Genomic DNA, 114,870 nt, shown 5'->3' with positions numbered 1-114,870 from the left:
ACGCGGCTGCTGTTCGCGATCTCGGCCGCGGGCTTCACCGCCTCGAGCCTGCTCTGCGGCTTCGCCACCACGATCGAGGAGATGATCCTCTGGCGTGCCCTTCAGGGCTTTTTGGGCGCCGGCATGATCCCGACCGTGTTCGCCTCGGCCTATACTGTATTCCCGCGCTCCAAATTCCACATCGTCGGTCCCATCATCGGGCTTGTTGCGACCCTGGCTCCCACGATCGGCCCGACGGTCGGCGGCTACATCACCGATCTGATGTCGTGGAACTGGCTGTTCTTCATCAACGTCGTGCCCGGCATCGGCATTACGCTGGGCGTGCTGGCGCTGGTCGATTTCGACGAGCCGCATTTCGAGCTGCTCGACCGCTTCGACTGGTGGGGCCTGCTCTTCATGGCCGGCTTCCTCGGCACGCTGGAATATGTGCTGGAGGAAGGTCCGCAACATGAGTGGATGCAGGACACGTCCGTCGCGATCTGCGCCTGGATCTGCGCGGTCTCGGCGATCGCCTTCTTCTGGCGCGTGTTCACCGCGGCCGAGCCGATCGTCAATTTGCGCACCTTCTCCAACCGCAATTTCGCGGTCGGCTGCGTCCTGCAGTTCTGCATCGGTATCGGGCTCTACGGCCTGACCTACATCTATCCGCGCTACCTCGCCGAAGTGCGCGGCTACAGCGCGCTGATGATCGGCGAGACCATGTTCGTCTCGGGCATCACCATGTTCCTGGTCGCGCCGCTGGTTGGCCGTCTCATGGTGAAGGTCGACATGCGCTACATGATCGCGTTCGGCCTCATCGTGTTCGCGATCGGCTCCTACCAGATGACCTGGATCACGCGCGACTACGATTTCTACGAGCTGCTGGTGCCGCAGATCCTGCGCGGCATCGGCATGATGTTCGCGATGGTGCCGACCAACAACATCGCGCTCGGAACGCTGGCGCCCGACAGGGTGAAGAACGCCTCCGGCCTGTTCAACCTGATGCGCAATCTCGGCGGCGCGGTCGGCCTTGCCGTCATCAACACCGTGCTCAACAACCGCACCGATTTGCACATCACCCGCCTTCAGGAGCGGGTGACCTGGGGCAATGCGACCGCGACCGAAACCCTGACCATGTTCATGCAGAAATTCCAGGGGCTCGGCGATTCCACGCTGATGGCGATGAAGCAGCTCAGCCAGATCGTGCACCGCCAGGCCGTGGTGATGAGCTTTGGCGACGCCTTCTTCGCGCTGACGCTGTTCTATCTCGGCCTCAGCCTGCTGGTCACGCTGCTGAGCAAACCGGCCTCGATGACCGGTGGCGGCGACGCGCATTAGGCAAGCGGCTTACGAGGTGTCATCGCCCGCGGAGGCGGGCGATCCAGTACTCCGCAGCGGAAGTTGTGTGAGCTAACTATCGCCGCGGAGTACTGGATGCCCCGGTCAAGCCGGGGCATGACAGCGGAGATTGAGGCGGCGGCGATGCCGGACCAAGGCGCCACGCACCAAATTGCAACACTCGTCCGTGAATTCGCGGGGGCCCCGTTGCAAACCGGAAACGATACATCTATAAAGCGCACCTCATTCAATCGAGCCAGGGAGAGATTTGCATGATTTCGTCGCACTCGCAGATCGTACGCCCGCGTTCGATGTTCTGGTTCGGTATGTCGGCGGCCTGTTAGAGGCCTCTTCCGCCAGATTCGATCGGGTCACGAGTCCCGATCTCTCCACTTCCCAAGTCAAAATCAGTTGTGAGTGACGCCGGTCAGCCCTCCGTGGCGGACTTGCGTCCGTCGATGGAGCCGGCCTGCGCCGAAAGCGGCCGGATAATGTCATGACCTCTCTGTCAAAAAGGCCCGCGGCCATACGCGTGGTGCTGCCCTTCGTATTCCGGCACTGGCTGAAGCAGCCCGGACGCGGCCTGATCGTGGCCGGCGGCCTGCTGGGCGCAACCATCGCCGACCTGTTCATGCCGGTATTCTCCGGACATCTGGTCGATGCGCTGACGCGCGGCTCGTCCGATCCCGACGCGCGCCGCGCGGCGCTGGTTGCGTTCGGCGCCATCGTGGCGCTCGGAGCGGCGTCCGTGGTGCTGAGGTTGATCGGTCTCCAGGCGATCGTCCCGTTCACGCTCAAGATCATGTCGGATGTCGCCCAGGAGGCCTTCACGCGCGTGCAGCGCTTCTCGACCGACTGGCACGCCAACTCCTTTGCCGGCTCCACGGTGCGCAAGGTCACCCGCGGCATGTGGGCGCTCGACCTGCTCAACGACACCATCCTGATGGCGTTGGCGCCGTCTCTGCTGGTGTTGATCGGCTCCATGGTCCTGATCGGCCTGCACTGGACGTCGCTCGGCGCGGTGATCGCGGTGGGCGCGCTTTTCTACGTCGCCATCACCGTGCTGTTCTCGACGCGCTACATCGCGCCGGCCGCGCGCGTCTCCAACGCCTGGGACACCAAGGTCGGCGGTACGCTGGCGGACGCGCTGACCTGCAACGCCGTAGTGAAATCCTTCGGCGCCGAAGCGCGCGAGGATACGCGGCTCGCCCGCGTCATCAACCGCTGGCGCGTGCGCGTGCGGCGGACCTGGTTTCGCTACAACTACACGGCCATGGCGCAGCTCTCGCTGCTGCTATGCCTGCGTGCGTCCGTGATCGGCGGCGCGGTGCTGCTGTGGATGTCCGGGCACGCGTCGCCCGGTGACGTCACCTATGTGCTGACGAGCTACTACGTCATCCACGCCTATCTGCGCGACGTCGGCATGCACATCAACAACCTCCAGCGCTCGGTCAACGACATGGACGAATTGGTGGCGATCCATGGCGAGCCGATCGGGATTGCCGATGCGGCCAGTGCGCGACCGATCGCGATCGAGGCCGGCGAGATCGTATTCGACGACGTCACGTTCCACTATGGCGGCCATCGCGCGCCACTGTATGACGGACTGTCGGTCACGATCCGCGCCGGCGAGCGCGTCGGCCTGGTCGGCCGCTCCGGCTCCGGCAAGACGACCTTCGTCAAGCTGGTGCAGCGGCTGTACGACGTCTCCGGTGGTCGCGTGCTGATCGACGGGCAGGACATCGCGCTCGCTACGCAGCAATCGCTGCGCAGCCAGATCGCGATCGTGCAGCAGGAGCCGATCCTGTTCCACCGCACGCTTGCGGAGAACATCGCCTATGGCCGGCCCGGTGCCAGCCTGGAGGCGATCGAGCACGCGGCGCGGCTGGCGAACGCGCACGACTTCATCCTGCGCCTGCCGAAGGGCTACGGCACGTTGGTTGGCGAGCGTGGCGTGAAGCTGTCGGGCGGCGAGCGGCAGCGCGTGGCGCTGGCGCGCGCCTTCCTGGCGGATGCGCCGGTGCTGATCCTGGACGAGGCGACCTCGAGCCTCGATTCGGAATCGGAGGCGCTGATCCAGCAGGCGATGGAGCGGCTGATGAAGGGCCGGACCTCGATCGTGATCGCGCACCGGCTGTCGACGGTGCGCAGCCTCGATCGGATCCTGGTGTTCGACCGCGGCGAGATCGTCGAGCAAGGCACCCATGCCATGCTCGCGAGCAAGCCCGGCGGCATCTATCGCGGTCTGTTCGAGCGCCAGGTGGTGGAGCTCGGGCGCATCGCGGCGGCGGAATGAGAGGCGCGCGGCAGCGGGACGAAAGTCCCGCGGTCACGCCGTTAAGGATGGAATGAGATGAAGGACCTGACGCGCGGCTCCATCGTGAGCCACATCCTGAGCATGGCGCCTCCGATCGTGGTCGGCATGATCACGATCATGATCTGTCAGCTCGTCGATCTGTATTTCGTCTCGGGTCTGGGCGAGGCGGCGATCGCCGGCGTCGCGGCGGCCGGTAATGCGGGCTTTCTGGTCAACGCGCTGATGCAGGTGCTCGGCGTCGGCACGGTTGCGCTGATGGCGCACGCCGTGGGGCGGAAGGACCGCGACGACGCCAATCTGGTCTTCAACCAGTCGGTCGTCCTGTCGGTGCTGTTCGGGATCCTGACATTGGTCGCGGGCCTCGCGCTGTCGCGCCCCTACATGCGCGCGGTTGCAGCCGACGAAGCTACGGTCGAAGCCGGTACCGTTTATCTGCTCTGGTTTATGCCGGCGCTGGCGCTGCAATTCGCCACGCAAGTGATGGCTTCCGCATTGCGGGCGACCGGCATCGTGCGGCCGAGCATGCTGGTGCAGGCGCTGGCCGTGGTCATCAACATCGCGCTGGCGCCGGTCCTGATCACGGGCTGGGGCACCGGACATGCGCTCGGTGTCGCCGGTGCCGGCCTTGCCAGCTCGATCGCCGTCTTCGTCGGCGTGCTGATGCTGTTCGGCTATTTCCTCAAGCTGGAGCGCTACGTCGCGTTTCACCCCGAGCAGTGGCGGCCGCAGCTGCGGCAGTGGAAGAGAATCCTCAATGTCGGCCTGCCCGCAGGCGGGGAATTTGCGATGATCTTCATCATCATGGCCGTGGGCTATTACGTGCTGAGCATTTTTGGCCCGGCGGCGCAGGCGGGGTTTGGCATCGGGACGCGTCTCCTCGGGCTGATCCAGATGCCGGCGCTCGCCATCGCCCTCGCTGCAGGGCCCATCGCCGGCCAGAATTTCGGCGCCGGCAATGGAGCACGTGTGCGGGAGACCTTTGTCAAGGCGTCGCTTATCGCGACCGCCGTGATGATTGTCTTCATGATACTCGCGCAGTTCGCGCCCGGTCTGTTGCTTGCCGGCTTCTCCAGGGATCAGGAGACGATGGCGGTTGCGTCGCTGTTTCTGCGCCTCGTCTCGCTCAACATGGTGGCGCAGGGGCTGATCTTTACTTGCTCCAGCATGTTTCAGGGGCTTGGCAACACCAAGCCGGTGTTGTGGACCTCGGCGACGCGGGTTCTCACCTATTCCCTGCCGTCGATCTGGCTCTCGACGTGGCCGGGCTTCCGGATGGAGCATGTCTGGTATTTGTCGATCGCGACGACCACGCTACAGGCCGCCCTGAGCGTGTGGCTGTTGCTCCGGGAGTTCAGAAAGCGCCTTGCGCTGCCGGCACAGGAGAAGGTCGCGAAGCCGGCAAATCCCGAGCCGGTTGTGCCTCCAATGCGCGAGCCCGCGTAGCAGATTGAACGGACGCGCGCTTGTCGCCCACCCACGGCTCCGGCTAGTTTGCCGCGCCGTGGGTGGGCCGCGAATCTGCAAGGGACAGCAATGACCGAGGTGTTGAACGAGCAAGGACGAGCGTCCTGGCTCTCCGCGATCTGGGCGGCGCGCTACCGCACACCGGCCCGCTTCGTCGCGCTGGTCGCGTTGCTGCTGCCCTGGAGCACCACCGGCGTGACTTTTGCGCTCGTGCCCTGGCTGATCGCCTTTGCTTTCATCGACCTTCGCGAACTCCCGCGCTCGCTGCTGCGCCCGATCTGCCTGCTGCCGATCGCGCTGTTCGTGCTGGCACTCGTCGGCACGCTCTGGTCGGTTGCGCCCTGGGCCGAGCGGCTGCACGCGCTCGGGCCGCCGGCAAAACTGCTGGTGATCCCGCTGCTGATCTACCAGTTCGAGCGCTGGCCCTACGGCAAATGGGTTTTTGCGGCGTTCCTGGTCTCCTGCACGCTGCTCATGCTGTACTCCTTCACTGTCGCGATCGATCCCAGGCTCTCGCTGAAGCTCTATCTGTCGCGCGGGCCCTACCAGGTCGAGAGCGGGATCGCCGTGCGCAATTATATCGACCAGAGCCAGGAATTCGCGCTCTGTGCGATCGCGCTGGTGTACCCGATCGTGACGCTGGTCCAGCAGGGCCGCGTTCGGATCGCGGCGTTGTTCGCCGTATTGGCGCTCGGCTTCCTCGCCAACATGATGTTCGTCGTGGTCTCGCGCACGGCGCTGGTGACGCTGCCGGTCCTGCTCGTGGTGTTTGCACTGCTGCATCTGCGCTGGCGGGTGGCGCTCGTTGCCGGCGCTGCGACGGCGTTGATCGCCGTAGCGCTCTGGGCCGTCTCGCCGCATCTGCGCGCGACCGTCGGCAAGTTCCAGAGCGATTATGAAAGGAGCCTGGAGGCCGACAACAATTCGATTAGCGGCATGGGCTCGCGTCTCGAATACTGGCGGAAGTCCCTTGGGTTCATCGCCGACGCGCCGCTGATCGGCCACGGCACCGGCTCGATCCGCGGTCTGTTCGCCGGCGTGGCCGCCAATCCGCACGACGACCCGCTGCGCGGCGAGATCGTCAGCAACCCGCACAATCAGCCCCTGAGCAATGCCGTGCAGTGGGGGATGGTCGGCGTGCTGGTCCTCTACGCGCTGTGGATCGCGCACCTCTTGATGTTTCGCGGCGAGGGGCTAGCCTGCTGGATCGGTATGCTGGTCGTGGTGCAGAACATGCTGTCCTCACTGCTCAACACGCATCTGTTCGATTTCACCTCGGGCTGGATCTACGTGCTCGGTGTCGGCGTCGCCGGCGGCATGGCGCTCGCGGCGAAGAGGACGCGCACCTAAAGCGCGGCAATACTGTTCCAGACGAGGGTGAGGCCCGACAGGAACAACAGGCCGAGCACGACGTCGCCAAAATGCTTGTCGTTCAGTGCGTGATAGACGCGGGCGCCGGCCCAGGCGCCGATCAGCGTGCCCGGGAAGGCGACCAGCGCGAGCCAGACCACCTTGAATTCGACGAGACCCGACGCCGTCTGCAACACCAGCGCGGTCGCGAGCACGGTGAAATTGAAGAGCTGGAAGATGCCGCGCCGCTCGTGCTTGTTCCAGCCGCGGATATTGGCCCAGAGGATCGGCAGCGGCCCGGACAATCCGGCGAGGCCGCCGAGAATGCCGCCGGCAAAGCCGATCGCGCCGTCGGCAATGCGGCCACCGAACGTCACGGCGAGGGGCCTCTTGTTGAGATAGAGAGCGGTCGAAAAGATCAGGATCAGCACGCCGACGCTCAGCTTGAATACTTTTGGATCGGCGGAGGCGATCAGCATGGTGCCGAGCGGCACGCCGATCAGGCCCCCGATCAGGAACGGCCAGACCAGCGACAGGTCGAAACTCTTCCACATCGACGGCAGCGTCGAGGTCTGCGCGATCACCGAGCAGATCAGCACCAGGGGCACCGCGAGCGAGGGCGGCAGGACGTAGAGCCAGATGCCGAGCGCCATCAGCGCGGTCCCGAAGCCGGCCAGTCCCGAGACGAAGCCGCCGGCCAGCGCGCCGAACAGCAGCAGCGCATAAGTGAGCGTTTCCAACAGATTGTCCTTGTCGCAATGGGCGATCCCGAACTGTTGATCGCCAACGCCCGCATAGCACGGCTGCGGCCGTGCAGGTCAATTCCAAAACCGCACGCAAGCGTGATCCCCAACCGCGGGCTTTCGCCAAAGGCAGGCCTACATGATGACCATACTTCAATCCGGGGGCCTGCCCGACGCCATGATGCGCTCTCATTGGCCTTTCCCCGAACGAGATGATGGAGAACGACCATGACCCGCACGAAGATTGCCGTTGCAGCCGCGCTGCTGTCTGCGGCGGCCCTGATGCCGACGATGGCGCAGGCGCAGTTCTCCGAACCCGCGGCCTATCAGGCCGCCCATCCCGACCGCGATGTGCTGAACGGCGGCCAGCTCACGCCTGCGGCGCGCGCGGCTCGTGGCGAGACAGTGGCACCGAGCGAGGCCTATGCGGCTTATTCGTCAGGCGTGACGCCGGTCGTTCGCCCGCGCCACCGCCGTCACCACCGATAAGAAGAGCCTAGACGATCTGCCTCGTGTCGGCCGGCCTGTGCAGCGCGCCGACCAGGATGCGCAGCGCTTCCGTCAGCTCCGATCGATTGCGCGCGGCGCCGAGCGAGACGCGCGCGGCATGCGGCGGTGTTCCGTCCACGGTGAAAGCGTCGCCGGCGACGACTGCAAGTCCATTCCGCAACAGATGCGCGGCGACGTCGGGGCGGCCCTCCGGCAGCCGCAGCCAGAGATGATGGGCGGCGGGCTTGGCCAGGAATTGAATGCCTTTCAGCGCGCGCTGCGCAAGCTGCTGGCGGCCGATCGCCTCGTTGCGGATGGCGGTGATGATGCGATCGGCGATGCCGTTCTCGATCCAATGCGTCACCAGCGCGACCATCAGCGGCGCCGGCATCTGCACGGTGGCCTGCAGGCCGGCACGCATGTCGCGCTGCGCGGCGTCGTCGGGCGTCAAGAGATAGGCGACGCGCAGCGCCGGCGCGATGCATTTCGACAGCGTGGTCGCGAGATAGGTCCGCTCCGGAATGAGGTTTGCGATCGGCGATGCCGAACGGTCGAGCAGCCCATAGGCATCGTCCTCGATCAGCGCCGTATCGGCATCGCTGATGATCTTTGCGATGGCGTTGCGCCGCTCGGCGGAAAGCGTCGCGGTGGTCGGATTGTGCAGCGTCGGAATGAGATAGACGGCCTTCGGCCTGTGCGCGCGACAGGTCTTCGCCAGCGCATCGGGCAGGATGCCGCCATCATCCATGGCGACACCGACGAGCTTGACGCCGAGCCGCGCCGCGGCGGCCTTGATGCCGGGGAAGGTGAGGGCTTCCGTCAGCACGACGTCGCCGGGCCGCGCGAGCTGAGCGAGCAGGTTGAACAGGATCGTCTGCGTACCGGGAAAGATCACGAGCCTGTCGGCGTGTGCGTGCGAAACGCGTGCACGCATCCAGCGGGCCGCGACCTCGCGCTCATGCGCGCTGCCGCCGGGCGGCTGATAGTTGAGATGCGCCGTCAGGCCCGATTGCGCGCGGATGGCTTCCATCCCGGCAATGATCCGCTCATCGAGTTGCGCTTCGAGCGGATGCGGCGGCACGTTCATCGAGAGGTCGATCGCGACCGGGTGCGGCATGTCGACCGCGCGGCGCGCGCTGGTCTCGGATACGAATGAGCCTTGTCCGACCCGGGCTTCCATGATGCCGCGGCGCCGCGCCTCGGTGTAGGCACGCGTCACCGTGGTGAGGTCGATGCCGAGGGCCTTCGCCAGCGCGCGCTGCGTCGGCAGCTGCTGGCCGCGCACCAGCCGGCCCGCGGCGATGTCGGCCTCCATGGCCTCGACGATGCGCTGGTAGCGCGGCCCGCTCAGCTCCGAGATTGTAGGGGTCCAATCCATGCAATTTAGGCCCATATCCTTTGAATGTATGGATACAAGATATTATTGTATGGATCAGCGAAAAGGAAGAGGTGCTGTCATGGCAACCGGTTCAGTCTCTCTCACGAAGGCGATGTGGCGCGGCTTCTTGGGCAAGTGCCCGAACTGCGGCGAAGGACATATGTTCGGGCGCTTCCTGAAAGTGGCCGACAGCTGCGACCATTGCGGCGAGGAGCTGTTTCACCAGCGCGCCGATGACTTCCCGGCTTATCTGGTGATGGTCGTAGTCGGCCATCTCGTGGTGCCGGCGATCCTCGCGGTCGAGACGGCCTACGCGCCGGCGGTCTGGCTGCAACTGGCCGTGTGGTTGCCGGTAACGCTGTTCGCTTCGCTCGCGCTGCTGCAACCGACCAAGGGCGCCATCGTCGGCCTGCAATGGCAGATCGGCATGCATGGTTTTGAGGCGGGCAAGCTGCGCCGCGAGGCCGTCGCGCCCGTCCTCGTGAAGGTGAACACCCGCGCGGCCTGAGGGGCCGCAGCGTTTACATCGCGCGCGCGGCGGCTACACTCCATCGTAGAAACAAGAACGATGGAAATGCCGATGGCCGCACGCGCGAAGACTTTTCTGCTCTGTCATGGCGCATGGTCCGGCGGATGGGCCTGGAAGAAGATGCATCCGCTGATGGCGCAGGCCGGCCACCGCCTGGTGGCGCCGACCTTCACCGGGCTTGGCGAGCGCGCGCATCTGGCCAGTCCCGCGATCGATCTGGATACGCACATCCAGGACATCCTCAACGTCATCAAGTTCGAGGACCTCGACGACATCGTGCTGCTCGGCCACAGCTATGGCGGCATGGTCGCGACCGGTGTTGCCGACCGCGCGCGCGAGCGCGTCACGCAACTGATCTATCTCGACGCCTTCGTGCCGCGTGACGGCCAGTCGCTGTTCGATCTCAACGAGGGCGGCCGCGAGCCGATGCGCAAGGCGACTGCCGCGGGCGACGGCTACCGCATCCCGCCGAATCCACCGCCGCCGGATACGCCGCAGGCCGATCTCGACTGGCTCAATGCGCGCCGCATCAACATGCCGATCAAATGTTTCGAGACGAGGCTCAAGCTCGAGCATGGCGAGCCGGCGATGCCGCGCAGCTACATCTATTGCAGGCGCATTCCGCCGGGCGATGTGTTCGGGCAGTTCGCGAAGCGCACGAAGAACGAGGAGGGCTGGCGCTATTTCGAGCTCGATGCGAGTCATGCGCCGAACGTGACGGCGCCCGAGGCTTTGATGGGCGTGTTGAACGAGATTGTCGCTTAGTTCGCAGCCGTCATTCCGGGGCTCGCGAAGCGAGAGCCCGGAATCCATCAGGCGGCAGAGTCGGTGGATGAATGGATTCCGGGCTCGTGCTGCGCACGCCCCGGAATGACAGCCGGGTCAAAATGGTGAGGGGCTCGATGCGGTCAGCATCGAACCCCTCGTTGCAAGATATCAGCCGGCCTGTAAGCCGGGTTCTGTAAGGCACCGTCCGCTTGCGCGAACGATACGTGACGGCCATTCCTCTGGGACCATGTTTGCACATGGCCTCGAGCAACCTACCCGGACGGCGGGCCTGACATCGCCCCGCGGCGTTATCGCTTGCGCGAACAGCCCGCTACGCCGTCCCTATTCGGTTTTGCTCCCGGTGGGGTTTACCATGCCGGCTCCGTTGCCGGAGCCGCGGTGCGCTCTTACCGCACCTTTTCACCCTTACCTGCCTACGCAGCTTGCGCTGCTACGGCACGGCAGGCCCGAGGGCTTGCCGCGCCAGAGCCCCGAAGGGGCGTCGGCGGGCGGTTCGTTCTCTGTGGCACTTTCCCTGGGGTTGCCCCCGCCGGACGTTATCCGGCACCGTATGTCAAGGGAGCCCGGACTTTCCTCCCCGGCGGCCTTTCGGCACCTGCCGGAGCGGCCGTCCGGCCGACTGACCGGCTACGCATGGGGCATTTGTGACGGTTCCGTCAAGCAGAGATCGCCGCGCACGCCGGCTGCGAATAATTTATCCTGAACATGTCGTTGGGCGTGGGCCCGGTTCGACTGGATGCCGGCAATCCAGCCGAGCAACAGGAGTTAAGCGATGCAGTATTTGCTGCTGATCTACCGGAACGAAGCTCAACAGAGCAAGATGGACCCCGCAGATTACCAGAAGCTGTTGGCGGAGTATTCCGCCTACACCCAGTCCATCGTCCAGAGCGGCAACTTCAAGGCCGGCGACGGGCTCCAGCCGACCTCGACTGCGACCACCGTTCGCGTTCGCGACGGCAAGGTACTCGCGACCGATGGTCCGTTCGCCGAGACCCGCGAGCAACTCGGCGGCTATTATCTCGTCGAGGCGAGAGACCTCGACGCAGCGATCGCGATGGCCGCGCGGATTCCCGGAGCCAGGGACGGCTCGATCGAAGTCAGGCCCGTGATGATCTACAAATGATCTCGTCCCCTGATATCGAATAATTATCCCGAGGATGTCGTTTGATGTTGGCCCCGTTCGACTGGATGTCGGCAATCAGGCCGAACAACAGGAGTAAGCCATGCAGTACCTACTGCTGATCTACCGGAACGAAGCGAAAATGATCAACATGTCCCCCGCGGACCGTCAGGCGCTGTCGGCGGAGTACGGCACTTACACGCAGTCCATCGTCCAGAGCGGCCATTTCAAGGCCGGCGACGGGCTTCAGCCGACCACGACGGCGACCACCGTGCGCGTGCGCGAGGGCAAGACCCTGACGACCGACGGTCCCTTCGCGGAGACTCGCGAGCAACTCGCCGGCTACTATCTGGTCGAGGCCAAGGATCTGGACACCGCCGTCGGACTGGCTGCTCGGATTCCCGAGGCCAAAGAGGGATCCATCGAAGTCAGGCCGGTCATGATCTACAAGTGATCTGTCCTGCCGACATCGCTCGGATTTTTCGCGACGAGGCGGGGCGGGTGCTTGCCACGCTGATCCGCCTCGTCGGCGATTTCGATCTCGCCGAGGACGCGCTCCAGGATGCCTTCGCGGTCGCGCTGGAGCGCTGGTCGGCGGGCGAGGTGCCCGATAATCCGCGCGCCTGGCTGGTCAATGTCGGTCGCAACAAGGCGATCGATCGCATCCGGCGGCAGGCCGTGTTCCGCGGCAAGCAGCGGGCGCTCGTGCATGAGCTCGAGTTCAACGCGCAGGCGCGCGACGAGCCGCCAGCAACGCTCGATGACGATATGCTGCGGCTGATCTTCACGTGCTGCCATCCAGCCTTCGCCATCGAGGTTCAGGTCGCGCTGACGCTGCGCACCGTCTGCGGGCTGTCCATGGCGCAGGTCGCGCGCGCCTTTCTCGTCGGCGAGGATGCGATGGCGCAGCGCCTCGTCCGCGCCAAGCAGAAGATCAGGCTCGCCGGCATTCCTTATGAAGTGCCCGAGCACGCCGCGCTTGCGCCGCGGCTCAACGGCGTGCTCGCCGTGATCTATCTCGTCTTCACCGAAGGCTATGTTGCGACCTCGGGCGCGGATTTGATGCGGCCCGATCTCGCGGTCGAAGCGATCAGGCTCGGCCGGTTGCTCGACCGGCTGATGCCGGATCGCGCCGGGATCAAAGGCCTGCTCGCCTTGATGTTACTGCACGATGCGCGCCGTGCCGGGCGCGAGACCACAGCCGGCGACGTCGTTCTGCTGGAAGAGCAGGATCGTTCGCTCTGGAATTGTGTGCAGATCGAGGAAGGTCTGCGTCTCGTGGACGACGCGCTCCGCGTGCCTGGCCGCCCGCAGCCCTATGCTGTGCAGGCCGCGATCGCCGCGCTGCATGCCCGTGCGCCGAGCTACGAGCAGACCGACTGGCCGCAGATCGCTGGCCTCTACGAAGTGCTCTTGCGCATCAATCCGTCGCCGGTGATCGAGCTTAACCACGCCGCCGCAGTCTCGATGGTCGACGGCCCGGCGCGCGCGCTCGATCTCGTCGACGCGATCACCGCGCGCGGCGGGCTTGGCGGCTACGAGCTGTTGCCTGCGGTGCGCGCGGATCTGTTGCGACGGCTTGGGCGCAAGGACGAAGCGCGCGAGGCGTATGTCGCCGCGACGGCGGCGACGCAGCTGGAGCCGTTGCGGCGGCTCTATGCGCGACGGATGCGGGAGATGGAGTAGTCGCCACGCATTCCGTCATTGCGAGGAGCGAAGCGACGAAGCAATCCAGACTCTTTCCGCGGAGGCAGTCTGGATTGCTTCGCTGCGCTCGCAATGACCGGAGTGTGTGGCTTGCGCCGTTACTTCGCCGCGACTGCCGTCGCATCCGTCGGCAGGCTCGCGAGCAACGCCTGCAATGTCGACAGCGTCGAGTGATCCGCGACACCATCGAGCCGCGCCGGGCGGAAATGGCGCTGGAAGGCGGTGACGACTTCCATCGTCGCGGCGTCGTATTTGCCGGTGAGCGGCACGCCGTAGCCGTATCGGGCGAGCGCCTGCTGCAGGCTCAGCACCTCGTCGCTGATGGTGCCGAGCATCAGGCTCTCGCCGCGCACGACCGGCGCGGGCGTCACCCAGTGTCCGACGCCGGAATTGGCCAGCGAATGCCACGGAAATTTCTCGCCGGGATCCTTCTTGCGCGCCGGCGCGACGTCGGAATGGCCGAGCACCCGGTGCGCGGCGACGTTGCGGCGAAGCATGATGCCGCGGCACAACGTGATCACGGCGGCGATCTGGCGCGACGGATATTCCGGATAGCCCCAGTCATGGCCGCGATTGATGATCTCGATGCCGATCGAGCAGGAGTTGATGTCGTCCTCGCCGGCCCAGGACGAGACGCCCGCGTGCCAGGCGCGCTTGGCCTCGGGCACGCATTGCACGATGCGGCCGTCCTCCAGCACGACGTAATGCGCCGACACTTCGGTGCCCGCCGTGCACAGCCGCGCCAGCGCGCCCTCGACGTCGGGCATGCCGGTGTAGTGCAGCAGGATCATATCCGGCTGCCGTCCCTTGTTGCGGTCGCCATGGTTCGGCGAAGGGATGATGTCGGAGACGATCGAGGAATCCGGCTCGAACGTCCGCGTGTTCGCCGCGGCCTTGGGAACCGGGAGAACGCGTTGACGTTTCGAATCAGATCCAGACGGCGTGGAAGGACCGGACGACATAGACAGCTCAAGTCGGACAGAGAGTGGGCCAAGCCCTTCTCTTTACTATTCCTTTACCCTCCGCCGCGCGCAATCGCGCGGCGCGGTTAATGGATGCATTTTGGCGCATGTGTGTGGATGGAGCATCACCGACGCGTCACCTTTTCGACTTGTAACAAGCCGATCAACGCTTTCTTAACGCTAAGGGCCGTTACTGAGGATTGAAGAGCCGACCCGCGTCCGGAGGCGGCCAAAGCGTATTTTGGCTCGAAATCCCATGGCTGCCCGACAAATTCCACTGGGAACACTGGGTTTGCGGCCCGGGATGACCGGGCTCGGTAACCATGCTGGACGAGGGTTGGGTCGTGGAACCGCCGCGACGCGGAATTATTCGAGGCGTAATGGACTCGCTCGTCCCAGATCTCGCAAGGACGCTCTGCGGGTGTGGCGCATGAGTTCGGTTCCGCACATCCCCGTTCTTGGCCGCGAGGCGGTCGATCATCTCGCGCCGCGCGCGGGCGGGATCTATGTCGACGCCACCTTCGGCGCCGGCGGCTACAGCCGCGCCATCCTCGACGTGCCGGGAACCCGGCTGATTGCGATCGATCGCGACCGCACGGCGATCGCCGGCGGGGCTGAGTTGGTCGAACGCTCCGCGGGCCGGCTGACGCTGGTCGAGGACCGCTTCTCCAATCTCGCCGAGGTCTGTGCGGCGCAGGGCGTCGATGCCGTCGACGGCGTCGTGATGGATGTCGGGGTCTCCTCGATGCAGCTCGACCAGGCCGGCCGCGGCTTCTCCTTCCGTCTCGACGGTCCGCTCGACATGCGGATGGGGCAGGCGGGGCCGACGGCGGCCGACATCGTCGCGCGCGCCTCGGAAAGCGATCTCGCCGACATCATCTATCTCTTTGGTGAGGAGCGGCAGTCGCGCCGCATCGCCCGCGCCATCGTCGCCGACCGGCAGGAGACGCCGTTCACGACAACGCGCGCGCTCGCCGATCTCGTCGGCAGGGTCGTGCGCTCGAAACCCGGCGATATTCATCCGGCGACGCGAACGTTCCAGGCCCTGCGCATCTTCGTCAACGAAGAGCTCGAGGAACTCCAGACCGCGCTCGCTGCGGCCGAGCGCGTGCTCAGGCCGGACGGCCGCCTCGTGGTGGTCTCGTTCCATTCGCTGGAAGACCGCATCGTCAAGAATTTCCTCTCCGAGCGTAGCAAGACAGGCGGCGGTTCGCGGCATCTGCCGGAAGTGGCGCAAACCGCGCCGAGCTTCCAGCTGCTGACCCGGCGGCCGGTGATCGCGGGTGAGGAGGAAGTCGCGCATAATCCGCGCGCGCGTTCCGCAAAGCTGCGCGCCGCTGAACGTACCGATGCGCCCGCGCACGACGACGGCGAGACCTCGTCCTGGCCAAAGCTCTCCGACGTGATGAGGGGCGGCTAGCGCATGCGCTTCATCCACCTCCTCGTCATCGGCGCGCTGATCTTCGCGGCGGCCTACGTCTACCGGATCAAGATGGACTCCACGGCGCGCACCGAAAAGGTGCTGCGGCTGCATGCGGAGATCCGCGAGCAGCGCGATGCGATCGCGGCGCTGCGCTCCGAATGGGCCAAGCTCGATGCGCCCTTGCGCCTGCAGGGCCTGTCCGACCGGCATCTGCCGCTCAAGCCGGTCAACGGTACGCAATATGACTCGCTGAAGAACCTGCCGGAGCGTCCGCCGCGGATGTTCAGGCCGGGCGAGCCGGATCCGATCGGGGCCATGCTCAACACCATCGAAGCCGCGAGCGATCCGGATACGGTGACGGGCTCCGTGCCTCAACCCGAGGACAAGCAATGAGCGCTGTGACCCCGGCCAAGCCAACTCAAAAGCCGCCCGAGCCCTGGCGGCAGCGGCTGATCCGCAGCCTGCTCTACGGGCGCAACGTTGACCGCGCCGCGAAGGCGCGCGCGCGCGTTGGCCTCGCGATGATCGCCTTTACCTCGGTCTACGTCCTGATCGGCGGCCGGCTCGTGATGTTCGCGATCGGTGCCGACGCCCACAGCGCGCGCCGTGCTGCCGCGCAAGAGGTGGTCGCGACCGCGCGGCCCGACATCGTCGACCGCAACGGCGCGATCCTCGCGACCGACGTCAAGGCCGCGAGCCTGTTCGGCGAGCCGCGCCGCATCATCGACAAGGACGAGGCGATCGAGCTTCTCACCGCCACCGTGCCCGACCTCGACGAGGCCGAGGTGCGCGAGCGCTTGTCGGCGCGAAAGGGTTTTGTCTGGCTCAAGCGCGAGATCACGCCGAAGCAGCAGCAGGACATCCACAAGCTCGGCATTCCCGGCATCGGCTTCCTGCGCGAGAACAAGCGCGTCTATCCGACCGGCAACGAGGTCGCCCACCTCATCGGTCTCGTCAACATCGACAACCAGGGCATCGCCGGCATGGAGAAGTGGCTCGACAATCAAGGGCTCGCCGATCTCCACCGCGCAGGCTTTGCTACCGACCGGCTGCAAAAGCCGATCGAGCTGTCGGTCGATCTGCGCGTCGAGCACGCGCTGCGCGACGAGCTCTTGAAGGCCAAGGAGAAGTACCACACCAAGGCCGCCTCCGGCATCGTCTCGAATGTCAAGACTGGCGAGATCGTGGCGATGGTCTCGCTTCCGGATTTCGATCCCAACAATCCGAAGGAAGCGCACGACCCCGACCGCATCAACCGCCTGACCACGGGCGTCTACGAGATGGGCTCGACCTTCAAGGCGTTCACGCTGGCAATGGCGCTCGATTCCGGAAAGATCAATTTGAACTCGTCGTGGGATGCACGCGGAAACCTGCACTACGGCAAGTTCACCATCCACGACAGTCATTCGCTCGGACGTTTCATCAACACCAAGGAAGTGTTCTATTACTCCTCCAACATCGGCGCTGCGCGGATCGCGCTCGGCCAGGGCGTCGAGGCGCACAAGGCGTTCCTTGCCAAGATGGGCCAGTTGACGCGGCTGCGCACCGAGCTGCCCGAGAGCGCGGCTCCGCTGGTGCCGCGCCGCTGGAGTGAGCTGAACACGGTCACCATCGCGTTCGGCCAGGGTCTGTCGGTGGCGCCGCTCCAGGCGGTGATGGGCATCAACGCGCTGATGAACGGTGGCTATTTGATTCCGCCGACCTTCATGAAGCGAAGCGAAGCTGAAGCGGCGGCGATGGCCAAGCGCGTGATCAAGCAAGAGACCAGCGACAAGATGCGGTATCTGATGCGGCTCAATGCGGAGGTCGGGTCGGCGAGACAGGCAGACGTCAAGGGCTATTATGTCGGCGGCAAGACCGGTACGTCCGAGAAAGTCATCAATGGCCGCTACGCCAAGAAGCGGGTGCTCAACTCCTTCACGGCGATCATGCCCTCCGACAATCCAAAGTATCAGATCCTGATCATGCTGGACGAGCCGCAGGCGCTGCCCGAAACGCATGGTTTCATCACCTCGGGCTGGAACGCGGTGCCGACCGGCGGCAAGGTGATCGAGCGGATCGCGCCGCTTCTGGGCATCGAGCCACGGTTTGACCTACCGCCGTCCGACCGCCTTATTCTTGCAGCATCCAGGACAACCCAGTAATCAACGGGGGTGGGCCGTCGCCGCTGCTGAGTCGGGGCTTTTCCGAAGATCCGGCTTTCCGGACGGCATGTCGACTGGAAGACCATGAAGCTGCGCGACCTCCTAGGTCAGGACGTTCCAGGCAATGATGCCGCAATCGAGCCCGCTGTCGCGGCGCTCGATGTGACCGGCGTTGCGCTCGACAGCCGTATGGTCAAGTCAGGTGATCTCTTCTTCGCGCTCGCGGGCAGCAAGACCGACGGCGCGCGCTTCGTCGATGCCGCGATTGCAGCAGGCGCGGTGGCGATCGTCGGCGACCATGCACCTGATGGCAGCAAGGTGCCGTTCGTCACGGTGGCCAATCCGCGCCGCGCGCTGGCGCTGGCCGCGGCCAAATTCTTCCCCGCACAGCCGGCGACCATCGCGGCGGTGACCGGCACCAGCGGCAAGACCTCGGTCGCCGCGTTCACGCGCCAGATCTGGGAACGGCTGGGGCATGCCTCCGCCAGCATCGGCACCATCGGTCTCGTCTCGCCCAGGCGCACCGTCTACGGTTCGCTGACGACGCCGGATCCGATCGCGCTGCACCGGCAGCTCGATGAGATCGCGCGCGAAGGCGTGACGCATCTCGCCTTCGAGGCGTCCTCGCACGGGCTCGACCAGTACCGCCTCGACGGCGTGCGTGTCTCCGCCGGCGGCTTCACCAATCTCTCGCGCGACCACATGGATTACCATCCAACCGTCGCGCATTATCTCGCAGCAAAACTCCGCCTGTTCCGCGAACTGGTCCCGGCGGATGGCGCGGCGGTGATCTCCGCCGACCATGATTGCTCGGCGGAAGCAATCAATGCTGCCAGGTCGCACGGCCTGCGCGTGATGGCGGTCGGCCGCAACGGCGACGGGGCAGGCGCGGGCATTCGTCTCGCCGCGGCCGAGGTCGAAGGTTTTTCGCAAGTCCTTGCCGTCGAACATCGCGGCAAGCGTTATGCGGTCCGGCTGCCGCTGGCCGGCGAATTCCAGATCGAGAACGCACTGGTGTCGGCCGGTCTGGCGATCGGCACCGGCAGCGATCCGGCCAACGTGTTTGCGAGCCTCGAACATCTCGAAGGCGCCAAGGGTCGGCTCGAGCGCGTCGGCGAGCGCAACGGTGCGCCGATCTTCGTCGACTACGCCCACAAGCCCGACGCGTTGGAGAAGGCGTTGCAGGCTTTGCGGCCTTACGCAAAACGCCGGCTGGTCGTCGTGTTCGGCGCGGGCGGCGATCGCGATGCCGGCAAGCGCCCGATCATGGGCGAGATCGCGGCCGAGAACGCCGACCGCGTCATCATCACCGACGACAATCCGCGCAGCGAGAAGCCGGAAGCCATTCGCGCCGAAATCCTCGCGACTGCAAAAGGTGCCCGCGAAATCGGCGACCGTGCCGCGGCGATCCGCACCGCGATCGAGGAGTTGGAAGACGGCGATGCGCTGCTCGTCGCCGGCAAGGGCCACGAGACCGGACAGATCGTCGGCGGCGAGGTGCTGCCCTTCAGTGATCACGAGGCGGTCGCCGCCGCATTAGCGTCGAGGGATGCATGAGCGCGCCAATATGGACGGTTGCCGAAGTGGCGCGTGCGCTGGGCGCTGCGGGATCATTTCCGGACACGCCGATCGACTTCGTCACCCAGGACAGCCGCCTGGTGAAGCCGGGCTGCCTGTTCGTCGCGCTCAGCGGTACGCCGAGCGGCGGCTTTATCTCGGCCTTCGCCAGCGCGCGCGACGGCTGGGAGTTCGCCGACAAGGCGGAAGCATCGGGCGCGGTCGCGATGATCGTGCCGCATGAGATCGCCGGCATCCGCATTCCCCAGATCGTCGTCAAGGACACGCTGATCGATGGTCTCTGGGGCCTCGCACGCGCCGCACGCGCCCGTTTCAACGGACCGGTGATCGGACTCACCGGCAGCGCGGGCAAGACCAGCACCAAGGAATTCCTTGCAGCCTACCCCGGCGCCTATGCCAGCCCATCGAGCTTCAACAATTTCTGGGGCGTGCCGCTGACGCTGTGCAATGCGAGGCCTGACGCCAGCCTCTGGGTCGTCGAGATGGGCATGAACCAGACCGGCGAGATCGCGCGGCTCAGCGAGCTGACGCGGCCGACCGTCGCGCTCGTCGTCAACGTTCAGCCGGTGCATCTGGAAAAGCTCGGCTCGCTCGAAGCCATCAGGCGCGAGAAGGTGTCGATCGCGCTCGGCCTGCCCGAGGATGGCGTGCTGGTGCTGCCTGCCGGGATCAAGGCGCCGGACTGGAAGGGCAAGGTCGTACGGTTCGGCGAGAAAACCGAGGTGCACGAGGTCGCGCACGCGCCGCATGGCGAGAGCTGGCAGGTCGTGGCCGCGCTCGGCAAGAAGGAGATCGCCTTCAGCCTGACGCCGGGCGCACCGCACCGCGTGCAGAATGCGCTTGCGGCGCTCGCTTCGATCCGCGCCGCGAACCTCGATGCGGCGACGCTCGCGATCAAGCTCGACCGGGTCGGCATCATGACCGGCCGCGGCGTCGAGCAGGCGATTGGCGGCGTCACCGTGATCGACGACAGTTTCAACGGCAATCCGGCCAGCGTGGCTGCTGCACTGCAAAGCCTCCAGGCGCGCAACGTGACCGGCGGCCGTCGCATTGCGGTGCTCGGCGACATGCTGGAACTGGGCGATGACGCACCAAGCTACCATACGGCCCTCGCCAAGCATCTCGACGGCATCGACGGCGTTTACTGCGTAGGTCCCTTGATGCGCCATCTCTACGAGGTGTTGCCGGCGGGCAAGGGCCTGGGCTGGCACGACGACCCCGTCACGCTGAAGCCGGGCGAGGTCGCAAATCTGCTGAGGGCAGGCGATGTCGTGGTTGTCAAGGGCAGCAAGAAGATGTTCTGGGTCAACAAGTTTGTGCCGGGCCTAGTGGCCGCCTTGCAGGCAAAGGCGTAAACTGCTTGGAAGGCGCTGTTCCCGAATCCCACCCTTTGCGGCGCGAAGCCGTCCGTTTTCCCAGAGGTCGCCCGACCCATGAAGAAGACCCGCGAATGCGCGTGAGGCAAGTCAAGGCCAACACCAAGGCCGCGTGCAAAGGCGCCATAGGACCGTCTGAATGTTTTACTGGCTGATCGAGCTCTCCAACACATTTCCCGGCTTCGGTGCCGTTCGCACCTTCCTGAACGTCTTCCGCTACATCACCTTCCGCACCGGCGGCGCCGTCGTCACCGGCGCGCTGTTCGTGTTCCTGTTCGGGCCCTGGATCATCGACCATCTGCGCATCCGTCAGGGCAAGGGCCAGCCGATCCGGACCGACGGCCCGCAATCGCATCTCGCCAAGAAAGGCACGCCCACCATGGGCGGGCTGATGATCCTGTCCGGCCTCACGGTCGGCACCGTGCTGTGGGCCAATCCGCTCAACCCCTATGTCTGGATCGTGCTGGCGGTGACGCTCGGCTTCGGCTTCGTCGGTTTCTATGACGATTACCTCAAGGTGACCAAGCAGACCACGACGGGCTTCGGCAGCAAGCTGCGCCTGCTGATCGAGGCAGCCATCGCGCTGGTCGCCTGCTATGCGCTGGTGCGGTTGAACCGCGATCCCGCGTCGACCGCGCTGACGATTCCCTTCCTCAAGGACACCGTGCTGCATTTCGGCTGGTTCTTCGTCGTGTTCGGCGCCTTCGTCATCGTCGGCGCCGGCAACGCGGTGAACCTCACCGACGGTCTCGACGGTCTTGCCATCGTTCCCGTGATGATCGCGACCGCGAGCTTTGCGATGATCGCCTATCTCGCCGGCAACGCGGTGTTCGCCGACTATCTCCAGATCAAATATGTCGCGGGAACCGGCGAACTCGCGGTGCTCTGCGGCGCGCTGCTGGGCGCCGGTCTCGGGTTCCTCTGGTTCAACGCGCCGCCGGCCTCGATCTTCATGGGCGACACCGGCTCGCTCGCGCTCGGCGGCATGCTCGGCGCAATCGCGGTCGCGGTGAAGCACGAGATCGTGCTCGCGGTGATCGGCGGCCTGTTCGTGCTGGAAGCGGTTTCCGTCATCGTGCAGGTGGTGTCGTTCAAGCTCACCGGCAAACGCATCTTCCGGATGGCGCCGATCCATCACCATTTCGAGCAGCTCGGCTGGACCGAACCGCAGATCGTGATCCGGTTCTGGATCATCTCGGTGATGCTGGCGCTCGCCGGCTTGTCGACGCTGAAGCTGCGGTGATCGATCGATGATCCCGGTCACATCCTTCGCCGGCAAGACGGTCGCGGTGTTCGGCCTCGGCGGCTCGGGGCTTGCGTCCTGTCACGCGTTGAAAGCGGGCGGCGCTGAGGTGATTGCCGCCGACGACAGTGCCGAGAACGTCGCCAAGGCCGCGCAAGCGGGTTTCGTCACCGCCGATTTGCGCAACGTCTCCTGGGCGAATTTCGCAGCCCTCGTGCTCGCGCCCGGCGTGCCGCTGACGCATCCGGTGCCGCACTGGAGCGTGCTGAAGGCGCGCGAGGCCGGCTGCGAGGTGATCGGCGATATCGAGCTGTTCTGCCGCGAGCGGCGGCGGCACGCGCCGAACGCGCCATTCGTCGCGATCACCGGCACCAACGGCAAGTCGACCACGACGGCGCTGATTGCGCATCTCACAAAGGTCGCCGGCTACGACACCCAGATGGGCGGCAATATCGGCACCGCGATCCTGTCGCTGGAGCCGCCGCGCACGGGCCGCGTCCATGTCATCGAGATGTCGTCCTACCAGATCGACCTCACGCCCTCGCTCGATCCCTCCGTCGGCATCCTGCTCAATGTCAGCGAGGACCACATCGACCGTCACGGCACCCTCGCGCATTACGCTGCGGTGAAGGAGCGTCTCGTCGCCGGCGTGCAGGCGGGTGGCACCTCGATCGTCGGCGTCGACGATGGCTTCTGCCGCGACATCGCCGACCGGCTCGACCGTGCCGGCAAGAACGTGGTGCGGATCTCCGTCAAGAACCCGCTGGCCTCCGGCATCCATGTCGAGCACGGCACCATCGTGCGCACCGCGGGCGGCGCGCGGAGCGAGGTCGCAAAGCTCGGCGGCATCGGCTCGCTGCGCGGCCAGCACAACGCGCAGAACGCGGCCTGCGCCGCCGCCGCCGCGCTCGCGATGGGCATCAGCCTCGATGTGCTGCAGAACGGCCTGCGCAGCTTTCCCGGCCTCGCGCATCGCATGGAGCAGGTCGGCCGCCGCGGCAACGTGCTGTTCGTCAACGACTCCAAGGGCACCAATGCGGATGCCACGGCGCATGCGCTGTCGTCCTTTTCGGAAATCTTCTGGATCGCCGGCGGCAAGCCCAAGGCGGGTGGCATCACTGGCCTGACCGGCTTCTTCCCACGCATCCGCAAGGCCTATCTGATCGGCGAGGCCGCGCAGGAGTTTTCGGGAACGCTGGGCACGCAGGTGGCGCACGAGATCAGCCAGACGCTGGACATCGCCGTCGAGCACGCCGCGCGCGATGCCGAAGCCTCGGGCCTCGCGGATGCAGTGGTGCTGCTGTCACCCGCCTGCGCGTCCTTCGACCAGTACCGCAATTTCGAGATCCGCGGCACCAAGTTCCGCGAGCTGGTACAGGCGCTGCCGGGTGTGAAGCCGGTGGTGTAGGGCGCGGCTACTCCTTGCTCCGCTGTCGTCGCCCGGCTTGACCGGGCGACCCAGTATCCCAGAGGCGGTGCTTGAGCCGGGAGGCCACGGCGTACTGGATGCCCCGGTCAAGCCGGGGCATGACGAGCATGTGAGGTCGGCGCTCGCTCCTATCTCCAAACATCCGCGTTTCCTTAACCCCCCGGTAACCAACCTCGGCGACCAATGGACCGACCTCTGTCCGAAAGCGGCCGCCCATGCTCTCCCGTGAAGAACGCACCCCCTTTTCCGAGTGGTGGTGGACCGTCGACAAGCCGCTGATGGGCGCCATCCTGGCGCTGATGCTCACCGGCGTGATCCTGTCGCTGGCGGCGAGCCCGCCGGTCGCGACCCGCATCGGGCTCGATCCGTTCCACTTCTTCAGCCGGCACGTGATGTTCCTGGCGCCGTCCTGCCTGGTGCTGCTCGGGGTGTCCTTCCTGACGCCGCGCGCGATCCGCCGCTCGGCCCTGATCATCTTCGCGGCCAGCATCATCCTGATCGTGCTGACGCTCGCGATCGGCCCCGAAGTGAAGGGATCGCGGCGCTGGATCACGCTGCTCGGCGTCAACATCCAGGCCTCCGAAGTTGCAAAGCCGTCGTTCGTCGTCATCGCCGCCTGGCTGTTCGCGGAATCGACCAGGCGGCCGGAGATGCCGGCGACCTCGATGGCGCTGGTGCTGCTCTTGATGCTGGTCTCGCTGCTGGTGATGGAGCCCGATTTCGGTCAGACCATGCTGATCCTGATGGTGTGGGGCTCGCTGTTCTTCATCGCGGGCATGCGCATGATCTGGGTGTTCGGCCTGGCGGGCGCCGCCGCTGCCGGTCTGTTCAGCGCTTATCTGTTCGTCCCGCACGTCGCCGGCCGCATCAAGCGTTTCATGAATCCGGCTTCCGGCGACACCTTCCAGGTCGATACCGCCATGGAAGCTTTCTACAACGGCGGATGGTTCGGGCTCGGGCCGGGCGAGGGCATCGCCAAGCGCAGCCTGCCGGACAGTCATACCGACTTCGTGTTCGCGGTTGCCGCCGAGGAATTCGGCATCATCCTGTGCCTCGCGATGCTGGCGCTGTTCGCTTTCGTCGTGATCCGCACGCTGTCGCGCGCCTACGCCAATGAGGACATGTTCTCGCGCTTTGCGGCGTCCGGCCTTGCGATCCTGTTCGGCGTGCAGGCCGCGATCAACATGTCGGTCAACCTCCAGCTCATCCCCGCCAAGGGCATGACGCTGCCCTTCATCTCCTATGGTGGCTCCTCGATCGTGTCGCTGGCCTATGGTGTCGGCATGATGCTGGCGCTGACGCGGCTGCGCCCGCGGACTGAAGTTGAGGCGAGCGGCCACGCCGAGGCGATGCGCAGTTACGCGTGACCCTCTCGTGTCCCGGACAAGCGTAGCGAAGCGGAGCGCAGAGCCGGGACCCAGAATGCCGCACCCATGGGCCCCGGTTCAGCAGCGCACCACGCCGCGAAGTGCGGCGCGCTGCGCTGCGCCCGGGGCACGAGCACGGCTCGCAATAGGCGCTTTTTCCCTGTAAATACCGCTACCATGGACACTTCCCCCCTGATTCTTCTCGCCGCGGGCGGCACTGGCGGCCATTTGTTTCCGGCCGAGGCGCTCGGTGTCGAGCTGATCCGGCGCGGCTTTCGCGTCCGCCTCGTCACAGACGAGCGGGCCCTGCGCTATAGCGGGCTGTTCAGCAAGGACATGATCGACGTCGTCTCGAGCGAGACCGCGCGTGGCCGCAATCCATTGCAGCTCGCCTATGCCGGCCTCACGCTCGCCGCAGGCACGCTGTCCGCCTACGGCCTGATCAGGCGATTGAAGCCCGTCGCCGTCGTCGGCTTCGGCGGCTATCCGACGCTGCCGCCGCTGGTCGCCGCGAAATTTGCGGGCGTGCCTAGCATCATCCACGACGCCAATGCGGTGCTCGGCCGCGCCAACCGGTTCCTGTCGAGCCGCGTCCGCGCCATCGCGACGTCCTTGCCCGGCGTGCTCGACCGCGATCCGGCGCTGGCAGGCAAGACCACAACCGTGGGCACGCCGATGCGTCCGGCGATCCTCGCCGCAGCCGCCGTGCCCTATGTCGCGCCTGAAGCGAACGGACCGCTGCGCCTGCTCGTCGTCGGCGGCAGCCAGGGCGCGCGCATCATGGCCGACATCGTCCCGGGTGCGATCGAGCGCCTTGAGCCTGCGCTGTGGAGCCGGCTCGTCCTCACCCAGCAGGTGCGCGACGAGGACATGGCGCGCGTGCGCGCGGTCTACGACAAGCTCAAGATCAATGCCGGGCTCGCGCCGTTCTTCACCGATCTGCCGGCGCGGCTCGCCTCCAACCATCTGGTGGTGTCGCGCTCCGGCGCCGGCACGGTCGCCGAACTCGCCGCGATCGGACGGCCCTCGATCCTGGTGCCGCTGCCCGGCTCGATCGACCAGGACCAGTTCGCCAATGCCGGCGTGCTGGCCAAGGTCGACGGCGCGATCCGTATCCCGCAGACCGAGTTCACCTCCGACCGGCTCGCCGCCGAGATCTCCGCCTTCGCCGCCGAGCCCGCGCGTCTTGCCTCCATGGCCGCAGCCGCGAAGGGGGCGGGGCGGCTCGATGCGGCCGAACGGTTGGCCGATCTGGTGGTCAAAGTCGCGGGAATCTGACGCGAAAAAGCCCTTGTCTTGGCCTTCCAAAGCGGGGCATCCAGTAACAACGGCGCGGCTGATTTGGCCGTGACCTTCGCCAGATGCCGCCTTTCCGGCGGCAAGGTCAGGGAACAGAGCATGAGACTGCCGCGCGAGATCGGACCCATCCACTTCGTCGGGATCGGCGGGATCGGCATGAGCGGCATCGCCGAGGTGCTGGTCAATCTCGGCTATGTCGTGCAGGGCTCGGACGCCTCCGACAATTACAATCTCGACCGTCTGCGCAAGGCAGGTGCAAAGGTCTCGGTCGGCCACAAGGCCGAGAATGTCGACGGCGCTGCGGTCGTCGTCGTCTCCACCGCGATCAAGCGCGACAATCCGGAACTGATGGCGGCGCGCGAACGCCGCATTCCCGTGGTGCGCCGCGCCGAGATGCTGGCCGAGCTGATGCGGCTGAAGAGCTGCGTCGCCATCGCCGGCACCCATGGCAAGACCACCACGACCACGATGGTCGCAACGCTGCTCGATGCCGGCGGCCTCGATCCCACCGTGATCAATGGCGGCATCATCAATGCCTATGGCTCGAATGCGCGCCTCGGTGCCGGCGACTGGATGGTGGTCGAAGCGGACGAGAGCGATGGCACGTTCCTGAAGCTGCCGACCGATGTCGCGATCGTCACCAATGTCGACCCTGAGCATCTCGATCACTTCAAGACCTTCGAGGCGGTGCAGGACGCGTTCCGGCATTTCGTCGAGAACCTGCCGTTCTACGGCTTCGCGGTGATGTGCATCGACCATCCCGTCGTGCAGAGCCTCGTCGGCAAGATCGAGGATCGCCGCATCATCACCTATGGCGAGAATCCGCAGGCCGATGTGCGGCTCGTCGATCTCACCCCGATGGGCGGTGGCTCCAAGTTCAAGGTCGCGTTTCGTGATCGCAAGACCGGCGCCGTGCACGAGATCGCCGATCTCATGTTGCCGATGCCGGGACGCCACAACGCCTCGAACGCGACGGCCGCGATTGCGGTCGCGCGCGAACTCGGCGTGTCGGACGAGGCGATTCGCAAGGCGATCGCAGGCTTCGGCGGCGTCAAGCGCCGCTTCACCAAGACCGGCGAGTGGAACGGCGTCACGGTGATCGACGATTACGGTCATCACCCCGTCGAGATCGCGGCAGTGCTGAAGGCGGCGCGGGAATCCACCAACGGCAAGATCGTCGCCGTGGTGCAGCCGCATCGCTACACCCGCCTGCAATCGCTTTTCGAGGAATTCTGCACCTGCTTCAACGATGCGGATGCGGTTGTTGTCGCCGATGTCTATGCCGCCGGCGAGGCGCCGATCGACGGCATCGACCGCGATCATTTCGTAGCCGGCCTGCGCGCCCATGGCCACCGCGAGGTGATCCCGCTGCCGGCAGCGCCGGAGCTTGCAGGTATCGTCAAGGGCCTGGCGAAGTCGGGCGATCTCGTCGTGTGTCTTGGTGCCGGCAACATCACGCAATGGGCGTATGCGCTGCCGGACCAGTTGAAGGCGCTCGGATGAGAGTACTCTGGCTGCAGCTAAGAGATGTTCCCGGTGGCTTCGGTATCACCGCTCGGGATTGGCAAGATGCGATGTATCTTCTAGCCGAAGCAAGGCAGGTTCTGAAGGGACGACCGATAGAAGAGCCGATGATCGAGAGCTGGACGGACGTGCGAAGCATTGATGAACTTGATCAAGACCATGTTGTTCCAAACATGGGCACGATGCTTCATCGTGGTGTCTGGTTTCCAAACCTTCCGTACGTCCAATGAGCTTTCCCGACATCACACCCGAGCTCAAAGCCGCAATGCCGCAACTTCGCGGACGACTGCTCGCCAACCAGTCGCTCGCCGAGCTCACCTGGTTTCGCGTCGGTGGTCCCGCGCAGGTGCTGTTCACGCCGGCGGATGAGGACGATCTCGCTTACTTCCTCGCGCATCTTGCGTCCGACATTCCCGTCTATGTCGTCGGCGTCGGCTCCAACCTGATCGTGCGCGACGGTGGCATTGCGGGCGTGGTGATTCGGCTGGCGCCGCGCGCCTTTGGCGAGGCGAGCGCGAGCGGCGATGTCGTCACCGCTGGAACTGCCGCGCTCGACAAGCGCGTGGCGGAAGTGGCGGCCTCCGCCAATATCGGCGGGCTCGAATTCTATTTCGGTATTCCCGGCACCATCGGCGGTGCGTTGCGCATGAATGCGGGCGCCAATGGCGGCGAGACCAAGGACGTGTTGATCGAGGCGACCGGCGTTGCAAGGGACGGCAGCAAGCACGTGTTCTCGAACGCCGACATGAAGTTCGTCTACCGCAACAGCGGCGTCGACCCCTCCATCATCTTCACCTCCGCGCGCTTTCGCGGCGAGATCAGGGATACTGATGCGATCCGCGCGCGCATGGCGGAGGTGCAGAACCACCGCGAGACCGCGCAGCCGATCCGCGAAAAGACCGGCGGCTCGACCTTCAAGAACCCGCCCGGCCATTCCGCCTGGGAGCTGGTCGACGCCGCCGGCTGCCGCGGCCTGCGCGTCGGCGGCGCGCAGGTCTCGGAGATGCACTGCAATTTCCTGATCAACACGGGCGATGCCACCGCGCACGACATCGAGACGCTGGGCGAGACCGTGCGCGAACGGGTGAAGGCAAACTCCGGAATTGGGCTACATTGGGAAATCAAGCGGATTGGAATTCCCGGCTAACCTGGACAGGCGACGAGAGAACATGCGCATCACCATCCTCTTCGGCGGCTCCAACCGGGAGCGTCTGGTTTCGGTCGCCTCAGCCCAGGCGTTACATCAGGCGCTGCCCGAGGCCGATCTCTGGTGGTGGGACGTCGAGGACAAGGTGCATGTCGTGCAGTCGAAGCAACTGCTCGAACACGCCCGTCCATTCGAGGACGAGTTCAAGCCCGGCACATCGGGCATTCCGCTGGGGCAGGCGCTCGACCAGGCCAAGACGGAAGGCCGCGTGCTGGTGCTCGGCCTGCATGGCGGGCGCGCGGAGAACGGCGAATTGCAGGTGATGTGCGAGGCGCGCGGCGTGCCCTTCACCGGCTCGGGCTCGGCCTCCTCGCATCTCGCCTTCGACAAGATCGCGGCCAAGCATTTTGCCGCGCTCGGCGGCGTGACGCCGCCGGAAAACGTTGCGCTTGAGAACATCGACGAGGCCTTCGCCGAATACGGCCGGCTGATCGCCAAGCCCGCGCGCGACGGCTCGAGCTACGGCCTGATCTTCGTCAATGCGAAGCAGGATCTCGTCGCGGTCCGCAATGCCGCGAAGCACGAAGACTATGTGATCGAGCCCTACATCGCAGGCGTCGAGGCGACCTGCGGCGTGCTGGAGCGCCCCGACGGCTCGATCATCTCGCTGCCGCCGATCGAAATCATTCCGGGCGAGGGCAATTTCGACTACGCCGCAAAATATCTCCTGAAGTCGACCCAGGAGATCTGCCCCGGGCGTTTTTCGCCCGAGATCACCGCTGCGCTGAAGGAGCAGGCGATGCTGGCGCATCGCGCGATGTCCTGCACCGGCTATTCCCGCTCGGACTTCATCGTCTCCGACAGGGGCCTGATCTATCTCGAGACCAACACGCTGCCCGGGTTGACCAAGTCCTCGCTCTACCCAAAGGCGCTGAAAGCCGAAGGCATCGCGTTCGTCGACTTCCTGCGCGGCCTGGTCGAGCTCGCCGGGCGGGGCGTAAGAAAATAATTAGGACTGGTTAACGGCCGAACCGGCGAAATGGCCGATTTTGGAAGCCAAAACCGGTAAAATGCCGGACATCGCGGCATAAATGCCTCACACGCCTGGGCAAAACGCATCCCGCGTTAACGAAGTTTACCTTTTGTTTACCAGGACGTCCGAAGGTTAACGCTGGCGGCGCATATGACGCTTTGGCTGCCGGCGCGTGGGCTGTTGCGGGTGATGTCACCTCCGGCGAACGCTTTGAAGGGGAGAGGTTTTCTTCTTCTGAAGACCAGCACCCGGCCCGGCAAGTCCGAGACGTCATGTTCGCCAGGACCCGCGCGATGTCGCGGGCTAACTGTTGACGAGCTCGTGCAATGGATGGTGCAGGAAGCCTCACTCGGTCGTTTCTGAGATCGCTGAGGCCCCAAGCTGACCTGAAGGCGGCCGCTATCGGAGCGGTCATGCTTCTGCGCGAGTGGGTGCAGGACAAGCGCGACGAGAAGCGCGCTGCCGCCCAGAACAAGATCAGGTCCAAGACCAAAGCCAAGCCCGTCGTCGAGCGCGAGCCGCCGCCGCGCGTGGTCGCGCTGGTCGAGCGCTATGCGCCGCGCCGGATCGGGATCACCATGACCGTTCTGCTGCTGGTCGGAAGCTGCGGCTTCGGCATCGTCAGGGGCGGCCACCTCCAGGATTTCATCGCGGCAGTCAGCGACACCCGCAACGCGCTGGCCAATTCCGCGGGCTTCCGCATTACCTCTGTCGTGATCAACGGCCGCAAGCAGCTCAGCCAGGACGAGATCCTCGCGGTCGGCGGGGTCAGCGGCCGCTCCTCGCTGCTGTTCCTCGACGCCGACGTCGTGCGCGACAAGCTCAAGGCCAATCCCTGGATCGCGGATGCGACCGTGCTGAAGCTCTATCCGGGCCGGCTCATGATCGACATCACCGAGCGCCAGGCGTTCGCGCTGTGGCAAGAGGCCGGCCGGCTCTCCGTCATCGCCGATGACGGCGCGGTGCTCGAGCCTTACGTCTCGCGCCGGTTCCTGTCGCTGCCGCTCGTGGTCGGCAAGGGCGCCGACACCCAGGCGCGCGATTTCCTGGCGCTGCTGGCGCGCTATCCGCAGATCAATTCGGTGACCAAGGCCGCGATCTATGTCGGCGAGCGGCGCTGGAACCTGAGGCTCAAGGATGGCCTCGACATCCGTCTGCCCGAGCAGGACGTCGGCAACGCCCTCGCGACGCTGTCCAGGCTCGACAAGGAGGACAAGCTGTTCTCCCGAGACATCGTCGCCGTCGACATGCGCCTGCCCGATCGCCTGGTGGTGCAGCTGTCCGACGACGCCGCCAAGGCGCGCGAGGACCTGTTCAAGGACAAGAAGAAAAAGAAGGCCGGGGACGCCGCATGACCGGTCTTGATCGCACCCAGACCCCGAAGACGCGCCCGATGCCGCACAAGCGCGGCGGCATCGTCGCCTGCCTCGATATCGGCACCAGCAAGATCGCCTGCATGATTGCGCGGCTGAGGCCGTCGGCGCCGAGCGAAGCCCTGCGCGACCGTACCCACGCGGTGGAGCTGATCGGTTACAGCCAGATCCAGTCGCGCGGCATGAAGGCCGGCGCGGTGATCGATCTTGCCGAATGCGAGCAGGCGGTACGCCAGGCCGTCGGGCTGGCGGAGAAGATGGCCAAGGTGCGGGTCGAGTCCGTGCTGCTGTCGGTCTCCGGCGGCCGGCTCTCCGGCCAGCTGGTCGAAGCTGCGGCCGACATCCGCGGCGGCGCGGTGACGCCCGCCGATGTCAGCCGCGTCACCTCGACCGGCATGCGCCACGCCACCGGCGAGGGCCGCACCGTGCTGCACGCGCTGCCGGTCGGCTATACGCTCGACGGCGTCAAGGGCATCCGCGATCCGCGTGGCATGGTCGCGCATCAGTTCGGCGTCGACATGAACGTCGTCACCTGCGAGGCCACCGTTGCCCGTAACCTGATGCTGGCGGTGGAGCGTTGCCACATCAATGTCGAAGCCATGGCGGCGAGCCCCTATGTGGCCGGCCTGTCGGTGCTGACCGACGACGAAGCCGACCTCGGCGCCGCCGTCGTCGAGATGGGCGCGGGCACCACCACCATCGCGGTCTATTCCGGCGGCCGCTTCGTGCATGCGGCGGGCTTTGCGGTCGGCGGGCAACACATCACGATGGATCTCGCGCGCGGACTCTCCGCGACCATTGCCGATGCCGAGCGAATCAAGACGTTATATGGGACCGTCATCACCGGCGGATCGGACTCGCGTGAGCTGATGTCTGTACCGACAGCCGGTGACGAGCAGGATCTGCCGCAGATCGTCTCCCGCGCCACCATCGCCAACATCGTCAAGCACCGTGCCGAGGAAGTCTTCGAAATGGTTCGGGACAAGCTGAAGGATTCGCCCTTCGCCTCAGAGCCCAACGGCCGCGTCGTGCTCTCCGGCGGCGCCTCGCAGCTGACCGGCCTCGTCGAACTCGGCACACAGATTCTCGGCCGGCCCGTGCGGGTCGGACGTCCGCTCGGTTTCGGCCGGCTGCCCAACGAGGCGAAGAACGCCGCGTTCGCGGTGCCGGCCGGGCTCCTCGTCTACCCGCAATATGTTCATCACGAGCATGTCGAACCGCGGCATACGCGGCAGCAGGTCAAGACAGGGACGGGCGGTTATTTTGGAAAGGTCGGACGATGGCTACGCGAGGGCTTCTGATGAACCGGTTCCGCAACCTTCGCATTTCACCAACTCCCGCGGCCGCCGGCCGGGGCGAACCCACGCGCGCGTGATCGAGAGGCAAACATGACCATCAGCATCAATGTTCCTGATATTCACGAATTGAAGCCCCGGATCACCGTGTTCGGCGTCGGTGGCGCCGGTGGCAACGCCGTCAACAACATGATCACGGCGGGCCTCCAGGGCGTCGACTTCGTGGTCGCCAACACCGACGCGCAGGCGCTGACGATGTCGAAGGCGCAGCGCATCGTGCAGATGGGCACGGCGGTCACGCAAGGCCTCGGCGCGGGTTCGCAGCCGAACGTCGGCGCGGCGGCGGCGGAAGAGGTGATCGATGAACTGCGCGACCATCTCTCGGGCGCCAACATGGTGTTCGTCACCGCCGGCATGGGCGGCGGCACCGGCACCGGTGCTGCTCCCGTCATCGCCAAGACCGCGCGCGACATGGGCATCCTCACCGTCGGCGTCGTGACCAAGCCGTTCCACTTCGAGGGCGGCCGCCGCATGCGCACCGCCGAGGCCGGCATCAACGAGCTGCACAAGGTCGTCGACACGCTCCTGATCATCCCGAACCAGAACCTGTTCCGGGTCGCCAACGAGAAGACCACTTTCGCCGACGCCTTCGCGATGGCCGACCAGGTGCTTTACTCCGGCGTTGCCTGCATCACCGACCTGATGGTCAAGGAAGGTCTGATCAACCTCGACTTCGCCGACGTTCGCGCCGTCATGCGCGAGATGGGCAAGGCGATGATGGGTACCGGCGAAGCTTCGGGTGACAAGCGCGCGCTGACCGCCGCTGAAGCCGCGATCGCCAACCCGCTGATCGACGATAGCTCGATGAAGGGTGCCAAGGGCCTCCTCATCTCGATCACCGGCGGCAAGGACCTCACCTTGTTCGAGGTTGACGAAGCCGCGACCCGCATCCGCGAGGAAGTCGATCAGGACGCCAACATCATCGTCGGCGCGACCTTCGACGAAGCGCTCGACGGCCTGATCCGCGTCTCGGTCGTCGCCACCGGCATCGAGCAGGCAACGATCGCCCGCAACACCCAGGCCACCAGCGCCCCGGTCGCGAACGCGGCGCCGCAGCAGATCCAGCAGGTGCAGCAGGCTCCCGCTGCTCCGGCCGCTGCCGAGAGCCGTCTCGCCGACCTGACCGCGCGTCTGCGCGCCGACAATCAGCGCATGGCCGAGCGCGCCCAGAAGCTGGAAGCCCAGATCCCGGCCGCCGCCCCGACCGCGCCGCGTCCGAATGTCGAGCGCGCCGCGCTGGCCGCCATCGCGGCTGCCGTTGCCGAGGTCCCGCAGGCGCCCGCGCCGATGCAGACCTATGGCGACGTCACGGTACGCCCGATCGCGCAGAAGCCGACGCTGTTTCCGGAGCCTGACATGGCCCCGGTCGCGATGCAGGAGCCGATGACGCCGGAAACCTTCATCCCGCCGCAGGCCGAGCGTGGGCCGGTCCGTGCACCGCGGATGCCGCGTATCGACGAACTGCCGATGCCGGCCCAGGCCGAGCTTCGCCAGGCCCGCGGCGAGGTTGAAGAAGAGACCCCGCAGAAGACCCGCCTGTCGTTGCTCCAGCGCCTCGCCAATGTCGGCCTCGGCCGCCGCGACGAGGAGAGTGAGGCGCCGGTCGCAGCCCGCACCGCCGGTCCCGCGATGCCGCCGCTGCCCGATCGCCGGCCCCAGAAGAGCGTGGCGCAGCAGATCGCGGCGAGCGAGCCGGTATCGGAGTATGCCCGCCGTCCTGCGCCTCAGGGCCTGGACATGCATGGCCGCCCGGCGCCTGTTGCGCCGGCGCCACAGGGTGACGACCATCTTGATATCCCGGCCTTCCTGAGGCGTCAGGCGACCTGAGGATTGTTACAATAGGGCTGACGAAAAAAGGTCCCGGCGGGAAGCTTGCCGGGACCTTTCCTTTGGTCCCGTGCATGCCCGGATTGCGGCATCAAACAACTGATTTTAAATCATTAATTACGCATTTGGTGGTTCAGTAAAACTGCCGATAACGGTCCCAAACTCCGGCGCAATTTGGTTAAGCCTTGGCGCGAATACGGCAGGTTTGGGGTAACAATCGGTAAAAAAGCGTGAGTTGGCGCTGTTTGAGGCTGTGACTATGGTTTGCCGTGACTTGGGGATACGGAGATTCGCAACCGTCGGCACTGGCCGGCCAAGCGGGCCTAGTATAAGTCGCAGTGGGTCGTAGTGGGGCGGATTCCTGATGAAATTTAGCCGGCAAACAACGCTTCGTGCGCAAGCCACAGTGGCCGGCGTTGGCGTTCATTCCGGGCTTCCCGTCACTCTCACGCTTGGGCCTGCGCCCGTCGATGCGGGGTTTGTTTTTGTCCGCACCGGCCTCGAGGGAAGTGACCGTGAGATTCAGGCGACCGCCGACCAGGTGATCGCGACCGACTTCGCCACCGTCCTCGGCGATCGTGACGGCCCGTTGGTTTCGACCGCCGAGCACGTGCTTGCGGCGCTGCGGGGCATGGGCGTCGACAACGCCACCATCGAGATCGACGGACCGGAAGTGCCGATCATGGACGGCAGCGCCGCGGCCTTCATTGCCGCGATCGACCAGGCCGGCATCGTCAGCCAGCCGGCACAGCGCCGCTTCATTCAGGTTTTGAAGCCGATCTCGGCCAAGGTCGGTGACTCCTTCGGCGAGATCCGGCCCTACGCCAACGGGTTCCGCGTTGATATCGAGATCGACTTCACCAATCCCGTCATCGGCCAGCAGAGCTACGGCTTCGACCTGAGCCCGGAGCGCTTCCGCCGCGAAGTCGGTCGCGCCCGGACTTTCGGCCTGATGTGCGACGTTGCCCGGCTCTGGAGCGCGGGTTACGCACTCGGCGCCTCCTTCGACAATACCGTCGTGTTCGACGACGAGCGGCTGCTCAACACCGAGGGCCTGCGCTACGCCGATGAATGCGCCCGCCACAAGGTGCTGGACGTGATCGGTGATCTCGCGCTGGCCGGCCTGCCGCTGCTTGGCGCCTACCGCTCGGTGCGTGGCGGTCACAAGCTCAACCACGCTGTCCTGACCGCGCTGCTCGCCGACCGTACCGCCTGGCGGGTGGTCGAGGGCGAGGCGGTCCGCCGCGCCACGCGTCCCGTGGGCGAAGTCGGTCGCGGCATCGTCGGCGGGCGGATCGCCGCAGCCTACGGGCCGGACGTGTCCTGAAGAGACCTGTCGCCACTGGCGTTCTGTTGCCGCCGGCGTTTGGCGGCGGCTCCCGGGAAACTCCTGGTAACGATGATCGGCTAGGATTGCGGCGCGTTCGCCTTAATCCGGGCGAAATGCCTGCCTATCCGGTTGGTTCGAGATCGTTTTTCGGTTACACGGCGTGGTCGCATGGCAGGCGCCACGGCTACATTTCGCGCCCATGACGGGGTTCATGGGCTGGCGGACACCGCATCACAGGGCGTCAGGGCTTAAATTCATGTCGGCACAGCGTATGACGCGCGGATATCTCTCGGTCTCGCCTGGAGTCCGCGGGCTGCTTCAAGCCGCCACCTTCTTGGTGCTCGCGCTGCCGCTGGCCGGCTGCGGCACCGGCGCGCTCTGGGACAAGTTCACCGCCAAGGACGACACCTTCACCGAGGAGCCCGCCGACAAGATCTATAATGAGGGCCTGTACCTCATGAACGAGAAGAAGGACATGAAGGGGGCGAACAAGAAGTTCGAAGAGGTCGACCGCCAGCATCCTTATTCCGACTGGGCCCGCAAATCGCTGTTGATGTCGGCCTATGCCTCCTACCAGGGCGGCGACTATGACGGCTGCATCGGCGCCGCGACCCGCTACGTCACGCTGCATCCCGGCAGCCCGGACGCGGCCTATGCGCAATACCTGATCGCCGCCTCCCATTACGATCAGATCCCGGACATCAGCCGCGACCAGGCCCGCACCGAGAAGGCGATCGCCGCGCTGGAAGAGGTGAACCGCAAATATCCGAACTCGGAATATGCGACCTCGGCCAAGGCCAAGATCGAGGGTGCGCGCGACCAGCTCGCCGGCAAGGAGATGAATGTCGGCCGCTATTACATGCAGAAGCGCGACTACACGGCCGCGATCAACCGCTACAAGGCCGTCGTCACGCAGTACCAGACCACCCGCCATGTCGAGGAGGCTCTGTTCCGGCTCACCGAGGCCTATATGACGATCGGCATCGTCGCCGAGGCGCAGACCGCAGCCGCGGTGCTTGGCCACAATTTTCCTGACAGCCGCTGGTACAAGGACGCCTATAATCTTGTAAAATCCGGGGGTCTCGAGCCGAGCGAGAATCAGGGTTCCTGGATGAGCAGGGCCTTCAAGAAGATAGGCCTATAGTCTCGGCTAGGAAATTTGATTCCATGCTGGCGCGTCTGTCGATCCGTGACATCGTCCTGATCGAGCGGCTCGATATCGAATTCGCCACCGGACTTGCGGTTTTGACCGGTGAGACCGGTGCGGGCAAATCCATCCTGCTCGATGCCTTTGCACTGGCGCTTGGCGGCCGCGGCGACGCCGGGCTCGTGCGCCATGGCGCGGAGCAGGGGCAAGTCACCGCCGTCTTCGATATCCCCAAAAATCACCCCGCGACGAGGATTCTGGCCGAGAACGGCCTGGATGATACCGGCGAGATGATTCTCCGCCGGGTGCAACTCGCCGACGGCCGCACCCGTGCCTTCATCAACGACCAGTCGATCAGCGTGCAGACGCTGAAGGCGGTCGGTGGTGCCCTGGTCGAGATCCATGGCCAGCATGACGAGCGCGCGCTGGTCGATGCCGCCACCCACCGCCGCCTGCTCGACGCCTTTGCCGGGCTCGAAAAGGACGTCACCGCGGTCGAAGCGCTCTGGGACGCGCGCCGCACGGCCAGCGCCGCGCTGGAAGAGCACCGCGCCGCCATGGAGCGCGCCGCGCGCGAGGCCGACTATCTGCGCCACGCCTCCGACGAGCTGAAGCAGCTCGCGCCCAAGGAAGGCGAGGAGACCTCGCTCGCCGGTCGCCGCACAACCATGATGCAGGGCGAGAAGATCGCCTCCGATTTGCGGGAGGCGCAGGAAGCCGTCGGCGGCAATCATTCGCCGGTCGCCTCCCTGTCGGCCGCGGTGCGCCGGCTGGAGCGGCGCGGTGTCAACTCGCCGGCGCTGGTCGAGCCCGCCGTGAAGGCGATCGACACCGCGATCAACGCGCTGGAGGAAGCCGACCAGCATCTCCTGGCCGCGCTCGCCGCGACCGACTTCGATCCGGGTGAGCTCGAGCGCATCGAGGAGCGGCTGTTCGCGCTACGCGCCGCCTCGCGCAAATATTCGACGCCGGTCGATGGCCTCGCCGCGCTTGCCGCCAAATACGCCGCCGATGTCGTCCTGATCGATGCCGGTGCTTCGCGGTTGAAGAAGCTGGAGCAGGCGGCAATCGAGGCCGACGCGCGCTATGCCGCTGCCGCCAAGAAACTGTCGATGGCGCGGCAGAAGTCGGCGGACAAGCTCAACAAGGCGGTCAACGCCGAGCTCGCGCCGCTCAAGCTCGAACGCGCCAAGTTCATGACGCAGGTCGAGACCGATGAGGCCGCGCCGGGCCCGCAAGGTTTCGACCGCGTCGAGTTCTGGGTGCAGACCAATCCCGGCACCAAGCCGGGTCCGATGATGAAGGTCGCTTCCGGCGGCGAGCTCTCGCGCTTCCTGCTGGCGCTCAAGGTCGTGCTGTCCGACCGCGGCTCGGCGCCGACGCTGGTGTTCGACGAAATCGACACCGGGGTCGGCGGTGCGGTCGCAGACGCCATCGGTGGACGGCTGGCGCGGCTTGCCGGCAAGGTGCAGGTGATGGCCGTGACCCACGCCCCGCAGGTCGCCGCCCGTGCCGGCCAGCATCTGCTGATCTCCAAGGACGCCCTCGACAAGGGCAAGCGCGTCGCCACCCGCGTCAATGCGCTGGCCGCCGACCACCGCCGCGAGGAGATCGCCCGCATGCTCGCCGGCGCCGAGATCACGGCCGAGGCGAGGGCGGCCGCCGATCGGCTGCTCAAGGCGGCGAGTTAGACTTTGTGTCCCGGATGCGCGTAGCGCGAGCCGGGACACGGAATGCCGCCACACAGGCCCCGGCTCTGCAGCGCACGGCTCCGCGCTGCGCAGCGTCCGGGGCACGAGACCAACCGCCTTTACCCTCCCGCCCGCTCCGTCGTATCCAAGCACCATGGCAAGAGCAGCAAAATCCAAAGCAAGGCCGCTTCGCGACGTCGCCGACCTCACCAAGGCGCAGGCCAAGGTCGAGCACATGCGGCTCGCACTCGAACTCGAAGAGCACGACAGGCGCTATTATCAAGACGACGCGCCCACCGTGACCGACGCCGAGTACGACGCGTTGCGCCAGCGCTTCAACGCGATCGAAAAGCGCTTTCCGGATTTCGTCAGCGCGGAGTCGCCGTCCCAGAAAGTCGGCGCGGCACCGTCGGGTCGCTTCAGGAAAGTCCGGCATTCCGTTCCGATGCTGTCGCTCGACAACGCGTTTGCCGAAGAGGACGTCCGCGACTTCGTCGGCCGCATCGTGCGCTTCCTGAAGCTCGACGACGACAAGGTCGATTTCTCGGCCGAGCCGAAGATCGACGGCCTCTCGATGTCGCTGCGCTACGAGGGCGGCGAGCTCGTCACCGCGGCGACCCGCGGTGATGGCGCCGAAGGCGAGGACGTCACCGCCAACATCCGCACCCTCGAAGACGTGCCGCAGAAGCTGAAAGGCCGCAACGTCCCTGACATCTGCGAGGTGCGCGGCGAGGTCTACATGACCAAGAGGGCCTTCCTGACACTCAACAAGAAGCAGGTCGAGGCCGGCGAGGCGCCGTTCGCCAATCCGCGCAATTCGGCCGCAGGCTCGCTCCGGCAGAAGGACCCGACCATCACCGCCTCGCGCCCCCTGGGCTTCTTCGCCTATGCCTGGGGCGAGATGAGCGCGATGCCGGAGGGTACGCAGAGCGGCATGATCGGCTGGTTCGAGCGCTGCGGCTTCAAGACCAATCCGTTGACCAGGCTCTGTCATTCCGTCGAGGAGTTGCTCGCGTTCCATCAGTCGATCGAGGAGCAGCGCGCAAAGCTCGATTACGACATCGACGGCGTCGTCTACAAGGTCGACCGCATCGACTGGCAGGAACGGCTCGGCTTCGTCTCACGCACGCCGCGCTGGGGCATCGCGCACAAATTCCCGGCCGAGCGCGCCGTGACGGTGCTGCGCGACATCGAGATCCAGGTCGGCCGCACCGGCTCGTTCACGCCGGTCGGCAAGCTCGAACCGGTCGGCGTCGGCGGCGTGATCGTGCAGAACGTCACCCTGCACAACGAGGACTACATCAAGGGCATCGGCAACAAGGGCGAGGTGCTGCGCGAGGGGCGCGATATCAGGATCGGCGACACCGTCGTGATCCAGCGTGCCGGCGACGTCATCCCGCAGGTGGTCGACGTCGTCCTCGACAAGCGGCCGAAGAGCGCAAAGGAATTCCACTTCCCGACGAAGTGCCCGTGCCCGCTGCACACCGACGTCACGCGCGAGGAGACGGCGGCCGGCGAAGAGGGCTCGCGCGCCCGCTGCACGGGCGAATTCGCCTGTCCCTATCAGAAGATCGAGCACCTCAAGCTGTTCGTGTCGCGGCGCGCCTTCGACATCGACGGTCTTGGCGAGAAGCAGCTCCAGTATTTCTTCGACGAGGGATGGGTGAAGGAGCCCGCCGACATCTTCACGCTGGAGAAGCGCAATGCGAAGCTGAAGCTCGAGGAGATCGAGGGCTACGGCGCAACGTCGGTGCGCAACCTGTTCGGCGCCATCGAAAGCCGGCGCAGAATCGCGCTGGAGCGCTTCGTCTATGCGCTCGGGATGCGTCATGTCGGCGAGACCACGGCGCTGGCGCTCGCACGCGGCTATGGCTCGTGGGACGCCTTCCACGACGCCTGTCTCAAGGTCGCCAAGGGCGACGAGGAGGCGATGGCCGAGATGGACGCGCTGGATCAGATTGGCGACACCGTGATCAAGAGCATCGCCGACTATTTCGGCGAGAGCCACAATCGCGGCATCGTCGAGCGGCTGACCAAGGAAGTCGAGATCATCGACGCCGAGAAGCCGAAGAGCAACTCCGCCGTCGCCGGCAAGACGGTGGTGTTCACGGGATCGCTGGAGAAGATGACGCGCGACGAGGCCAAGGCGACCGCGGAGCGTCTCGGGGCGAAGGTGTCGGGCTCGGTGTCGAAGAAGACCGACCTCGTCGTCGCCGGCCCGGGCGCGGGCTCCAAGCTCGCGGAAGCCAACAAGCACGGCGTCAAGGTGTTGACTGAGGACGAGTGGCTGACGCTGATCGGGGAGTGAGAGGGGCGCGCTCGCGCCACTCACTCCGCTGTCGTCGCCCGGCTTGACCGGGCGATCCAGTACTCCGAGACGGCTGTGATAGAACCGATGGGCCGCGGCGTACTGGATTCCCCGCTTGCCGCCTACGCTAAAGCTTCGGCGGCCCTGGACCTCAGCCCCGGCGAAGCCTTGGCGTAGCCGGGTCGCGGGGAATGACACCGAGATTGGCGCGAGGCCAATCGCTCCCCTCACATCATCCCCGTCTCTTCCTCCTCCGCCTGCTCGATCAACTCCTCGCTCACCACTACCTCGCGGCGAGGAACGACGAAGATCATCATGCAGGCGCAGAGCAGCGAGATCGCCAGCACCGCCGAGGTCAGCGGCCGCGTCGTTGCGGAATGGCCACCGAGATAGGCGCCGAATTGCGACATCAGCGCGCCGATGCCCTGCTGGAGGAAGCCCATCGCGCCTGATGCGGTGCCGGCGGCTTCAGGGCGGATGCTGATGGCGCCGGCGGCGGAGTTCGCCATCACGAAGGCATTGCCGACCATCACGATCATCTGCGTGCCGAATAGCCAGCTCGGAGCCTCGTTCCAGCCGGTGAAGCTCCAGAGCAGGTTCAACAGGCTGCCGCAGAGTTGCAGGCCGAGCCCGAACCAGATCAGTCTTTCCAGCGAGTGTCGCGGCGCGAAGCGCACGCAGAGCAGATTGCCGACGAGATATGCAAAGCCTGTTGTCGCGAACCAGGCGCCATATTCGGCGCTGGTCCGGCCCATCTGCGTCACCACGATGTAGGGGCCGCCGCCGGCGAAGGTGAAGATAATCTGGGACGCCAGCACCTGGCACATCACATAGCCGATGAAGGCGCGGCTCTTGATCAGGGTGCCGACGTCGCTGCGAAACCCGCCGCTGCCGACCGCGCGATCGCGGCGGGTTTCGGGCAGCGCGATCGCGATGCCGATTGCGACCGCGATCGCACCGATCGTGACGGCGTAGAAGATTGCCCGCCAGCCGAATGCGGTCTCGATCAGGCCGCCGGTGAGCGGTGAGACCATCTGGCCGATCATGAGCGCTGCGACCACGAGGCTGATCATGGAGGCGACGCGGTCGCGCTCGTAGATATCGCGGATGATGGCGCGGCTCACCACCATGCCGGAGGCGCCGCCGAGCGCCTGGAAGAAGCGCGCTGCGATCAGTTGCGGCAGGGTTTCGGCGAAGATGCAGGCGACGCTCGCCGCGACCATCAGCGCGAGGCCGCCAAGCAGCACCGGACGCCGGCCGAACCTGTCCGACAGCGGTCCCATGATGAGCTGCGACAGCGCGATGCCGACCATGTACAGCGACACCGTCATCTGCGCGATCGAGATGTCGCGGCCGAACGTCGTCGCCAGCACTGGCAGCGCCGGAACCAGGATGTAGAGCGAAATCGGCGCGATCCCGGTCATGACGACCAGCAGCAGCAACACCACGCGCGAGGTCGCGATGTTTTTCGTCGCCGCGTCCGGCGGCCTGCTGATCATGCCGTGCATAGTCGTCCGTCTTTCGAAGTCGAATCGACTGTAGCGTGCTCGCGCAAGACGGATATCGGCGTTTCGGAATGCGGCTATTCGGATTTCGGGACGGTTACGATGAGGGCACGATGGCGACCGATTGGGCGCGTTGCTCGTGCCTTAAGGGCGGTGTCATCGCCCGCGAAGGCGGGTGATCCAGTACGCCGCGGCCTTTCCGCATGCGTTTGCTGTCTCTGGAATACTGGATTCCCCGCTTTCGCGGGGAATGACAGCGATGGGTGGGGAAACAGCGTTGCGCAAATCGCGTAGAGCTATGCATCGTGCCCCGCAGGCCGAGCTCTACGTCAGTTCCGCCGTGGCCTGATCGAGCCAGGCCTTCGTCGCCTCGTCCAGTGCCGGCCGCACCTCGGCGCGGACGCGCGCGTGGTAGGCATTGAGCCAGTCGAGCTCGTCCTTGCCCAGCATCGCGACATCGACCAGGCGCCGGTCGATCGGCGCCAGGGTCAGCGTCTCGAACGCGTTCATCGGCTTCTCGGCACCCTCGATGTCGGCGGCGACCACCAGCTCGAGGTTCTCGATGCGGATGCCGAAGCCGTCGGTCTTGTAATAACCGGGCTCGTTGGAGAGGATCATGCCGCGTTTCAGCGGCGTCGTGCCGAGCTTCGAGATCCGCGCCGGTCCTTCGTGCACACTGAGATAGCTGCCGACGCCGTGGCCGGTGCCGTGCTCGAAATCGACGCCGGCGGCCCAGAGATATTGCCGCGCCAGCGTGTCGAGCTGCGCGCCGGTCGTGCCGTCGGGAAACACCGCGCGCGCGATCGCGATGTGGCCGCGCAGTACCCGGGTGAAGCGGTCGCGCATCTCCTCCGTCGGCTCGCCCACGGCCATGGTACGGGTGACGTCGGTGGTGCCGTCTTCATATTGCGCACCGGAATCGATCAGCAGCAGGTCGCCCGGCGCGATGCGCCGGTTGCTCTTGCGGGTGACGCGGTAGTGCACGATGGCGCCGTTCGGGCCGGTGCCTGATATGGTCGGGAACGAGACGTCCTTCAGCGCGCCGGTGTCGCGGCGGAACGTCTCAAGCGCTTCGACCGCGTCGATCTCGGTCAGCTTGCCGCTTGATGCCTCGCGGTCGACGAAGGCGAGGAAGCGCGCCAGCGCCACGGCGTCGCGGCGATGCGCCGTCCGTGTGCCCTTGATCTCGGTCGCGTTCTTGACGGCCTTGAGCAGCGCAATCGGATCGCTGCCGCGCACCGGCTTGCCGCCGGCGCTTGCGATCAGCCGGCTGAGCGCGTCGGCCGCGGTGGCATTGTCGAGTGCGATCGCGGCGCCGCTCTTGGCGAGCGCCATCAGCGTCGGTGCCATCGCATCGGGCTCGCGCACGTCGGCGGACTGTTCCAGATGGTCGCGGGTCAAATTGGAGAGTTTTCGGTGGTCGATGAACACGGTCGGCCGGCCGTCCTTCGGCACCAGCGCGTAGGACAGCGGCAGTGGCGTATGGGCGACGTCGGCGCCGCGGATGTTGAAGGTCCAGGCCACGGCGTGGCTGTCGGAGAGCACCAGCGCGTCGACGCCGAGCTTGGCGATCTCGCTTTTGATTTGCGTGATCTTCTCGGCCTCGGCGACCCCGGCATTTTGCAGGCTGTGCACGGCGACAGGGGCCAGCGGCGGCTGCGGCCGGTCCTGCCAGATCGCGTCGACCGGGTTGCTGTCGACGGCGATCAGCTCGGCGCCGGCCTTGGCGCAGGCGGCGGCGAGGCGCTCGGCTGCCGAAGAAGTGTGCAGCCACGGATCAAATCCGAGGCGGTCGCCGGCCTTCAGGTGCGTCGATACCCAGCTCTCCGGCGGCGGATCGATCAGCGATTCCACCGCCCAGGCCTTTGCGTCGACCTGCTTGGCCGCCTGGATCGTGTAGCGGCCGTCGACGAAGACCGCGGCCTCATGCGTCAGCACCACCGCCAATCCTGCGGAACCGGTAAAGCCGGTCAGCCAGGCCAGCCGCTCTTCCGAGGGGGGCACATACTCGTTCTGCTGCTGATCGGCGCGCGGAACGACGAAGCCGGTCAGCTTGCGGCGGGCGAGTTCTTCACGGAGCGCGGCCAGGCGCGCCGTCAATGCGACGCCGGCCTCGGGCTCCTCGAATGTCTGGAAGTGTGCTTCGAACATGGCTCAGTTTAGGATCATGAGGATCAGTCCGCAATGTAGACGCATTTGGGGTCGCATCTGGCACGGACCGTGCTTGAAAATGGTCCATTCGAATTGAGTGGAGTACAGGATGCAGCAGTTGCGCTTCGTCCGGATAACAGGGAAATTCGAGCGGGTGGTTCATCTCAACGGCGAGGGGACACACGATGCCAGCGTTCATGTTTGAGAAGATTTCGCCGCCGGCCCACCGCGCCCCGGCCGCAACGACACCGAAGAAGCCGCGCGGCCTCATCAGCCAGATGATCGACCGTTTCGCCGAGCGCCGCGCCAGGCGCGCCTTGCAGGGCAAGCGCGCGACGCGCCGGGACGAGAAGCCGGCGGAGTAGTGGTGTTCCGCCGTCGCTCTTCGAGCTATGGCGGACAAGTCGCTTTGCCCACCCGACGGCACCTACGCTGGCCTTACCCCATCTTCCTCAGCAACAAGCTGCTCCACCCCTCGATCCGCAGGTGCCGCAGCGGCACGAGGCCGCGTGCGCGGTAGGCGGCGATCACGGCGGGGGCCTGGTGGGTCAAGAGGCCCGAAAGGATGACGCGCGCGCCGGGCGCGAGGTGCCGCGCCATCGGGCCGGCCAATTGCCTTAACGGATTGGCAAGGATGTTGGCCAGGACCAGGTCGAACGGGCCGCATCTGGCAAAGTCCGGTGCGGCAAATCCGGTTGCGCGGATCACCCGCACCTGGTTGCCGACGTGGTTCAGTGTCGCGTTCTCTGCCGCCACCCGCACCGACGGCGGGTCGATGTCGGAGGCGAGCACCGCGCGATGCAGCGCCTTCGCTGCGGCGATGCCCAGCACGCCGGTGCCGGTGCCGAGGTCGAGCAGGCTCCTCGGCCGGGAACTCTTCAGGACGTGGTCAAGCAACAGTAAACAGCCGCGTGTGGTGCCGTGGTGGCCGGTGCCGAAGGCGAGCGCTGCCTCGATCTCGATGGCAAGCTTGTTCGGCGCGACGCGGTCGCGGTCGTGGCTGCCGTGCACGACGAAGCGCCCGGCCGGCACCGGGACGAGATCTTCGAGGCTCGCCTTGACCCAGTCCTTGGCCTCGACAATGTCGAAGATGAGCGTGTCCGCGATCTCGTTTCCTGCCGAAGTTACAATGAGTTCCCGCAGCCATGCCTGATCGGGCGCCTCGGCGAAATGGAGCGTGACGTCCCACTGTCCGTCCGGCCGTTCGAAGGCGGCGACCGCCGCATCGCCGTCGAAAAAGACCTCCGTGAGCACGTCGACGACGCGCTTGGCCGCGGCCTCGGTGCCGATCGAAAAGCAGGCGCGATGAGTGGGAGAAAGCTGCATTCTAGGGTTCCGTCAGTTCAATTTTTGGAACTTTTGTTCCCAATTTTCCGCATAACTTGCAGGTTCCGATTTAACCTGACTGCAGGTTGTATCCCGTAGATTTCCGGGTGTTGGATCCAGCCAACGCACCTTGGAATTGAAACGGAGGCGAGTCTTGAAGAGCATGGTTTTGAAGTTCTGGTCGGACGAATCCGGTGCAACCGCGATCGAATACGGCCTGATCGCAGCGGGCATCGCGCTGGCGATCATCACCGTGGTGAACAGCCTGGGCACCAGCTTGAACGACAAGTTCGGTTCGATTAGCAGTTCCTTGAAGTAATTTCCGCCTCCCATTTCCTGGCGGGGGCTGTTTTTCTTTAGAGGCTGTTACCTGACGATCGCCCGCACGGGGAGTTGCCCCCGGCGGGCGAGGTCGTTTTGGGGGGCGGCCCGGAAATGCCCACAGGCCTTCCACTCGTTTCCCCCAAGTTGTCCACGGCTTTATCCCGCCACTCGTCCCCAGCTTTTCCACCGCCTTGTACGGGGCGCGCCGGGCCTGCCGCGCGCAGGCGACCCACTGCTTTCTCACAGCCCTGCCAACAGCCTGTCCACAGCCCTTTCCACAGACCTATCCACGGCTTCCGAACAGCGAGCGGTGATCCCTCAAAATCGCCTGTGCGGCGTTGTGGCCGGGCGCGCCGGTGACGCCGCCGCCGGGGTGGGCGCCGGAGCCGCAATGATAGAGGCCCTTCAGGGGCCCGCGATAGTCGGCATGGCCCAGCATCGGCCGCGCCGAGAACAGCTGGTTCAGCGTCAGCGCGCCGTGGAAGATGTCGCCTCCCAGCAGGCCGAATTGCCGTTCGAGGTCGAGCGGGGAGAGGATCTGGCGGCCAAGCACGCTTGCCGCAAAGCCAGGTGCGTATTTGTCCACCGTCGCGATCATGAGATCGGCGACCTCCTCGCGATGGTCGTCCCAGGACTTTCCGTCGGGCAGTTCGGGCGCGACGTGTTGGCAGAACAGGCTCGCGACGTGTTTGTCCGCCGGTGCGAGCGTGTCGTCGAGCGTGGAGGGGATCAGCATTTCGACGACAGGCTCCCGGCTCCAGCCCAGCGCGCGCGCGTCGAGATAGGCGCGGTCCAGGTAGCCGAGGCTTGGCGCGAGGATGATGCCGGAGGTGAGGTGATCGCCGTCGCCCGGGAGCGCGGTGAAGGAGGGCAGGCGGTCCAGCGCCACATTCATGCGGAAGGTGCCGGAGCCGTTCTTCCAGTGCCGGATGCGCGCGAGGAAGTCCGGGGGCAGCGCGTCGGCCGCGATCAGCCGCGTGTAGAGCAGCTTTGGATTGACGTTGGCCGCGACATATTTCGCGCGGATGGAGGTGCCGTTGTCCAGCACTACGCCCACCGCGCGGTCGCGCTCGACGATGATCTCGCGCACACCCGCATCCGTGTCGATCGTGACGCCGCGGCCCTGCGCGACGCGCGCCATCGCCTGCGTGATCGCCCCCATGCCGCCGATGGCGTGGCCCCAGACGCCCTTCTTGCCATTCACCTCGCCGAAGGCGTGGTGCAGCATCACATAGGCCGAGCCCGCCGCGTACGGACTGGCATAATTGCCGACGATGGCATCGAAGCCGAACAGCGCCTTGACCAGATCGTGCTCGAAGCGCTCGTCCAGTATCTCGCCGGCCGAGCGGGTGAAGAGATCGAGCAGGCTGCGGCTTTGCTCCAGCGTCAACCCACGCAGGATGTTGGCGCTCTGCAACGCGTTCACCGCTTCGCGGATCGCGTTCGTGCCAAAACCGTCAAGCAGGTTCGGCGGCGCACGCAGCACGAATTGCCGCAGCACGTCGGCGATGTCTTCCAGCTCGCGCGAGAACCCGTCCAGCGCGCTTGCGTCGTGCGTGCTCAGCCGCGCGACGGATTCCTTCGTCCGCCCCTCGCCGGTGAGCAGATAGCTGCCGTCGGGCGCGGGCAGGAAATTCTGGGCGCGCCGCTCGACGATCCGCAGGCCCTGTTCAGTGAGCCCCAAGTCGCGGATCACCTGCGGATTGAGCAGGCTCACCGTGTAGGCCGCGACCGAGTTGCGGAATCCGGGGTGAAACTCCTCCGTGACCGCGGCCCCGCCGACCACCTTGCGGCGCTCGACGACGCGCACGCGCAGGCCCGCCATCGCGAGATAGGCCGCGCAGGTGAGGCCGTTATGGCCAGCGCCGATGATGATGACGTCGGTTTCGCTCATGAAGGATTCAAAATGTTCCGCGGTCTTTCCGGGATGGTCCGAAAGACCAGACCCGGAATGACATCTGTATATCAAGCAATCGTCGCTGCAACATCACGAGACCCTTTATTGCCCGTTCATGCGCCTTGTGCTCCATTGCGCGCGTCCGGCGCCCGCCGGGGTTTAAGCCGGAGCTTCCATGGATTCGATCGTGCAACCCGCCGCCACGGAGCAGCCCTCCTCGTCGCGCAACCGGCTGCTGCTGACGGTCTATACTGCCGCGATCTTCGTCAGTGCGCTCTTGCTGTTCTCGGTGCAGCCGCTGTTCGCCAAGATGGTGCTGCCGCGGCTCGGCGGCTCGCCGGCAGTGTGGTCGGTGGCGATGGTGTTCTTCCAGTCGCTGCTGCTGGCGGGCTATGCCTATGCGCATCTCTTGATGCAGATCAGGAGCCGGATCGTTCCCGTGGTGGTGCATCTCGTGTTGCTGGCGCTGGCCTTCGCCACGCTGCCGCTCGGCATCGCCACCGCCTATGGCGAGCCACCGGCGTCGGGCTATGCGTTCTGGCTGCTCGGCCTGTTCGTGGTCTCGATCGGCCTGCCGTTCTTCGCGCTCGCCGCCAACAATCCGCTGCTGCAGGCCTGGTTCGTCCGCACCGGCCATCCTGCCGGACACGATCCCTATTTCCTCTATGCATCCTCCAACATCGGCAGCTTCCTCGCGCTGTTGTCCTATCCGTTCCTGCTGGAGCCGATTTTCACGCTGCACACGCAGAACCGGTTCTGGACCCTTGGCTATGGCCTCCTGATCCTCCTGATCGCCGCCTGCGGCGTGCTGCTGCTGCGTTCGCCGAAGCTGGCCGTGGTCGACGCAAAAACCGAGGACATCAATGCGCCGGCGCCAGGCTTCGTGACGCGGCTGCGCTGGATCTTCCTCGCCGCGGTGCCGTCCGGGCTGCTGATCGCCGTCACGGCGCACATCTCGACCGACGTCGCGGCGGCGCCGTTGCTCTGGGTGCTGCCGCTGTCGCTGTATCTACTCACTTGGGTGGTGGTGTTCCAGTCGCGGCCGCTGCTGCCGCACAAATGGATGCTGATGCTCCAGCCGGTCGCGATCGCGGGCGTCATCGTCCTGCTGGCGTTCGGCGGCGAACAGAATCTGCTGCTGACCCTCGGCGGCCACCAATTGTGCTTCTTCGTCATCGCCATGGCCTGCCATGGCGAGCTGGCGCGGACACGCCCGGCCGCCAAATATCTCACGGGCTTCTATGTCGCGCTGTCGTTCGGCGGCATGGTCGGTGGACTCTTTGCCGGCCTCGTTGCTCCATTCACCTTCTCCTGGATCGCCGAATACCCGATCCTGGTCGCGCTCGCCGCGCTGTGCCGGCCGCCGGCGAACGAGCGGCTGGCGGGTATCGTCAGATGGTACTGGCTGGCACTCGCCGTGCTTGCGGTGGCGCTGGTCGCGCCGTCTTACATGACCGGCGATCTCTCGACCTGGTTCGAGGATCATCGCGTCTGGGTCGCGGGGGCCGTCGGCGTGCTCGCAGCACTTCTGGCGCTCGCGCTCAACGCCAGCCGCTGGAAGATCTTCGCCACCGCCGCGCTCGCGCTGGCGTTGATCCGCGTCTATCCGGCGGACGAAGGCCGCGTCACGACGGTGCGCAGCTTCTTCGGCGTGCACAAGATCGTGGTGACGCCCGGCGGCTATTTCCATGTGCTGATGCACGGCACCACGATCCACGGCGCCGAGCGCTTCCGCAACAATGACGGCACGCCGGTCGTCGGCCGGCCCGAGCCGATCACCTACTATCACAAGGACGGCGGGATCGGTCAGGCCATCACCGCGCTCCGCGAGCGCAAGGGCGCGCCGCTGAAGGTCGCTGCAATCGGCGTCGGATCGGGCACGCTCGCCTGTGCCGCCGAGCCCGGCGAAAGCTGGACCTTCTTCGAGATCGACCAGTCCATGGTCGACGCGGCGAGCGACCCGAAGAACTTTCGCTACATATCGAGCTGCATGCCGGGCCTGAAGCCGGTGATCGGCGATGCTCGCCTCACCTTCGCGAAAGAGCCCGACGGCGCTTATGACCTGATCATCGTCGACGCCTATTCGTCGGATGCGATCCCGATTCATCTCGCCACCGAAGAGGCGATGAATATCTACAAGGACAAGCTGGCGCCGCACGGTGCCGTGGTGATGCACGTCTCCAACCGGCACCTCGATCTCGAGACCGTCGTGGTCGGCATCGCCGATGCCAACGATCTGAAGAGCTGGGTCTTCAACGAGGATTCCGGACGCGACGGGGACTACATCTTCTCGACCGACGTCGTCATCTCCGCGCGCGAGGAGGCCGACGTCGGCCGGCTCGCCTCCTCCAAGTCATGGGAGCAGACCGAAGCCGACGACCGGGTGCGGGTCTGGACGGATGATTATTCCAATATTTTGGGCGCGCTGTACCGGCGTCTGCGGGATGGGGAGTAGGGACGCCAAAGGTACGGCGCGCAGATTTACGAGAGGTCGTCATGCCCGGGCTTGTCCCGGGCATCCACGTTCTTCCGACGATGCCGCAACACGTGGATGGCCGGGACAAGCCCGGCCATGACGGCGGATAGACTTCACGGCACGACCGGCGTTCCCGCCGGCAATGCAATTCCCTTCTCGCCCGCGACTTGCCGCAGCAGGTCCGGCCTGTCCGAGATGATGCCGTCGACGCCGAGCTCGATCATGCGCGCCATGTCCTCGCGCTTGTTGACGGTCCAGACCACGATGCGCAGTCCGAGCGTGTGTGCCTCCGAGACGACCGCCTCGGTTACATCGCCGAAATAGGGCGACCAGACCGCGCCGCCCGCAGCCTTGATCGTCCGCGGCAGCGAGCCGCCGTGATCGGCCGGGCTGAAACCCGCCGTCCAGTTCGTCGCCTTGTCCAACGCCACCGTCTGGCCCGAGCCGCGCTGGAGCGTCAGGTAGACCGTCGGAATGTTGGGCGCCTGTTGCTGGACGAGCAGCAGGGTCCGCCAGTCGAACGACTGGATCATGACGCGATCGGACAATCTCTCGGCCTCGATCAGCCCGAGCAGCTTTGCGACAAAGCCTTGCGGATCGAGCGACTCGTCCGGATGGTTTGGATCGATCTTGGTCTCGATATTGAAACGCACGCGCGTGTTGCCGGCCTTGCGTACCAGCGCGAACAGCTCGCCCAGGGTGGGAACGCGTGTCCCCGGCACGGCCCGCTGGTCGGGGAATTGCTTCGCGTAGGAACTGTCGGGGCGGATCTGGCCGACGTCATAGGCCCTGACCTCTTCGAGCCGCAGCTTCACGAACGGTGTGCCGGGCGCGGCGACATAGGCGCCGCCTGCATCGCGCGCGAGGTCGGGATTGAGCCCGCGTTCATGCGAGATGATGACCTCGCCATCCGCGGTCACGCCGACGTCGAGCTCCAGCGTGTCCACGCCCATCGACAGCGCGTTGGCGAAGGCCGGCAGGGTGTTTTCCGGCAACAGCGCGCGCCCGCCGCGATGCGCTTCGAGATCAAAGGCCATGGCTCGTCCCGCAATGAGAACCGAGAGCACGATCAGGATTGTCGCGGCACGTGACGGCATCAAGGTTCGCAGCCCAAGTGAAAAGAGGAGCTTATGAAATCTTCGCCCGGTTCGTCCAGCTTCGTGGTCGACAGGTGCTTGACGGCGGCCGGGGAAGGCGGAAACTGGCTCTCAAAAAAGGGAGCCATTCATATGCGGCTTATCTTCATCGCAACGATGGCGATTCTCATGGTCGGACAGGCGCTAGCCAAGGATGTGCTCTCGGGTGCGAGCCTCTACGAAGATGTGGCGCGCTATGCGTCCTTCGGTCTGCACCGCTTCAGCTCGGCGGGCGATCGCGCGACGGCCGACTGGATCGCCGGCGAGATGAAGCAGGCGGGTTTCGAAATCAGCTTCCAGCCCGTCGTGCTCGGGCGGCAATATGTCGTCGAGCGGGCCAGCGCCGAAGCCGCCGGCATCTCTGTCGAGGCGACGCCATTCTGGTGGCCGCCGGAGGACAAGGCCAGCTTCCATCTCGCCGCGCCGCTCGCGCGCGACGGCGATGTTACCGGCAGGATCCTTCTGCTCGATCTGCCGTTCGATCGGGGCGCCTATCTGGGGCCGACCCATCGTGCGGCGATCGAGGAAGCCGCGGCAAGGAAGCCGGCGGCCATCCTGCTGATGATCGGCAATCCCGCCGACGACCGCTTCGCCTATAACGTCACGCAGGAGGATGCACCCTGGCCCGTGCCGGTGATCGTGGTCGGCGCGGCGTCGCGAGCGGTGTTCGAGCGCGCGCTCGCCTCAGGTGCGCCTGTGACCTTTGACGTCAAGGGCCATTACGAGCGCGATGTTGTTGGCCGCAACGTCATCGCCGAGATCGGGGCCGGCCGTGGGCCGGTCATCGTCGTCTCCACGCCGATGACCGGCTGGTACTCGTGCGTCTGCGAGCGCGGCCCCGGCATCGCCAATTTTCTCGCGCTGGCGCGCACCGTCGCCGCCGAGAAATGGCCGGCGCATCTTGTGTTCATCGCCACCGCCGGCCACGAGATCGGCCATGGCGGCATGGAGCTGTTTTTGAAGCACGGAGCGCCGGCACCGAAGGACACGCTGGCGTGGATTCATTTCGGTTCGTCGAACGCCTGCTATGCCTTCGCGGAAGGCGCGCGCACCGATCGGCCCGAGCAAGAGCGTTATCTCGTGCTGAGCAAATCCGCCGTCGCGCTGACCGACGAGGCTTTTGCAAAAGTCGAGGCCAAGCGTCTGGTGACGGAGAAGCAGGCGGTCGGTGAGCTGCGCGACGTGCATGCGGCGGGCTACGCCAATTTCCTCGGCATGGCCGGGCGCCATCGGACGTTTCATACGCCGTCGGATGATCTCGCCGCGACCGGGCCCGAGATCCTCGAGCCGGTCGCGCGCGCCTTCGTCGATGCTGCGCGAAAGATCGTCGAACGCGGCAACGCCGCGTTCCGGTAGCGTCAGTTCTGATAGTAACCGCGCGGCTGATAGTATTGCCGGGGCTGTGGCTGATAGTAGCCCTGCTGGCCGTAGCCTTGATTGTAGTACTGCTGCGGCTGCTGCTGTTGGTAGACCTGTGCGTCATAGAGCGGACGGCTGGCCGAGCGCGGCGCGGGATAGCGCGTGCCGGTGTCGCTGCCGTCGGCCGGGTAGATGTAATTGTCGTCCTGCGGCATGTAGCGGCGGGCGGGCTGCGCCGGCGGTGCGAGATTCACGGGATCGCCTGAAGTGGCGTACTGCTCTTCGGCCGGCTGCGGCGCGCGGGCCACTGCTGTGGGGTTGCGGCCGCGCGGGTTGCGGGCCAGAGCCACCTGGGCCGAGCCGGTCAGCGTCACCGTGGTGTTGAGCACGCCCTGCTGCTGCACCAGCGCATAGAGCGTCGAGGCATTCTGGCGCGACAGTCGCACGCAGCCGTGCGACGCCGGCGAGCCGAGGCGGCCGACCGAGTCGGTGCCGTGGATGGCGTGCCCGACCTTGGTGAAGAAGATCGCGTGCGGCATCGGCGCGTCGTCGAATTCCTTGGAGTAGTGATCCTCTTCCATGCGGAAGGCGCGGAAGGCGCCGCCCGGCGTTTCGCGCGAGGGGATGCCGGTCGACACCGGCCAGTGATAGCGCGCGACGCCGTCGACGGCGACGGTCATCTGCTGATTGTCCTTGTCGACGGTGATCTCGACCTTGGCCTGCGCGGTGCCCGCGCTCAAAAACATCAATGAGGAAAAAGCGATGAAAAAAGAACGCATCTGGAAACGCATTTGAGTTCTGGCCTCCGGCCTGTTCACGCTAGGCGCCGCGGCTCTCCGTCCCCCGGCGTGCAATATGCCTGCAATCCGGCTTTCGTTCCAGCGGGCTGCCCCTCCATCGTTAACGCGATGCCGGGCGTAAGCAAGGCCGCTTTGTGCCGCGTGGCTGGCGGTGGCGCTGACATTTTCGCGAGCGTGCCAAGCAGTCACAACGCCGACAATTCGTCACAAAGGCGCAACCATTCGGCCGCTTCAGGCGTTGATTGTGGCTGCCCTCGACGGGCGGCTTCCGCTGCCCTCTCCCCTTTAATTCCCTTGGGACCGAAGATGAACAAAGCCCGTATCGCCGCCGCGCAATTGCCGGCCGGTTTGCCCGTCCGCCTGCTGTTCGCAGCCACCGCCATCCTGCTCGCGCTGTTGTCGCTGCCGCAAGCCGGCCACGCCCAGGGCATCGTGCGCGGCGCCCAGGAGGGCTCCTATGAAGGCAACCGGATTGCCGGGCCTGTCGGTGGCGTCGTTGGCGGCGCGGTCGGCGCCGGTGTTGGAGGGGCCGTGGGTGCGGTGGAGGGCGTGTTCGGCATTCCGCATCACCGCCATTACCGCTGCCGCGGCTACTATGACGGCTACCATCGCTTCCACTGCTACAGGTGAGGTAGCGCCGTAGCCCGGATGGAGCGAAGCGCAATCCGGGGCCGCTGGTGCGTGAGGTGACGCTCGTCCCGGATTTCGCTGCGCTCCATCCGGGCTACGGATCTGCGGTCAGTTCTTCAGCCGGTAGCCCGTGCGGAAAATCCACCAGATCACGGCGAGGCAGATCACCAGGAACGCCGTCGTCATGCAGATGCTGACGGACACGCTGACATCCGCAATCTCGTAGAAGCTCCAGCGGAAGCCCGAGATCAGATAGACGACCGGGTTCAGCAGCGCCACGGTGCGCCAGCCTGCCGGCAGCATGTCGATGGAATAGAAGCTGCCGCCGAGGAAGGTCAGCGGCGTCACCACCAGCATCGGGATCATCTGGAGCTTTTCGAAGCCGTCGGCCCAGATGCCGATGATGAAGCCGAACAGGCTGAACGTCACTGCCGTCAGCACCAGGAAGGTCAGCATCCAGACCGGATGATGGATGTGCAGCGGCACGAACAGGCCGGCAGTGGCGAGAATGATCAGGCCGAGAATGATCGACTTCGTCGCGGCGGCGCCGACATAGCCGAGCACGATCTCGCCATAGGAAATTGGCGCTGACAGGATTTCGTAGATCGTGCCGGTGAATTTCGGAAAGTAGATGCCGAAGGAAGCGTTGGCGATGCTCTGTGTCAGCACCGAGAGCATGATCAGGCCCGGCACGATGAAGGTGCCGTAGCTGACGCCCTCGACCTGGCTGATGCGCGAGCCGATCGCGGCACCGAACACCACGAAATAGAGCGAGGTCGAGACGACAGGCGAGACGATGCTTTGCAGCAGCGTACGCCAGGTGCGCGCCATTTCGAACAGATAGATGGCGCGGATGGCGCGATGATTCATGACGTCCTCACGAGGTCGACGAAGATGTCCTCGAGCGACGATTGCGTCGTGTCGAGATCGTTGAAGCGGATGCCGGCGTTGCGGAGGTCGCTGAGCAGGCTGGTGATGCCGGTGCGCTCGCCCTTGGTGTCGTAGTCGTAGACGAGCGTCGCGCCGCCGTCGCAGACGTCGAGTTCGTAATGGCTGAGGCTGTCCGGCAGCGTCGTGACCTTGCCCTGCAGATGCAGCGTCAACCGCTTCTTGCCGAGCTTCTCCATCAACGTCGCCTTGTCCTCGACCAGCACGATCTCGCCCTTGTTGATGACGCCGATGCGGTCGGCCATCTCCTCGGCTTCCTCGATGTAATGCGTGGTCAGGATGATGGTGACGCCGGATTGCTGCAGGGTGCGCACCACCTCCCACATGCCCTTGCGCAGCTCGACGTCGACGCCGGCGGTCGGCTCGTCCAGGAACAGGATCTGCGGCTCGTGCGACAGCGCCTTCGCGATCATCACGCGGCGCTTCATGCCGCCGGAGAGCGTGATGATCTTGTTGTCCTTCTTGTCCCAGAGCGAGAGGTCCTTCAGCACCTTCTCGATATGGGCGGGGTTCTTCGGCTTGCCGAACAGGCCGCGGGAGAAGCTCACCGTCGCCCACACGCTCTCGAAGGCGTCGGTGTGCAATTCCTGGGGCACGAGGCCGATCAGCGAGCGGGCCTTGCGGTACGAGGTCTGGATGTTCTCGCCGCCGACGAGGACCGTGCCTTCGCTTGGGTTGGCGATGCCGCAGATGATCGAGATCAGCGTGGTCTTGCCGGCGCCGTTGGGGCCGAGCAGCGCGAAAATCTCGCCGCGCTTGATGTCGAGATTGACGTTCTTGAGCGCCTTGAAGCCGGACCCATAGGTCTTCGACAAATTGGCGACGGAAATGATGGAGGACATGATGGCCGCAGGGCTGAAAGGTAAAGACTGGGGAGGGGAGGCTGGAACCGTCCGGGAGGAGGTCAGCGGAGCCCTGAAATAGGAATGCACTTGCCCGGCCGCAATTGGCCGGAGAAAAATGGTCTCAAAACAGTCCCTTCGGTGGCAGGTTCCGGGCAAGTGTTGCGCGAGGGTCACGGCTTGTGGCTAAGATTGCCGCTCACGCGCCTCTTTGTTGCGTCTGCGAGCAGGCCGTGGCTACGATTCCGGCCAATCGCAAAGCGTATCGTCCCCAGGGAAAACATCGAGATGAGACCGAACGGCCGTCACACCGCCGGCGCCAGCCAGTTGCCCGCCCTCCGTGTGTGGGCGATCTGCCTGCTCCTGCTGTCAGCTGTTGCCATTAGCCCGTCCACCGCCAGGGCGGCGCCGAGCCAGTCCGCGGCCGCGACCACCCATGTCTACCTGCTCCGCGGCGTGCTCAACATCTTCTCGCTCGGGCTCGATACGATCGGCTCCCGCCTCCAGGCGCAGGGCGTCCAGGTGACCGTCGCGAACTTCGTGTCCTGGTCCTCGCTCGCTGATGAGGCCGCGGCCAACTACAGGGCCGGTCGGGTCAAGACCATTGTCCTGGTCGGCCATTCCTCCGGCGCGACCGCGCTGCCCGACATGATCGCCAAGCTCAACCAGCTCGGCGTGCCCGTGAAGCTAGCGATCGGCCTCGATTCCGTATTCAAGACCAGGCTGTCGACCGGCGCCGAACGCTACATCAACATCTATATCGGCGACGGTCCCGGCGAGCCTGTGCGCGCTGCGGCTGGTCTCCGCGGCAAGCTCGACAATGTCGACGTCCGCGGCACCGGCGTCGGCCACATCTCGATCGACAAGAACGAGGCGATCCAGCGCCGCGTCATCGGCGAGATCGACGCCGCCATCTTGCGCTCGCGCGCCCCGGCGGGTCCGGTCGCCGAACCCGGCGCACCCAGGGCCCCGCGGCAGGCACGCTCCGCGGCGGCAACGGCGCCGGCCAGGAACTGAGGGCGCGTCGCGCCCGCAGCACCGCGTGATGCCGCCTAAGCGGCGGTCACGCGGACCGGGATGCTCTCCAGTCCGCGCAGGGAATTGTTGAGCCTGCGTTTCGGCTCTGCCGTGAGCTCGATGGTCTTCACGCGCCTTGCAAGCTCGCCGAAGATCAATTCGCCTTCCAGACGTGCAATCATCTGGCCGACACAGGCGTGAATGCCGGCGCCGAAGCCGACATGTCCGGTCGCACTCCGTTCGACATCGAAGCGGTCGGGTTTGTCCCAGCGCGCCGGATCGCGGTTGGCGGAGGCCATGAACAGCAGCACCTTGCGGTGCGCGGGGATCACGCCGTCGCCGATCTCGACGTCGCGCGAGGTGGTGCGAAAGAACGTCTGCACCGGTGAGTCGTAGCGTAACCCCTCCTCGAAGGCGTTGCGCGCCAGTTCCGGCTTGTGGTGCAGCTTGCGATATTCATCCGGATGCGTGGCGAGTGCCAGCAGGGTATTCCCGATGCCATTGACGGTGGTGTCGATCCCGGCGGTGAGGAACGGCCGCACCAGGTGCGTTGCTTCGTGCTCGGTGATCTCGCCGTCGTCGGCCGCCTGGTAGATCATCATGCCCAGCCCGTCGGGCTGCAACGCGTCCCGGGCGCAGCATTCCATGATCCAGCTCTGAGCGGCGAGGCCCGCCTTGCGCGATGCGGCCAGCATTACGTTCTCCGGGCCAAAGCTGTCGAACACGAACGTGCTCCAGGCCAGCAGCTTCTCGCGGCCGTCAGGCCGGATGCCGATCGCATCCGGAAACACTTTCATGGGATAGGCCTCCGCAAGATCGGCCACGGCATCGAAGGTGCCCTTGTCGATCAGCTCCGAGACCTTCTTCTCCGCTTCTAGCTGAAACGTCTCGCGCAGCTTCCTTGCGACGCCCGGTGACAGGGTGCGGCCGAGGACGCGGCGGCCCTTGTCATGATCGGGAGGATCGATCTGGAGTGTCAGCGGTTTCGGCAGGGCAGGATTCATCCCGTGAAGCCCGACACCCTCGCCGCTGATGAACGTCTTCCAGTCCTTCAGGGCCGGCTCGACTTCGGCATAGCCTGCCATGGCCCACACGCCATACCGCTCCAGCGCGAACGCAGGCCCGAGCGCGCGCAGCGCTTCATAGGCGGGATAGGGGTCCATCAGGAAGTCAGGCGCGAACGGGTCGATCGGACTGGATGCAATGCCGCTCATGGTCAGCTCCCGGCCGTTATTGCGTGGTCAGCGGACACTTGCCTTCGCTCTCCGCGCGGAATGCGTCCTCGCCCTTGATCGTGGCGACGACCTTCAGCAGGTCCCAGGCCGAATTCGACTCCTCGGGCGCCTTGACCTGGAGCAAATAGAGCGGGTGGATCTTGCGTCCGTCCTTGCGGATGTAGCCCTTGCCGAACAGCGGATCGTCCGTCGGCATCTCCTTCATCGCGGTGACGACGGCCTTGCCGTCCTTGGCGCCGCCGACCTTGTCGACCGCCTTGAGGTAGTGAATGACCGAGGCATAGACGCCGGCCTGCATGTCGTTGGGATAAGCCTTCGAGGGAATGCGCTCGGCGAAGCGTTTGGCGAAAGCCCGCGTGCCGTCGTTCAGATCCCAGTAGAACGGGTTCATGATCTGCGCGCTCTGCGCAAACTTCAGTCCGAGTGAGGGAAGGCCGTTCATCCCCAGGATCAATCCGACCAGCTTGTGGTCCTTGGTCAGCCCGAACTCGGCGGCCTGCTTCATCGAGGTGATGGTATCGTCGCCGGCATTGGCGAAGCCGACGACGTTCGCGCCCGAAGCCTGGGCCTGGAGCAGGAAGGAGGCGTAGTCAGCCGTTCCCAGCGGATGCCGCACGCTGCCGAGCACCTCGCCGCCGGACGCTTTCACGGCCTCCGCGGCCTGCTTCTCCAGATCGTGACCGAACGCGTAGTCGGCGGTGATGAAGAACCACTTCTTGCCGCCCTGCTGCACGATCGCCTTGCCGAGGCCGCGCCCGTAGGCATAGGTGTCGTAGGTCCAGTGCACGGTGTTGGGCGTGCATTTTTCGCCGGTCAACAGAACCGTGCCAGCGCCCGATCCGACGAAGACCTTGTTCTTCTCGGCGCTCATGCCGGCGACAGCGAGCGCGATCGACGAGTTGGGGATGTCGAAGATCGCGTCGACGCCGTCATTCTCGTACCAGCGTCTGGCGATGCCGATCCCGATGTCGGTCTTGTTCTGATGGTCGGCCGCGACGACCTCGACAGGCTTGCCGGCGGCCTTGCCGCCATAATCCTCGACCGCCATTTTTGCGGCGACGACCGAGCCGATCCCCTGATAGCTCGCGAACGGACCGGATTGGTCGTTCAGGATGCCGATCTTCACGGCATCCTGGGCAAAGCCCGGCGCGGCAACCAGCATCGAGGCCAAAATGCACAATTTGTGCAGGAATTTGCTGTTCATTGTGTCCCTCCCATGCGCGGTCTTGGTGCCGCTAAATAATAGTTATATTTTATAGCTATTTTTGAGAGTGTCAATTCGGCTTTGGCCGCCGCGGATTGAGGATCATGAGTTCGAAAACCGTAAGACCCGGGTTGAAGTCCGATCAGCAGCCGGAGAAATCGCTGGACCTGCGCGCGCTCCGGCGGACGCCCGGCTTCATGCTGCGCCTCGCGCAGTTGAAGTTTTTCGAAGGCTTTTACGAGGAGTTCGCCGCGTTGGGCCTGACGCCGGCGACCTATGCGATCTTCGCCGTCATTCGTGACAATCCCGGCGTGCCGCCGAGCAGCCTCGCCAGCCTGCTTCGGCTGCGCCTGCCGAACCTGATCAAGATCCTGAACGAGCTCGAATCGTCCGGCTTCATCAAGCGCAACCGCTCGAAGGCGGATCGTCGCGCCGTCGAGCTGATGCTGACGCCGAAGGGCGCAAAGCTCATTGCCGAGGGGGCAAGGCTGACAGAGCCCTATAACGAAAAGATGCTGGTCCCGCTCAGCGCGGCCGAGCAGCGCACGCTGCTGGAATTGCTGAACCGGCTCCTGCCGCTCTAGGGTCGGGCTCTATCGCTTCCTGACCAGCTTCAGGGGACGACCGGTCTTCTGAATGCGGGGCTTGATCGCAGCGCTCTGTGCGTCGGGCGGGTTCAGGAAGCGCGCGAGCATCGTTCTCAGATGCTCTACGCTCTGCTTGATATCCAGCTTCGGATTGCGGATCGGCATGGCGCGGGATCCGTCGACGAGGGCGATCAGGATGTTTGCCGTCGCGTCCGGATCTAACCCAGGATCCACCCGTCCCTGCTGCTGCGCGCGGCGCAGGAAGTCGCTCCACATGCGGCGGACCGCCGCGGTGTGGCGTTCGATGATCGCAGCGAATTCAGGATTGCGGGCGGCCTCCGCGAGACCATCCAGATTGAGGATCTGGGCGGGACGAAACCGCAGGCTGGTTTCCTCGATATCGACGAGCAGTGCCTCGATCACGTCGGTGGCCGCGAGAATCTTTTCAAACCGCTCGGCCGACCGCGCGAGACCGAGGTCGATCATCGCCTCGATGATCGCCTCCTTGCTCGCGAAGTAGTGATAGAGGTGGCCCGGACTGATGCCGGCTTCGGTACAGATATCTGTCGTGCTGGCGCCGCGGAAGCCGTCCCGGATGAAGCAGCGGATCGCCGCGCCGAGGATTTCCCCGCGCTTCTGCTCATGCTTAACGGGGTCGACTTTCCTCAAACCGGACATCTCCACTCACACTCGCCCCGTTTAGCACGACGGTTCGCCACGAGAAAATCAAAATTAGAGAGTTCCATCTATTTATGTTGACGGATGTTGCGAGGCGTGAGAAGTGATTATTAGAGCGATCTCTCTAATAAACTGCCGATGCGGGAATGGGACCATGCGCTTTCCACGGACGGCCCTGATGGGTGCCGCGCTTGCGCTCGGAGGGTGTGCGACCGCGCCGCTCGAACAGGCCGGCTCGCTCAGGAGCTACGACCGGATGTCGGAAGCGAACGGGCTGGTGACGCGATCGAAAATCCGCGTGAACAAGCAGGATGTCCTGGCGGCGAAGACGATCCGGATCGCATCGACCGTCTTTCCCGCGCGCACGGATGTCGTCTTGAACGAAAAGGAACGTCGCCTGGTTGCGAACGCCATCAGCCGCGAGCTGTGTCTCCGCTTGAGCGAGCGCTTCCGTATCGTCTCATCCGATGACGATGCCGATCTCACGGTGCAGGCGACCGTGACACATGCCGCGCCGACCAGCCCGACCGCCTCCGGCGCATCGAAGGCCCTGTCGATTGCCAAGACCGTTGCGCTGCCCGGCGTGCCTGTACCGGTGCCGAGGCTTCCGGTCGGGCTCGGCAGCCTGTCGGTCGAGGCGGAGGCGCGCGATTTTGCAGGATTTCAGAAGGCGGCCATGGTCTGGGCGCGCGGCGCCAACTCGATTACCAACTCTCCGCGGGTCGCCAATGAGGGCGATGCCTACGATCTCGCCGCCGATTTCGGCACGGACTTCGCAAAACTGGTTACGACCGGAGAATCGCCGTTCGGCGGCATCCCTGCGCTGCCGCCGATGGACAGCATTCCCGTGCGCCTCGGCGGTGCACCCAAATACGTCGCCTGCGAAGCGTTCGGACGGTTTCCCGGCATCACCGGCATCGCGGGGCAGGGGCTCGGCCTGCCGCCGGCCTGGACCGATTCCGGCGCCAAGGAGAGCCCGGCCAACAATCCGGCCCCGCCGCCTGTGCCCGGAGCGAATTCAGATCAGGCGCTGACACAGTGATGCGGCCGCGCGCCCCGCAACATCCGAGCCCGACATATTGGTAGCCGATCAGAGTCAATGACATGCTGACATCCGGAATAACTCGCCTTTCCCAACGCGCTTTGCGCCAAAGCGCAGCACGCGACGATGCGCGCGCGAGCAGCGTTCCCCTGTTCACGGCCGATGAGGCGTGGAGCCGGACGAATGCAGATCGGCGTGCAGTCGACGAGAGGGATGACCAGGACTCGATGCTCGAGCCCGGCTTCTGGATGACGGCCCTGGTCGCGTTCCTGCCCACGGTCGCCGGCTGCCTCTATCTCGTCCTGACCCAGGGATGAGGCGCGCAGCGAGCGCGGCACTGGGGACAAGCGATGCATTCACGATATGAGTTGGCGTGCGGCCAGCGAAGGTCCGTCTTCGGCCGCCGCAGTTCTCTGGCGGCCTTGTCCGCCATCTTGACGCTGCTGCTGGCGGGATGCGCGTCGAGCGGGAATTTGCCTCCTGTCTATCATCCTCCGCGTCCGCCTGGTGCCAAGGCGGTGCAGGAGGGCGTCAGGAAGGCAGCCGCCGAAGTCAAGCTGACCGGGGGACTCGAGACATCCGCCGTCCGCCCTACTGACCACGGGCCGGGGGCGTATTTCGTCTGCCTGAGGCAGGGCGCTGGTCCGTCTGACAGACACCCCGCCTATTCGGTCTTTTTCGACGATGACGCCTACAAGGGAGTCCAGAGCTCGGTGATCCTTGATACCTGCGAAGCCCAGCCATGGATTCCCTTCAATTGATGCCGGGGATGTAAGGGGCAGGATGAGAACCTCGACCGACGGGCGTCACGGGCCCGGTTCCGTGCCCCAAAATCCACCCAATCGGTGGTCACTAAGCCCGCGGAGGAGGCCTTTGCCTCCCATGGTGGGACTGCTGGACGGATGATCGATTTGAGGCGGCTAGTCGTGCTGGCAGCGGTTGCGCTGCTCGCCCTAGGCACCGGCATGGCCGCTGCCTCACCTGCGAAGCCGAAGCGCCCCGCGGTCACGACCGCTGCGCCGCCGCCTCCCGCTCCGCCGGTCGAGCCGCTGCCGCCGCCAAAGATCTACCTGTTCCGCGGCGCCATGGGGCCGATCTTCTCGACCGGCATGGACCGGCTCAGCGAAAAGCTGACGAAGGCCGGCTTCTCGGCCGACGTCTATGAATTCACCATCTGCCGATGGATCGGCGATCGTGTCATCTCCAGCTACAAGGAGAGCCCGGCGCCGATCGTGCTGATCGGCCACTCCATGGGCGGGCTGTGCTCGGTCGTGATCTCCGAGATGGCGGCCAAGGAGAACATCCGGATCAGCCTCGTCATCGCCATCGATTCCGCGCATGCGACCGGCGACGTGCCGCTCAATGTCGAGCGCTTCATCAACATCTTCCTCTCCGACAGCGTGCTCGGCGGCGGCGACGTCGTGGCCGTGCCCGGCTATCGGGGCCATTACGCGAGCTACGACCTCAAGGAGAACAGCCGCGTCTCGCACATCAACATCGAGAAGTCGGACGACATCCATCGCCAGATCATCGAGATGGTGACGCAGCTGCCACGCATCCCCGCGCAGAGCCAGGCCGATGCGGTACCGTTGCGCTATCTCGTGCCGCCGAACACGCCGGTGGAATTGTGGGACAGCGGCGTGCGGGTGCCGGTGCGCGCGGGCGACACCATGGAGAGCATCGCCGCCGCCCGCCGCGTGCCGCTGTGGACGCTGGCGCAGAGCAATTCGCTGGCGGAGAACGCGACCCTCACCCCCGGCCAGTCCATCATCGTCCCGCGCCATCTGACGCCGCCCGAGCCTGTGGCCGCGATGGCGGCGCCGGCGCCTCCGCCGCAAGGGCGGAAGTAGTTGATCCACAACTCGTCATGGCCGGGACAAGCCCGGCCATGACGTCGGGTAGCGATTACACGTTCGTCCCGTGGATCGCGTCGATAACGGCGTCCGTGACTTCCTTCGTCGTCGCCTTGCCGCCGACATCGGGCGTCAGCACGCCGGCCGCGCAGACGCGCTCGACCGCCGACATCAGCCGTATTGCCGCGTCCTTCTCGCCGAGATGCTCCAGCATCTGGGCACCGGTCCAGAAGGTCGCGACCGGGTTGGCGATGCCCTTGCCGGTGATGTCGAACGCAGAGCCGTGGATCGGCTCGAACATCGAGGGGAAGCGGCGCTGCGGGTCGATGTTGCCGGTCGGCGCGACGCCGAGGCTGCCGGCGAGTGCGCCGGCAAGATCGGAGAGGATGTCGGCGTGGAGGTTGGTCGCAACGATCGTGTCGAGGCTCTTCGGATGCAGCGTCATGCGCACCGTCATGGCGTCGACCAGCATCTTGTCCCAGGTCACATCGGGGAATTCGGTCGCGACTTCGGCTGCGATCTCGTCCCACATCACCATGCCATGGCGCTGCGCGTTCGACTTGGTCACCACGGTCAGGAATTTGCGCGGCCGCGACTGCGCGAGCTGGAAGGCGTAGCGCATGATGCGGGTGACGCCGACGCGGGTGAACACCGCGACCTCGGTGCCGACCTCTTCCGGCAGGCCCTTGTGGGCACGGCCGCCCATGCCGGCATATTCGCCTTCCGAGTTCTCGCGCACGATCACCCAGTCGAGATCGCCCATGCCGACATTGCGCAACGGCGAGGCGACGCCGGGCAGGATCTTGGTCGGCCGCACATTGGCGTATTGATCAAAGCCCTGGCAGATCGGCAGGCGCAGGCCCCACAGCGTGATGTGATCGGGCACGTCGGGCGCACCGACTGCGCCGAAATAGATCGCGTCGAACTTCTTCAATTCGGTGAGCCCGTCGGCCGGCATCATCACGCCGTGCTTCTTGTAATAGTCCGAGCCCCAGTCGAACGTCTTGACGTTGAAGGCGAGGTCGCCGCTGCGTTTTGCCAGAGCCTCCAGCACGCGGACGCCGGCCGAGATGACCTCGGGGCCGATGCCGTCGGCCGGAATTGCTGCGATCGAATGAGTGCGCATGAAGATGCTCCGTTTGAGATGTCAGTGGGATTGCGGGACGGGTTCGACGGGCGCGGTCTGCGCGCGCGACAATAGCAGGGTCAGGACCGCCGAGAGAACGAGCAGGCCGCTGACGAAATAGAGTCCGCCGACAAAACTGCCGGTCTGGTCCTTGATCCAGCCGATCATGGCCGGACCAACGAAGCCGCCGAGATTGCCGATCGAGTTGATGGTGGCGATCCCGGCCGCGGCCGCGGGGCCGGACAGGAACAGCGTCGGCATGCTCCACAGTGGCGGCTTGGCCGAAGAGATGCCGATGTTCACCAGCGTCAGCGCGACCAGCACAGCGACGACGCCGGTCGCAAGGCCGGCATAGGCGAGCCCCACGGCCGCGAGCAGGCAGGCGAGCACGACGTGCCAGGTGCGCTCGCCGGTGCGGTCCGAATGCCGCGCCCACAGCACCATGGCGACGACGGCGGCGGTTGCCGGCAGTGCATTGAGGAAGCCGACCTGGAGCGTGGACAGGCCGAACTGCTTGATGATCTGCGGCGCCCAGACGCCGAGCGTGTAGAGGCCTGCCGAGGTGCCGAAATAGATGAGCGCGAGCGCCAGCACGCGCGGATCGGCGAGCCCGCGCCAGATGCTGTGGCTCGCGGTCGCGGCCTTGCTCGTGGTTTCCGCATTCATGACGTCGACCAGCCATCGCCGCTCGTCGTCCGCGAGCCATTTTGCCTTTTCCGGGCGGTCGGTGAGGAATGCCAGCACAACGAAGCCAAGCAGCACGGCCGGCAGTGCCTCCAGCACGAACAGCCATTGCCAGCCCTTGAAGCCGAACAGGCCATCCATTTCCAGCAGCGCGCCGGAGACGGGCGATCCGAGTACGGTCGACAGCGGCGCCGCCGCCATGAACAGCGCGGTCACCGCGGCGCGCTGGCGCGCCGGGAACCAGTAGGAGAGATAGAGGATGATGCCGGGGAAGAAGCCGGCTTCGGCGACGCCGAGCAGGAAGCGCAGCACATAGAAGCTGGTCGGGCCCTGCACGAACGCCATCGCGGCCGACACGAGGCCCCAGGTGATCATCACCCGCGCGATCCAGATCCGCGCGCCGACCTTGTGCAGGATGATGTTGGAGGGCACCTCGAACAGGAAATAGCCCCAGAAGAAGATGCCGGCGCCGAAACCGTAGACGGTGGGCGACAGGCCGATGTCCTTGTTCATCGTCAGCGAGGCAAAGCCGATATTGACGCGGTCGATGAAGGCCACGAAGTACAGCAGCATGATGAAGGGAACGATGCGCCAAGTGATCTTGCGCAGCACGCGCGTCTGAATCTCGCTCGCCACCCTGGCCTCCTCGAGTTCCGGCTTGTTGTTGTATCGGCGGACCCTGAGGTCCACGCCGGCAACGAGCCTAGGCGGGGGAAGGAGGCATACTCAATTGGCGCTGGTTTATACAAAAAAATGATATAATCCTCGCCTGGCGAGACGAGAGGACCTTGGATGGAATTGCATCAGTTGCGATGCTTCGTGGCGGCGGCCGAGCAGCTGCATTTCGGCCATGCGGCGCAGCAGCTCCAGATGCTGCCCTCCGCGCTCGGCCGGCAGATCAGGCTGCTGGAAGAAGATCTGGGAACGCGGCTGTTCGCACGGACCACGCGCGCGGTGTCGCTGACGGAAGACGGTTCGACGCTGCTGCGCGATGCCCGCGCCATCCTCGCCAAGGTCGAGGCGGTCGAGAATAATCTGCGCAACCGCTCGCGCGCGGGCGCCGCGCGGCGGCTGCGGGTCGGCGCCATCGACAGCGCGGCGGCGGGATTGCTGCCGCCGCTCTTGCGCGATTTCCGCGACAAGCATCCCGAGATCGCGGTGCAGCTGCTCGAAGACAAGACCGTCCGGCTGCTGCCGAAGATTTTGACCGGTGCGCTCGATCTCGCCTTCGTCCGCCCGCCCGACAGTGCGGACAAGCGGCTCGAATTCCGCGATCTGCTCCAGGAGACCGCGATCGTCGCGTTTCCGCAGCGCCACCCGCTCGCCGAGCGCAAGTCGATCACGCTGGCGCAGATCGCCGACGAGGCGATGCTGGTGCCGGACCGCCGCTCGCGGCCGCACAGCCATGACCTCACCATCAAGCTGTTCGAGCAGGCCGGGCTGACGCCGCGCATCGTGCAGGTCGCCGACGAGAAGCAGACCATCATCCATCTGGTGGCAACGAAGCTCGGTGTTGCGATCGTGCCGCGCTGGACCACGCGGATGGCGGTGACGGGCGTGCGCTTCGTGCCGCTGCGGCCGAAGCAGAGCGGCCCCATCGGCCGGCTGCCGCTTGCCGCCGCATGGCTGCGCGGTTCGCGCGACCCGGCCCGCGATGCCATGCTGGCGGTGCTGGAGGCGCGCCTGCGCAGCTATGCGCGGGAGGCGTGAGCGGCTATGACATGGGCCTGGCGAGAAGGCGGGATGCGATGACTGGACAGAAAGCTTCGAACGAATTGCGGGTTGCCATCGCAGGCCTGGGCTCGATCGGCACCAAGATCGCGTCGGCGCTCGATCAGGGTATCGAGGGGCTGACGCTGTCCGCTGTCGCCGTGCGTGATCCCGCCAAGCATCAGGCGTTTCTGGGCGGCCTGCGTCGTGCGCCATCCGTGCTGCCGATCGATCAGCTCGGTGACGCCGCGGATATCGTGGTCGAATGCGCGCCGAGCAGCCAGTTGCGCGCGATCGTCGAGCCCGCGGTGAAGCGCGGCAGGGCCGCGGTCGTCGTCAGCGTCGGCGGGCTGCTCGACAATTTCGATCTCGTCGATCTTGCCCGCGCCAATGGCGGCCGCATCATCGTGCCGACCGGCGCGCTGATCGGGCTGGACGCCGTCAACGCCGCCGCAATCGGCACCATTCATTCGGTGAAGATGGTGACGCGCAAGCCGATCGACGGTCTGAAGGGCGCGCCCTTCATCGTCGACAACAACATCGATATCGACAATCTGCGCGAGCCGCTCAAACTGTTCGAGGGCACCGCGCGCGAGGCCGCAAAGGGCTTTCCGGCCAATCTCAATGTCGCGGTCGCGCTGTCGCTCGCGGGCGTCGGACCCGACCGCACCTCCGTGCAGATCTGGGCCGATCCGACCGTGACGCGCAACGTTCACCGCATCGAGGTCGAGGCGGATTCGGCGCGCTTCTCGATGTCGATCGAGAACATCCCGTCGGAGAATCCCAAGACGGGCCTGATCACGGCGCTCTCCGTGATCGCGCTGCTACGCAAGCAGCGCGCCACGCTCTGTGTCGGGACGTAACCTCTACGCGCCCGTGACGCGCCAGATCACGTTGCCGACGTCGTCGGCCATCAGCAGCGACTTCTTGTCGGGTCCGATCACGACGCCAACCGGACGGCCGTAGGATTCCTTCTCGTCCGGGGACAGGAAGCCCGACAGGATGTCGCGACCGGGGCCGGAGGGCTTGCCGTTCTCGAACGGGATGAACACCAGTTTGTAGCCCGAGAGAGTGCTGCGATTCCACGAGCCGTGCTGGCCGATCACCATGCCGTCGGGGAAGCCGGGCAGGGTCCCTGCGGGCATCCAGCACAGGCCGAGCGAAGCGGTGTGGCCGCCGAGTGCGTAGTCCGGTTGAAGCGCCTTGGCGACCATCGCGGGATCCTGCGGCACGCGATCGTCGACCGTCTTGCCCCAGTAGCAATAGGGCCAGCCGTAGAAGCCGCCGTCGCGCACCGAGGTGAGATAATCCGGCGGCGTCTCGTCGCCGAGCCCGTCGCGCTCGTTGACGACGGTCCAGAGCACGTTCGTATTGGGCTCCCAGGCAAGACCAACAGGATTGCGCAGGCCCGCACCAAAAATGCGATGCGTGCCGGCGGCGAGATCGAGCTCATAGACCGCGGCGCGGCCTTCCTCGACCTCCATGCCCATCTCGGCGATGTTACTGAGCGAGCCGACACCGGCATAGAGCTTCTTGCCGTCGGGACTTGCAAGCAGGCTGCGCGTCCAGTGGCCGCTCGGCTTGAACGTCGTGAGCCGCTTGCCCGGTGCGGTGATGCGGTCGGCATTGGCGACATAGGGGAAGGCCATCACGCCGTCGGTGTTGCCGACATAGAATGTGTTGCCGACCAGCGCCATGCCGAAGGGCTGGCTGAGGTTCTCCATGAAGGCGCCGCGCACTTCGGCGACGCCGTCGCCGTCCTTGTCGCGCAGCAGCGTGATGCGGTTGGCGCTGACGCCGAGCGCTGCGGCGCGCCGCATCGTCGCCTGCATCGCATAGTGAAACACCGACCTCGGCGCGCCCGCGATCTGCGTCGCCTCCGCGATCAGCACGTCACCATTCGGCAGCACCTCGATCCAGCGCGGATGGTCGAGCCCGGCCGCGAACGCATTGACCTTGAGCCCGGGGGCGACCGTCGGCTTGTGGCCCTCGCTCCAGCCCCTGGCCGTCGGCATCTTCAAGGTCGGCAGCGCCCCCTGCGGCTTCGCTTCGGGGATCGCCGGCGCCTGGCCCCAGGCCGGCGCGGGCGCGGTCCCCGACAGCCGCCGCCATTGCAGCGCGGCACCGCCGATCAGCGCGACGAACTGCGCGAAGATGCTGGAAAAGGTCATGGAAATCCCCTGTTGAACGTACGGCACAGTCCAACGACGGATCGCCCAAAGCCCCGCGCGGGCTCAGACCTTATCGTCGACCTCTCCAGATCCACGATGGGATGTCGTCGTGCCTTTTTGCGCGCGCATCCAACTGGGTAGCGGCAAAAAGGTCAACCGTTACGGAACTCGATCAGCGCCTATTCCCGAGGAATGGCAGCCGACCAAATTTGCATGGAGAGGAAAGTCAGCGGCCGATGTGCCGGTCCAGCCGCCGGCGCGAGCCTCTGCTGCTACGCTAGGCACGCCCAAAGAACTGACTGATTTTCGGTGCCATTGCCCGCCGCGCGCCGTTACGACATCTCCAGGCATGCAACTGTTTAACCATCCGTTAACCATAGCTATTCATGATACTGCCCGTGTATGTGTGTTCGCGACGAGCTTGAACTGCATGGCGCAGCGTAGTTCCAGAGCGCCAGTTGGAGGGGATGAGGGCATCTTGAGCTTTCCCTCACCGCTGGCACCAGACAAGGGAGCAACAGCTCTCGATCTGGTATATCAAGCGGCCGATGTCTTCCGCGATATGGAGAAGCACGCCCGCGAGACCGAAGCCCGTGCCCAATCACTTTGCACGAGCGCCATAGAAAGATTGCGGCTGGCCGAAGGGCGAGCGGAGGCCGCCGAGCGGGCACAGCGTGAACTCACCGTAACCACCGAACGTAAGCTGCAAGATGCTTGCCGAGCGCTGGAGCTGGCCCAGTGCTGCATTGAAGCTCAGAAGGATAAGTTGACGGCCGTAGAGCTTCGCGCCGAAGTTGCGGAAGCCGAAGCGCGACAAGCCAAGGAAGCGCTCGCGCTCGTTGAAGAGGCCATTCGCAAGCGTCTGCTTTGCGCAAATCCGCATGCCGATGGCAGGTTGGCAGCGGTAGCCTGATCAATTGCGACTGCAATGGCTCACTGGGGGCTACCGCGCGGACCGGCGCGGCACGGGCGAACTACCCCTGCTGCGAGCCTGGCGGTAGCCACCTCCTTTAGCATTTGAAATCGGGTGGGATTGGGTTCGACCCAAACAGGGGCTGGTGCAGCCTGAGAGGCTCATTTGACTTGCGGGACAAGACGCCGCGTGACCCGCGCGCCAATCCAAATGACAGAGCCAAACGATAACGAACTATTAACCATGTTGAGCTATCTGGAGAATTGGGCATTCGGGGCGCGTGTGCTGGCTTGCGGGCCAGCCGGTAGCGTAGGCGTGGACCCATGGCCCTTGACCCGGAAGAACTCGTCACCCTGACAGATCACGGCTCGATGAAACTGCGCGCGGCAGTATCGCGCGCGATGACGTTGCCACCCAAGGAACGCAAGCGGACGACAATCGTCCGCGAGGGTGAGCCGGCGATCCTGCATTTCGAGCAGATCAAAAACCTTGCGGCGCGGTGGAACGAACGGCTCGCGCCAATCGACTGACTAGTTTCGCTGCGCTGGTGTCAATCGGGCCACGAGCCCCCAAAGAGGCGGCCCGTGCACGGCCTCGTCGACCCTCGGTAAGCATGAGTTTGATGCCGGTCGCCGCATGCGGATTACCGTTCGTTGCGACCTGCGTCCGCGAGCGCTGCCGAGATCTCTCGCAATGAGCGCCGACCGCCCTTTAGCGGCACCCGCGCGACGCTTGGCTTCCGCTGCCCCGTTAAGATTTCATTAACCCTACGAGAGCAAGTCTTTTGGCTGGGGCCGGGCGGATCATTCGCAAGGAAAATCCCATGCCAAATCTGGAAGAGGCAATTCGCGAGCGCGCCTACCACCTCTGGGTCGCCGATGGGCAACCCGACGGAAAGGCGGAAGTCCATTGGAAGCATGCTCAATACGAAATTCTCGAAGCGTCAGTCGCAAACCCTGCTGTGGCTGACATCGCATTGACAAAACCCGCCAGAAGGGTGCGATCCCCGAAAAAGCAAAACTCGCGCTGACGGGTCCAGCGCGAGGACGTGCGCCATTCGCAATTCGGTCGGCGGGCTGCCGGTCGTCGTTAGAAATGACATCCAACGATGCGGGAATTGGCAGCCTCGCTAACCCAAATTTCTTCGAGAGGAACAGACAACAACACCTAGACTATTCGTCGGGTCGGCAGTTCAATTGGCATTGGTTGATCGAGTCGGTTTCTCGCACCATCCAGCGCCGAGAGCGACGAGCGCCGACGTGACCAGAGCCGATGGCAACCAGTGTCCGACGGGACCAGCGTCCATAAGGCCAGCGTCAAGGAGGCCAGGGTCCAGAAGGCCAGCGTAGAGCGAGCATCAACCCTGCAAGCAGCCCGCCAAGTCTGCTCGCAGCCCAACTTGGCAAGACACGGCAAGGCCTTTGCCAGCGAAGAGCCTTTGAGGCTTTTGGGACCATCGGTTACTCCGATGGTCCCTTTTCATTGTGGTGCCATTGGCGCGAGACATCGGGCGGCTGTTGCTTCCGCGTTCACCATGCAATCGAGCGAGGAACGCTATTTGATCGTCGCGTGCACAGTGATTACCGACGTGCCAGAAGCTGTCGGTCCCTGACCCGTCGCTTTGATGGCAAAGGTATCGCTACCCTTATATTTGGCCTTCGCCTTGTATTCGAACGTAGACAGGTTGAGCCTTTTCAGCTTGCCGTGTGACGGCTTTTGAGAGATGTCCGAGCCACTCACCGTGCCGCGTATCTTGATTGGAAATTGGCAACTTCCTCCGGACGTGAGGTCAATGTCGGCCGTCGAGTTCTCGCCCCAATCCGCTAGTGTGCCTGAGATTGAGCATTCAGAAACGGCCGCCGCCCGAGATACAGACAGTAGGCTTGGACAGCTAGCGATGAGCGCCAACGCGGCGACCTTTGACAACTGCATAATCGGCTTCTCCGTAGCGTTGTCAGTTTACGGACATCACTCCTCTGGCACCCCGGCTAGGGCTAGGCGCATGCCCTCGCAGACCCGCTCTCGTCCTGCGAGATATTTCGTATCGTCGCTTGCTTGGCTGACAAGCAAGCGACTGATGGTAAAGCTTGGATCGAGCGCAAGTCCGACACTAGCAGTAACTTCGTGCAGAGAAAGCGGAACGCAGCGACCGCGCCTTCAGGACGCTCACCGCGGCGATAGGAACGGAATGATCATCGGCACGCGGCGGCAATAAGCGCCGTAGGCGTCTTCGCCGAGTTCCTTGGACAGAAACACCTCTTCCATCCGGCCCTTCTGCCACATGCCGAGCGAGATCAGGATGGCGCCGAGGATCGTCGTTACGAGGCCGATCGCGATGCCGGTGACGAGCATGCCTGCAATCAGTCCCGTGTAGATCGGGTGACGCACGATGCCGTAGGGGCCAGTGTCGATAACGCGGTGGTCCTCCTTGTGGGTGATGGTGTTGGACCAGAATTTTCCGAGATGCAGCCGGCCCCACCAGGCGAAGGCGATGCCGGCGGCCGAGAGGACCGCGGCGATGTAGATGCCGGTGTTGCCGAGCACCCAGAGCGGCTTCCAGCCCAGGACCTGTGCAACCCACGGCGTGTACAGGATTCCGCCGACCAGGATCGGCAGGCGATAGCGCTGCGACTCCAGCGTCATGACCTGCTTCTGGGTGCGGCCCTGCCAGAACGAGGCGCCGACCCAGCTGGCGAGAAAGGCGAGCCAGATCAAGGCCAGGAGTTCGGTCGGCCAGGTCGTGGTCCAGCCACCCCAGGCCACGGAGAGAAGCTTGCTGAAATCGAAGGACATGAAGGTTCTTTGCGTTTGGGCGGAGGCCTTAGCTCGCGCGCGAGGAAAGCGCGTGATGCTCGATGGCGCCGGAGGGCCGCTGGCCGTTGCGGGCGAGCAGATGGGTGATGGTTTCGCGCAAGACCGGTTCGATCGGGCGCGGCGCGTAGCCGAGCTCGGTGCGCGCCTTGCCGATCGAGAGGTCGCTCGCGGCAAGCGCGATGCGCACGCCCTCGGCGGTGCCGTTGGGCGGCCGGCGCGTGATGCGATCGGAGATGGATTCGAGCATGATCGCGGAGAGCTCGGCGATCTTGCCGGGCACGACGACCGGGAACTGCCGGCGGCCGCTCATCGCCGACATCATCCGCAGGATGTTGCCGAGCGGGACGCAGTCGCCGCCGAGGATGTAGCGCTGGCCGATGCGGCCGCGCTCCATGGTCAGCACAAGGCCCATCGCGACGTCGCGGACATCGACGAGATTGACCAGGAAGTTGAGATGCGGCTGCACCTTCTTCTGGAGGAAGTACCACAGCATTGCGGTCGGCGGCGTCAGGTTGTGGTCGGCGGCGCCGATCGGCATGGTCGGCGTGCCGATCACGAGCGGAAAGCCCGCGGCCGCCGCCTTCGCGGCGTGGTGCTCGGCGAGCGACTTCGACCGCGTATAGGCGCCGGGCATCGCATCGGCCGGCTGCAGCGCCTCTTCGGCGGCAACGCCGTTGAGGTCGGAATAGGGGAACAGGATCGATTCCGTCGAACAGTGCAGGAAGCGCGACACGCCGCGCTTCATCGCCGCGGCAAGCACGATTTCGGTGCCGCGGCAATTGACGTCGTGGAAGTCCTGCTTGTTGGCGACCCACATGCCGGGCAGGCCGGCGAGGTGATAGACCTGATCGACACCGGCGATCGCCGCGTCCACCGCGGTACCGTCCAGCACCGAGCCGTGGATGTGTTCAACGTCCGCGTTCGCCGCGGCCGGCGCACGGACATCGAGAACGCGTACCCGCTGCCCACGGGCGCGGAGCGCTTCTACGAGATGATGTCCGATGAAGCCGCTGCCACCGGTAACCAGTACGAGAGCCATGCAGAAGGTTTACTGTTTCGCTTCTAGAGCTATCGGGTTGAAAGGGAATTGGTCGGAACAGGCGCCAAAATCGCGGCAAGGTCGCGACGGAAGCCCAGTGCAATGAATAATTTCGCCATGACAAACATCGGTCCAAGCAGGAAATGCGCGGGGTGGTCGACCATCGACGGCTGCCGTTCCTCGAAAACCCTGTGGCCCACGATCTGCGCTGCGACGCCAGATCCGATCAGCAGCGCAAAAATCGACCACATCATGACGATCGAGGCCTGATTGCCGATTGCGGTTGCGACCGAAAGCAGCACGATCATCGCGGCGAGGATGCCGAGCCCAATCCCGGCGTCCAGCATCAGCCAGTAAACCAGCACCGGCAGGGCCGCAACCACGGCCAAGCTCACCTCGATCCCGAAGATGGGAAAACGCACGAGAGTGAGCGGCAGCACGGCGCCGGTGAAGAGCAGGAGGATTCCGACCACGTGCATCGCGCAGTTCCAGGGATCGCGATGATATTCGACGTAATCGGCCAGTTGGCGTTGAAAATAACCAGCCATCTCGGTCTCGTGCAGCATGGGGTCTGGGAAGGGCGAGAACAGGCTATAGCACCTGATAGGGCAGTGCACAAACCGGCTCGCGTGTCGCGCAAAGCATGGCTGTTGCGCTTTCGACAGGCCGCAAAACGGTCGGAACTTCAAAGAGTTCCGTCAGGGGAGGTGATCTCGTTCAGCGCTTCTTGGCGGGCTTTTTCGCCGCAGGCCCAGGCGCCGCAGCTGGATGCGCAGGCGCCTCCTCCGGCACCTTGGCATAGGTCAGGATTTGCAACTGACCGTTGGCGGCCGAGGTCGGCTTGGCCCGGTCGAGAAACTGCTCCTCGCCGAGGCCGATCGGATGCAGCCGCTTGGTCGAGATCTTGAAGGTGTTCACCAGGACGTCACGGATCGCATCGGCGCGTCGCTGGCTCAGGATCGCATTGGCCTCGCGCGTCTTCGCATTGGATTCGACATGGCCGACGATCAGGAACGTGTACGGCAGCAGCGAGGAGTTAACCAGCGCGTCCGCGATGCGGCCGACGGTCTGGTAGGAGGTCGGCTGGATGATCGGCGTGTCGGCGTCGAACTGGATCTGCGCGTTGAAGGCGGGCAGGTTGGCGAGATCAGGCGCGATCAGCGGCCGGTTCACCGGACCCGGATCGTTCTTGATCCTGGCCTTGGCGCGCTCCATCACCTGCTGCTTCAGCGCGGGAAGGTCGACCTCGGCGGCCTGTTCGAAATGGTTCAGCTTGCCGACGATGTCGTCACGCGTCGGCGCCGCCGTCTGCGCGCTTGCTGCGCCCGCGAGCAGGGCCAGGACCTGGACCACGACCAGCGTGATGGCGATTCCGTTCGCGCGCATCACCGATACCCCGCGTCGTCGACGGCCTTCAGGCAGTTGTTGCTGATGCCCTTGGGCGTCGTGACCAGGCAGGGGATCGACTTGCTGGTCTCCTTGGTCGAGCCGCCGCAGACCTTGACGATCTCGCGCTGGCAGGCGTTCGCCACCGTGACGCGCGCGGCGACGCGCTTCTGGATGGCATCGAAGGCGCCGAGATAGTCGCTCTGGCATTGCTGGGAGAGCACGTCGCGGTTGCGGGACAGGCACTCTTTCAGCCGGGTCGAGTCCGGGTTGACGCCGCGGCAATTGGCGACGATTTCCGCGCCGCAGCTCTTGGCCAGGAGCCCGATCGAATCGCCAAAGCTCATGGTCTCCGCCGCCGCAAGCGACGGCATAACCAATGCCAGCAAGATCAGTGTGATGGAGCCCCGGACCATGGGCGCATCTGATACGGGGAAGTTCGCGGTGGTCAAGGGGCGTTCGGGTGAGAACTGTCGAACGTCCGGCCAGTGCGGCGAACAGTCCTCACTCGGCCTCAGGGAGGGGCGGCCATTCGATCAGGGCGACCGTGTGTTTCCTGAGGTCGTCGGCCACAGCAGGGTCGGCCTTGAGCTCGTCCAATGTCCGCGGCGGGGGAAGCTGGCGGCCGTCCGCGCTCAGCTCCTGCGCATAAAATGCGAGCGCCTCGGGCGCACTCTCCAGGGCCTCGTCGACGTCGTCGCCGCCGGAAATGCAGCCCGGCAGGTCGGGAAACCACAAGCCGACGGCGTCGTCCGGGCCTGCGTCCTCGATGATGGCGACGTACTGAGGCATATCAGGCCTCACGCCCGCTGCACAAAACTGTCCACGACCTTCTTCTCGCCGGCCTTGTCGAAGGCGATGGTGAGCTTGTTGCCGTCGATCTTGGTGACGCGGCCGTAGCCGAATTTCTGGTGGAAGACGCGGTCGGAGAGGGAAAATTCCGAGGTGGTGCCGGTGGATTTGGCGACCAGCTCGCCCTCGATCGTCATCGGCCCGCGGCGGCGTGAGGAGAAGCTGCCGAAATCCGGGCCGGATGAGGAGGAGAACGACGAGGCCTGTTCCTCGAAGCCGCCTTGGCCGCCGCCACTGCGGCCGCCGCCCCGGTTGCGGTTGGCCTGGGCGCGCTGCCAGCCCGGGGTCGAATAGGTGGAACCGAACGCCTCCATGTCGTCGAAACGCGAGGCGCCGTAGCCGCCGGTGCCGCCCCAGGCCGAGCCGCCCTTGGATTCCGTGATCTCGACATTGGCGGACGGCAATTCGTCGAGGAAGCGCGACGGGATCGTGGTCGACCAGGTGCCATGGATCCGTCGGTTGGTCGCAAAGTAGATCTTTGCGCGGCGCCTCGCGCGGGTCAGGCCGACATGGCCGAGCCGGCGCTCTTCCTCGAGGCCGGCGCGGCCCTGCTCGTCCAGCGTGCGCTGGCTCGGGAACAGGCCTTCCTCCCAGCCGGGCAGGAACACGTTGTCGAATTCGAGGCCCTTGGCCGAATGCAGCGTCATCAGCGACACCGCGTCCTCGTCGGCGCCGCTGTCGCGGTCCATCACCAGCGAGATGTGCTCGAGGAACCCTTGCAGGTTCTCGAACTCCTCCATCGAGCGCACCAGCTCTTTCAGGTTCTCCAGCCGGCCCGCGGCGTCTGCCGAACGGTCCTTCTGCCACATCTCGGTGTAGCCGCTCTCGTCGAGCACGATCTGGGCGAGATCGGTGTGCGCGGTGACCTCGCGCTGGGCGCGCCAGCGGTCGAACTGGGCGACGACGTCGCGCAAGCTTCCGCGCGCCTTCGGCTTCAGCTCGTCGGTCTCGACCACCGCGCGCGCCGCCTCGAACAGCGGGATGCGGCGCTTGCGGGCGTGGTCGTGGAGCATCTGCACGGTGGCGTCGCCGAGGCCGCGCTTGGGCACATTGACGATGCGCTCGAAGGCGAGGTCGTCGGCCGGTGAGTTGATGACCCGCAGATAAGCCAGCGCGTCGCGGATTTCGGCGCGCTCGTAGAAGCGCGGGCCGCCGATCACGCGGTAGGGCAGGCCAAGCGTGACGAAACGATCTTCGAACTCGCGCATCTGGTAGGAGGCACGCACCAGGATCGCGATCTCGTTGAGCTTGTCGCCCTGGCGCTGGATCTGCTCGATCTCCTCGCCGATGCCGCGGGCTTCCTCTTCCGAATCCCACGAGCCGGTGACGGTGACCTTCTCGCCGTCATGGTCCTCGGTGCGCAACGTCTTGCCGAGCCGGCCTTCGTTGTGCGCGATCAGATGCGAGGCGGCGGCGAGGATGTGGCCGGTCGAGCGGTAATTGCGCTCGAGGCGAATGACCTTGGCGCCGGGGAAATCGTGGTCGAAGCGCAGGATGTTGTCGACCTCGGCGCCGCGCCAGCCATAGATCGACTGGTCGTCGTCGCCGACGCAGCAGATGTTTTTGACGTGGGGCGTCTGCTCCCTCGCCCCGCTTGCGGGGTCGCGACGAGCTTCGCTCGCGCTGAGAGCGTCGGGGTGAGGGGCTGTCTCCACGAGTTCAGTCTGCGGAGAGTCCCCCTCACCCGCATCGCTTTGCGATGCGACCTCTCCCCGCACGCGGGGAGAGGTGAAGGAGGGAGACGTCGGCGCCTGCGACAGCAGCCGCAGCCACAGATATTGCGCGACGTTGGTGTCCTGATATTCGTCGACCAGGATGAATTTGAAGCGCTGCTGGTATTGCCGCAGGATGTCCGGATGCTCGCGGAAGATCCGGATGTCCTCGAGCAGCAGATCGCCGAAATCGGCGGCGTTCAGGATCTTCAGCCGCTCCTGGTAGCTCGCATAGAGCTTGCCGCCCTTGCCGTTGGCGAACACGGCGGCTTCGCCTGACGGCACCTGCGACGGCGTCAGGCCGCGGTTCTTCCAGCCGTCGATCAGGCCGGCCAGCATGCGTGCCGGCCAGCGCTTGTCGTCGATATTGTCGGCCTGGAGCAGCTGCTTGAGCAGCCGCACCTGGTCATCGGTGTCGAGCACGGTGAAGTTCGACTTGAGCTGCGCCAGCTCGGCATGGGTGCGCAGGATGCGGCCGCCGATGGAGTGGAAGGTGCCGAGCCACGGCATGCCCTCGACCGCATGGCCGAGCATCTGGCCGAGCCGATGCTTCATCTCGCGCGCGGCCTTGTTGGTGAAGGTCACCGACAGGATCTCGGCGGGGCGGGCGCGGCCCTGGCTGAGGATGTGGGCGATGCGCGTGGTCAGCACGCGCGTCTTGCCGGTGCCGGCGCCGGCCAGCACCAGAACCGGGCCGTCCAGCGTCTCCACGGCGTCGCGCTGCTCGGGATTGAGCCCGGACAGATATTTCGGGCCCACGGAGGCGCGCGCACGCGCGGCGATGCCGCCGGCTGCGGGCTGGTGGTCGGGTACGCTGGTGATCTTGCTCGGCTCGGTCATGCGAATCATTGGCCCCACGATGGCACCGCGGGGTGGTGGAAGGGAGCCTTCTTAACAGGGATTGCTGCCTATATGGGGCGCCGGGGCGAGGTTTTCCACGTGCGCGGCGGGCTGATTTGTTCCATCGGCGAGGGCGAATTTCCAGCTTGCGTGGGCCGGAACCATCGTTCCCGCGTCGAGATTGTCTGGACAGGTGGCGCGGCCAGCCGCGCCGACGCAGACAGACATCAAGACGAGGGTTTGACCATGCTAGGCTGGGTTGTGACGTTTCTGGTTATCGCACTGATCGCCGGCATCCTGGGCTTCGGCGGCATCGCCGGCGCCTCGATCGAGATCGCCAAGATCATCTTCTTCATCGCGGTCGTGCTGTTCCTGGTCTCGGCCGTGGTGGGCCTTGCCCGCGGCCGCAACAGGATATAGCGCGGTCTGATGGGTGCATGATCTTACCGGAAAACCGCTTCACACTTTTCCGGATCATGCACTACCGCTTCGAGGGCATCGCCACGTTCCGGCCGATGCCCTCGGGCCGCGGCACGGCGCCGTGGGCGCCCACGACGGCTGCGATGCGCTGCCGGATATCGGGCGGAAAGGCCGCCACCTTTCGCGAGCCCATGTCGATGTGGAGCGACATGTTTTCGGAGGTCGCCGACAGCCAGCCTTCGGTCGCGTGCCGCAACTCCTGGAACGTATGCAGCCGCTTGTCGTCGGCTTCGAGCAGCCAGACCGACACCTGCACGGGATCGCCGAGGTGGATTTCGCGCAGATACCGCACATGGCATTCGGCAGTGAAGGTCGAGCCGCCTCGCTCCTTCATGTAGCCCGGCCCGATCCCGAGCTGTAACCACATCTGGTCGATCGCGCGGTCGAACATCACGTTGTAATAGGCCATGTTGAGATGGCCGTTATAGTCGATCCATTGCGGCTCGATCTGCATGATCGACGAGCGGAACGGCTCGGCAGCGGCGGTCTCCGGCATGTGTCTTTCCTGCTATGCGCGCGGTCGCTTGACTTGACCGGTCAGATGTCCTTTGCCACGGTTCTTCTGTCGGGAGGAATGTCCGTGGGTACGACCATCACCAATAATCCGCCGCGGGTCGAGCCGAAAGCCCTCGCAAGCGCGCTGGAGCAGCTTGCCGCACGGTTCGGCAACCGCCTCATCACCTCGCAGGCCGTTCGCGAGCAGCACGGCCATACCACCACGTGGATCGTCAACCAGCCGCCGGACGGCGTGGTGATGGCGCAGGAGACCGCCGACATCCAGGACGTGGTGCGGATCTGCGCCAGGAACCGCGTGCCCGTCATCGCCTTCGGCACCGGCACCTCGCTCGAGGGCCAGGTCAACGCGCCCGCCGGCGGCATCTCGATCGACCTGCGCGACATGAACAAGGTGCTCGCGGTGCATGCCGAGGATCTCGACTGCGTGATCCAGCCCGGCGTCACCCGCAAGGCGCTGAACGAGCATCTGCGCGACCAGGGCCTGTTCTTCCCCATCGACCCCGGCGCGGATGCTTCGCTCGGCGGCATGGCCTCGACCCGCGCCTCCGGCACCAACGCGGTGCGCTACGGCACCATGCGCGACAGCGTGCTCGCTTTGAAGGTCGTGCGCGGCGACGGCGAGATCATCACCACAGGCACGCGCGCCAAGAAATCATCCGCCGGCTACGACCTGACGCATCTGTTCGTCGGCGCCGAAGGCACGCTCGGCATCATCTCCGAGCTGACCATTCGCCTGCGCGGAATCCCTGACACGATCGCGGCCGGTGCGGTGTCGTTCGAGACCGTGCACGGGGCATGTCAGGCGGTGATCCTGGCGATCCAGACCGGCATTCCCGTGGCGCGCATCGAGCTGCTCAACGCCGCGCAGGTGAAGGCCTGCAACGCCTATTCGAAGCTGACGCTGCCGGAAACGCCGCTGCTTCTGATGGAATTCCACGGCAGCGAGGTCGAGGTCGGCGAGCAGTCCAAGGCCTTCGGCGAGATCGCAAAGGATTGCGGAGGCGGCGATTTCTCCTGGACCACCAAGCCGGAGGATCGCACCAAGCTGTGGCAGGCGCGGCACGACGCCTATTGGTCGGTGAAGGCGCTGCGGCCCGGCGACAGCATCGGCGTGGTTGCGACCGACGTCTGCGTGCCGATCTCGCGGCTTGCCGATTGCGTCGGCGAGACCGAGGAAGACCTCAAGCGCCTCAACCTGCTGTCGCCGATCGTCGGCCATGTCGGCGACGGCAATTTCCACTGCTCGCTGGTCTGTGACACCAACGATGCCGACGAGATGGCGCGCGGCGAGGAGTTCATGCATCGCCTGGTCGAGCGCGCGCAGGCGATGGACGGCACCTGCACCGGTGAGCACGGCATCGGCCAGGGCAAGCAGAAATATCTCAAGGCGGAACTCGGCCCCGAAGCGCTCGACGCGATGCGGGCGCTGAAAAAGGCGCTCGATCCGCTGAATATCTTCAATCCCGGCAAGATCGTGCCGGAGGCATAGCGCGCGGGCGGCTGCGTCGCGGTCGCGGAACTTTCGGCAGTCAGGCCGGTTCCAATCCCGTCAATTTCCGATGCCTCGATGGCGCGGCTCTGCGGGAGGATGCGATGTTGCGACCTGTCATTGGAATTGCCGTGATGGCGCTTGCCTGCATGCTGGCGGGCACGGCTCTGGGCAAGGGCGGGCACGGTGGCGGCCATGGTGGTGGGCACGGAGGCGGGCATGGCGGCGGCCATCACGGCGGCGGTCATGGTGGTGGTCATCATGGTGGCGGCCATTTTGGCGGTCATGGCTTCGGACACGTGCATGGCGGCGGGCATCATGGCGGGCCCCGCTTCGCAACGGGCGCGCGACATCGCGGCCCGAACTTCGGCCAGATCCGCAATGCGGCCGTCCGTCCTGCGAATTTTCGCAACGCCCTCAACGTGCATTCCAGCGCCTTCCGCAACGGCCGTCTGATCAGCAATCCGGCCGCGCGAGCCCAGATCGCGGCGGCGGCCGCACTCGCCGGCTGGCACGGCGCCAGCAGCGGGTGGTGGCAACATGCGGGCGGCGGTTATGGCTGGGTCGGACCGCTGTTCTGGCCGTTCGCCTACAACGATCTCTACGACTACACGATCTGGGGCGACGGTCTCGGCTTCTGGGGCTACGGCTATCCGGACATCTATGCCGGCATCTTCGGGCCCTATGGCTATAACGGTCTCTCGGCCTATCTGCCGCAGCGGCCGCAGGGACGGCGCCAGGCGCGCGGCGTCCCGCTGGATCGGCTCTGCGGCAGCGACCGCCGCGAAATCGTCGGTCTGCCGATCGACCAGATCGCCGCCGCGGTGCAGCCGACCGAGGCGCAAGGCGCAAGCCTCGACGAACTCGGCAACGCATCGATCCAGGCGTCCGAGATGATCCGCGCGTCCTGCCCGTCGCAGGTCGCGGCGACAGCGCCAGGTCGGCTGACGGCGATGCAGCAGCGCATCGAGGCGATGGAGAAAGCCGTCGATCTCGTTCAGCCCGCCCTCGATCGATTCTACGGCTCGCTCACCGACGAGCAGAAGGCGCGCTTCAATGCGCTGGCCGAGGATCAGCGTCGTGCGACGGCTTCCAACAACACCGGCGGATCGCTGGTCCAGAATTGCGCGACGCCTGCTGCGCTCGATTGGCCCAGCACTGACATCGAGGCGAGGCTTCATCCCAACGACACCCAGCGCGCTGCGCTACAGGTGCTCCAGGATACCAGCGCCAAAGTCAGCGCATCGCTCAAGGCGGCCTGCGAGCCCAGCGACGTGATGACGCCGCCGGCGCGAATGGCGGCGGTTCGCAAGCGGCTCGACACGATGCTCGACGGCGTCAAGTCGGTTCGCGCGGCGCTGGAGGATTTCTACGCCACGCTGAACGACGAGCAGAAGGCGCAGTTCGAGGCCATCGGACCACGTCGGATGCCCTGACTGCATATCGATAATACGTGGCGGAAAAATCGCCTCGCCGATCTCGATCGGCCTCTCTATGCTGGGCGAGGCGGGAGCGCGGAACTACGGCGGCTGGAAGACCATTGGTGACGGGGCGATGAAGTGGTTCGCAAAGCAGAAGCCGGCGGACATCTGGGACGAGACGATCGAAGGACCGCTCGGCGACATCGAGGCCGCCGAGCGCATCCGCGCGATCTGTGACGCCGCGGCCGCGAGCGCGGCCGGTTCGGCGCGCAACGACACGCGCGAAGGTGAGCGCTATGAACGCGCGGCCCAGGTCGCGATGGAAATCGCGATGAAGATCTCCGACGGGCTGATGCGCGATGACGCAGTCCATCGCATCGTCGATCTCTGCATGACAGCGAACGACCTCAAGACCGCGCAAATCCTGTTTCGCGCGATCCATGCCAGCTGGATCCGGGAGACGGTGCAGCGGGATCATCCGACCCTGGCCTAGAGGCGTGTACTCGTAAATCCGGTGTGCCCGGCAACGAGCCAAGTGCCATCGCGCTCTCCGGGCGTCATCGAAGCTGGTGACAAGAAGGCGAATTCCCGCTCACCGGTGGAATTGATCCTCTGCCGGGGTTAGATGGCCGCCTCGGTCTGCGCGTCGAAAACATGAAGCCTGGAAGGCCGCATGGCAACGCGCAGCCTGTCGCCCACCCTCACCCTCGCGGTCGGCTCGACGCTCGCCACCATGATACTCTCGCCGACCTTCATATCGAGCAGGATTTCCGAGCCGAGTTGCTCGACCACCTCAATCACAGCATCGAAGCATGAGTGGCCGAGATCAGCGCTACCCGCCACGGTAAGGTCCTCCGGCCGCACGCCGAGCATGACCTCGCGTCCGATATGGCCGCGCAGCCGCTGCGCGGTCTCGTCCGGCAGCTTGATGCGCAGGCCGGAGTTCTCGGCAATCAGCGATCCGTTCGCCTCGGTCACCGTAACGGCGGCGAAATTCATGGCCGGGGAGCCGATGAAGCCGGCGACGAACTTGTTGGCGGGCTGATTGTACAGTTCGAGCGGCTCCCCCACTTGCTGGACCACGCCGTCTTTCATGACGACGACCCGGTCACCCAGCGTCATGGCCTCGACCTGATCGTGGGTAACGTAAATGGCGGTGGTGCCGAGACGGAGATGCAGTTTCTTGAGCTCAACGCGCATCTGTACCCGCAGCTTGGCATCGAGGTTCGACAGCGGCTCGTCGAACAGGAACACGCGGGGGTGACGCACAATGGCACGACCCAACGCCACGCGCTGGCGCTGGCCGCCGGACAGCTGGCGCGGCTTGCGCGTTAGCAATTCACCGATGCCGAGGATGTCGGCCGCCTCCCGCACGCGCTTGTCAATCTCGGGCTTTTCGAATTTGCGCATCTTCAGGCCAAACGCCATGTTGTCGTGCACGCTCATGTGCGGGTACAGGGCGTAGTTCTGGAACACCATGGCGATGTCGCGGTCCATCGGCGCCAATTCATTGACCACGTTTCCGTCGATGGAAATGTCGCCGGAACTGATCGCTTCAAGCCCGGCGATCATTCTCAGCGTCGTGGTCTTGCCGCAGCCGGACGGTCCGACGAACACCACGAACTCCTTGTCGCGGATCTGCAGATTGACGTCTTTGACAGCGTGCACGCTGTCGTAGAACTTGTTGATCCCCTTGAGGACGACCTGGCCCATTCGCTCCACCCGCCTTCCGCATGCCCACTTTCCTGATGATCCGGGGTGCTGTCAGCCCTTCACCGATCCAGTCAGTCCTGCGACGTAGTGCTCGACGAAAAACGAATAGGCGATAGCAACCGGGATCGATCCGAGCAGGGCGCCAGCCATCAGCGGTCCCCAGAAGAATACATCGCCGCGGATCAGTTCCGATGTGACGCCGACCGGCACGGTCTTCTGTCCAGGCGAGGACAGGAAGACAAGTGCGTAGATGAACTCGTTCCACGACAGGGTGAAAGCGAAGATGCCGGCCGAGAGGATGCCCGGGATCGCCACCGGGATGACGATGTAGAGCATGGCCTGCCAGCGCGAGGCGCCGTCAATGCGCGCGCATTCCTCGAGCTCCTTGGGCACCGCCTTGAAGTAGCCCATCATGAGCCAGGTGCAGAACGGAATGAGAAAGGTCGGATAGGTCAGGATCAATGACCAGGGCGTGTCACCCAGCCGATAGTTGCGGATGATCTCTGCCAGCGGAATGAAGAGCAGCGTTTGAGGCACCAGATAGGTGATGAAGATGCCGGTGCCCAGGCTGCCTGCAAATGGAAAGTTCAGCCGCGAGAGAGCATAGCCGGCGAACACGCCGCACACGAGCGAGATGGCGGTTGACGCGAGCGCGATGAACGTCGTGTTCCACAGCCACGATGCAAACAGCGTCTCCTCGAACAGGTACCTGACATGGTCCCAGGTCGGGTTCCAGGTCCAGAACGGATTGTAGTTGATCGAATTCCAGGGTCGGTAAAGCTCGCCGTCCGGCCGCACCGAAGTGATCACCATCCAGTAGAACGGGAACAGCAGGAAAAGCAGGAACATCGCCATGGGGACGTAGAAGAACGCCCACTTTCGCCACCTTGCGCCCTCGATCATGGCTCAGCGGACCTCCACGCGGCGGATGTAGAGAAGTTGGATGATAACGACCAGAAACAGGACCGGAAACATGGCGAGCGAGATGGCAGCGCCCTCGCTTAGGAGGCCGGTGCCGATGCCGATCTGATAGGCGTAGGTGGCGAACAGGTGCGTTGCATTGGCTGGTCCGCCGCCTGTCATCACATAGACGATCTGGAAGTCGGCGAACGTCTGAATCACCGAGAACAGCACCACGACCATGGTCACGGGCAGCAGCAGGGGCCAGGTGATGTGCCAGAACCGCTGCCACGGCCTGGCACCGTCTATGGCGGCGGCCTCGCTAAGTTCGGGACTGATGGTCTGCAGGCCGGCGAGCAGGCTGATGGCGAAGAATGGCACTCCGCGCCAGATGTTGACGATGATGATCGAGATCATGGCGAGGTCTGGATCGCCAAGCCAATTGATCCGACCGCTGATCAAACCGAGATGGTAGAGGAGCCAATTGAGGACGCTAAATGTCGGGTCGAACATCCACTTCCAGGCGAAAGTCGAGAGCACGGTCGGGATGATGAAGGGCAGCAGGATGAAAGCACGGGTGAAAGCCTTGCCGCGGAAATTCCGGTTGAGCAGCATGGCCAGCCACAGCCCGAGCGCCAGCTTGAAGACGGTGGTTACGCCCGTATAAAGAAACGTGTTGTAGACGGAGGTGCGAAAGATCCCGTCATTGAAGATCTTGTAGAAGTTGGCGAGGCCGACGAACTCGCCTGGAACGCCGACGCGCGAGTTGGTCACCGACAACAAGATGCCGCGCAAGAACGGATAGGCGATGAACGTACCGAGCAGCGCCAGGGTCGGCACCAGCAGCACGAATGCGAGCCAACGCTCGTCCTCAAGCAGCCGGATTCTGGGCCGCGGCGCCTGCGGCATGTAGACTTGGGTCTCGGCGATCGCCATCTCGCTTCACCTCTAAGCGCACGCCAACAGACGCGTCATGCGAAACTTTGATCGCGCCGCCTCACAGAGAGACGGCGCACCGTACAAGTCCGAGACGCGGGGCGCGCGGCAGCCACTTCGCAGCCGTGCGACGTGCTGCGCACGTACTTTCAAGAATAGACCTTCTTGAGTTCGACTTCCGCCCATTTCACGGAATCCTCCGCCGGAGCGCCCTGGATCGCTTTGGCGTACATATCTGTGATGATGTATTTGGTGAGCACTTCGGCAGCCTTCTTGCCTGATGAGGGCAGAGGGTACCCGGGCGTCTGACCCAGGAGGCCGGCGATCTTGAAGGGCGCCATGACCTTGTCCTCTTCCCACAACTTGTGTTTCTCCCATTCGTGGGTCGGCGGTGTCGCGAAACCTTTCTGGGAGACGAACCACGGCTCGTAGTTCGCCTTGGTATGGACCCACTTCAACAACGCCTTCGCACCGTCCTGATTCTTCGAATAGTTCGGAATGACGTGAGAGAAATAGGTGTGCATGGCGAATTGGCCGGCCGGGCCTTTGGGCAACGGCGAGTGCTGGATGTCGGTCTTCAGCTGTGCGCCTTTTTCAGTAATATATTTGTCGGGGTTGCGCAGCGATTCGATGTAGATCGAAGCGCCGTTGAGGGTGGCGCAGATGGTTTGCGACAGGAACGCACGGTTGTTGTTGGTGTCATCCCAGGCAAGCCCGCCCTCGTCGTGGGCTTCCTTCCAGAAAGCCGTCATGAACTTGACGGACTCGATGACCTCTTTCTTGTTGATGTTGACAGTCTTGCCGTCCTTCTCGACCTCAGTGCCGCCCCACGACCACATGTACGGGTAACTGAACGTCGGCGCGTCACCGAACGTGTGGCCGAGCGTCTGACCGATCGGCCGGCCCTGGGCCTTGAGCTTCTTGCCAACCTCGCGATACTTCTCCCAAGTGTCCGGGAAGGTCGATGAGCCGATCTCATCGAACCAGGATTTTCGGTAGGCGATCATGGCGCCGACGATGGTCCACGGCAAAGAGATCCATTTTTGGCCGTCGGCGGAGTTGGACTTGCACAGATCATAATAGCCATCTTCGGCCTCGCTCACACGACCTGCGATGTCGGACAGGTCGATGACGCTCTCCGAATAGATCTGCGGGTGGTTATTGAAGAGCATGATGATGTCGGGACCTGAGCCCGACTGGATCGCCGAGGTGATGCGCGGCTGCAGGTCATTGCCATTCACAGTCTCAAGATTGATCTTGATTCCCAGCGCCTTCTCGGCAGCAGGCAGCAGCTCCTTGCGCAATAGCTGATCGGAAGCTGGCACGAAGTCATTCCAACGCAGCCAGTGTACCGTGGTGCCCTGTGCAAAAACGGGAGCCCTGCCAGTGGCCAGGATGCCGGCCATGCCGCCCACAAGCGCCGTGCCGCCCTTGAGGATGTTACGTCGGGTTACCGTCGTCATGCATTCCTCCCTCGGTGTGTCTGAGCTAATATCCTTTGGCCAGTCTAACGCCGGCCTGGAGTGCCTTTCAGTCTATCGCGCCTCCGTGGCTCAACGCATGCGCCCGCGACAACGTGCGCATTGCATTGGCTCGATGATCCTTTGGTGGCCTTCCACTTGCAGCGCCGGGGTGGCGAGTTCGCCGCGAACCAGGGGGCGTTCTTCGCGGAGCAGCGGCGCGATTGCATCGCACCCAATCGTAACGGCGATACGATCGGCGGCCTGGATCATGTCGGCGCTGCAGCCAGCGCTTGAACCCTACCGTCATAACGATCCCTCCCGCGCAGCGACGGTATAGCCGCGGCCAAGCGGGTTTTCCCCGTCTTATATGAAGTTCGGTACCGGAAGCTGGCGCGACATCATTGTCGCCCGTCGCGGCAGGAAATCAAGTGCTAGCTTTGACGCGGCGGCCATGGGCTCACTCCGCGAACTGGCCGGCGACCAAAAGTATCGCTCCCTTTGGGGCGGCGGACCGAGTGAAGGCGGTGGTTATTTTGCCAGCTTGCGCACGGCCTCATCGACGCTGTGGAAGACGTGTTCGCGGGGCAGGGCGTCGAACAGTCTGAAACGTTCGAACGCGTTCTGCGCGCGCACCGATTCCAGCCGCGCCAGCGCGACGGTGACGCCCTGTTCGCTGCACGCCTTGAAGACGTCGAGCAGGATCTGCGCGGCGGTGAAGTCGATCTCGACCATGCCGCTCGCCTCCAGCACCAGCAGTTGCGGCGTCGAGGTGCCGAGCACCTTGGCCACGTCGCTGCGAAAACCCGGCGCGTTGAGGAAGGACAGCGGCGCCTGGAGCCCAATCACGGCGACGCCGGCGACGCGCTCGCCGGTGATGTGCGGATGCGCCGGCCACCAGATCGTGGTGCCCGGCACGCGCTCGAACTCGACGAGCCGCGCGCGCGTCGTGCTCCAGATGCCGTGCAGCAGCGACAGCACGATGCCGAGGAAGGCGCCCTGCTGGATCGGCAGCACGATGATCAGCGCGGCAGTGGCGACGATCAGCAGGAACTCGCTGAACGATTGCCGGTAGATCATGGCGATCTGCTTCACCCGGATGATCCGCAGCGCCACGAACAGCAGGATGCCGCCGAGCGCGGCGTCCGGAACGTGCTGCAGCAGCCCCGTCCCGAACGCGAGCAGCGCCAGCACGATTGCCCCGGCCGCAAGGCCCGCGAGCTGCGATTGTCCGCCGGTCTCGACAACGATCCCGGTTCGCGGCGGGCTGGCATTGACCGGAAACGCGCCGAACAGGCCGGACAGCACGCTGCCGGCGCCCGCCCCGAGGAAGTCGCGGTCGACATCGGCAGGCTTGTCGGGATCGGACGGGAACGACCGCGTCGTCGCCGCGGTCTGCACCATCACCACGACCGTGATGACGAAGGCGAGCGGCACCAGGCGCACCCATAGCTCCGGTGCCAGGTCAGGCAAGGTCGGCCGCGGCAGCGTGCCCGGCACCGCGCCGACGACGCTGACGCCCTTGCTTTCGAGGCCGAGCGCGATTGTGGCCAGCGTCGCGGCGACGAGCCCGATCAGCGCGCCCGGAATTTTCGCGCTGACCCTCTCGGCGATGAAGACCACGGCGAGCACACCAAGCCCGATGCAGAGCGTGAAGGGGTTCGTGCGGCCGAGTTCGGTCGCGAGCACGCCGATGCGTTCGAGTGTCGGCCCGCTTGGTGATGGAAGCCCGAGCACGCCCGGCAGTTGCGAGACGATGATGTGGACGGAGATGCCGGCGAGGAAGCCGACCATCACCGGCACGGACAGAAGATTGGCGATGCCGCCGAGGCGGAAAGCGCCGCTGGCCAGCATCATCGCGCCGACCATCAGCGCCAGCGCGATCGCAAGCCCCTGATACTCAGGCGAGCCGGTGGCAGCGAGCGCGGCAAGTCCGCCGGCGAAGATCGGCGTGATCGTGGAATCCGCGCCGCAGGACAGGAAGCGGTTGCCGCCGAGCAGCGCGAAACCGAGCGAGCCCGCCATGAACGCGAAGAAGCCGATCTGCGGCGCAAAACCGCCGAGCCGCGCCGTGGCCATCTGCTCGGGGATCGCAATCGCCGCCAGCGTCAGGCCCGCCATGAGGTCGCCGGGCAGGGCATAGGACGCGAGTGACCGGAACAGCGGCCATGAGCTCTTGGCGGGCGCGTCGTGCGGCATCGATATGGAATCCCCGGAAAGGCTGGCGTCAGCAGATCAGCCTACAGTACTTCCGGAAGGCCACAGAAGGCGAAATATCCGCAACTCTCGTGTCCCGGACGCGCTGCAACGCCCAGCGTTGCTGCGCAGAGCCGGGACCCATCGCGCCGCACAGTTCGCTGGTACATGGGCCCCGGCTCTGCAGCGCACCGCACCGGACGATGCGTCGCATCGCCGGGAGCGCTGCGCTCCGTCCGGGGCACGAGAGTTGCTGGCCGCTCACCATCAACAGAAATGTCCGCAGGCAGGGCCTGCGGACATCCATTCGCTTGGTGAACTGGGGCTCAATACCTGCCGCGGTTGTAGTCGCCGCGTCCGTAGCCGCCTCCGCCACGGCCGCCCATACCCATGCCGAGACCAATCCCGACGCCAATTCCGACGCCCACGGCTTCAGGTGGCGGGCCAGGTGGCGGCGCGCGCTCGTAGATCACTTCGTCGGGCGGCGGCCGGCGCGGCTTCGGCGGCGTCTCGACCACCTTTCGCTTCGGCGGCGTGTCGTCGACGCGCTTCTTGATGACGGGCGCCACCGCCGGATTGACCGGCGTTGCCGGTGTCGACGGCGCCGAGCACGGGCAGGTTGGGGCCATTGCGACCGCGACCGGAGCAGGGGCCGCTGCGGCCGCGACCGGCAAGGCATAGTTGCGGTTCTGCACGCGGAGCAGCAGCCGGCGCGCGGTTGCGGCGAGGTCGCTGTTGTCCCAATTCGCCAGATAGGCCTCGAACGAAGCGCGCGTGTTGATGGCGGTGGCGCGCTCCCAGGCCAGCATCTGGCGCCGGCGCTCCAGGATCGTGCGCAGGCGCGGCGTGTAGGAGGCCTGTGCGTAGAGCTCGACATAGGCCTGATACGCCTCGACGGTGTCGTCGGCGATCACCAGCTCATAGGCAGCCTTCGGCTCCTTGCCCTGCAAATCCTTGCGCCAGTCCGCGACGCTGCGCGTGCCGCTGGCGAGTGCCATGGCGGATGCGCCCGGGAGAGCAGGCTGTCCGCCGCTGCTCTCGCCGCCGAAGAACTTGAAGTCGGTCGTCAGCGACGAGCTTTCCCAGGGGATCTGCCGCCCGTCGGTCGATTGCGCCACGGCGATGCGGATGCGCTTGAACACTTCCTCGATCGGCAGGTTGGGCTGCTTGGCGACGGTCAGCGCGGCCGTGGTGTAGGGGCTGTCGACGCCGGAGCCGTCCTCTGCTTCCGCGCCGGGCGAGGTCGAATAGGAGATGAAGGAGCCGGGTGCACCGGCCTTGGTGTCGACGATCGCGAGCCCGTGGCCGGCGCCGCTGAGCGCCGGGAACGGATTGTTGCGGCAGGCGTCGAGCATGAAGATGCGTGCCCGCGTCGGCAGCGCGCCGAGCGTGTTGAGCAGATCGTTCAGCCGTACGCCCTGGAGCGGAATATCGGCCTCGCGCTTGGGATCGAGATCGACCGGCACCAGATAGTTCTCGCCGTCGATCTGGAGGCCGTGGCCGGCATAGAACACCAGTGCGACGGTGTCGGCGCCGCTGGCGCTGACCTTGCCGGCGAAATCGGAGATCGCAGCGCGCATCTCGTTCTGCGCCAAATTGGCCGCCGTGGTGACGGTGAAGCCGGCATTGCCGAGCAGCTCCGTCATGCCCCTGGCGTCGTTGGCTGCGTTGGGCAGCTCCGGCACGGTGCGATAGGCCGATTGACCGATCACGAGTGCGAGCCGCGCCTCGGCGTCGGCGTCCGTCGGTGTCATCAATTGCGCGAGCGCGACAAGGCTGGAGGCAAGAAACAAATTGCGAAGGACTGGACGGCGCATAGTGTCACCTCCATCGGCAATGCGCGCGATGATGTCACCTTTTCTAGGTCGCGGCCACGCGTCTGTCTGTGCACTGGATCACGCAGCAAGCTGCGGCAAAATGGGGCAGGGCGTCTGCCGGAGCCGCCGGGTATCGCTCCGGCGGCATCCATGTGAATTGCGCATTGATCCATGCACCAATTGGATTGATCCCCGCTGTTGCGCGAAGCGTCCTGTCGCACATCGGCCACCAGGCCGATCCGATCGAGAATCCCGGACAAACATGGTTGTTTTGACGGCGCCGATGCCGTCGATGCTCGCGACACGCCGCTTTGCGACGGCCGGCTGCAACCCTTGCCTGCCCCGTCGCTTTGGCCATACAGTCCGCGCAACAGGCCGCGGCAGCGATCTCGGCCGTAAACAAGAATATTCGGGGAGAGACCGCGCCATGACCATCGTGCCCGTGAGCCGTCGCACGTTCATCAAGTCGTCGACGGCGGTTACCGCCGGCCTCGTTCTCTCTCCCGCCATCATCGGTCGCGCCGAAGCGGCGACGCTGAAGCTGAAATGCTCCTCCTCGCTGCCGAACGATCCGAAATACGCCAACGGCCGCGTCTACTACGACAACCTCGTCAAGAACCTGAAGGGCAACGGGCTCGGCGAGCAGGTCGAGGTCGCCTTCTTTCCCGACAACCAGCTCGGGCAGGAGATCGACGTCATCAATTCGGTGAAGCTCGGCGTCATCGACCTCATGGTATCGGGTTCGTCGATCTCCGCCAACCTGGTGCCGCTGGTCGGCACCTTCGATCTCGGCTTTCTGTTCTCGAGCTTCCCGCAGCAGACCAAGGCGTTCGATTCCGGCGCCGCCAAGCCGATCGAGGACGCGCTGCTCAAGAGTGGCAACATCCGCATCATCGCCTGGGCCTATAATTTCGGCTCACGCAGCGTGCTCGCGAGGAAGCCGGTGAAGACGCCGGAGGATCTCGCCGGCCTCAAGATCAGGACGCTGCCGAATCCGGTGATCACGGAATGCCTGCGCCTGATGGGCGCCGCCGCGACGCCCCTGGCCTTCGGCGAGATCTACACGGCGCTCCAGGCCGGCGTGCTCGACGGGCTGGAGCACGATCCGCCGACGATCCTGGCCAGCAAGTTCTTCGAAACGGCAAAATTCTACTCGCTGACGCAGCACAATTTCTCGCCGCTCGCGATCTACTTCAGCGACGTGACCTACAACCGCATGGATCCGAAGCTGCGCGAGGGTTTCCTCGATGCCGCCAAGAAGGCCGCGGCCGACACGCGTGCCCATGGGCTTGCGGTCGAGAAGGAGGCGCTGACGGCTTTGACCGAGAAGGGCGTGACGGTGGCCGAATGCGACCGCGAAGCCTTCAAGAAGCGCGTCGCGCCGCAGCACGAGAACTTCATCAAGGCGCGGCCGGAGTCCAAGCCGGTCATCGACATCATCCGCGCGACGCAAGCTTGAGATGACCAAGTCTGAGATGGCGTTGACAGCCGCCGTGCCCCTCTCGGGCGGCCGCCACGGGAGCATTACGCTGCTGCTTCGCCTCAGCGACGCGATTGCGGCCATCCTCCTGGCCGCCGATCTCGTGGTCGTCTGCGCGTCGGTGCTGCTGCGCTTCTGCTTCAATGCGCCGGTCGAATGGTCTGACGACGTCGCGCGCGGCCTGATGGTCGGCTCGGCCTTCTTCGGCGCAGCGAGCGCGCTCGCGCGTGGCGAGAATGTCGGCGTGTCCTTCTTCCGCGATCTGCTGCCGGTGCGGCTGCGCACGCTGGTCGATGCCGCGAGTGCGCTTCTGGTCGTGCTGATCTCCGGCTATGTCGCCTACAACGCCATCAAGCTGGGATCGTTGACTTCAGGCCAGACCACCGGGTCCGGCCTGCCGCTGGAGCTGACCTTCTACCCGATGGGCATCGGCGCGCTGTTCATGACGGTGTTCGCGATCGACCAGCTCTGCGCGCGGCCGCTGCCCGACATCGTCAGGGGCCTCGTTGCCGTCGTCATCGTCAGCGGCCTCTATCTCGCCTGGGATTATCTGTCGCCGTCCACGGTGCCGTCGGCGGGCACGCTGATGTTTATCGGCTTCTTCGCAACCCTGTTCGGCGGATTGCCGATCGGCTTTGCGCTGGCGCTGGCCGCGCTGATCTTCATCTGGGTCGAAGGCGCGCTGCCCGGCGTGATCTTCGCCCAGCAGATGGCGCGCGGCATCGACAATTTCGTGCTGCTCGCGATTCCCTTCTTCATCCTCGTCGGCTACCTCATGGAAGCCAACGGCATGTCGGTGCGGCTGATCGAGTTGCTACAGCGCGGCGTCGGCCGTATGCGCGGCGGCCTGAATGTCGTGATGGTGGCCTCGATGGTGCTGTTCTCCGGCATCTCGGGCTCGAAGATGGCGGATGTCGCCGCGGTCGGCTCGGTGCTGATCCCGGCGGCGCGACGCTCGAAGCAGAACCCGGGCGGCGCGGTGGCGCTGCTTGCCGCATCCGCGGTGATGGCGGAGACCATTCCGCCCTGCATCAACCTGATCATCCTGGGTTTCGTCGCGAACCTGTCGATCGGCGGCCTGTTCGTCGCGGGGCTGTTGCCGGCGGCGCTGATGGCGCTGGTCCTGATCGCGGTGTCCATCATCTTCGGCAAGCGGCCGGCGGATACCGAGGACGTTGCGCCGCAGATGCCGGTGTCGGGCCTGTGGAGCGGCGCCATCGCCTCGTTCGGCCTGATCTTCATGATCTTCTTCGGCTTCAAGAGCGGATTTGCGACGGCGACGGAGATCTCCGCGTTTGCCGTGGCCTATGCGCTCGTCGTCGGCAGCGTCGTGTTCCGCGAGCTCACCTTTAGGTCGGCCGCACACAGCTTCGTGCAGGGCGCGACGCGCGCGGGGCTCGTGCTGTTCATCGTCGCCGCGGCGCAGTCGCTGGCGTTCACGCTGACCTTGCAGCAGGTGCCGCATGCGGTCGGCGATTTCATGCTGGGACTGTCCAAGACCTCAGGCGTCTGGCTGTTCATCCTGCTCGCGATCGCGGTGCTGATCGTGATGGGCTCGGTGTTGGAAGGCGCGGCCGCGTTGATCATCTTCGGGCCGCTGCTGCTGCCGGTGGCCGTGCAGCTCGGTGTCGATCCCCTGCATTTCGGCGTCGTGCTGGTCATCGCGATGGGCATCGGCCTGTTCGCGCCGCCGCTCGGGCTCGGACTCTACGGCGCCTGCCTGATCGGCAACGTGCCGATCGAGCAGACGGTGAAGCCGATCATGGGCTATCTCGGCCTGTTGTTCCTCTGCCTGCTCGTCATAGCCTTCGTGCCATGGCTCTCGACCGCGCTGCCGCGGGCATTCGGCTATTAAGGGAGTCTCGTCTTGAAAGTGTTGCTCGCCCATACGCCGGAGATGCGTCGCAATTACTACGGCGACCGCAGCCTGAACGGCCTGCGGGCAGCCGCCGAGGTGATCCTGCACGAGAGCGACGATACGCTGGACGCGGTTACCCTCGTGCGTGCGGCGAAAGATGCCGACATTATCGTCGCCGACCGCATGACGGAAGGGCGCGGCGAGATCTTTGCGCAACTGCCGCGCCTGCGTGCCTTCGTCCGCTGTGCCGTCGACATCCGCAACGTCAATGTCGATGCGGCCTCGCAAGCCGGCGTGCTCGTGACGCGGGCCGGTCCCGGCTTCGTGCAGGCGGTGGCCGAGCTTGCGATCGGCTACATGGTCGATCTCTCCCGCGGCGTCTCGCGGGCGACGGCGGATTACCAGGCCGGCCGCGAGGTCGAGGCGCGGATGGGCCGCCAGCTCGCCGGCAGCCGGATCGGCATCATCGGCTATGGCAGCATCGGGCGCTATCTCGCCGAAATCGCCAAGGTGATGCGCATGGAGGTGCTGGTCTCCGATCCCTTCGCTGATGTCAGCGACAGCGCGATCCGACAGGTCAGTCTCGACGAGCTTCTTGGGGCCTCCGACTATGTCGTCTGCCTCGCCATCGCCAACGAGAAGACCGAGAATTTGATCGGCGAGGCGGCGCTGGCGCGCATGCAGAAGTATGCCGTGTTCATCAATCTCTCGCGCGGCAATCTCGTCGACGAGGCTGCGCTGGCACGCGCGCTGCGCGAAAACCGCATCGCCGGCGCGGCGATGGATGTCGGCCGCGCGCCCGACCAGATGCCGAGCCCGGAGCTGGCGAGGCTTCCCAACGTTATCGCGACGCCACATGTCGGCGGGCTGACGCCACAGGCGATCGAATACCAGTCGCTGGAAACGGTGCGGCAGGTCGAAGCGATCGTCAAAGGCGAGGTCCCGCAAGGCGCCGTCAACGCCGACCGCTGGACGCGGCGGCCTTGAAGACTTACTAGCCGACAGCACAGCTCTCTCCGTTCCCTCTCCCCCTTGCGGGGGAGGGGCAGGGAGAGGGGTGCCGCACGGGGATTCTTTCCGTCGCGCACCGAGCGGTGCATCGTCGGCAACAAGCACCTTTTCCTGGGCTGCCCCTCTCCCCAACCCTCCCCCGCAAGGGGGGAGGGAGCGCACCTTTTTCGTGGCGCTAGTCGGGGCTAGCCTACAGCCGGTCCACCGCCCTGAACGTCCCGTCCTTCTGGATCACGGTCAAGAACACCTTCAGCGGCGCGTCGGTCATGCGCGCGCCGACGGTGACGATGCTGCCGCTGATGTCGAAGCGGCCGACGTCGTTGATGGCGCGCAGGAGGCTCGCGCGGGTCGGCTGCGGCCCGGCCTTCTCCAGCGCCGCGGCCGCGAGGCGGCCGGAGAGATAGCCTTCGAGCGAGACGAAGTCCGGTGTCAGCGTCGGGTCGAACGCGTTCTGCGCCGCCTGGTAGTCGGCGACGAGCTTTTGCGAGCGATCCCAGGGAAACGGCACGACCTGCGAGACGATGACGCCTTCGCCGTCGGGGCCGAGCTCTCGGGCGAGCGCATTGGCGCCGACGAAGGAGATGTTGACGAAGGTCGGATGGAAGCCGCTGCGATGCGCGAGCTTGATGAACTCCGCGCAAGGGCCGTAGGTCCCGACCATGACGACGGCTTCGGGCTCGGCGCGCTTGATCATGCGCCAGGCCGCGCCGACCGCGCGGGTGTTGCGCTCGAAGGTGCCTTCGGCGGCGAGCTCGAGGCCGCGCCTGGCGAGTGCGCGCTTCACGCCGGCGAGACCGTCGCGTCCGAAGGAATCGTCCTGATAGAAGATGCCGATGCGGGTGAAGTGGCGATCCTCGGTGAGGTGCTTGACCCAGGCCTCCGCTTCAGCGCCATAGCTTGCGCGAATGTTGACGACGTTCGCAAGCTCGAGGTCGCGCAGGAATTCAGCGCCGGTGAAGGGGCCGATGAAGGGGATGTTCCTGGTGCTGGTGATCGGTATCGTCGCCATCGCGGTCGGCGTGCCCACCGCGCCGATCAGCGCGAACACCTTGTCGTCCTCGATCAGCCGCAGCGTCTGCGCCACCGAGCGGTCGGGATCGTAGCCGTCGTCGCGGCTGATGAGCTGGAGCCTGCGGCCGTGGACGCCGCCCTTTTCGTTGATCTCGGTGAATGCCGCGACGATGCCTTGCCGCATCCGCTGTCCGAGCGCGGAGGAGGGGCCTTCGAGCGCGGCGGCCTGGCCGAACAGGATTGTATCGTCGCTGACGCCGACCTCGTCGCCTTTCGCTGCAGGATTGGCCGCGGCGAGTAGCGCGACGGCCAAAGCGACGCAGGCCGCTGATCGCGATCGTGTCATGAGGATGCTTGCCGGATAAGGGAATACCTGCCGGAAACGATAGTCCCGTCGTCCTGAACAGCTCGCTAACCCCTGATGTAACGGTGCTCCGTAGGACTCCGGGGAAAAGCGGCAAATTGCTCGCACAATGGGCCCTGCTTGCAGGCCAATCGTTAACTAAGCCACGCAATGCGCGACGACCCGGTTTCGAAATTGTGCGGTTCTTAACCGCGATCCTGGTCCGATAGCAGTTCCGGCAGCTCAACCAGAAGTGGGTTGCCGCGACGAGGGGACTTGCGGATCAAGATGGGCGGTCGGGGGCGGAACGATCAGGATAGAGAACGTATGACCGGATGGTGGCGCGCCGCGCCGCTGCTCGGACTCTATCGCCCTGCGCTCGTCGCAATCGGCGTCGGTCTTCTGTTTTCGCTCGTCGGCGCCGCCGCCGTGGCGCGATGGGAAAATCGCGTCAACAAGATCGAGTTCGAGAACGCCGCTGAAACCGAAGCCATCGTCATGCAGAACGGCATGAGCGAGTACATCTCCAGGCTCGTCGCGCTGCGTACGCTGTTCGAATCGACCAACGAGGAAATCACCCGCAGCGAATTCGAGACCTTCAGCTCCCGGCTGTTCGAACGTCATCCCGGCATGCTACGCATCTCCTGGCTGCCGCGCGTCAACCGCAAAGAGCGCGCCGAATACGAGGCCGCCGCGGCCACGGACGGCGTGTCCGGCTATCGCATCAAGTCGCTCCAGGGCGAGACCTTCGCGACCGCGCCGCAAGCCGATGAATATTTCCCGGTGTTCTACTCGACCCAGCCGAAGACGTCGTCGGTCTACGGCATGGATTACGCGACCGTTCCAGAGCGCCGCGCAGCCCTCGAGCGCGCGCGCGACAACGACCGCGTCGCCGCCATTCGCACGCGCCTCTACGAACCGAAGGAGGGCGGCCGGCAGCCCGACGTGCTCGTTGCCATTCCCGTCTACGCCAAGGGAACCTCGCGCGAGGCGGTGGCGGACCGGCGCCGCAATCTGGCGGGCTTCGTCGTCGGCGTCTTCGACCTGCCGCTGCTGATCCAGTCCATTCGCGTGACCACGGGAGCAAGCCCCGCGGTCAGCGTGAACGTCTATCCGCCCTTCACGGGACAGATCGTCAGCCTGGAACAGACCCTGCCGGACTATTCGTCGGCCGCCACGTCGCCGCAGTCGATGCGGGACGTCGCCCGGGCGCTGCACTGGTCGGGCAGCCTCAAGATCGGGGATACCGACTGGCAGGTGCGCGCCATGCCGACGGCCGGCGGTTCGCTGGAGACGGCCTACGACCGCGCGGTTGCGGTCATCGTCGTCGGCATGCTGCTGACGCTGTCGCTCGCGACCTATCTGATGCTCGCAAGCCGCAACTCGCGGCGGCTCTCGCTGGCGAACCGGCGGGTGCTGGAACTCGCCCAGACCGACATCCTGACCGGGCTGCCGAACCGCGCCTTCTTCCTGACCCGGCTCGACATGATGAACAGCCAGTTGAGCGTGCGGGGCCTGCCGTTCGCGATCCTGATGCTCGATCTCGACCGCTTCAAGAACGTCAACGACTCGCTCGGCCACGGTGCGGGCGATGTGCTGCTGCGCCAGGTGGCGCTGCGGCTGAGATCTGCGCTGCGCGCCACCGACGTGCTGGCGCGGCTCGGCGGCGACGAGTTCGCCATCATCCAGGAGGCTTGCGACGATCAGCGGACTTGCGCGACCGAGCTCGCCGCGCGGATCGCGAAGCTGGTCGCCGAACCGTTCCTGCTGCCCGGCCATCGCGTCGAGATCGGCACCAGCATCGGCATCGCGATCGCACCGGACCACGGCAGCGACCAGGAGCAGCTGCTGAAGAAGGCGGACCTCGCGCTCTACCGCTCGAAATCGGCCGGCCGCAACTGCTTCACCATCTACGACGAGGCGATGTCGGCCGAGCTCGAGGCTCGCAATACGCTGGAAGGCGATTTGCGCGATGCCATCGCGCAGTGCCAGCTCGAAGTGCACTATCAGCCCTTTATGGACGTCGCCAGCGGTTGCCGTCGCGGCTTTGAGGCGCTGGTGCGCTGGCGGCATCCGAGCCGCGGCCTGATCCCGCCGGACCAGTTCATCGGGCTTGCCGAGGAAACCGGGCTGATCGTGCCGCTCGGCGAATTCGTGCTTCGGCGCGCCTGTGCGGACGCCGCCGCCTGGCCGTGCGATCTCATGGTTGCCGTGAATCTGTCGCCGATCCAGTTCAAGGAAGCCGAGCTGTTCGAGACGATCTGCGCGGCGCTGGCAGATTCCGGCCTGGCGCCGCAGCGGCTGGAGATCGAGATCACCGAATCCGTGCTGCTGGAACGCGGCGTCGAGAACCTTGCCTTCATGGAGCGGCTAAAGCACATCGGCATCGAGCTCGCGCTCGACGATTTCGGCACCGGCTATTCGTCGCTGAGCTATCTGACCACGTTCCCGTTCGACAAGATCAAGATCGACAAGTCCTTCATCCGCAACCTCACGCATCAGCCGCGCAGCTCCGCGATCATCGCCTCGATCGTGACGCTCGCACGCGGCCTCGACATGTCGGTCACCGCCGAAGGCGTCGAGACAGCTGAGGAGTTCGAGCGGCTGACGGCGCTCGGCGTCAATTTTGCGCAAGGCTATCTGTTCGGACGCCCGCAGCCGGTCGACCAGATCGCATTCGACGAGACCGCTCAGCCTTCGCAGCGCAACGCGGCCTGAGCGCGCGGCCCAAAGGGGCATCTCGTGAAAATCGCTTGACCCAGACGGCCCTGGATGGTCGGTAGCACCATCTAGGGATGAAATAAGCACAACATGCGGCTTCCGTTCTTCTACGGCTGGGTCGTGGTCGCGGTGACCTTCGTGACCATGGCGATCGGCGTCAACGCACGCACCGCGTTTTCGCTGTTCTTTCCTCCCATCATCTCCGAATTCGGCTGGGAACGCGGCGTCACTGCCGGCGCGTTCTCCTTCGGCTTCGTCGTGTCGGGCATCGTCAGCCCGCTGATCGGCCGCCTGATGGATCGCGCCGGCCCGCGCGCGGTGATGGAACTCGGTGTCGTGCTGATGGGCGGCGGCCTGCTGCTCGCGCCACTCACCAGCACGCCCTGGCATCTCTACGTGACCATCGGCGTCATGGTCGGCGCCGGCTCGGTGTGTCTCGGCTATTCCGGCCAGTCGCTGTTCCTGCCGAACTGGTTCATCCGCAAGCGCGGCTTCGCCATCGGCATTGCCTTTGCCGGCGTCGGCATCGGCTCGGTGACGCTGCTGCCCTGGGTGCAGCACATGATCGAAGAGACCGGCTGGCGCACCGCCTGTACCGCGATGGGGCTGCTCATCCTCGTCGTGCTGGCGCCGATCAATCTGTTCCTGCACAAGCGGCCCGAAGACATCGGCCTCCAGCCGGACGGCGATGCCACGCCGGCGGCGGGCGCGGCGACACCGGTGTCCAACATCGTCGATCCCGTCTGGGTCGGCACCGACTGGACGCTCAAGCGCGCGGTTGCGACCGCGCGCTTCTGGTGGATCGCGCTCGGCTATTTCAGCGGCCTGTACATCTGGTACGCGGTGCAGGTGCACCAGACCAAATTCCTGCTCGACATCGGCTTCAGCCCCGGTGTCGCGGTGTGGGCGCTCGGCATCGTCAGCCTGCTCGGCATTCCCGGCCAGATCCTGCTCGGCCACGTCTCCGACCGGATCGGGCGGGAATGGGTGTGGGCGATCAGCTGCGCAGGCTTTGCGATCTGCTTCGCGGCGCTGATGGCGCTGAAATTCCAGCCGTCGCTGTGGCTGGTCTATGTCATGGTGTTCGCGCAAGGCGCGCTCGGCTACGGCCTCACCTCGATCATGGGCGCGGTGGTGTTCGAGATCTTCCAGGGCAGGCACCAGGGCAGCATTTTTGGAACGATCATGCTGGCGGCCCTGGCCGGCGGCGCGGCGGGTCCCTGGCTCACGGGTTTCCTCTATGATCGCACCGGCGACTACACGCTCGCCTTCGCCATCGCCATGGTCGTGAGCGGACTGTCTGCGCTCTCGGTCTGGCAGGCCGCTCCACGCAAGGTGCGGGCGGTGGCCGGCCGGTTGCACAAGCTCAAGCCCACAAGCGCGGCCGAATAGGTTCCGATGCATCGGATTGCCTTCGCAGCTTTCGCGAGCCGTTAAGCATGTCGCGTCTTGGCCGGACGCGACCCGGTTGCAAAAACGTCTTGGACACCATCGCGGCGCTAGCCTCGGCCCCCCTTGCCATCTTCCCGATGCATCCGGGTCCAACGATGTCTGCCGCCGATTGTCCCATGACAGAAATTCCGGACGTGCTGCTGGCTGCGCTCGAATGTGCCGACGGCGGTATCGTCATCGTCGACAGCGCGCGTCGCATCACGCATTTCAATGCCGGTGCAGAGCGGATCTGGAAACTCGCGCGCGCCGAGGTGCTCGGCTGCGACGCCGAACTTCTCACGCTCAAATGCCTTCGGGCCGATCCGGTCGCGGAGTTCCGCGACGAGATCAGCCTCGTGCGGCGCGACGGCACCCGGATCCGGGCGGCCATCTCGCTTTCATCCGTCACGCGTGGCGGCGCCACCCATCACGTCGTGTTCGCGCGTGACGTCACCGCGGAGGCCGAGCGCCGCGTCAGAATCGGGCTTCTCCACGCCGTCTCCGACCAGACCAACCGCGCGGTGCTCATCACCGACACGGACCAGAACATCGTCTACGTCAATTCCACCTTCGGGACGCTGTTTGGCTACACCAGCGAGGAGGCCGAGGGCCGCCGCGCCGGCGCGCTGATCGCCGGCCGCCACACCGATCGGAAGGCCGTCGCGAAGCTCGTCAAGCGCCTGATGACCGGCGGCCGCCGCGGCGAAATCGAGACGCTGGTCTACAACAAGGGCGGCGAGGAGATCTGGGTCTGCGCCCGTATCGACGTCTTCCGCGACAAGAAGGGCCGTGCCAGGCACATCTTCGCGCTGCTCGAGGACATCACCGAGACCAGGCAGCTGCGCTCGCTCCAGCAGCTCATCATGAGTGCGCTGGCCGACGAGGTTCCGATCACCGATATCGCCGACAGGCTGTGCCGAAGGGTCGAGGAGATCGCGCCTGACGTGGTTTGCTCGTTGCTTCACGTCGATGCCGCAGGCCTCGTCCATCCGCTCGGCGGGCCCAGCCTGCCCGAGGACTATTCGCGTGCGCTGGACGGCATCGCGATCGGTCCGAATGTCGGATCCTGCGGCACCGCGGCCTTCTACGGTGAACCGGTGCTGGCCGAAGATCTCGACACCGATCCGCGCTGGCAGCCCTACAAGACGCGTCCGCTCGAAGTGGGCCTGCGCGCCTGCTGGTCGACACCGATCAAGGCCAAGGACGGCCGGGTCATCGCCACCTTCGCCTTCTATTTCCGTGAAACGCGCGCGCCGAGCAACTGGCACCGCCGCATCGTCAACGCCTGCGTCGACCTCGGCGCCTTCGCGATCGAGCGCAAGGAAGCTCGCGCCGAGATCGCGCGGCTCGCCTATCACGACATTCTCACCGGGCTGCCGAACCGCGCGCAACTGCGGCACCTGATCACCACGGCCATCGATGCCTGCCCGACCGGCAGCCACGTCGCGCTGGCCTTCCTCGACGTCGATCATTTCAAGGACGTCAACGACACGTTCGGCCACGCTGCCGGCGATGAGCTGCTGATCCAGCTCGCGCAGCGCCTGCGCGAGCAGATCGGCCCTGAGGACATGCTGGGACGGCTCGGCGGCGACGAGTTCGTCATCCTGCTGCCGCAGCGCAATGCCGAGAGCGCCGAGCGCGTCGCGGCCGGGGTCGCGGAGGCGCTCGCCGCGCCGCTGCGGCTTGGCTCCAGGCAGCTGCAGATGTCGGCGAGCATCGGCATCAGCCTCTATCCCGACCATGCGACCGACATCGACACCTTGATGCAGCAGGCGGATGCGGCCATGTACATGGCCAAGCAGGCCGGCCGCTCCACCCATCGCATCTTCAGCGCCGAAATGAACGGGCTCACCGAGCAGCGCCTGGCGCTGATCGCCGCGCTGCGCCGCGCCATCGCCGAGGGCGCGCTGACCCTCAGCTACCAGCCGCAGATCCGCAGTTGCGACGGTGCCGTCCATGGCGTCGAGGCATTGGCGCGCTGGCATGATGCCGTGCTCGGCGACGTCTCGCCGGCGAAGTTCATCCCGCTCGCCGAGGAGTGCGGCCTGATCGAGCAGATCGGCCTGTGGTCGGTGCGTGAGGCCTGCCGGCAGATGGCGGACTGGCGCCGCGCCGGGCTCAACATTCCCAGCGTGTCGGTGAACCTGTCGCCGATCAATTTCCGCAACGTCACGCTGGCGGCGCGGCTCAAGGACACCCTCGCCGAATACGATCTGCCGCCGGATGCGCTGATGCTCGAGATCACCGAGGGCACGTTCATGCGGGACAGCGTCGCCGCGCTGGAGACGATGAACGCGATCCGCGCGCTCGGCGTCGGGCTTTCCGTGGACGATTTCGGCACCGGCTATTCCAGCCTCAGCCGGCTCGCGCATCTGCCGATCCGCGAGCTGAAGATCGACCGCAGTTTCATGCGCGACATCGAGAGAGACGCGGGCGCGCTCGCGGTTGCCACCGCCGTGGTGCGCGTCGGACAGGGCCTCGGCATGACCGTCGTCGCCGAAGGCGTCGAGACCGAAGGCCAGCGCAAGACGCTGGCCGAGCTCGGCTGCGACGTCGTCCAGGGCTTCCTCTACGCGCCCGCGCTGCCGCCGGTCGCATTCGAACGCTGGTTGATCGAGCACTGCGCCGAGCAGGCGAGGGCAATGCTGGGGCGGCTCGATGTTACGCCGGCCGGTCGCGACGTGGTGAAGCGGTCGGCATAGTCGGCTCCAGGGCGTTCGCGTACAATCCGGCAGTCATCCCTTTCAACGGGTAGCCCCAGCCCCAGCCCCAGCTGATGATCGGCTGGTCGGATTTTTGTTTCTGGATATTTCCAATTGCCGATCGGCAATATCGAGCAACCGGCGCGGCGCCCTGCCAAATGCTCCGCGCCAGCTCCCGTTCCTACCACCGCGCAACCGGGCAAATCCAACTGCCAGGGCGAACTCAGGACTGGATGGGACTCGGGGCAACGTCACCTCGGGTCCGCCAAAAGCACGGAAAGCCACCATGACCTCGATTTCTGCGCTCTCCTCCAATCACCACCGCTCATCACCGTTGCAACAATTACAAGACGAGCTGCAAGCGGAAGTCAGTTCCGGCACGATCGATGCGTCGGATCAGTCGGCGCTGTCGGCCGCGCTCAGCAGCATCGGCTCCGCGTTGCAGTCAACCGGTGCAAGCGATCAATCCGGCGGCGGGACATCTTCGCCCGACGCCTTCGCGTCGAAGATTAATGGCCTCATCCAGCAGCAAGTGTCGGCCGGCAAGTTGACGGACGAGCAGGCCACCGAGCTGCAAGGAATTTTCAAGGCGGCGCTCTCGCATGGACCGCACGGAGCGGGTGGACCGCCGCCGGACGGGCCACCGCCATCCGGTGAGCCTCCCTCGGTCAACGGCACGGACGACTCGTCAAGCGGCAATTCGACGGCGGAGCTGCTGCAACAGTTTCTCCAGCAGCTGAAAAGCTCGCTTGCGGACTCGACCTATAGCGCGACGAAAGCAGGCGATACGACCGATGCGAACGATCCGTCGTTGTCCGGCGTCCTGATCAACGATCGGATCTGATATCGGCAGCGCGCCGCGCTGACTCGATTCGCGCATCGAAACCAGGGCCCGCCATGAATGCGCGCCCTGGTCTCACGTTGGCTCAGCGAGCGATCAGTAGTCCCAGAAGACCGGCACCCAGCGGAAGGCGTCGCCGGCGACCGCCACATGGCCGACGGAGGGGAACGGCATGTGTGTTGCCACCAGCATCTCGCCGCTCGCGGCAATCTCTCGCAACAGACCGACCCGAACGCGCGCCGCCTCCTCGGGGTCGTGTTCGAAACCGTTGTGCCAGTCGGGTTGATCGAACCCGACGGCAAACACGGCGTCGCCGGCGAATGTCAGCCCGTCCCCGCCGGATGCCACGCGAACCACGCTGTGTCCGGGGGTGTGACCGCCGGTGCGACGAACGACGACGCCCGGCGCAACCTCGTGCTGCTCATCGAACTGCCGCAGCTGACTTCCGTACTCCTTGACGAACCGCTTAGCGGTCGCCCGAAGCGCGTCCGGGAAGCCCGGCGGCATGGCGGTGTGGGAGAAATCGGGCGCCTCCCAGAATTTGACCTCGGCGGCCGCCACGTGGATCCGCAGGTCTTTGCGCAGCCGCTCCTTCACCCCGTCGACGAGCAGTCCGCCAATGTGATCCATGTGCAAGTGGGTCAGCACCAGATCGGTCACGGACGAAAGATCGATGCCGGCGGCTTCCAGTCGCTTGATCAACTGGCCGGCGCGCGGCAAGTGCAGATCCGGGTCTGACCCCAGTCCAGCATCGATCAGGATGGTCTTGTCGCCGCTGCGGACCACGACCGCATTCAGCGCCCAGTCGAAAGCGTCCTGCGGGAGGAACATGTCGTGCAGCCAGGTCGCCCGGACGGCCGGGTCGGCATTGTGCGCCAGCATCGTGGTTGGCAGCGGCAGCACGCCGTCGCTGACCACCAGCACGTCGATTTCGCCGACCTTCAGCGCGTAGCGCGATGGAACGAGCTCTTCCGGCTTCGATGTCGCGGGGTATGAGGTGTTGTGCAGGTTCATGTTGGTCTCCTGTTTCAAGGTAGGGCTCCCGGCTGGTCTTGGTTGAGCAGGCCGCGCAGCCAGGGAGGTGCGGCCGTGATCGTTTCGTGCTTCTAGAGGCTCGTCACACGCTCCGGATCGGCCGACGCGAGCGCTGCGGCACGCTCGGCACGGGGCGGGTAGATCCAGACCGTGTTGATCTCCTGCTTGGTCTTCTTGGCGACGTCGCCGACCATCTCGACCTTGCGCTCCCAGCCGCGCGTGAACAGCGCGCCGGCTTCGCCGAGATCAAGGCACGTGACGTAGGCCTTCTGGTGATACGGCCTGGTCGGGACGCGCAGGAGTTCGGCGGCCGCGTTGTTGCCGGCAAAGGCGCCCATCCGCGTGGCGTGCTGGCACGACATCAGCGCGTAATTGCCCTCGTCGTCGCATGCGGCCCGCGCGGCATCGCCGGTGGCGAAGACGCCGGCGATGCCGGGCACGCGCAGATCGCGGTCCACCAGCAGCCGGCCGAAATTGTCGCGCTCGGCGGGAATCTGCGCTGTCAGGGGCGCGGCGCGAATGCCGGCTGCCCAGACCACCGTCTCGGTTTCGATGTGTTCGCCGGTCGACAGCGTCACGCCGGATTTGTCGAGCGAGGCAACGCCGGTGCCGAGCCTTGTCTCCACGCCGAGCTTGCGCAGCGCCTGCTCGATGACCGGGCGGGAGCCTTCGCCCATGTCGGGAGCGATTGCGCCGTTACGCTCGACGATGATCACGCGCGTCCTGGCGTTTTGTCCGAAGATGGCGCGCAGGCGTGCGGGCAGCTCGGTCGCCGCCTCGATGCCGGTGAAGCCGCCGCCGGCGACCACGACCGTGTCGCGTCCATTGACGGCCGGCCGGTCGGCGAGGCCATGCAGATGCTTGTCGAGAGCAACCGCGTCGTCGAGCGAGTCGACGCTGAAGCCGTGCTCGGCGAGGCCGGGAATGTTGGGTCGGAAGAGGCGGCTGCCGGTGGCGATCACCAGGCGGTCGTAGGACAGGGTCTTGCGGGTGCCTTTGGGAGTCGAGATCTGAACCGTCAGCGCCTCGGTGTTGACGGTCTCGGCGCTCCCCTGGATGTAGTCGACGTCGATCGCCTTGAGGACACCGAGCAGCGGCGCCGTCAGGGTTTCCGGCTTCGGCTCATAGAGCCGAGGGCGGACCACCAGCGTCGGCTCCGGTGCGATGAGCGCGATCTCGAGCTCTTCCGGTGAGACCCCCTGAATGTCGCGCAGGCGGGCGGCGGAGAGGGCGGCGTACATGCCGGCGAAGCCGGCGCCAATGATGAGCAGTCGCATGTGGTTCACTCCTGGATTTGGTTCTGGGGTTGTTGGTTCGAAACGCGCGCCATCGCCGCCGCTCGATGCGAGCAGAGCCTGTTGCGAGCGATGATGACGCGAAGAGGTGAGACGGAGACCGCCGGGCCTTTACGGCGCGGTGCAGTTCGGCAGCGAGGACAGCAGCGCAGGGCCTTCACATCCTGCGCGGCAGCTTCGCGGGCCCGATGGCCAGCCGCGCAGGGCGACCGGCAGCGCAGGTTTGTTGGTCCAGCCCCGATCGATCAGGATCGACGTCGAGACCTTGGCGTCTTGTGCGATCTGTGGCGGCGCCTCATCGGCCGTCGGCGAGGTGAAACGCACGGTCAGTGAAAGCCCGTACATGAGCGCCGTCGAGACGGCCTTCCGCCGTGGCGCGATTGCAAGCCGTTTCCTGTCCATCGTTTGTCTCCGTCCCCATGATGTGACGTTGCGATGTTTAGCCAATCGGATCGTCGGCTGCGCCAGAGCGATTGCCGTCCCTGTCGAGAGATTGCTGCTAACCCACGCGCCTGCGCCAATCGCTCGGCGCCTAGCCGGTTAGCGGCGCGGAGGCCCGGCGTATTTCCCGAAGCGGCAATGCCTTGTCCGATCCTGCTGCAATCAGGCGCACGTTTTCAAAAACGCACGATTGGGGCGGGCGGCGAGTTGTCGGAGAATTCAACGCCGGTCGGATGACGGTCCGGTCGTGGACCTGATATCGGCGATCCAGGCTAGTTCGACGACAATCCGGTCCTGCGCCTCAAATCCGTGATCGCGCGCAGAAAACTGTCGGCCGGCGTTGTCTCCGGATCGATCAGGCGGTGCAGGCGAAAGCCGTCTTCCAGCGCCAGCACGACGGAGGCCATCCACGGCGGATTCAGCGTGTCGTTCCTGCCGTTGCTCTTCAACGTGGCCTCGACGATGTCGGCGACCAGCTTGCGGCGCGCGCGCAGCCGCTTGGCAAGCTCCGGGCGGCGCTTCTCGGCGCGCGCGACGAACAGGATCATCTCCATGTGCAGAAGGGGCGAGCGGCCGAGCGGGTCTTGCCGGCTGCGATCCATCGTCTTCAGCGCCGCGATGAAATCGTCGAGATTGTCGTGCTGCGCGAGGATGTCGAGGTTGCGCCGGATCGACTGCTCGACGTGATCCTCGAGCATGGCGATGATCAATTCGTCCTTGCTCTTGAAGTTGGAATAGAACGCGCCGCGGGTGAAGCCCGCGGCGGCCGCGATCGCCTCGATGCTGGCGCCGCCGATGCCGTCCGCCTCGAACACGCGCGCGGCCGCCTCGAACAGTTTGTCGCGTGTGTGGTCCCTGGTCGGCCTGGTTCTCAGCCTTGACATCGGCGCAGGTTAGGGCAGAATGCAACTCGATACAACAATGTATCGAGTTTATAATCTTGGGGATGGTTACGCCGCGCGCGCAAGGGGCTGCCGGCGTATTCGTGTCATGCGGCAACCGATTGAGGTCACCATGAACGAGCAAGTGCAACCCGCAGGCGGACCGCTGTTCAACCCGCTGTCGCCGGACTTCATCCGCGATCCCTATCCGCACTATGACCGGCTGCGCACGATCGAGCCGATCCATGTGACGCCGTTCGGCCAGTTCGTCACCAGCCGCCACGCCGATGTCAGCCTCGTGATGCGCGACAAGCGCTTCGGCAAGGATTTTGTCGAGCGCTCCAAGCGCCGCTATAGCCCTGCCATCATGGACGAGCCGGTGTTCCGCAGCATGAGCCACTGGATGCTGCAATCCGATCCGCCCGACCACACCCGCCTGCGCGGCCTCGTCGTGAAGGCCTTCACCGCCCGTCGCGTCGAGGACATGCGGCCGCGGATCCAGGCGATCGTCGACCAGGCCATCGATGCGGTGATCGAGCGCGGCCACATGGACCTGATCGAGGATTTCGCCTTCCGCCTGCCGGTCACCATCATCTGCGACATGCTCGGAATCCCCGAGGATCATCGCGAGACCTTCTACAACAGCTCGCGCGATGGCGGGCGGCTGCTTGACCCCGTGCCCCTCACGCCGGAAGAGATCGCGAAGGGCAACGCCGGCAACATGATGGCGCAGATGTATTTCCAGCAGCTGTTCGAGCTGCGCCGCCGCAATCCCGGCGACGATCTCACCACCCAGCTGGTGCAGGCCGAGGAAGACGGCCACAAGCTCACCAACGAGGAATTGACCGCCAACATCATCCTGCTGTTCGGCGCCGGCCACGAGACCACCGTCAATCTGATCGGAAACGGCCTGCTCGCGCTGCACCGCAATCCGGATCAGCTCGCGCTCCTGAAGGCGCGGCCCGAGTTGATGGTCAACGCGATCGAGGAATTCTTGCGCTACGATTCCTCGGTGCAGATGACCGGACGCGTGGCGCTGGAGGACATCGCGGATCTCGGCGGCAAGAGCATCCCAAAGGGCGAGACCGTGCTGTGCCTGCTCGGCTCGGCCAACCGCGATCCGGCGGTCTACCCTGATCGCCCCGACAGGCTCGACGTCACCAGGCCCAACGTCAAGCCGCTGTCGTTCGGCGGCGGCATCCATTTCTGCCTGGGCGCCCAATTGGCGCGCATCGAGGCCGAAATCGCCATCGCGACGCTGTTGCGGCGGCTGCCGGATCTGCGCATCGACGACGTCGAGAACCCGGAATGGCGCCCGACGTTCGTGCTGCGCGGCCTGAAACGCCTGCCGGCGAGCTGGTGACGGCCGCCAGCGTTAACCTCCGCGCGCAACAGTCGCTGTGACTTCGCCACACTTCCCCTTATATAAGGGGCTGTTCCGGCGCGCCTGAGGCCCTCAGGTTCGGCCCGGGCCGATTTGGCCGAGGGGAGACCCGTGCAGACGACGCTGCTCGGATTGGCGATTGCCTTCATCATTGCGCTGCTGACCGCGCTGATCGGGCCTTACTTCATCGACTGGAACCAGTTCAGGCCCCAGTTCGAGGCGGAGGCGGGCACGATCATGGGCGTGCCGGTGCGGGTGGCGGGCGAGCTGGATGCACGGCTGCTGCCGGCGCCGACGCTGCGGCTGCGCTCGGTGACCTTCGGCGGCAACAACGATCTCGGCCGCCTGCGCGCCGACAAGCTCGACGTCGAGTTCAGCCTGAGCTCGCTGATGCGCGGCGAATGGCGCGCCACCGAGCTGACCGTCAACGGCATGGCGGTGGATCTCGGCCTGGATGCCAAGGGCCGGGTCGATTTGCCGTCCACCGCGAGCGGCACCTTCAATCTGGCCTCGCTTGCGATCGAACGGCTGAACCTCACCGGCCGCATCGCCCTGCACGATGCCGCCAGCCGCTCGACGCTGGAATTGAACGACATCACCTTTTCGGGCGACGTGCGCTCGCTGGCCGGCTCGGTCCGCGGCGACGGCAGTTTCACCGCCACCGGGGTGCGCTATCCGTTCCGCGTCTCCTCCGGCCCGAGCGCCGACGGCAGCGCCACCCGTCTCCACCTCAACATCGATCCCGGCGAGCGCGCGATCTTGGCCGATCTCGAAGGCGTGCTCGCCTTCGACAACCGCCTGCCGAAATTCGACGGCGCACTGACGCTCGCTGTGCCCCCTGTCAAGAAGGCGGGCACGGCGGGGCCGACACCCTGGAAGCTCACGGCAAAGCTCAAGGCCGATCCGGCCGGCGCCAAATTCGAGCAGATCGACGCGAGCTTCGGCGCCGAGGACAATGCGCTCAAGTTTGGTGGTGTCGGCGATGTCAGGTTCGGCGCCTCGCCGCTGCTGCGCGCGGTGCTGTCGGCGCGCCAGGTCGATGCCGACAAGCTGGCGGGCAAGGACGATGCCGAGCCGCAGCGCGTCCTGCCGGCCCTGCGCGCGGGCCTTGCGGCGATCCCGCAGGCGCCGATACCGGCGCAGATCGAGTTCAACTCCGACCAGATCATGCTGGGCGGGCGTCCGCTCCAGAACATCACGGCGGAGCTTCAGACCGACGGAAGGTCCTGGACTTTCCAGCGGCTCGAGCTGCGCGCGCCCGGCATGACGCAGCTCTCGCTCAACGGCGCAACGCCTGGCGCCGACAGCTTTAGCGGCCGGCTCAGCGTCGAGTCGTCCGACCCCGATACGCTGGTGGCCTGGCTCCAGGGCCGCAGCGAGATCAACCGTCGCAGCACGCGGCCGCTGCGCCTTGCCGGCGACGTGACCATCGCAGCCAACCATCTCGCCGTCGACAGGCTGAAGGCCGAGATCGAGGGCGGCGCGGTGGAGGGCCGCATCGCCTTCGTCCAGACCGGCGCGAGCAAGGGCTCGCGGATCGACGCCGAGCTCAAGGCCGACCGTCTCGACCTCGATGCCGCCGCAAGCTTCGTGCGCGCGCTCGCGGGGCCGCAGGGCGAATGGCCGGAGGAAGCCAGGCTCGCGCTCGATGTCGGCCGCGCGATGTCGGCCGGACAGGAGCTGCGACCGTTCACGGCGAAACTCGGCTACGGCCCCGCGGCGCTGTCGCTGGAGCAGTTGCGGTTTGGTCAGGCGAGCGGCGTGACCACCGAAGCGAGCGGCAGCTTCGACCGCGTTCATGCCACCGGCAAGCTCGCGCTGAAATCCTCGGCCAATTCGCTGCGCGAGCTCACCGCGCTGCTCGAGCCGATCGCGCCTTCGGTGCGCGCACGGTTCGACGCCATCCCGTCATTGCCCGGCGCGACGCGGCTGAAGCTCGACCTCAGCCTCGACAAGAACGCCGACCATGCCGATCGCAACGACGCGCGCGCCGTGCTCGATCTCGATGCGCCGCAGCTCAAGGCTACCGCGACGCTGGCCGGGCAGACGCCGGTCGCGGCGGTCAACGGCATCGACATCGACCGCTTGCGCAACAGCGACTTCACGCTGGACTCGAAAATTTCGACGCCGAAGGCCGGCGCATTGCTGGCGCTGCTGGGCCTCGATCGCGTCGCCGCCGTGGGCGAGGGCCCTTCGCAGTTCGAGGGCCGGTTGAGCGGCGCCTGGCGCCGGCCGTTGCAATTGAACGCAAAGCTCAGTGGCGGCGGGCTGGATGCGGATGCGCAAGGCAGCATCGAATTGTCGGACCCCAATTCGTTCCAGCCGAAGGCCAGCGTGAATTTGCGCGTGCGCAATGCCAATCTGGCGCCGCTGTTCGGGACCAGCCCGGCGGACAAGTCAGTGCAGAGCGTCAACCTGTCCTCGCGCGTCGGCCTCTCCGGCAACCGCCTGACCTTCGACGATCTCGACAGCAGTGCGGCCGGCTCGCATCTGCGCGGGCATCTCGCGGTGACGCTCGATCAGGAGAAGAGCGTCGATGGTGAAATCGGCCTCGACGCGCTCGATCTTGCGCCCGCGTTCGCAATGGCCATCGGCGCCGCCGGACATGATGCCGGTGATCCCCTGAGTGCGGGGCTGCTCGGCGGCTGGCGCGGCCGCATCGCCTTCCAGGCCTTGCGCGGCACGTTGCCTGACGGCATCGAGCTGCGCCCGGTCGGCGGCACGATCCGGAGCGATGGCCAGTCGCTCGCGCTCGACGCGCTCAAGGGCGGTGTCGGCGGCGGTGAGATGTCGGCGAGTTTCGACGCGCGCAATGGCGCCAATGGCGTTGCGCTGAATGCACGTATCGAGCTGCGCAATGTCGATGCGGCGGCGCTGCGCTACCGCGATCTCGCATTGCCCAAGGGACGCGCCTCGGTGCAGATGGCCCTGACCAGCCAGGGCCGCAGCGTTGCGGCGTTGACCGGTGCGCTCGCCGGCAATGGCACGGTGACGCTCGAGGCCGCGGAAATCAGCGGCCTCAATCCGCGCGCCTTCGAGATCGCCATCCGCGCCAGCGACGGCGGCCAGGTTGCCGACGACAACAGGCTGCGGCAGCTCGTCGAACCCGCGCTGTTGGCAGGTCCGATCGCGGTCGCCTCGGCGCAGATCCCGTTCACGATCCGCGACGGGCGCCTGCGCGTCGGCGCGACACCGCTGGAAGCCAAGAACGCGCGGGCCATCGTCTCCGGCGGCTACGATATTCCCGCCGACCAGGCCGACATCCGCGCCAGCCTGACGCCGATCATGACCGGACTTTCGGGCGCGCCGCCGGAGATCCAGTTGTTCGCGGCGGGTCCCCCCGACAGGCTCAACCGCACCGTCGATCTCGCGCCGCTGTCGTCCTGGCTCGCGGTGCGCACGATCGATCGCGAGACGCGCCGGCTGGACGCGATCGAGCGTGGCGAGCCGCCGCCGGCGACTGCGGCGCTGCCGACGCTGGTCTCGCCCGATCCGGTGCCCGAGCCGTCGCTGACCGACGTGCCGTTGCCCGGCCGCGATCCGCGCCGCGCGCCGCCGAAGCCAAAGGCCGCGCCGACGCCGAAGGCGCCGCTGGCCGCCCCTGCAGCGCCAAGTCCACTCACAAGCCCGCCGCTCGCGAGCCAGCAGATCGCCCCGCTGCCACCGCCGATCGAGGTGAGGCCGGCGCCGGGCCCGCCGCCCGCAAAACCCAAGCCGAAGCCACCGCTGGTGCTGACGCCGTCGAATCCGTGAACGCGGCAGCCTGTTCGGCAAGCGCTGGCCCTTGCCCGCCGGTAAACCCATTCCCGCGCATTTTAACGAATTTTGCTCGGCAAAACTGATCTGCCGACTTTACTGGATTCTCGCGTTTGATCTCTAGTGTCGGTTCCCAGAGGAATTCGGCGTCCTGCCAGCACAAGCAGGATGGCTAACCAAGAACTGGGGTAACGAGATGAACGGGGCGAAATCGCTTCTGCAGGATCTGGACGACGCGATCGCGCGCGGCACCGACGAGAGCCGGGCGAAGGCGTTGTGGCATGCGACCGACATCCTGATCACCGGCCGCTACAGCGACGACGAGATCAGCATGTTCGGCGAGGTCATCGGGCGGCTCGCCGACGAGATCGAGGTCGCCGCGCGGGCGCAGCTCTCCGAGCTGATGTCGGCCTGCGACCACGCTCCGCTCAATGTCATCGAAAAGCTCGCCCTCGACGACGAGATCGACGTGGCCGGTCCGGTGCTGCGCGACTCCAGCCGTATCGACGAGAAGATGCTGGTCGAGAGCGCCATGACCAAGGGCCAGGCGCATCTGCTTGCGATCGCCCAGCGCAGGTCGATCGGCGAAGCCGTCACCGACGTGCTGGTCAAGCGCGGCGACCAGGAGGTCGTGACCTCCGTCGCCAAAAACGAGGGCGCGCGCTTCTCCGGCTCGGGCCTGCTGCACATGGTCCGGCGCGCCGAGGGTGACTCGATCCTCGCCGAGCAGCTCGGC

The 114,870-nt window shown here is 65.5% G+C and carries 96 protein-coding genes and 1 other RNA gene (2 of these 97 running past the window's edge); 59 read left to right on the top strand and 38 right to left on the bottom strand.

Annotation, left to right across the window (positions count from 1 at the left end):
* The 4 genes from AB7535_RS27640 to AB7535_RS27625 all read left to right on the top strand — a co-directional run.
* Positions 1–1,317 carry the 3' portion of a DHA2 family efflux MFS transporter permease subunit gene (locus tag AB7535_RS27640; protein ID WP_085399266.1) on the top strand. Its footprint begins 267 nt before the window's first position, so 1,317 of the gene's 1,584 nt are visible here — the last part of the coding sequence; its start codon lies off the left edge, out of view; it ends in the stop codon at positions 1,315–1,317.
* A 496-nt stretch (positions 1,318–1,813) separates the two neighbouring features.
* Positions 1,814–3,613 carry an ABC transporter ATP-binding protein gene (locus AB7535_RS27635; protein ID WP_085399267.1) on the top strand — a complete coding sequence of 600 codons (1,800 nt, stop codon included), beginning with the start codon at positions 1,814–1,816 and terminating at the stop codon, positions 3,611–3,613.
* 57 nt (positions 3,614–3,670) lie between these two features.
* Complete coding sequence (locus tag AB7535_RS27630; protein WP_085399268.1) at positions 3,671–5,077, top strand: MATE family efflux transporter; 1,407 nt, start codon at positions 3,671–3,673, stop codon at positions 5,075–5,077.
* A 90-nt stretch (positions 5,078–5,167) separates the two neighbouring features.
* The gene (locus AB7535_RS27625; protein ID WP_085399269.1) at positions 5,168–6,448 is read left to right on the top strand and encodes an O-antigen ligase family protein; all 1,281 of its coding nucleotides are present in this window, start codon (positions 5,168–5,170) and stop codon (positions 6,446–6,448) included.
* Here the strand turns inward: AB7535_RS27625 and AB7535_RS27620 are convergent.
* A complete protein-coding gene (locus AB7535_RS27620) occupies positions 6,445–7,188 on the bottom strand; it encodes a sulfite exporter TauE/SafE family protein (protein ID WP_071910378.1) in 744 nt (247 codons plus the stop codon). The genes AB7535_RS27625 and AB7535_RS27620 overlap by 4 nt on opposite strands.
* A gap of 231 nt (positions 7,189–7,419) precedes the next feature.
* On the opposite strand from AB7535_RS27620, the gene AB7535_RS27615 reads away from it, so the two are divergent.
* A complete protein-coding gene (locus tag AB7535_RS27615) occupies positions 7,420–7,680 on the top strand; it encodes a hypothetical protein (RefSeq protein WP_085399270.1) in 261 nt (86 codons plus the stop codon).
* 7 nt (positions 7,681–7,687) lie between these two features.
* On the opposite strand, the gene AB7535_RS27610 is transcribed toward AB7535_RS27615, so the two are convergent.
* Positions 7,688–9,058, bottom strand: coding sequence for an aminotransferase-like domain-containing protein (locus tag AB7535_RS27610; protein ID WP_167767958.1), 1,371 nt, complete (start codon positions 9,056–9,058; stop codon positions 7,688–7,690).
* Positions 9,059–9,107: 49 nt separating this feature from the next.
* On the opposite strand from AB7535_RS27610, the gene AB7535_RS27605 reads away from it, so the two are divergent.
* Together AB7535_RS27605 and AB7535_RS27600 are read left to right on the top strand one after the other, a co-directional pair.
* On the top strand, positions 9,108–9,566 hold the full coding sequence (locus tag AB7535_RS27605; protein WP_071910384.1) for a DUF983 domain-containing protein: 459 nt from the start codon (positions 9,108–9,110) through the stop codon (positions 9,564–9,566).
* 72 nt (positions 9,567–9,638) lie between these two features.
* A complete protein-coding gene (locus tag AB7535_RS27600) occupies positions 9,639–10,352 on the top strand; it encodes an alpha/beta fold hydrolase (protein ID WP_085399286.1) in 714 nt (237 codons plus the stop codon).
* Between the two features lie 167 nt (positions 10,353–10,519).
* Here AB7535_RS27600 and rnpB read toward each other — a convergent pair.
* Positions 10,520–10,999: RNase P RNA component class A (gene rnpB / locus AB7535_RS27595), an RNA gene on the bottom strand.
* Between the two features lie 149 nt (positions 11,000–11,148).
* Here rnpB and AB7535_RS27590 point away from each other — a divergent pair.
* From AB7535_RS27590 to AB7535_RS27580, 3 genes are all read left to right on the top strand, one after another.
* Positions 11,149–11,499 carry a YciI family protein gene (locus tag AB7535_RS27590; protein WP_063981532.1) on the top strand — a complete coding sequence of 117 codons (351 nt, stop codon included), beginning with the start codon at positions 11,149–11,151 and terminating at the stop codon, positions 11,497–11,499.
* A 100-nt stretch (positions 11,500–11,599) separates the two neighbouring features.
* A complete protein-coding gene (locus tag AB7535_RS27585; protein ID WP_063981533.1) occupies positions 11,600–11,950 on the top strand; it encodes a YciI family protein in 351 nt (116 codons plus the stop codon).
* A complete protein-coding gene (locus tag AB7535_RS27580) occupies positions 11,947–13,182 on the top strand; it encodes an RNA polymerase sigma factor (RefSeq protein ID WP_135214110.1) in 1,236 nt (411 codons plus the stop codon). Before AB7535_RS27585 ends, AB7535_RS27580 begins: the two co-directional genes overlap by 4 nt.
* Positions 13,183–13,301: 119 nt before the next feature.
* On the opposite strand, the gene AB7535_RS27575 is transcribed toward AB7535_RS27580, so the two are convergent.
* Positions 13,302–14,165: an N-acetylmuramoyl-L-alanine amidase gene (locus tag AB7535_RS27575; protein WP_193560871.1), complete on the bottom strand. Its 864-nt coding sequence runs from the start codon at positions 14,163–14,165 to the stop codon at positions 13,302–13,304.
* A 430-nt stretch (positions 14,166–14,595) separates the two neighbouring features.
* Between AB7535_RS27575 and rsmH the strand changes: the two genes are divergently transcribed.
* The 20 genes from rsmH to ligA all read left to right on the top strand — a co-directional run bounded on the left by rsmH (position 14,596) and on the right by ligA (position 40,759).
* The gene (rsmH, locus tag AB7535_RS27570) at positions 14,596–15,585 is read left to right on the top strand and encodes a 16S rRNA (cytosine(1402)-N(4))-methyltransferase RsmH (RefSeq protein ID WP_085399272.1); all 990 of its coding nucleotides are present in this window, start codon (positions 14,596–14,598) and stop codon (positions 15,583–15,585) included.
* 3 nt (positions 15,586–15,588) lie between these two features.
* Positions 15,589–15,981, top strand: a complete 393-nt coding sequence (ftsL, locus tag AB7535_RS27565) for a cell division protein FtsL (RefSeq protein ID WP_014492951.1) — start codon at positions 15,589–15,591, stop codon at positions 15,979–15,981.
* The gene (locus AB7535_RS27560; RefSeq protein WP_071910386.1) at positions 15,978–17,732 is read left to right on the top strand and encodes a peptidoglycan D,D-transpeptidase FtsI family protein; all 1,755 of its coding nucleotides are present in this window, start codon (positions 15,978–15,980) and stop codon (positions 17,730–17,732) included. The genes ftsL and AB7535_RS27560 overlap by 4 nt, the downstream gene beginning before the upstream one ends.
* An 84-nt stretch (positions 17,733–17,816) precedes the next feature.
* A complete protein-coding gene (locus AB7535_RS27555; protein ID WP_085399273.1) occupies positions 17,817–19,289 on the top strand; it encodes a UDP-N-acetylmuramoyl-L-alanyl-D-glutamate--2,6-diaminopimelate ligase in 1,473 nt (490 codons plus the stop codon).
* The gene (locus AB7535_RS27550; protein WP_085399274.1) at positions 19,286–20,665 is read left to right on the top strand and encodes a UDP-N-acetylmuramoyl-tripeptide--D-alanyl-D-alanine ligase; all 1,380 of its coding nucleotides are present in this window, start codon (positions 19,286–19,288) and stop codon (positions 20,663–20,665) included. Before AB7535_RS27555 ends, AB7535_RS27550 begins: the two co-directional genes overlap by 4 nt.
* A gap of 160 nt (positions 20,666–20,825) precedes the next feature.
* Positions 20,826–21,929: a phospho-N-acetylmuramoyl-pentapeptide-transferase gene (mraY, locus tag AB7535_RS27545; RefSeq protein WP_014492955.1), complete on the top strand. Its 1,104-nt coding sequence runs from the start codon at positions 20,826–20,828 to the stop codon at positions 21,927–21,929.
* Between the two features lie 7 nt (positions 21,930–21,936).
* Positions 21,937–23,337, top strand: a complete 1,401-nt coding sequence (gene murD / locus AB7535_RS27540) for a UDP-N-acetylmuramoyl-L-alanine--D-glutamate ligase (RefSeq protein ID WP_085399275.1) — start codon at positions 21,937–21,939, stop codon at positions 23,335–23,337.
* Between the two features lie 236 nt (positions 23,338–23,573).
* Positions 23,574–24,725, top strand: a complete 1,152-nt coding sequence (gene ftsW / locus AB7535_RS27535; RefSeq protein ID WP_063981538.1) for a putative lipid II flippase FtsW — start codon at positions 23,574–23,576, stop codon at positions 24,723–24,725.
* A 177-nt stretch (positions 24,726–24,902) separates the two neighbouring features.
* Positions 24,903–26,003 carry an undecaprenyldiphospho-muramoylpentapeptide beta-N-acetylglucosaminyltransferase gene (gene murG, locus AB7535_RS27530; RefSeq protein WP_085399277.1) on the top strand — a complete coding sequence of 367 codons (1,101 nt, stop codon included), beginning with the start codon at positions 24,903–24,905 and terminating at the stop codon, positions 26,001–26,003.
* A gap of 120 nt (positions 26,004–26,123) precedes the next feature.
* A complete protein-coding gene (gene murC, locus AB7535_RS27525) occupies positions 26,124–27,527 on the top strand; it encodes a UDP-N-acetylmuramate--L-alanine ligase (RefSeq protein WP_085399289.1) in 1,404 nt (467 codons plus the stop codon).
* The gene (locus AB7535_RS27520) at positions 27,524–27,778 is read left to right on the top strand and encodes a hypothetical protein (RefSeq protein WP_135214113.1); all 255 of its coding nucleotides are present in this window, start codon (positions 27,524–27,526) and stop codon (positions 27,776–27,778) included. Before murC ends, AB7535_RS27520 begins: the two co-directional genes overlap by 4 nt.
* Complete coding sequence (gene murB, locus AB7535_RS27515) at positions 27,775–28,695, top strand: UDP-N-acetylmuramate dehydrogenase (RefSeq protein ID WP_085399278.1); 921 nt, start codon at positions 27,775–27,777, stop codon at positions 28,693–28,695. Before AB7535_RS27520 ends, murB begins: the two co-directional genes overlap by 4 nt.
* A gap of 22 nt (positions 28,696–28,717) precedes the next feature.
* Entirely contained in the window at positions 28,718–29,704 is a 987-nt protein-coding gene (locus tag AB7535_RS27510) for a D-alanine--D-alanine ligase family protein (RefSeq protein WP_085399279.1), read from the top strand.
* 350 nt (positions 29,705–30,054) lie between these two features.
* Positions 30,055–31,083 carry a cell division protein FtsQ/DivIB gene (locus AB7535_RS27505; RefSeq protein WP_085399280.1) on the top strand — a complete coding sequence of 343 codons (1,029 nt, stop codon included), beginning with the start codon at positions 30,055–30,057 and terminating at the stop codon, positions 31,081–31,083.
* Entirely contained in the window at positions 31,080–32,402 is a 1,323-nt protein-coding gene (ftsA, locus tag AB7535_RS27500) for a cell division protein FtsA (RefSeq protein WP_071910400.1), read from the top strand. The genes AB7535_RS27505 and ftsA overlap by 4 nt, the downstream gene beginning before the upstream one ends.
* Before the next feature lie 87 nt (positions 32,403–32,489).
* Positions 32,490–34,283, top strand: a complete 1,794-nt coding sequence (gene ftsZ / locus AB7535_RS27495) for a cell division protein FtsZ (RefSeq protein WP_085399281.1) — start codon at positions 32,490–32,492, stop codon at positions 34,281–34,283.
* Positions 34,284–34,647: 364 nt separating this feature from the next.
* Positions 34,648–35,610: a UDP-3-O-acyl-N-acetylglucosamine deacetylase gene (gene lpxC / locus AB7535_RS27490; protein WP_085399282.1), complete on the top strand. Its 963-nt coding sequence runs from the start codon at positions 34,648–34,650 to the stop codon at positions 35,608–35,610.
* 259 nt (positions 35,611–35,869) lie between these two features.
* Complete coding sequence (locus AB7535_RS27485) at positions 35,870–36,757, top strand: outer membrane protein assembly factor BamD (RefSeq protein WP_085399283.1); 888 nt, start codon at positions 35,870–35,872, stop codon at positions 36,755–36,757.
* 23 nt (positions 36,758–36,780) lie between these two features.
* Positions 36,781–38,451 (top strand): DNA repair protein RecN, encoded by a 1,671-nt coding sequence (gene recN, locus AB7535_RS27480; protein WP_085399284.1) that lies wholly within the window; start codon positions 36,781–36,783, stop codon positions 38,449–38,451.
* A gap of 154 nt (positions 38,452–38,605) precedes the next feature.
* On the top strand, positions 38,606–40,759 hold the full coding sequence (gene ligA / locus AB7535_RS27475) for an NAD-dependent DNA ligase LigA (protein WP_085399285.1): 2,154 nt from the start codon (positions 38,606–38,608) through the stop codon (positions 40,757–40,759).
* A gap of 227 nt (positions 40,760–40,986) precedes the next feature.
* Here ligA and AB7535_RS27470 read toward each other — a convergent pair whose 3' ends face one another.
* Positions 40,987–42,267 (bottom strand): multidrug effflux MFS transporter, encoded by a 1,281-nt coding sequence (locus AB7535_RS27470; RefSeq protein WP_085399521.1) that lies wholly within the window; start codon positions 42,265–42,267, stop codon positions 40,987–40,989.
* 321 nt (positions 42,268–42,588) lie between these two features.
* Positions 42,589–44,415 (bottom strand): aminopeptidase P family protein, encoded by a 1,827-nt coding sequence (locus AB7535_RS27465; RefSeq protein ID WP_085399520.1) that lies wholly within the window; start codon positions 44,413–44,415, stop codon positions 42,589–42,591.
* A gap of 185 nt (positions 44,416–44,600) precedes the next feature.
* Between AB7535_RS27465 and AB7535_RS27460 the strand changes: the two genes are divergently transcribed.
* Positions 44,601–44,780: a hypothetical protein gene (locus AB7535_RS27460; RefSeq protein WP_028147633.1), complete on the top strand. Its 180-nt coding sequence runs from the start codon at positions 44,601–44,603 to the stop codon at positions 44,778–44,780.
* A gap of 73 nt (positions 44,781–44,853) precedes the next feature.
* On the opposite strand, the gene AB7535_RS27455 is transcribed toward AB7535_RS27460, so the two are convergent.
* A complete protein-coding gene (locus AB7535_RS27455; RefSeq protein ID WP_085399519.1) occupies positions 44,854–45,741 on the bottom strand; it encodes a 50S ribosomal protein L11 methyltransferase in 888 nt (295 codons plus the stop codon).
* A gap of 163 nt (positions 45,742–45,904) precedes the next feature.
* Between AB7535_RS27455 and AB7535_RS27450 the strand changes: the two genes are divergently transcribed.
* Positions 45,905–46,060 carry a Flp family type IVb pilin gene (locus tag AB7535_RS27450; RefSeq protein ID WP_094183922.1) on the top strand — a complete coding sequence of 52 codons (156 nt, stop codon included), beginning with the start codon at positions 45,905–45,907 and terminating at the stop codon, positions 46,058–46,060.
* Positions 46,061–46,348: 288 nt separating this feature from the next.
* On the opposite strand, the gene AB7535_RS27445 is transcribed toward AB7535_RS27450, so the two are convergent.
* Positions 46,349–47,959: a phytoene desaturase family protein gene (locus AB7535_RS27445; protein WP_085399518.1), complete on the bottom strand. Its 1,611-nt coding sequence runs from the start codon at positions 47,957–47,959 to the stop codon at positions 46,349–46,351.
* Between the two features lie 178 nt (positions 47,960–48,137).
* On the opposite strand from AB7535_RS27445, the gene AB7535_RS27440 reads away from it, so the two are divergent.
* A complete protein-coding gene (locus AB7535_RS27440; RefSeq protein WP_085399517.1) occupies positions 48,138–50,417 on the top strand; it encodes a spermidine synthase in 2,280 nt (759 codons plus the stop codon).
* Positions 50,418–50,551: 134 nt separating this feature from the next.
* On the opposite strand, the gene AB7535_RS27435 is transcribed toward AB7535_RS27440, so the two are convergent.
* Positions 50,552–51,535: a glycerophosphodiester phosphodiesterase gene (locus tag AB7535_RS27435; RefSeq protein WP_085399529.1), complete on the bottom strand. Its 984-nt coding sequence runs from the start codon at positions 51,533–51,535 to the stop codon at positions 50,552–50,554.
* A 132-nt stretch (positions 51,536–51,667) separates the two neighbouring features.
* On the opposite strand from AB7535_RS27435, the gene AB7535_RS27430 reads away from it, so the two are divergent.
* On the top strand, positions 51,668–52,930 hold the full coding sequence (locus AB7535_RS27430; RefSeq protein WP_085399516.1) for a hypothetical protein: 1,263 nt from the start codon (positions 51,668–51,670) through the stop codon (positions 52,928–52,930).
* 2 nt (positions 52,931–52,932) lie between these two features.
* On the opposite strand, the gene AB7535_RS27425 is transcribed toward AB7535_RS27430, so the two are convergent.
* Positions 52,933–53,712 (bottom strand): L,D-transpeptidase, encoded by a 780-nt coding sequence (locus AB7535_RS27425; RefSeq protein ID WP_085399528.1) that lies wholly within the window; start codon positions 53,710–53,712, stop codon positions 52,933–52,935.
* 327 nt (positions 53,713–54,039) lie between these two features.
* Between AB7535_RS27425 and AB7535_RS27420 the strand changes: the two genes are divergently transcribed.
* Complete coding sequence (locus AB7535_RS27420; RefSeq protein ID WP_085399515.1) at positions 54,040–54,363, top strand: hypothetical protein; 324 nt, start codon at positions 54,040–54,042, stop codon at positions 54,361–54,363.
* 108 nt (positions 54,364–54,471) lie between these two features.
* Here AB7535_RS27420 and AB7535_RS27415 read toward each other — a convergent pair whose 3' ends face one another.
* Complete coding sequence (locus tag AB7535_RS27415; protein ID WP_028147642.1) at positions 54,472–55,233, bottom strand: ABC transporter permease; 762 nt, start codon at positions 55,231–55,233, stop codon at positions 54,472–54,474.
* Positions 55,230–56,153 carry an ABC transporter ATP-binding protein gene (locus AB7535_RS27410; protein WP_028147643.1) on the bottom strand — a complete coding sequence of 308 codons (924 nt, stop codon included), beginning with the start codon at positions 56,151–56,153 and terminating at the stop codon, positions 55,230–55,232. Before AB7535_RS27410 ends, AB7535_RS27415 begins: the two co-directional genes overlap by 4 nt.
* Before the next feature lie 288 nt (positions 56,154–56,441).
* Between AB7535_RS27410 and AB7535_RS27405 the strand changes: the two genes are divergently transcribed.
* Positions 56,442–57,170, top strand: coding sequence for a hypothetical protein (locus AB7535_RS27405; RefSeq protein ID WP_085399514.1), 729 nt, complete (start codon positions 56,442–56,444; stop codon positions 57,168–57,170).
* Positions 57,171–57,205: 35 nt separating this feature from the next.
* Here AB7535_RS27405 and AB7535_RS27400 read toward each other — a convergent pair whose 3' ends face one another.
* Positions 57,206–58,384 carry a cytochrome P450 gene (locus AB7535_RS27400; RefSeq protein ID WP_085399513.1) on the bottom strand — a complete coding sequence of 393 codons (1,179 nt, stop codon included), beginning with the start codon at positions 58,382–58,384 and terminating at the stop codon, positions 57,206–57,208.
* A gap of 16 nt (positions 58,385–58,400) precedes the next feature.
* Positions 58,401–59,609, bottom strand: coding sequence for an ABC transporter substrate-binding protein (locus tag AB7535_RS27395; RefSeq protein WP_085399512.1), 1,209 nt, complete (start codon positions 59,607–59,609; stop codon positions 58,401–58,403).
* Positions 59,610–59,713: 104 nt separating this feature from the next.
* On the opposite strand from AB7535_RS27395, the gene AB7535_RS27390 reads away from it, so the two are divergent.
* The gene (locus AB7535_RS27390) at positions 59,714–60,193 is read left to right on the top strand and encodes a MarR family winged helix-turn-helix transcriptional regulator (RefSeq protein ID WP_085399511.1); all 480 of its coding nucleotides are present in this window, start codon (positions 59,714–59,716) and stop codon (positions 60,191–60,193) included.
* 9 nt (positions 60,194–60,202) lie between these two features.
* Here the strand turns inward: AB7535_RS27390 and AB7535_RS27385 are convergent, their stop codons facing one another.
* Positions 60,203–60,874 (bottom strand): TetR/AcrR family transcriptional regulator, encoded by a 672-nt coding sequence (locus tag AB7535_RS27385; RefSeq protein ID WP_085399510.1) that lies wholly within the window; start codon positions 60,872–60,874, stop codon positions 60,203–60,205.
* A gap of 178 nt (positions 60,875–61,052) precedes the next feature.
* Here AB7535_RS27385 and AB7535_RS27380 point away from each other — a divergent pair, with 178 nt between their 5' ends.
* From AB7535_RS27380 to AB7535_RS27370, 3 genes are all read left to right on the top strand, one after another.
* The gene (locus AB7535_RS27380) at positions 61,053–61,916 is read left to right on the top strand and encodes a DUF3313 domain-containing protein (RefSeq protein WP_085399509.1); all 864 of its coding nucleotides are present in this window, start codon (positions 61,053–61,055) and stop codon (positions 61,914–61,916) included.
* 62 nt (positions 61,917–61,978) lie between these two features.
* Entirely contained in the window at positions 61,979–62,233 is a 255-nt protein-coding gene (locus AB7535_RS27375) for a hypothetical protein (protein ID WP_085399508.1), read from the top strand.
* A gap of 585 nt (positions 62,234–62,818) precedes the next feature.
* Complete coding sequence (locus AB7535_RS27370) at positions 62,819–63,766, top strand: LysM peptidoglycan-binding domain-containing protein (protein WP_085399507.1); 948 nt, start codon at positions 62,819–62,821, stop codon at positions 63,764–63,766.
* A 55-nt stretch (positions 63,767–63,821) separates the two neighbouring features.
* On the opposite strand, the gene AB7535_RS27365 is transcribed toward AB7535_RS27370, so the two are convergent.
* Complete coding sequence (locus AB7535_RS27365) at positions 63,822–64,895, bottom strand: tartrate dehydrogenase (RefSeq protein WP_439037386.1); 1,074 nt, start codon at positions 64,893–64,895, stop codon at positions 63,822–63,824.
* A gap of 21 nt (positions 64,896–64,916) precedes the next feature.
* Positions 64,917–66,215 (bottom strand): MFS transporter, encoded by a 1,299-nt coding sequence (locus tag AB7535_RS27360; protein ID WP_085399526.1) that lies wholly within the window; start codon positions 66,213–66,215, stop codon positions 64,917–64,919.
* Between the two features lie 156 nt (positions 66,216–66,371).
* On the opposite strand from AB7535_RS27360, the gene AB7535_RS27355 reads away from it, so the two are divergent.
* Together AB7535_RS27355 and AB7535_RS27350 are read left to right on the top strand one after the other, a co-directional pair.
* A complete protein-coding gene (locus AB7535_RS27355; protein WP_085399505.1) occupies positions 66,372–67,289 on the top strand; it encodes a LysR family transcriptional regulator in 918 nt (305 codons plus the stop codon).
* A 38-nt stretch (positions 67,290–67,327) separates the two neighbouring features.
* The gene (locus AB7535_RS27350; protein WP_085399504.1) at positions 67,328–68,152 is read left to right on the top strand and encodes an aspartate dehydrogenase; all 825 of its coding nucleotides are present in this window, start codon (positions 67,328–67,330) and stop codon (positions 68,150–68,152) included.
* 3 nt (positions 68,153–68,155) lie between these two features.
* On the opposite strand, the gene AB7535_RS27345 is transcribed toward AB7535_RS27350, so the two are convergent.
* The gene (locus AB7535_RS27345) at positions 68,156–69,460 is read right to left on the bottom strand and encodes a PQQ-dependent sugar dehydrogenase (protein WP_085399503.1); all 1,305 of its coding nucleotides are present in this window, start codon (positions 69,458–69,460) and stop codon (positions 68,156–68,158) included.
* Between the two features lie 478 nt (positions 69,461–69,938).
* Here AB7535_RS27345 and AB7535_RS27340 point away from each other — a divergent pair, with 478 nt between their 5' ends.
* From AB7535_RS27340 to AB7535_RS27330, 3 genes are all read left to right on the top strand, one after another.
* Positions 69,939–70,373: a hypothetical protein gene (locus AB7535_RS27340; protein ID WP_244623074.1), complete on the top strand. Its 435-nt coding sequence runs from the start codon at positions 69,939–69,941 to the stop codon at positions 70,371–70,373.
* 323 nt (positions 70,374–70,696) lie between these two features.
* A complete protein-coding gene (locus AB7535_RS27335; protein ID WP_028147657.1) occupies positions 70,697–70,903 on the top strand; it encodes a hypothetical protein in 207 nt (68 codons plus the stop codon).
* A 293-nt stretch (positions 70,904–71,196) separates the two neighbouring features.
* Positions 71,197–71,403, top strand: a complete 207-nt coding sequence (locus AB7535_RS27330; RefSeq protein ID WP_135214115.1) for a DUF2934 domain-containing protein — start codon at positions 71,197–71,199, stop codon at positions 71,401–71,403.
* A gap of 524 nt (positions 71,404–71,927) precedes the next feature.
* Here the strand turns inward: AB7535_RS27330 and AB7535_RS27325 are convergent.
* The 8 genes from AB7535_RS27325 to AB7535_RS27290 all read right to left on the bottom strand — a co-directional run bounded on the left by AB7535_RS27325 (position 71,928) and on the right by AB7535_RS27290 (position 79,025).
* A complete protein-coding gene (locus tag AB7535_RS27325) occupies positions 71,928–72,305 on the bottom strand; it encodes a hypothetical protein (RefSeq protein ID WP_085399501.1) in 378 nt (125 codons plus the stop codon).
* A 234-nt stretch (positions 72,306–72,539) separates the two neighbouring features.
* Complete coding sequence (locus tag AB7535_RS27320; protein ID WP_063981571.1) at positions 72,540–73,166, bottom strand: methyltransferase family protein; 627 nt, start codon at positions 73,164–73,166, stop codon at positions 72,540–72,542.
* Between the two features lie 28 nt (positions 73,167–73,194).
* Positions 73,195–74,226, bottom strand: coding sequence for an NAD-dependent epimerase/dehydratase family protein (locus AB7535_RS27315; RefSeq protein WP_085399500.1), 1,032 nt, complete (start codon positions 74,224–74,226; stop codon positions 73,195–73,197).
* Between the two features lie 29 nt (positions 74,227–74,255).
* Positions 74,256–74,792, bottom strand: coding sequence for an Mpo1 family 2-hydroxy fatty acid dioxygenase (locus AB7535_RS27310; RefSeq protein WP_085399499.1), 537 nt, complete (start codon positions 74,790–74,792; stop codon positions 74,256–74,258).
* Positions 74,793–74,943: 151 nt separating this feature from the next.
* A complete protein-coding gene (locus AB7535_RS27305) occupies positions 74,944–75,612 on the bottom strand; it encodes an OmpA family protein (protein ID WP_085399498.1) in 669 nt (222 codons plus the stop codon).
* Positions 75,612–76,028, bottom strand: coding sequence for a hypothetical protein (locus AB7535_RS27300; RefSeq protein WP_085399497.1), 417 nt, complete (start codon positions 76,026–76,028; stop codon positions 75,612–75,614). Before AB7535_RS27300 ends, AB7535_RS27305 begins: the two co-directional genes overlap by 1 nt.
* 88 nt (positions 76,029–76,116) lie before the next feature.
* Complete coding sequence (locus AB7535_RS27295) at positions 76,117–76,404, bottom strand: type II toxin-antitoxin system HicB family antitoxin (protein WP_085399496.1); 288 nt, start codon at positions 76,402–76,404, stop codon at positions 76,117–76,119.
* A gap of 8 nt (positions 76,405–76,412) precedes the next feature.
* Positions 76,413–79,025, bottom strand: coding sequence for an ATP-dependent helicase (locus AB7535_RS27290; RefSeq protein ID WP_085399495.1), 2,613 nt, complete (start codon positions 79,023–79,025; stop codon positions 76,413–76,415).
* A 237-nt stretch (positions 79,026–79,262) separates the two neighbouring features.
* Between AB7535_RS27290 and AB7535_RS27285 the strand changes: the two genes are divergently transcribed.
* Entirely contained in the window at positions 79,263–79,436 is a 174-nt protein-coding gene (locus tag AB7535_RS27285) for a DUF1328 domain-containing protein (protein ID WP_008556598.1), read from the top strand.
* Positions 79,437–79,497: 61 nt separating this feature from the next.
* On the opposite strand, the gene AB7535_RS27280 is transcribed toward AB7535_RS27285, so the two are convergent.
* Positions 79,498–79,992: a thioesterase family protein gene (locus AB7535_RS27280; protein ID WP_028147665.1), complete on the bottom strand. Its 495-nt coding sequence runs from the start codon at positions 79,990–79,992 to the stop codon at positions 79,498–79,500.
* An 84-nt stretch (positions 79,993–80,076) separates the two neighbouring features.
* Here AB7535_RS27280 and AB7535_RS27275 point away from each other — a divergent pair, with 84 nt between their 5' ends.
* The 3 genes from AB7535_RS27275 (at position 80,077) to AB7535_RS27265 (ending at position 83,415) form a co-directional block, all read left to right on the top strand.
* Positions 80,077–81,501: an FAD-binding oxidoreductase gene (locus AB7535_RS27275; RefSeq protein WP_085399524.1), complete on the top strand. Its 1,425-nt coding sequence runs from the start codon at positions 80,077–80,079 to the stop codon at positions 81,499–81,501.
* A gap of 104 nt (positions 81,502–81,605) precedes the next feature.
* Positions 81,606–82,937 carry a Spy/CpxP family protein refolding chaperone gene (locus AB7535_RS27270; protein WP_439037384.1) on the top strand — a complete coding sequence of 444 codons (1,332 nt, stop codon included), beginning with the start codon at positions 81,606–81,608 and terminating at the stop codon, positions 82,935–82,937.
* 118 nt (positions 82,938–83,055) lie between these two features.
* Positions 83,056–83,415 carry a hypothetical protein gene (locus AB7535_RS27265; protein WP_085399523.1) on the top strand — a complete coding sequence of 120 codons (360 nt, stop codon included), beginning with the start codon at positions 83,056–83,058 and terminating at the stop codon, positions 83,413–83,415.
* A 128-nt stretch (positions 83,416–83,543) separates the two neighbouring features.
* Here the strand turns inward: AB7535_RS27265 and AB7535_RS27260 are convergent, their stop codons facing one another.
* The 6 genes from AB7535_RS27260 to AB7535_RS27235 all read right to left on the bottom strand — a co-directional run bounded on the left by AB7535_RS27260 (position 83,544) and on the right by AB7535_RS27235 (position 91,944).
* Positions 83,544–84,635, bottom strand: a complete 1,092-nt coding sequence (locus AB7535_RS27260; RefSeq protein ID WP_063981580.1) for an ABC transporter ATP-binding protein — start codon at positions 84,633–84,635, stop codon at positions 83,544–83,546.
* A gap of 51 nt (positions 84,636–84,686) precedes the next feature.
* On the bottom strand, positions 84,687–85,538 hold the full coding sequence (locus AB7535_RS27255; protein ID WP_085399493.1) for a carbohydrate ABC transporter permease: 852 nt from the start codon (positions 85,536–85,538) through the stop codon (positions 84,687–84,689).
* A 3-nt stretch (positions 85,539–85,541) separates the two neighbouring features.
* The gene (locus AB7535_RS27250) at positions 85,542–86,471 is read right to left on the bottom strand and encodes a carbohydrate ABC transporter permease (RefSeq protein ID WP_063981581.1); all 930 of its coding nucleotides are present in this window, start codon (positions 86,469–86,471) and stop codon (positions 85,542–85,544) included.
* Positions 86,472–86,620: 149 nt separating this feature from the next.
* Positions 86,621–87,934, bottom strand: a complete 1,314-nt coding sequence (locus AB7535_RS27245) for an ABC transporter substrate-binding protein (RefSeq protein WP_063981582.1) — start codon at positions 87,932–87,934, stop codon at positions 86,621–86,623.
* Positions 87,935–88,462: 528 nt separating this feature from the next.
* The gene (locus tag AB7535_RS27240) at positions 88,463–90,130 is read right to left on the bottom strand and encodes a SulP family inorganic anion transporter (RefSeq protein ID WP_085399492.1); all 1,668 of its coding nucleotides are present in this window, start codon (positions 90,128–90,130) and stop codon (positions 88,463–88,465) included.
* A gap of 323 nt (positions 90,131–90,453) precedes the next feature.
* Entirely contained in the window at positions 90,454–91,944 is a 1,491-nt protein-coding gene (locus AB7535_RS27235) for a caspase family protein (RefSeq protein ID WP_085399491.1), read from the bottom strand.
* Positions 91,945–92,371: 427 nt separating this feature from the next.
* On the opposite strand from AB7535_RS27235, the gene AB7535_RS27230 reads away from it, so the two are divergent.
* Genes AB7535_RS27230 through AB7535_RS27220 form a run of 3 tightly spaced genes read left to right on the top strand, consistent with a single transcriptional unit; the run spans position 92,372 to position 96,269 of the window.
* Positions 92,372–93,403 carry a TRAP transporter substrate-binding protein gene (locus tag AB7535_RS27230; protein WP_028147675.1) on the top strand — a complete coding sequence of 344 codons (1,032 nt, stop codon included), beginning with the start codon at positions 92,372–92,374 and terminating at the stop codon, positions 93,401–93,403.
* Between the two features lies 1 nt (position 93,404).
* On the top strand, positions 93,405–95,279 hold the full coding sequence (locus AB7535_RS27225; RefSeq protein ID WP_224517443.1) for a TRAP transporter large permease: 1,875 nt from the start codon (positions 93,405–93,407) through the stop codon (positions 95,277–95,279).
* A 12-nt stretch (positions 95,280–95,291) separates the two neighbouring features.
* The gene (locus tag AB7535_RS27220) at positions 95,292–96,269 is read left to right on the top strand and encodes a hydroxyacid dehydrogenase (RefSeq protein ID WP_085399490.1); all 978 of its coding nucleotides are present in this window, start codon (positions 95,292–95,294) and stop codon (positions 96,267–96,269) included.
* Positions 96,270–96,483: 214 nt separating this feature from the next.
* Here AB7535_RS27220 and AB7535_RS27215 read toward each other — a convergent pair whose 3' ends face one another.
* Positions 96,484–97,650: an ABC transporter substrate-binding protein gene (locus AB7535_RS27215; protein ID WP_085399751.1), complete on the bottom strand. Its 1,167-nt coding sequence runs from the start codon at positions 97,648–97,650 to the stop codon at positions 96,484–96,486.
* A gap of 324 nt (positions 97,651–97,974) precedes the next feature.
* Here AB7535_RS27215 and AB7535_RS27210 point away from each other — a divergent pair, with 324 nt between their 5' ends.
* The 4 genes from AB7535_RS27210 (at position 97,975) to AB7535_RS27195 (ending at position 105,345) form a co-directional block, all read left to right on the top strand.
* Positions 97,975–100,365, top strand: coding sequence for a bifunctional diguanylate cyclase/phosphodiesterase (locus AB7535_RS27210; protein WP_085399750.1), 2,391 nt, complete (start codon positions 97,975–97,977; stop codon positions 100,363–100,365).
* A gap of 93 nt (positions 100,366–100,458) precedes the next feature.
* Positions 100,459–101,760 (top strand): MFS transporter, encoded by a 1,302-nt coding sequence (locus tag AB7535_RS27205; RefSeq protein ID WP_085399749.1) that lies wholly within the window; start codon positions 100,459–100,461, stop codon positions 101,758–101,760.
* A 155-nt stretch (positions 101,761–101,915) separates the two neighbouring features.
* Entirely contained in the window at positions 101,916–104,501 is a 2,586-nt protein-coding gene (locus AB7535_RS27200) for an EAL domain-containing protein (protein WP_085399753.1), read from the top strand.
* A gap of 286 nt (positions 104,502–104,787) precedes the next feature.
* Positions 104,788–105,345 carry a hypothetical protein gene (locus AB7535_RS27195; protein WP_085399748.1) on the top strand — a complete coding sequence of 186 codons (558 nt, stop codon included), beginning with the start codon at positions 104,788–104,790 and terminating at the stop codon, positions 105,343–105,345.
* Positions 105,346–105,438: 93 nt separating this feature from the next.
* On the opposite strand, the gene AB7535_RS27190 is transcribed toward AB7535_RS27195, so the two are convergent.
* The 4 genes from AB7535_RS27190 to AB7535_RS27175 form a co-directional block, all read right to left on the bottom strand.
* Positions 105,439–106,356, bottom strand: coding sequence for an MBL fold metallo-hydrolase (locus AB7535_RS27190; RefSeq protein ID WP_041953298.1), 918 nt, complete (start codon positions 106,354–106,356; stop codon positions 105,439–105,441).
* A 92-nt stretch (positions 106,357–106,448) separates the two neighbouring features.
* Positions 106,449–107,654: an NAD(P)/FAD-dependent oxidoreductase gene (locus tag AB7535_RS27185; protein WP_135214118.1), complete on the bottom strand. Its 1,206-nt coding sequence runs from the start codon at positions 107,652–107,654 to the stop codon at positions 106,449–106,451.
* Between the two features lie 129 nt (positions 107,655–107,783).
* Complete coding sequence (locus AB7535_RS27180; protein WP_071910478.1) at positions 107,784–108,074, bottom strand: hypothetical protein; 291 nt, start codon at positions 108,072–108,074, stop codon at positions 107,784–107,786.
* 311 nt (positions 108,075–108,385) lie between these two features.
* Positions 108,386–108,997 (bottom strand): TetR/AcrR family transcriptional regulator, encoded by a 612-nt coding sequence (locus tag AB7535_RS27175; protein WP_085399746.1) that lies wholly within the window; start codon positions 108,995–108,997, stop codon positions 108,386–108,388.
* A gap of 130 nt (positions 108,998–109,127) precedes the next feature.
* On the opposite strand from AB7535_RS27175, the gene AB7535_RS27170 reads away from it, so the two are divergent.
* The 3 genes from AB7535_RS27170 to AB7535_RS27160 all read left to right on the top strand — a co-directional run.
* Complete coding sequence (locus AB7535_RS27170) at positions 109,128–110,357, top strand: cytochrome P450 (protein ID WP_085399745.1); 1,230 nt, start codon at positions 109,128–109,130, stop codon at positions 110,355–110,357.
* Positions 110,358–110,489: 132 nt separating this feature from the next.
* Entirely contained in the window at positions 110,490–114,131 is a 3,642-nt protein-coding gene (locus tag AB7535_RS27165) for an AsmA family protein (protein ID WP_439037383.1), read from the top strand.
* A 199-nt stretch (positions 114,132–114,330) separates the two neighbouring features.
* Positions 114,331–114,870, top strand: partial view of a DUF2336 domain-containing protein gene (locus AB7535_RS27160; protein ID WP_085399743.1) — the 5' portion only. Its footprint extends 579 nt past the window's final position; only the first 540 of its 1,119 coding nucleotides appear in the window; its start codon is at positions 114,331–114,333; its stop codon lies beyond the right edge, outside the window.

Source organism: Bradyrhizobium sp. 956_D2_N1_4 (genome assembly GCF_052076025.1).
Taxonomy (GTDB): domain Bacteria; phylum Pseudomonadota; class Alphaproteobacteria; order Rhizobiales; family Xanthobacteraceae; genus Bradyrhizobium; species Bradyrhizobium barranii.
The sequence above is the reverse complement of the archived record's forward strand: the minus strand, read 5'-3'. Positions and strand labels throughout refer to the sequence as shown.

Excerpts from the sequence above, each read along its gene's own strand:
- AB7535_RS27635 (WP_085399267.1), top strand. The coding sequence starts at position 1,814 with ATGACCTCTCTGTCAAAAAGGCCCGCGGCCATACGCGTGGTGCTGCCC.
- AB7535_RS27630 (WP_085399268.1), top strand. The coding sequence starts at position 3,671 with ATGAAGGACCTGACGCGCGGCTCCATCGTGAGCCACATCCTGAGCATG.
- AB7535_RS27625 (WP_085399269.1), top strand. The coding sequence starts at position 5,168 with ATGACCGAGGTGTTGAACGAGCAAGGACGAGCGTCCTGGCTCTCCGCG.
- AB7535_RS27615 (WP_085399270.1), top strand. The coding sequence starts at position 7,420 with ATGACCCGCACGAAGATTGCCGTTGCAGCCGCGCTGCTGTCTGCGGCG.
- AB7535_RS27610 (WP_167767958.1), bottom strand. The coding sequence starts at position 9,058 with ATGGATTGGACCCCTACAATCTCGGAGCTGAGCGGGCCGCGCTACCAG.
- AB7535_RS27605 (WP_071910384.1), top strand. The coding sequence starts at position 9,108 with ATGGATCAGCGAAAAGGAAGAGGTGCTGTCATGGCAACCGGTTCAGTC.
- AB7535_RS27600 (WP_085399286.1), top strand. The coding sequence starts at position 9,639 with ATGGCCGCACGCGCGAAGACTTTTCTGCTCTGTCATGGCGCATGGTCC.
- AB7535_RS27590 (WP_063981532.1), top strand. The coding sequence starts at position 11,149 with ATGCAGTATTTGCTGCTGATCTACCGGAACGAAGCTCAACAGAGCAAG.
- AB7535_RS27585 (WP_063981533.1), top strand. The coding sequence starts at position 11,600 with ATGCAGTACCTACTGCTGATCTACCGGAACGAAGCGAAAATGATCAAC.
- AB7535_RS27575 (WP_193560871.1), bottom strand. The coding sequence starts at position 14,165 with ATGTCGTCCGGTCCTTCCACGCCGTCTGGATCTGATTCGAAACGTCAA.
- rsmH (WP_085399272.1), top strand. The coding sequence starts at position 14,596 with ATGAGTTCGGTTCCGCACATCCCCGTTCTTGGCCGCGAGGCGGTCGAT.
- ftsL (WP_014492951.1), top strand. The coding sequence starts at position 15,589 with ATGCGCTTCATCCACCTCCTCGTCATCGGCGCGCTGATCTTCGCGGCG.
- AB7535_RS27560 (WP_071910386.1), top strand. The coding sequence starts at position 15,978 with ATGAGCGCTGTGACCCCGGCCAAGCCAACTCAAAAGCCGCCCGAGCCC.
- AB7535_RS27555 (WP_085399273.1), top strand. The coding sequence starts at position 17,817 with ATGAAGCTGCGCGACCTCCTAGGTCAGGACGTTCCAGGCAATGATGCC.
- AB7535_RS27550 (WP_085399274.1), top strand. The coding sequence starts at position 19,286 with ATGAGCGCGCCAATATGGACGGTTGCCGAAGTGGCGCGTGCGCTGGGC.
- mraY (WP_014492955.1), top strand. The coding sequence starts at position 20,826 with ATGTTTTACTGGCTGATCGAGCTCTCCAACACATTTCCCGGCTTCGGT.
- murD (WP_085399275.1), top strand. The coding sequence starts at position 21,937 with ATGATCCCGGTCACATCCTTCGCCGGCAAGACGGTCGCGGTGTTCGGC.
- ftsW (WP_063981538.1), top strand. The coding sequence starts at position 23,574 with ATGCTCTCCCGTGAAGAACGCACCCCCTTTTCCGAGTGGTGGTGGACC.
- murG (WP_085399277.1), top strand. The coding sequence starts at position 24,903 with ATGGACACTTCCCCCCTGATTCTTCTCGCCGCGGGCGGCACTGGCGGC.
- murC (WP_085399289.1), top strand. The coding sequence starts at position 26,124 with ATGAGACTGCCGCGCGAGATCGGACCCATCCACTTCGTCGGGATCGGC.
- AB7535_RS27520 (WP_135214113.1), top strand. The coding sequence starts at position 27,524 with ATGAGAGTACTCTGGCTGCAGCTAAGAGATGTTCCCGGTGGCTTCGGT.
- murB (WP_085399278.1), top strand. The coding sequence starts at position 27,775 with ATGAGCTTTCCCGACATCACACCCGAGCTCAAAGCCGCAATGCCGCAA.
- AB7535_RS27510 (WP_085399279.1), top strand. The coding sequence starts at position 28,718 with ATGCGCATCACCATCCTCTTCGGCGGCTCCAACCGGGAGCGTCTGGTT.
- AB7535_RS27505 (WP_085399280.1), top strand. The coding sequence starts at position 30,055 with ATGGATGGTGCAGGAAGCCTCACTCGGTCGTTTCTGAGATCGCTGAGG.
- ftsA (WP_071910400.1), top strand. The coding sequence starts at position 31,080 with ATGACCGGTCTTGATCGCACCCAGACCCCGAAGACGCGCCCGATGCCG.
- ftsZ (WP_085399281.1), top strand. The coding sequence starts at position 32,490 with ATGACCATCAGCATCAATGTTCCTGATATTCACGAATTGAAGCCCCGG.
- lpxC (WP_085399282.1), top strand. The coding sequence starts at position 34,648 with ATGAAATTTAGCCGGCAAACAACGCTTCGTGCGCAAGCCACAGTGGCC.
- AB7535_RS27485 (WP_085399283.1), top strand. The coding sequence starts at position 35,870 with ATGTCGGCACAGCGTATGACGCGCGGATATCTCTCGGTCTCGCCTGGA.
- recN (WP_085399284.1), top strand. The coding sequence starts at position 36,781 with ATGCTGGCGCGTCTGTCGATCCGTGACATCGTCCTGATCGAGCGGCTC.
- ligA (WP_085399285.1), top strand. The coding sequence starts at position 38,606 with ATGGCAAGAGCAGCAAAATCCAAAGCAAGGCCGCTTCGCGACGTCGCC.
- AB7535_RS27470 (WP_085399521.1), bottom strand. The coding sequence starts at position 42,267 with ATGCACGGCATGATCAGCAGGCCGCCGGACGCGGCGACGAAAAACATC.
- AB7535_RS27465 (WP_085399520.1), bottom strand. The coding sequence starts at position 44,415 with ATGTTCGAAGCACACTTCCAGACATTCGAGGAGCCCGAGGCCGGCGTC.
- AB7535_RS27460 (WP_028147633.1), top strand. The coding sequence starts at position 44,601 with ATGCCAGCGTTCATGTTTGAGAAGATTTCGCCGCCGGCCCACCGCGCC.
- AB7535_RS27455 (WP_085399519.1), bottom strand. The coding sequence starts at position 45,741 with ATGCAGCTTTCTCCCACTCATCGCGCCTGCTTTTCGATCGGCACCGAG.
- AB7535_RS27450 (WP_094183922.1), top strand. The coding sequence starts at position 45,905 with ATGGTTTTGAAGTTCTGGTCGGACGAATCCGGTGCAACCGCGATCGAA.
- AB7535_RS27445 (WP_085399518.1), bottom strand. The coding sequence starts at position 47,959 with ATGAGCGAAACCGACGTCATCATCATCGGCGCTGGCCATAACGGCCTC.
- AB7535_RS27440 (WP_085399517.1), top strand. The coding sequence starts at position 48,138 with ATGGATTCGATCGTGCAACCCGCCGCCACGGAGCAGCCCTCCTCGTCG.
- AB7535_RS27435 (WP_085399529.1), bottom strand. The coding sequence starts at position 51,535 with ATGCCGTCACGTGCCGCGACAATCCTGATCGTGCTCTCGGTTCTCATT.
- AB7535_RS27430 (WP_085399516.1), top strand. The coding sequence starts at position 51,668 with ATGCGGCTTATCTTCATCGCAACGATGGCGATTCTCATGGTCGGACAG.
- AB7535_RS27425 (WP_085399528.1), bottom strand. The coding sequence starts at position 53,712 with ATGCGTTCTTTTTTCATCGCTTTTTCCTCATTGATGTTTTTGAGCGCG.
- AB7535_RS27420 (WP_085399515.1), top strand. The coding sequence starts at position 54,040 with ATGAACAAAGCCCGTATCGCCGCCGCGCAATTGCCGGCCGGTTTGCCC.
- AB7535_RS27415 (WP_028147642.1), bottom strand. The coding sequence starts at position 55,233 with ATGAATCATCGCGCCATCCGCGCCATCTATCTGTTCGAAATGGCGCGC.
- AB7535_RS27410 (WP_028147643.1), bottom strand. The coding sequence starts at position 56,153 with ATGTCCTCCATCATTTCCGTCGCCAATTTGTCGAAGACCTATGGGTCC.
- AB7535_RS27405 (WP_085399514.1), top strand. The coding sequence starts at position 56,442 with ATGAGACCGAACGGCCGTCACACCGCCGGCGCCAGCCAGTTGCCCGCC.
- AB7535_RS27400 (WP_085399513.1), bottom strand. The coding sequence starts at position 58,384 with ATGAGCGGCATTGCATCCAGTCCGATCGACCCGTTCGCGCCTGACTTC.
- AB7535_RS27395 (WP_085399512.1), bottom strand. The coding sequence starts at position 59,609 with ATGAACAGCAAATTCCTGCACAAATTGTGCATTTTGGCCTCGATGCTG.
- AB7535_RS27390 (WP_085399511.1), top strand. The coding sequence starts at position 59,714 with ATGAGTTCGAAAACCGTAAGACCCGGGTTGAAGTCCGATCAGCAGCCG.
- AB7535_RS27385 (WP_085399510.1), bottom strand. The coding sequence starts at position 60,874 with ATGTCCGGTTTGAGGAAAGTCGACCCCGTTAAGCATGAGCAGAAGCGC.
- AB7535_RS27380 (WP_085399509.1), top strand. The coding sequence starts at position 61,053 with ATGGGTGCCGCGCTTGCGCTCGGAGGGTGTGCGACCGCGCCGCTCGAA.
- AB7535_RS27375 (WP_085399508.1), top strand. The coding sequence starts at position 61,979 with ATGCTGACATCCGGAATAACTCGCCTTTCCCAACGCGCTTTGCGCCAA.
- AB7535_RS27370 (WP_085399507.1), top strand. The coding sequence starts at position 62,819 with ATGATCGATTTGAGGCGGCTAGTCGTGCTGGCAGCGGTTGCGCTGCTC.
- AB7535_RS27365 (WP_439037386.1), bottom strand. The coding sequence starts at position 64,895 with ATGCGCACTCATTCGATCGCAGCAATTCCGGCCGACGGCATCGGCCCC.
- AB7535_RS27355 (WP_085399505.1), top strand. The coding sequence starts at position 66,372 with ATGGAATTGCATCAGTTGCGATGCTTCGTGGCGGCGGCCGAGCAGCTG.
- AB7535_RS27350 (WP_085399504.1), top strand. The coding sequence starts at position 67,328 with ATGACTGGACAGAAAGCTTCGAACGAATTGCGGGTTGCCATCGCAGGC.
- AB7535_RS27345 (WP_085399503.1), bottom strand. The coding sequence starts at position 69,460 with ATGACCTTTTCCAGCATCTTCGCGCAGTTCGTCGCGCTGATCGGCGGT.
- AB7535_RS27335 (WP_028147657.1), top strand. The coding sequence starts at position 70,697 with ATGGCCCTTGACCCGGAAGAACTCGTCACCCTGACAGATCACGGCTCG.
- AB7535_RS27330 (WP_135214115.1), top strand. The coding sequence starts at position 71,197 with ATGCCAAATCTGGAAGAGGCAATTCGCGAGCGCGCCTACCACCTCTGG.
- AB7535_RS27325 (WP_085399501.1), bottom strand. The coding sequence starts at position 72,305 with ATGCAGTTGTCAAAGGTCGCCGCGTTGGCGCTCATCGCTAGCTGTCCA.
- AB7535_RS27320 (WP_063981571.1), bottom strand. The coding sequence starts at position 73,166 with ATGTCCTTCGATTTCAGCAAGCTTCTCTCCGTGGCCTGGGGTGGCTGG.
- AB7535_RS27315 (WP_085399500.1), bottom strand. The coding sequence starts at position 74,226 with ATGGCTCTCGTACTGGTTACCGGTGGCAGCGGCTTCATCGGACATCAT.
- AB7535_RS27310 (WP_085399499.1), bottom strand. The coding sequence starts at position 74,792 with ATGCTGCACGAGACCGAGATGGCTGGTTATTTTCAACGCCAACTGGCC.
- AB7535_RS27305 (WP_085399498.1), bottom strand. The coding sequence starts at position 75,612 with ATGCGCGCGAACGGAATCGCCATCACGCTGGTCGTGGTCCAGGTCCTG.
- AB7535_RS27300 (WP_085399497.1), bottom strand. The coding sequence starts at position 76,028 with ATGGTCCGGGGCTCCATCACACTGATCTTGCTGGCATTGGTTATGCCG.
- AB7535_RS27295 (WP_085399496.1), bottom strand. The coding sequence starts at position 76,404 with ATGCCTCAGTACGTCGCCATCATCGAGGACGCAGGCCCGGACGACGCC.
- AB7535_RS27290 (WP_085399495.1), bottom strand. The coding sequence starts at position 79,025 with ATGATTCGCATGACCGAGCCGAGCAAGATCACCAGCGTACCCGACCAC.
- AB7535_RS27285 (WP_008556598.1), top strand. The coding sequence starts at position 79,263 with ATGCTAGGCTGGGTTGTGACGTTTCTGGTTATCGCACTGATCGCCGGC.
- AB7535_RS27280 (WP_028147665.1), bottom strand. The coding sequence starts at position 79,992 with ATGCCGGAGACCGCCGCTGCCGAGCCGTTCCGCTCGTCGATCATGCAG.
- AB7535_RS27270 (WP_439037384.1), top strand. The coding sequence starts at position 81,606 with ATGTTGCGACCTGTCATTGGAATTGCCGTGATGGCGCTTGCCTGCATG.
- AB7535_RS27265 (WP_085399523.1), top strand. The coding sequence starts at position 83,056 with ATGAAGTGGTTCGCAAAGCAGAAGCCGGCGGACATCTGGGACGAGACG.
- AB7535_RS27260 (WP_063981580.1), bottom strand. The coding sequence starts at position 84,635 with ATGGGCCAGGTCGTCCTCAAGGGGATCAACAAGTTCTACGACAGCGTG.
- AB7535_RS27255 (WP_085399493.1), bottom strand. The coding sequence starts at position 85,538 with ATGATCGAGGGCGCAAGGTGGCGAAAGTGGGCGTTCTTCTACGTCCCC.
- AB7535_RS27250 (WP_063981581.1), bottom strand. The coding sequence starts at position 86,471 with ATGGCGATCGCCGAGACCCAAGTCTACATGCCGCAGGCGCCGCGGCCC.
- AB7535_RS27245 (WP_063981582.1), bottom strand. The coding sequence starts at position 87,934 with ATGACGACGGTAACCCGACGTAACATCCTCAAGGGCGGCACGGCGCTT.
- AB7535_RS27240 (WP_085399492.1), bottom strand. The coding sequence starts at position 90,130 with ATGCCGCACGACGCGCCCGCCAAGAGCTCATGGCCGCTGTTCCGGTCA.
- AB7535_RS27235 (WP_085399491.1), bottom strand. The coding sequence starts at position 91,944 with ATGCGCCGTCCAGTCCTTCGCAATTTGTTTCTTGCCTCCAGCCTTGTC.
- AB7535_RS27230 (WP_028147675.1), top strand. The coding sequence starts at position 92,372 with ATGACCATCGTGCCCGTGAGCCGTCGCACGTTCATCAAGTCGTCGACG.
- AB7535_RS27225 (WP_224517443.1), top strand. The coding sequence starts at position 93,405 with ATGACCAAGTCTGAGATGGCGTTGACAGCCGCCGTGCCCCTCTCGGGC.
- AB7535_RS27215 (WP_085399751.1), bottom strand. The coding sequence starts at position 97,650 with ATGACACGATCGCGATCAGCGGCCTGCGTCGCTTTGGCCGTCGCGCTA.
- AB7535_RS27210 (WP_085399750.1), top strand. The coding sequence starts at position 97,975 with ATGACCGGATGGTGGCGCGCCGCGCCGCTGCTCGGACTCTATCGCCCT.
- AB7535_RS27205 (WP_085399749.1), top strand. The coding sequence starts at position 100,459 with ATGCGGCTTCCGTTCTTCTACGGCTGGGTCGTGGTCGCGGTGACCTTC.
- AB7535_RS27200 (WP_085399753.1), top strand. The coding sequence starts at position 101,916 with ATGTCTGCCGCCGATTGTCCCATGACAGAAATTCCGGACGTGCTGCTG.
- AB7535_RS27195 (WP_085399748.1), top strand. The coding sequence starts at position 104,788 with ATGACCTCGATTTCTGCGCTCTCCTCCAATCACCACCGCTCATCACCG.
- AB7535_RS27190 (WP_041953298.1), bottom strand. The coding sequence starts at position 106,356 with ATGAACCTGCACAACACCTCATACCCCGCGACATCGAAGCCGGAAGAG.
- AB7535_RS27185 (WP_135214118.1), bottom strand. The coding sequence starts at position 107,654 with ATGCGACTGCTCATCATTGGCGCCGGCTTCGCCGGCATGTACGCCGCC.
- AB7535_RS27180 (WP_071910478.1), bottom strand. The coding sequence starts at position 108,074 with ATGGACAGGAAACGGCTTGCAATCGCGCCACGGCGGAAGGCCGTCTCG.
- AB7535_RS27175 (WP_085399746.1), bottom strand. The coding sequence starts at position 108,997 with ATGTCAAGGCTGAGAACCAGGCCGACCAGGGACCACACACGCGACAAA.
- AB7535_RS27170 (WP_085399745.1), top strand. The coding sequence starts at position 109,128 with ATGAACGAGCAAGTGCAACCCGCAGGCGGACCGCTGTTCAACCCGCTG.